This window comes from Prochlorococcus sp. MIT 1307, assembly GCF_034092395.1.
In the GTDB taxonomy this organism is placed as follows: domain Bacteria; phylum Cyanobacteriota; class Cyanobacteriia; order PCC-6307; family Cyanobiaceae; genus AG-363-K07.
In genome coordinates this window covers 1,832,722-1,948,064 of the sequence record NZ_CP139301.1, presented here as the reverse complement: position 1 = coordinate 1,948,064, position 115,343 = coordinate 1,832,722, and the positions used below count along the sequence as shown (strand labels likewise).

115 protein-coding genes and 5 tRNA genes (1 of these 120 running past the window's edge) are annotated in these 115,343 nt (G+C 38.8%); 71 read left to right on the top strand and 49 right to left on the bottom strand.

What is annotated here, in order from left to right:
* Nucleotides 1-4 precede the first annotated feature (4 nt).
* Nucleotides 5-1,120, bottom strand: a complete 1,116-nt coding sequence (locus SOI82_RS10070; protein ID WP_320667272.1) for a phosphotransacetylase family protein — start codon at nucleotides 1,118-1,120, stop codon at nucleotides 5-7.
* A gap of 160 nt (nucleotides 1,121-1,280) precedes the next feature.
* Here SOI82_RS10070 and SOI82_RS10065 point away from each other — a divergent pair, with 160 nt between their 5' ends.
* Nucleotides 1,281-2,096 (top strand): SDR family oxidoreductase, encoded by an 816-nt coding sequence (locus SOI82_RS10065; RefSeq protein WP_320667271.1) that lies wholly within the window; start codon nucleotides 1,281-1,283, stop codon nucleotides 2,094-2,096.
* Here SOI82_RS10065 and map read toward each other — a convergent pair.
* Complete coding sequence (gene map / locus SOI82_RS10060; RefSeq protein ID WP_320667270.1) at nucleotides 2,093-2,929, bottom strand: type I methionyl aminopeptidase; 837 nt, start codon at nucleotides 2,927-2,929, stop codon at nucleotides 2,093-2,095. The two genes, SOI82_RS10065 and map, sit on opposite strands and share 4 nt — an antisense overlap.
* A 452-nt stretch (nucleotides 2,930-3,381) precedes the next feature.
* On the opposite strand from map, the gene rplS reads away from it, so the two are divergent.
* The 5 genes from rplS (at nucleotide 3,382) to gltX (ending at nucleotide 6,106) form a co-directional block, all read left to right on the top strand.
* Nucleotides 3,382-3,861 carry a 50S ribosomal protein L19 gene (rplS, locus tag SOI82_RS10055; protein ID WP_320668421.1) on the top strand — a complete coding sequence of 160 codons (480 nt, stop codon included), beginning with the start codon at nucleotides 3,382-3,384 and terminating at the stop codon, nucleotides 3,859-3,861.
* A gap of 65 nt (nucleotides 3,862-3,926) precedes the next feature.
* A tRNA-Trp gene (locus tag SOI82_RS10050) sits at nucleotides 3,927-3,999 on the top strand.
* 37 nt (nucleotides 4,000-4,036) lie between these two features.
* A complete protein-coding gene (locus tag SOI82_RS10045) occupies nucleotides 4,037-4,225 on the top strand; it encodes a hyperconserved protein Hcp (RefSeq protein ID WP_006043540.1) in 189 nt (62 codons plus the stop codon).
* Nucleotides 4,226-4,584: 359 nt separating this feature from the next.
* Nucleotides 4,585-4,658 (top strand) — tRNA-Asp (locus SOI82_RS10040).
* A gap of 23 nt (nucleotides 4,659-4,681) precedes the next feature.
* Nucleotides 4,682-6,106 (top strand): glutamate--tRNA ligase, encoded by a 1,425-nt coding sequence (gene gltX / locus SOI82_RS10035; RefSeq protein WP_320667269.1) that lies wholly within the window; start codon nucleotides 4,682-4,684, stop codon nucleotides 6,104-6,106.
* Here the strand turns inward: gltX and SOI82_RS10030 are convergent.
* The 4 genes from SOI82_RS10030 to tsaD form a co-directional block, all read right to left on the bottom strand.
* Nucleotides 6,080-7,327, bottom strand: coding sequence for a cation:proton antiporter (locus tag SOI82_RS10030; RefSeq protein WP_320667268.1), 1,248 nt, complete (start codon nucleotides 7,325-7,327; stop codon nucleotides 6,080-6,082). The two genes, gltX and SOI82_RS10030, sit on opposite strands and share 27 nt — an antisense overlap.
* Nucleotides 7,328-7,611: 284 nt before the next feature.
* A complete protein-coding gene (locus SOI82_RS10025; RefSeq protein ID WP_320667267.1) occupies nucleotides 7,612-8,157 on the bottom strand; it encodes a DUF1643 domain-containing protein in 546 nt (181 codons plus the stop codon).
* Between the two features lie 164 nt (nucleotides 8,158-8,321).
* Nucleotides 8,322-8,501: a high light inducible protein gene (locus SOI82_RS10020; protein WP_320667266.1), complete on the bottom strand. Its 180-nt coding sequence runs from the start codon at nucleotides 8,499-8,501 to the stop codon at nucleotides 8,322-8,324.
* Nucleotides 8,502-8,545: 44 nt separating this feature from the next.
* Nucleotides 8,546-9,634: a tRNA (adenosine(37)-N6)-threonylcarbamoyltransferase complex transferase subunit TsaD gene (tsaD, locus tag SOI82_RS10015; protein WP_320667265.1), complete on the bottom strand. Its 1,089-nt coding sequence runs from the start codon at nucleotides 9,632-9,634 to the stop codon at nucleotides 8,546-8,548.
* Between the two features lie 61 nt (nucleotides 9,635-9,695).
* Between tsaD and SOI82_RS10010 the strand changes: the two genes are divergently transcribed.
* Together SOI82_RS10010 and psaJ are read left to right on the top strand one after the other, a co-directional pair.
* Nucleotides 9,696-10,271, top strand: coding sequence for a Photosystem I reaction center subunit III (locus SOI82_RS10010; protein ID WP_320667264.1), 576 nt, complete (start codon nucleotides 9,696-9,698; stop codon nucleotides 10,269-10,271).
* Nucleotides 10,272-10,317: 46 nt separating this feature from the next.
* The gene (gene psaJ, locus SOI82_RS10005) at nucleotides 10,318-10,455 is read left to right on the top strand and encodes a photosystem I reaction center subunit IX (RefSeq protein ID WP_320667263.1); all 138 of its coding nucleotides are present in this window, start codon (nucleotides 10,318-10,320) and stop codon (nucleotides 10,453-10,455) included.
* A gap of 182 nt (nucleotides 10,456-10,637) precedes the next feature.
* Here psaJ and gmk read toward each other — a convergent pair whose 3' ends face one another.
* Complete coding sequence (gene gmk / locus SOI82_RS10000; RefSeq protein ID WP_320667262.1) at nucleotides 10,638-11,207, bottom strand: guanylate kinase; 570 nt, start codon at nucleotides 11,205-11,207, stop codon at nucleotides 10,638-10,640.
* 70 nt (nucleotides 11,208-11,277) lie between these two features.
* Here gmk and SOI82_RS09995 point away from each other — a divergent pair, with 70 nt between their 5' ends.
* The 7 genes from SOI82_RS09995 (at nucleotide 11,278) to SOI82_RS09965 (ending at nucleotide 18,323) form a co-directional block, all read left to right on the top strand.
* A complete protein-coding gene (locus SOI82_RS09995; RefSeq protein ID WP_320667261.1) occupies nucleotides 11,278-12,987 on the top strand; it encodes an NFACT family protein in 1,710 nt (569 codons plus the stop codon).
* Between the two features lie 140 nt (nucleotides 12,988-13,127).
* Nucleotides 13,128-13,820, top strand: a complete 693-nt coding sequence (tatC, locus tag SOI82_RS09990) for a twin-arginine translocase subunit TatC (RefSeq protein ID WP_320668420.1) — start codon at nucleotides 13,128-13,130, stop codon at nucleotides 13,818-13,820.
* 425 nt (nucleotides 13,821-14,245) lie between these two features.
* On the top strand, nucleotides 14,246-14,782 hold the full coding sequence (petC, locus tag SOI82_RS09985) for a cytochrome b6-f complex iron-sulfur subunit (protein WP_320667260.1): 537 nt from the start codon (nucleotides 14,246-14,248) through the stop codon (nucleotides 14,780-14,782).
* A 53-nt stretch (nucleotides 14,783-14,835) separates the two neighbouring features.
* Nucleotides 14,836-15,768, top strand: coding sequence for a cytochrome f (gene petA, locus SOI82_RS09980; protein WP_320667259.1), 933 nt, complete (start codon nucleotides 14,836-14,838; stop codon nucleotides 15,766-15,768).
* A 38-nt stretch (nucleotides 15,769-15,806) separates the two neighbouring features.
* Entirely contained in the window at nucleotides 15,807-16,721 is a 915-nt protein-coding gene (lgt, locus tag SOI82_RS09975) for a prolipoprotein diacylglyceryl transferase (protein WP_320667258.1), read from the top strand.
* Nucleotides 16,718-17,476: a precorrin-4 C(11)-methyltransferase gene (cobM, locus tag SOI82_RS09970; RefSeq protein WP_320667257.1), complete on the top strand. Its 759-nt coding sequence runs from the start codon at nucleotides 16,718-16,720 to the stop codon at nucleotides 17,474-17,476. The genes lgt and cobM overlap by 4 nt, the downstream gene beginning before the upstream one ends.
* Nucleotides 17,477-17,660: 184 nt before the next feature.
* Complete coding sequence (locus SOI82_RS09965) at nucleotides 17,661-18,323, top strand: helix-turn-helix domain-containing protein (RefSeq protein ID WP_320667256.1); 663 nt, start codon at nucleotides 17,661-17,663, stop codon at nucleotides 18,321-18,323.
* Between the two features lie 52 nt (nucleotides 18,324-18,375).
* On the opposite strand, the gene SOI82_RS09960 is transcribed toward SOI82_RS09965, so the two are convergent.
* A complete protein-coding gene (locus tag SOI82_RS09960; RefSeq protein WP_320667255.1) occupies nucleotides 18,376-20,013 on the bottom strand; it encodes a Ppx/GppA phosphatase family protein in 1,638 nt (545 codons plus the stop codon).
* Nucleotides 20,014-20,102: 89 nt separating this feature from the next.
* Here SOI82_RS09960 and SOI82_RS09955 point away from each other — a divergent pair, with 89 nt between their 5' ends.
* Both SOI82_RS09955 and SOI82_RS09950 read left to right on the top strand, forming a co-directional pair.
* Nucleotides 20,103-20,996: a 4-hydroxybenzoate polyprenyltransferase gene (locus tag SOI82_RS09955; protein ID WP_320667254.1), complete on the top strand. Its 894-nt coding sequence runs from the start codon at nucleotides 20,103-20,105 to the stop codon at nucleotides 20,994-20,996.
* Between the two features lie 2 nt (nucleotides 20,997-20,998).
* Nucleotides 20,999-21,901, top strand: coding sequence for an LD-carboxypeptidase (locus SOI82_RS09950; protein ID WP_320667253.1), 903 nt, complete (start codon nucleotides 20,999-21,001; stop codon nucleotides 21,899-21,901).
* On the opposite strand, the gene ispD is transcribed toward SOI82_RS09950, so the two are convergent.
* Nucleotides 21,882-22,562 carry a 2-C-methyl-D-erythritol 4-phosphate cytidylyltransferase gene (gene ispD / locus SOI82_RS09945; RefSeq protein ID WP_320667252.1) on the bottom strand — a complete coding sequence of 227 codons (681 nt, stop codon included), beginning with the start codon at nucleotides 22,560-22,562 and terminating at the stop codon, nucleotides 21,882-21,884. The two genes, SOI82_RS09950 and ispD, sit on opposite strands and share 20 nt — an antisense overlap.
* 468 nt (nucleotides 22,563-23,030) lie before the next feature.
* Here ispD and fabG point away from each other — a divergent pair, with 468 nt between their 5' ends.
* The gene (gene fabG, locus SOI82_RS09940; protein ID WP_320667251.1) at nucleotides 23,031-23,783 is read left to right on the top strand and encodes a 3-oxoacyl-[acyl-carrier-protein] reductase; all 753 of its coding nucleotides are present in this window, start codon (nucleotides 23,031-23,033) and stop codon (nucleotides 23,781-23,783) included.
* 22 nt (nucleotides 23,784-23,805) lie between these two features.
* On the opposite strand, the gene SOI82_RS09935 is transcribed toward fabG, so the two are convergent.
* Entirely contained in the window at nucleotides 23,806-23,982 is a 177-nt protein-coding gene (locus SOI82_RS09935; protein ID WP_320667250.1) for a hypothetical protein, read from the bottom strand.
* Between the two features lie 132 nt (nucleotides 23,983-24,114).
* Between SOI82_RS09935 and groL the strand changes: the two genes are divergently transcribed.
* Complete coding sequence (gene groL, locus SOI82_RS09930) at nucleotides 24,115-25,815, top strand: chaperonin GroEL (protein WP_320667249.1); 1,701 nt, start codon at nucleotides 24,115-24,117, stop codon at nucleotides 25,813-25,815.
* A 101-nt stretch (nucleotides 25,816-25,916) separates the two neighbouring features.
* Here the strand turns inward: groL and SOI82_RS09925 are convergent, their stop codons facing one another.
* From SOI82_RS09925 to SOI82_RS09905, 5 genes are all read right to left on the bottom strand, one after another.
* Nucleotides 25,917-26,444, bottom strand: a complete 528-nt coding sequence (locus SOI82_RS09925) for a hypothetical protein (RefSeq protein ID WP_320667248.1) — start codon at nucleotides 26,442-26,444, stop codon at nucleotides 25,917-25,919.
* Nucleotides 26,445-26,448: 4 nt separating this feature from the next.
* The gene (locus SOI82_RS09920) at nucleotides 26,449-27,303 is read right to left on the bottom strand and encodes an ABC transporter permease (protein WP_320667247.1); all 855 of its coding nucleotides are present in this window, start codon (nucleotides 27,301-27,303) and stop codon (nucleotides 26,449-26,451) included.
* 65 nt (nucleotides 27,304-27,368) lie between these two features.
* Nucleotides 27,369-28,382 carry an ATP-binding cassette domain-containing protein gene (locus tag SOI82_RS09915; RefSeq protein WP_320667246.1) on the bottom strand — a complete coding sequence of 338 codons (1,014 nt, stop codon included), beginning with the start codon at nucleotides 28,380-28,382 and terminating at the stop codon, nucleotides 27,369-27,371.
* 91 nt (nucleotides 28,383-28,473) lie between these two features.
* Nucleotides 28,474-29,475, bottom strand: coding sequence for a heme o synthase (locus SOI82_RS09910; RefSeq protein WP_320667245.1), 1,002 nt, complete (start codon nucleotides 29,473-29,475; stop codon nucleotides 28,474-28,476).
* Nucleotides 29,468-30,394 (bottom strand): COX15/CtaA family protein, encoded by a 927-nt coding sequence (locus tag SOI82_RS09905; protein ID WP_320667244.1) that lies wholly within the window; start codon nucleotides 30,392-30,394, stop codon nucleotides 29,468-29,470. Before SOI82_RS09905 ends, SOI82_RS09910 begins: the two co-directional genes overlap by 8 nt.
* Before the next feature lie 251 nt (nucleotides 30,395-30,645).
* Here SOI82_RS09905 and SOI82_RS09900 point away from each other — a divergent pair, with 251 nt between their 5' ends.
* The 4 genes from SOI82_RS09900 (at nucleotide 30,646) to SOI82_RS09885 (ending at nucleotide 34,199) form a co-directional block, all read left to right on the top strand.
* Nucleotides 30,646-31,482, top strand: coding sequence for a cytochrome c oxidase subunit II (locus SOI82_RS09900; protein WP_414153534.1), 837 nt, complete (start codon nucleotides 30,646-30,648; stop codon nucleotides 31,480-31,482).
* Nucleotides 31,479-33,146 (top strand): cytochrome c oxidase subunit I, encoded by a 1,668-nt coding sequence (gene ctaD / locus SOI82_RS09895; RefSeq protein ID WP_320667242.1) that lies wholly within the window; start codon nucleotides 31,479-31,481, stop codon nucleotides 33,144-33,146. Before SOI82_RS09900 ends, ctaD begins: the two co-directional genes overlap by 4 nt.
* On the top strand, nucleotides 33,146-33,748 hold the full coding sequence (locus SOI82_RS09890; RefSeq protein WP_320667241.1) for a cytochrome c oxidase subunit 3: 603 nt from the start codon (nucleotides 33,146-33,148) through the stop codon (nucleotides 33,746-33,748). Before ctaD ends, SOI82_RS09890 begins: the two co-directional genes overlap by 1 nt.
* A gap of 94 nt (nucleotides 33,749-33,842) precedes the next feature.
* Nucleotides 33,843-34,199 carry an AbrB family transcriptional regulator gene (locus tag SOI82_RS09885; RefSeq protein WP_320667240.1) on the top strand — a complete coding sequence of 119 codons (357 nt, stop codon included), beginning with the start codon at nucleotides 33,843-33,845 and terminating at the stop codon, nucleotides 34,197-34,199.
* Between the two features lie 158 nt (nucleotides 34,200-34,357).
* On the opposite strand, the gene SOI82_RS09880 is transcribed toward SOI82_RS09885, so the two are convergent.
* Nucleotides 34,358-35,023: a riboflavin synthase gene (locus SOI82_RS09880; protein ID WP_320667239.1), complete on the bottom strand. Its 666-nt coding sequence runs from the start codon at nucleotides 35,021-35,023 to the stop codon at nucleotides 34,358-34,360.
* A 60-nt stretch (nucleotides 35,024-35,083) separates the two neighbouring features.
* Here SOI82_RS09880 and SOI82_RS09875 point away from each other — a divergent pair, with 60 nt between their 5' ends.
* Nucleotides 35,084-35,668, top strand: coding sequence for a bifunctional nuclease family protein (locus SOI82_RS09875; protein WP_320667238.1), 585 nt, complete (start codon nucleotides 35,084-35,086; stop codon nucleotides 35,666-35,668).
* Nucleotides 35,634-36,797, top strand: coding sequence for an aldo/keto reductase (locus SOI82_RS09870; RefSeq protein ID WP_320667237.1), 1,164 nt, complete (start codon nucleotides 35,634-35,636; stop codon nucleotides 36,795-36,797). The genes SOI82_RS09875 and SOI82_RS09870 overlap by 35 nt, the downstream gene beginning before the upstream one ends.
* Here the strand turns inward: SOI82_RS09870 and SOI82_RS09865 are convergent.
* The 5 genes from SOI82_RS09865 to topA all read right to left on the bottom strand — a co-directional run bounded on the left by SOI82_RS09865 (nucleotide 36,786) and on the right by topA (nucleotide 42,996).
* Complete coding sequence (locus SOI82_RS09865; RefSeq protein WP_320667236.1) at nucleotides 36,786-37,784, bottom strand: ABC transporter substrate-binding protein; 999 nt, start codon at nucleotides 37,782-37,784, stop codon at nucleotides 36,786-36,788. The two genes, SOI82_RS09870 and SOI82_RS09865, sit on opposite strands and share 12 nt — an antisense overlap.
* Before the next feature lie 41 nt (nucleotides 37,785-37,825).
* Nucleotides 37,826-39,022, bottom strand: a complete 1,197-nt coding sequence (locus SOI82_RS09860) for a nicotinate-nucleotide--dimethylbenzimidazole phosphoribosyltransferase (RefSeq protein WP_320667235.1) — start codon at nucleotides 39,020-39,022, stop codon at nucleotides 37,826-37,828.
* On the bottom strand, nucleotides 39,009-39,614 hold the full coding sequence (locus SOI82_RS09855) for a DUF2232 domain-containing protein (RefSeq protein WP_320668419.1): 606 nt from the start codon (nucleotides 39,612-39,614) through the stop codon (nucleotides 39,009-39,011). The genes SOI82_RS09860 and SOI82_RS09855 overlap by 14 nt, the downstream gene beginning before the upstream one ends.
* 77 nt (nucleotides 39,615-39,691) lie before the next feature.
* Complete coding sequence (locus SOI82_RS09850) at nucleotides 39,692-40,126, bottom strand: hypothetical protein (protein ID WP_320667234.1); 435 nt, start codon at nucleotides 40,124-40,126, stop codon at nucleotides 39,692-39,694.
* Between the two features lie 68 nt (nucleotides 40,127-40,194).
* Nucleotides 40,195-42,996 carry a type I DNA topoisomerase gene (gene topA, locus SOI82_RS09845; protein ID WP_320667233.1) on the bottom strand — a complete coding sequence of 934 codons (2,802 nt, stop codon included), beginning with the start codon at nucleotides 42,994-42,996 and terminating at the stop codon, nucleotides 40,195-40,197.
* 136 nt (nucleotides 42,997-43,132) lie between these two features.
* Between topA and SOI82_RS09840 the strand changes: the two genes are divergently transcribed.
* Nucleotides 43,133-44,704, top strand: coding sequence for an NAD(P)H-quinone oxidoreductase subunit N (locus SOI82_RS09840; protein ID WP_320667232.1), 1,572 nt, complete (start codon nucleotides 43,133-43,135; stop codon nucleotides 44,702-44,704).
* 31 nt (nucleotides 44,705-44,735) lie between these two features.
* Complete coding sequence (locus tag SOI82_RS09835; protein WP_320668418.1) at nucleotides 44,736-45,407, top strand: ABC transporter ATP-binding protein; 672 nt, start codon at nucleotides 44,736-44,738, stop codon at nucleotides 45,405-45,407.
* Nucleotides 45,408-45,417: 10 nt separating this feature from the next.
* Here SOI82_RS09835 and SOI82_RS09830 read toward each other — a convergent pair whose 3' ends face one another.
* The 3 genes from SOI82_RS09830 to SOI82_RS09820 form a co-directional block, all read right to left on the bottom strand.
* Nucleotides 45,418-46,179 (bottom strand): biotin--[acetyl-CoA-carboxylase] ligase, encoded by a 762-nt coding sequence (locus SOI82_RS09830; protein WP_320667231.1) that lies wholly within the window; start codon nucleotides 46,177-46,179, stop codon nucleotides 45,418-45,420.
* Entirely contained in the window at nucleotides 46,166-47,362 is a 1,197-nt protein-coding gene (locus SOI82_RS09825) for an aminotransferase class I/II-fold pyridoxal phosphate-dependent enzyme (protein WP_320667230.1), read from the bottom strand. Before SOI82_RS09825 ends, SOI82_RS09830 begins: the two co-directional genes overlap by 14 nt.
* 146 nt (nucleotides 47,363-47,508) lie before the next feature.
* Complete coding sequence (locus SOI82_RS09820; protein ID WP_320667229.1) at nucleotides 47,509-48,306, bottom strand: PspA/IM30 family protein; 798 nt, start codon at nucleotides 48,304-48,306, stop codon at nucleotides 47,509-47,511.
* A 67-nt stretch (nucleotides 48,307-48,373) separates the two neighbouring features.
* Here SOI82_RS09820 and SOI82_RS09815 point away from each other — a divergent pair, with 67 nt between their 5' ends.
* Nucleotides 48,374-48,904 carry a DUF721 domain-containing protein gene (locus SOI82_RS09815; protein WP_320667228.1) on the top strand — a complete coding sequence of 177 codons (531 nt, stop codon included), beginning with the start codon at nucleotides 48,374-48,376 and terminating at the stop codon, nucleotides 48,902-48,904.
* A gap of 143 nt (nucleotides 48,905-49,047) precedes the next feature.
* On the opposite strand, the gene SOI82_RS09810 is transcribed toward SOI82_RS09815, so the two are convergent.
* The 3 genes from SOI82_RS09810 to SOI82_RS09800 are packed head-to-tail and all read right to left on the bottom strand — an operon-like array spanning nucleotide 49,048 to nucleotide 52,975.
* Nucleotides 49,048-50,907 carry a glycosyltransferase family 39 protein gene (locus SOI82_RS09810; RefSeq protein ID WP_320667227.1) on the bottom strand — a complete coding sequence of 620 codons (1,860 nt, stop codon included), beginning with the start codon at nucleotides 50,905-50,907 and terminating at the stop codon, nucleotides 49,048-49,050.
* 5 nt (nucleotides 50,908-50,912) lie between these two features.
* Nucleotides 50,913-52,016: a glycosyltransferase family 4 protein gene (locus SOI82_RS09805; protein WP_320667226.1), complete on the bottom strand. Its 1,104-nt coding sequence runs from the start codon at nucleotides 52,014-52,016 to the stop codon at nucleotides 50,913-50,915.
* The gene (locus SOI82_RS09800; protein ID WP_320667225.1) at nucleotides 52,013-52,975 is read right to left on the bottom strand and encodes a DMT family transporter; all 963 of its coding nucleotides are present in this window, start codon (nucleotides 52,973-52,975) and stop codon (nucleotides 52,013-52,015) included. Before SOI82_RS09800 ends, SOI82_RS09805 begins: the two co-directional genes overlap by 4 nt.
* A 53-nt stretch (nucleotides 52,976-53,028) precedes the next feature.
* On the opposite strand from SOI82_RS09800, the gene sppA reads away from it, so the two are divergent.
* From sppA to SOI82_RS09735, 13 genes are all read left to right on the top strand, one after another.
* The gene (gene sppA / locus SOI82_RS09795; RefSeq protein WP_320667224.1) at nucleotides 53,029-53,841 is read left to right on the top strand and encodes a signal peptide peptidase SppA; all 813 of its coding nucleotides are present in this window, start codon (nucleotides 53,029-53,031) and stop codon (nucleotides 53,839-53,841) included.
* A 3-nt stretch (nucleotides 53,842-53,844) separates the two neighbouring features.
* A complete protein-coding gene (aroH, locus tag SOI82_RS09790) occupies nucleotides 53,845-54,231 on the top strand; it encodes a chorismate mutase (RefSeq protein WP_320667223.1) in 387 nt (128 codons plus the stop codon).
* Nucleotides 54,232-54,343: 112 nt separating this feature from the next.
* Entirely contained in the window at nucleotides 54,344-54,931 is a 588-nt protein-coding gene (locus tag SOI82_RS09785) for a DUF2808 domain-containing protein (protein ID WP_320667222.1), read from the top strand.
* A 48-nt stretch (nucleotides 54,932-54,979) separates the two neighbouring features.
* Entirely contained in the window at nucleotides 54,980-55,117 is a 138-nt protein-coding gene (rpmH, locus tag SOI82_RS09780) for a 50S ribosomal protein L34 (RefSeq protein ID WP_320667221.1), read from the top strand.
* A 56-nt stretch (nucleotides 55,118-55,173) separates the two neighbouring features.
* On the top strand, nucleotides 55,174-55,560 hold the full coding sequence (gene rnpA / locus SOI82_RS09775; protein ID WP_320667220.1) for a ribonuclease P protein component: 387 nt from the start codon (nucleotides 55,174-55,176) through the stop codon (nucleotides 55,558-55,560).
* Nucleotides 55,557-55,964, top strand: coding sequence for a PH domain-containing protein (locus SOI82_RS09770; protein ID WP_320667219.1), 408 nt, complete (start codon nucleotides 55,557-55,559; stop codon nucleotides 55,962-55,964). The genes rnpA and SOI82_RS09770 overlap by 4 nt, the downstream gene beginning before the upstream one ends.
* 83 nt (nucleotides 55,965-56,047) lie before the next feature.
* A complete protein-coding gene (gene yidC, locus SOI82_RS09765) occupies nucleotides 56,048-57,190 on the top strand; it encodes a membrane protein insertase YidC (RefSeq protein ID WP_320667218.1) in 1,143 nt (380 codons plus the stop codon).
* Complete coding sequence (locus tag SOI82_RS09760; RefSeq protein WP_320667217.1) at nucleotides 57,187-57,705, top strand: DUF177 domain-containing protein; 519 nt, start codon at nucleotides 57,187-57,189, stop codon at nucleotides 57,703-57,705. The genes yidC and SOI82_RS09760 overlap by 4 nt, the downstream gene beginning before the upstream one ends.
* Nucleotides 57,702-59,183 (top strand): AAA family ATPase, encoded by a 1,482-nt coding sequence (locus SOI82_RS09755; protein ID WP_320667216.1) that lies wholly within the window; start codon nucleotides 57,702-57,704, stop codon nucleotides 59,181-59,183. The genes SOI82_RS09760 and SOI82_RS09755 overlap by 4 nt, the downstream gene beginning before the upstream one ends.
* A gap of 166 nt (nucleotides 59,184-59,349) precedes the next feature.
* Nucleotides 59,350-60,636 carry a serine--tRNA ligase gene (gene serS / locus SOI82_RS09750; protein ID WP_320667215.1) on the top strand — a complete coding sequence of 429 codons (1,287 nt, stop codon included), beginning with the start codon at nucleotides 59,350-59,352 and terminating at the stop codon, nucleotides 60,634-60,636.
* Between the two features lie 10 nt (nucleotides 60,637-60,646).
* Entirely contained in the window at nucleotides 60,647-61,729 is a 1,083-nt protein-coding gene (rseP, locus tag SOI82_RS09745; RefSeq protein ID WP_320667214.1) for an RIP metalloprotease RseP, read from the top strand.
* A gap of 175 nt (nucleotides 61,730-61,904) precedes the next feature.
* Entirely contained in the window at nucleotides 61,905-62,207 is a 303-nt protein-coding gene (gene rpsN, locus SOI82_RS09740; protein WP_320667213.1) for a 30S ribosomal protein S14, read from the top strand.
* 180 nt (nucleotides 62,208-62,387) lie between these two features.
* Nucleotides 62,388-64,553, top strand: a complete 2,166-nt coding sequence (locus tag SOI82_RS09735) for a polyribonucleotide nucleotidyltransferase (protein WP_320667212.1) — start codon at nucleotides 62,388-62,390, stop codon at nucleotides 64,551-64,553.
* Nucleotides 64,554-64,570: 17 nt separating this feature from the next.
* Here SOI82_RS09735 and SOI82_RS09730 read toward each other — a convergent pair whose 3' ends face one another.
* Entirely contained in the window at nucleotides 64,571-65,488 is a 918-nt protein-coding gene (locus SOI82_RS09730) for a 3'(2'),5'-bisphosphate nucleotidase CysQ (RefSeq protein ID WP_320667211.1), read from the bottom strand.
* On the opposite strand from SOI82_RS09730, the gene rsmI reads away from it, so the two are divergent.
* The gene (gene rsmI, locus SOI82_RS09725) at nucleotides 65,487-66,380 is read left to right on the top strand and encodes a 16S rRNA (cytidine(1402)-2'-O)-methyltransferase (RefSeq protein WP_320667210.1); all 894 of its coding nucleotides are present in this window, start codon (nucleotides 65,487-65,489) and stop codon (nucleotides 66,378-66,380) included. The genes SOI82_RS09730 and rsmI overlap by 2 nt on opposite strands.
* Before the next feature lie 46 nt (nucleotides 66,381-66,426).
* A complete protein-coding gene (locus SOI82_RS09720; RefSeq protein ID WP_320667209.1) occupies nucleotides 66,427-66,651 on the top strand; it encodes a hypothetical protein in 225 nt (74 codons plus the stop codon).
* A gap of 12 nt (nucleotides 66,652-66,663) precedes the next feature.
* Here SOI82_RS09720 and SOI82_RS09715 read toward each other — a convergent pair whose 3' ends face one another.
* Nucleotides 66,664-67,524: a helix-turn-helix domain-containing protein gene (locus SOI82_RS09715; RefSeq protein ID WP_320667208.1), complete on the bottom strand. Its 861-nt coding sequence runs from the start codon at nucleotides 67,522-67,524 to the stop codon at nucleotides 66,664-66,666.
* Nucleotides 67,525-67,592: 68 nt separating this feature from the next.
* Here SOI82_RS09715 and SOI82_RS09710 point away from each other — a divergent pair.
* From SOI82_RS09710 to SOI82_RS09685, 6 genes are all read left to right on the top strand, one after another.
* Nucleotides 67,593-67,666 (top strand) — tRNA-Arg (locus SOI82_RS09710).
* Nucleotides 67,667-68,341: 675 nt separating this feature from the next.
* Nucleotides 68,342-68,464: a hypothetical protein gene (locus tag SOI82_RS09705; protein WP_320667207.1), complete on the top strand. Its 123-nt coding sequence runs from the start codon at nucleotides 68,342-68,344 to the stop codon at nucleotides 68,462-68,464.
* A 38-nt stretch (nucleotides 68,465-68,502) separates the two neighbouring features.
* Nucleotides 68,503-68,745: a hypothetical protein gene (locus SOI82_RS09700; protein ID WP_320667206.1), complete on the top strand. Its 243-nt coding sequence runs from the start codon at nucleotides 68,503-68,505 to the stop codon at nucleotides 68,743-68,745.
* Nucleotides 68,746-68,786: 41 nt separating this feature from the next.
* Nucleotides 68,787-68,933: a hypothetical protein gene (locus tag SOI82_RS09695; RefSeq protein WP_320667205.1), complete on the top strand. Its 147-nt coding sequence runs from the start codon at nucleotides 68,787-68,789 to the stop codon at nucleotides 68,931-68,933.
* Between the two features lie 136 nt (nucleotides 68,934-69,069).
* A complete protein-coding gene (locus SOI82_RS09690; protein ID WP_320667204.1) occupies nucleotides 69,070-69,798 on the top strand; it encodes a hypothetical protein in 729 nt (242 codons plus the stop codon).
* A 111-nt stretch (nucleotides 69,799-69,909) separates the two neighbouring features.
* Nucleotides 69,910-69,983: transfer RNA gene (locus SOI82_RS09685), tRNA-Arg, on the top strand.
* Between the two features lie 449 nt (nucleotides 69,984-70,432).
* Here SOI82_RS09685 and SOI82_RS09680 read toward each other — a convergent pair.
* The 3 genes from SOI82_RS09680 to SOI82_RS09670 form a co-directional block, all read right to left on the bottom strand.
* Nucleotides 70,433-70,819 (bottom strand): DUF2862 domain-containing protein, encoded by a 387-nt coding sequence (locus SOI82_RS09680; protein WP_320667203.1) that lies wholly within the window; start codon nucleotides 70,817-70,819, stop codon nucleotides 70,433-70,435.
* Nucleotides 70,820-71,349: 530 nt separating this feature from the next.
* Nucleotides 71,350-72,387 carry an NAD-dependent epimerase gene (locus tag SOI82_RS09675; RefSeq protein ID WP_320667202.1) on the bottom strand — a complete coding sequence of 346 codons (1,038 nt, stop codon included), beginning with the start codon at nucleotides 72,385-72,387 and terminating at the stop codon, nucleotides 71,350-71,352.
* An 82-nt stretch (nucleotides 72,388-72,469) separates the two neighbouring features.
* Complete coding sequence (locus SOI82_RS09670; RefSeq protein WP_320667201.1) at nucleotides 72,470-73,411, bottom strand: UDP-glucuronic acid decarboxylase family protein; 942 nt, start codon at nucleotides 73,409-73,411, stop codon at nucleotides 72,470-72,472.
* A gap of 530 nt (nucleotides 73,412-73,941) precedes the next feature.
* On the opposite strand from SOI82_RS09670, the gene gmd reads away from it, so the two are divergent.
* From gmd to SOI82_RS09655, 3 genes are read left to right on the top strand one after another with little or no spacing between them, the layout of a single operon-like run.
* Nucleotides 73,942-75,075: a GDP-mannose 4,6-dehydratase gene (gmd, locus tag SOI82_RS09665; protein ID WP_320667200.1), complete on the top strand. Its 1,134-nt coding sequence runs from the start codon at nucleotides 73,942-73,944 to the stop codon at nucleotides 75,073-75,075.
* A gap of 54 nt (nucleotides 75,076-75,129) precedes the next feature.
* Nucleotides 75,130-76,152 (top strand): GDP-L-fucose synthase, encoded by a 1,023-nt coding sequence (locus SOI82_RS09660; protein WP_320667199.1) that lies wholly within the window; start codon nucleotides 75,130-75,132, stop codon nucleotides 76,150-76,152.
* Nucleotides 76,153-76,170: 18 nt separating this feature from the next.
* Nucleotides 76,171-76,947, top strand: coding sequence for a glycosyltransferase (locus SOI82_RS09655; RefSeq protein ID WP_320667198.1), 777 nt, complete (start codon nucleotides 76,171-76,173; stop codon nucleotides 76,945-76,947).
* Between the two features lie 35 nt (nucleotides 76,948-76,982).
* Here SOI82_RS09655 and SOI82_RS09650 read toward each other — a convergent pair whose 3' ends face one another.
* Nucleotides 76,983-77,477, bottom strand: coding sequence for a GNAT family protein (locus SOI82_RS09650; protein ID WP_320667197.1), 495 nt, complete (start codon nucleotides 77,475-77,477; stop codon nucleotides 76,983-76,985).
* 362 nt (nucleotides 77,478-77,839) lie between these two features.
* On the opposite strand from SOI82_RS09650, the gene SOI82_RS09645 reads away from it, so the two are divergent.
* Entirely contained in the window at nucleotides 77,840-79,600 is a 1,761-nt protein-coding gene (locus SOI82_RS09645; protein ID WP_320667196.1) for an ABC transporter ATP-binding protein, read from the top strand.
* Between the two features lie 280 nt (nucleotides 79,601-79,880).
* Here the strand turns inward: SOI82_RS09645 and SOI82_RS09640 are convergent, their stop codons facing one another.
* Entirely contained in the window at nucleotides 79,881-81,335 is a 1,455-nt protein-coding gene (locus SOI82_RS09640; RefSeq protein WP_320667195.1) for a hypothetical protein, read from the bottom strand.
* Nucleotides 81,336-81,995: 660 nt separating this feature from the next.
* On the opposite strand from SOI82_RS09640, the gene pseB reads away from it, so the two are divergent.
* From pseB to SOI82_RS09550, 18 genes are all read left to right on the top strand, one after another.
* Complete coding sequence (gene pseB, locus SOI82_RS09635; RefSeq protein WP_320667194.1) at nucleotides 81,996-83,006, top strand: UDP-N-acetylglucosamine 4,6-dehydratase (inverting); 1,011 nt, start codon at nucleotides 81,996-81,998, stop codon at nucleotides 83,004-83,006.
* A 42-nt stretch (nucleotides 83,007-83,048) separates the two neighbouring features.
* Nucleotides 83,049-83,915 (top strand): SDR family oxidoreductase, encoded by an 867-nt coding sequence (locus SOI82_RS09630; protein WP_320667193.1) that lies wholly within the window; start codon nucleotides 83,049-83,051, stop codon nucleotides 83,913-83,915.
* 27 nt (nucleotides 83,916-83,942) lie between these two features.
* Complete coding sequence (locus SOI82_RS09625) at nucleotides 83,943-85,001, top strand: N-acetylneuraminate synthase family protein (RefSeq protein ID WP_320667192.1); 1,059 nt, start codon at nucleotides 83,943-83,945, stop codon at nucleotides 84,999-85,001.
* On the top strand, nucleotides 84,998-85,723 hold the full coding sequence (locus SOI82_RS09620) for a glycosyltransferase family 2 protein (protein ID WP_320667191.1): 726 nt from the start codon (nucleotides 84,998-85,000) through the stop codon (nucleotides 85,721-85,723). The genes SOI82_RS09625 and SOI82_RS09620 overlap by 4 nt, the downstream gene beginning before the upstream one ends.
* Nucleotides 85,724-85,733: 10 nt before the next feature.
* Nucleotides 85,734-86,417: a PIG-L family deacetylase gene (locus SOI82_RS09615; protein WP_320667190.1), complete on the top strand. Its 684-nt coding sequence runs from the start codon at nucleotides 85,734-85,736 to the stop codon at nucleotides 86,415-86,417.
* The gene (locus SOI82_RS09610; RefSeq protein WP_320667189.1) at nucleotides 86,414-87,085 is read left to right on the top strand and encodes a formyltransferase family protein; all 672 of its coding nucleotides are present in this window, start codon (nucleotides 86,414-86,416) and stop codon (nucleotides 87,083-87,085) included. The genes SOI82_RS09615 and SOI82_RS09610 overlap by 4 nt, the downstream gene beginning before the upstream one ends.
* A 2-nt stretch (nucleotides 87,086-87,087) precedes the next feature.
* On the top strand, nucleotides 87,088-88,008 hold the full coding sequence (locus tag SOI82_RS09605; protein ID WP_320667188.1) for an aldo/keto reductase: 921 nt from the start codon (nucleotides 87,088-87,090) through the stop codon (nucleotides 88,006-88,008).
* A gap of 18 nt (nucleotides 88,009-88,026) precedes the next feature.
* On the top strand, nucleotides 88,027-90,075 hold the full coding sequence (locus tag SOI82_RS09600; protein WP_320667187.1) for an aminotransferase class III-fold pyridoxal phosphate-dependent enzyme: 2,049 nt from the start codon (nucleotides 88,027-88,029) through the stop codon (nucleotides 90,073-90,075).
* A gap of 2 nt (nucleotides 90,076-90,077) precedes the next feature.
* On the top strand, nucleotides 90,078-90,812 hold the full coding sequence (locus SOI82_RS09595) for a glycosyltransferase family protein (RefSeq protein ID WP_320667186.1): 735 nt from the start codon (nucleotides 90,078-90,080) through the stop codon (nucleotides 90,810-90,812).
* A complete protein-coding gene (locus SOI82_RS09590) occupies nucleotides 90,812-91,705 on the top strand; it encodes a hypothetical protein (protein WP_320667185.1) in 894 nt (297 codons plus the stop codon). Before SOI82_RS09595 ends, SOI82_RS09590 begins: the two co-directional genes overlap by 1 nt.
* Nucleotides 91,702-92,685, top strand: coding sequence for a Gfo/Idh/MocA family oxidoreductase (locus tag SOI82_RS09585; protein ID WP_320667184.1), 984 nt, complete (start codon nucleotides 91,702-91,704; stop codon nucleotides 92,683-92,685). Before SOI82_RS09590 ends, SOI82_RS09585 begins: the two co-directional genes overlap by 4 nt.
* Nucleotides 92,678-93,973: a DegT/DnrJ/EryC1/StrS family aminotransferase gene (locus SOI82_RS09580; RefSeq protein WP_320667183.1), complete on the top strand. Its 1,296-nt coding sequence runs from the start codon at nucleotides 92,678-92,680 to the stop codon at nucleotides 93,971-93,973. The genes SOI82_RS09585 and SOI82_RS09580 overlap by 8 nt, the downstream gene beginning before the upstream one ends.
* 361 nt (nucleotides 93,974-94,334) lie before the next feature.
* Nucleotides 94,335-94,976, top strand: coding sequence for a hypothetical protein (locus SOI82_RS09575; RefSeq protein ID WP_320667182.1), 642 nt, complete (start codon nucleotides 94,335-94,337; stop codon nucleotides 94,974-94,976).
* 10 nt (nucleotides 94,977-94,986) lie between these two features.
* Nucleotides 94,987-96,021 (top strand): hypothetical protein, encoded by a 1,035-nt coding sequence (locus SOI82_RS09570; protein ID WP_320667181.1) that lies wholly within the window; start codon nucleotides 94,987-94,989, stop codon nucleotides 96,019-96,021.
* A 108-nt stretch (nucleotides 96,022-96,129) separates the two neighbouring features.
* Nucleotides 96,130-97,134, top strand: a complete 1,005-nt coding sequence (locus SOI82_RS09565) for an EpsG family protein (protein ID WP_320667180.1) — start codon at nucleotides 96,130-96,132, stop codon at nucleotides 97,132-97,134.
* A 23-nt stretch (nucleotides 97,135-97,157) separates the two neighbouring features.
* Nucleotides 97,158-98,003, top strand: coding sequence for a glycosyltransferase (locus tag SOI82_RS09560; RefSeq protein ID WP_320667179.1), 846 nt, complete (start codon nucleotides 97,158-97,160; stop codon nucleotides 98,001-98,003).
* Nucleotides 98,004-98,077: 74 nt separating this feature from the next.
* Nucleotides 98,078-98,902 (top strand): hypothetical protein, encoded by an 825-nt coding sequence (locus SOI82_RS09555; protein ID WP_320667178.1) that lies wholly within the window; start codon nucleotides 98,078-98,080, stop codon nucleotides 98,900-98,902.
* Between the two features lie 165 nt (nucleotides 98,903-99,067).
* Entirely contained in the window at nucleotides 99,068-100,057 is a 990-nt protein-coding gene (locus SOI82_RS09550) for an MraY family glycosyltransferase (protein ID WP_320667177.1), read from the top strand.
* Nucleotides 100,058-100,090: 33 nt separating this feature from the next.
* On the opposite strand, the gene SOI82_RS09545 is transcribed toward SOI82_RS09550, so the two are convergent.
* The 15 genes from SOI82_RS09545 to lexA all read right to left on the bottom strand — a co-directional run.
* On the bottom strand, nucleotides 100,091-100,744 hold the full coding sequence (locus SOI82_RS09545; protein WP_320667176.1) for an acetyltransferase: 654 nt from the start codon (nucleotides 100,742-100,744) through the stop codon (nucleotides 100,091-100,093).
* Nucleotides 100,745-100,770: 26 nt separating this feature from the next.
* Complete coding sequence (gene neuB / locus SOI82_RS09540) at nucleotides 100,771-101,778, bottom strand: N-acetylneuraminate synthase (protein WP_320667175.1); 1,008 nt, start codon at nucleotides 101,776-101,778, stop codon at nucleotides 100,771-100,773.
* 101 nt (nucleotides 101,779-101,879) lie between these two features.
* Nucleotides 101,880-102,542 carry a PIG-L deacetylase family protein gene (locus tag SOI82_RS09535; RefSeq protein ID WP_320667174.1) on the bottom strand — a complete coding sequence of 221 codons (663 nt, stop codon included), beginning with the start codon at nucleotides 102,540-102,542 and terminating at the stop codon, nucleotides 101,880-101,882.
* A complete protein-coding gene (locus SOI82_RS09530) occupies nucleotides 102,539-103,423 on the bottom strand; it encodes a formyltransferase family protein (protein ID WP_320667173.1) in 885 nt (294 codons plus the stop codon). Before SOI82_RS09530 ends, SOI82_RS09535 begins: the two co-directional genes overlap by 4 nt.
* A gap of 4 nt (nucleotides 103,424-103,427) precedes the next feature.
* Nucleotides 103,428-104,615, bottom strand: coding sequence for a UDP-N-acetylglucosamine 2-epimerase (gene neuC, locus SOI82_RS09525; RefSeq protein WP_320667172.1), 1,188 nt, complete (start codon nucleotides 104,613-104,615; stop codon nucleotides 103,428-103,430).
* The gene (locus SOI82_RS09520; protein WP_320667171.1) at nucleotides 104,612-105,817 is read right to left on the bottom strand and encodes a LegC family aminotransferase; all 1,206 of its coding nucleotides are present in this window, start codon (nucleotides 105,815-105,817) and stop codon (nucleotides 104,612-104,614) included. Before SOI82_RS09520 ends, neuC begins: the two co-directional genes overlap by 4 nt.
* Complete coding sequence (locus tag SOI82_RS09515; RefSeq protein WP_320667170.1) at nucleotides 105,814-106,821, bottom strand: NAD-dependent 4,6-dehydratase LegB; 1,008 nt, start codon at nucleotides 106,819-106,821, stop codon at nucleotides 105,814-105,816. Before SOI82_RS09515 ends, SOI82_RS09520 begins: the two co-directional genes overlap by 4 nt.
* 44 nt (nucleotides 106,822-106,865) lie before the next feature.
* On the bottom strand, nucleotides 106,866-107,606 hold the full coding sequence (locus SOI82_RS09510) for an acylneuraminate cytidylyltransferase family protein (protein ID WP_320667169.1): 741 nt from the start codon (nucleotides 107,604-107,606) through the stop codon (nucleotides 106,866-106,868).
* 42 nt (nucleotides 107,607-107,648) lie between these two features.
* The gene (locus tag SOI82_RS09505; RefSeq protein WP_320667168.1) at nucleotides 107,649-108,782 is read right to left on the bottom strand and encodes a DegT/DnrJ/EryC1/StrS family aminotransferase; all 1,134 of its coding nucleotides are present in this window, start codon (nucleotides 108,780-108,782) and stop codon (nucleotides 107,649-107,651) included.
* A gap of 8 nt (nucleotides 108,783-108,790) precedes the next feature.
* On the bottom strand, nucleotides 108,791-109,564 hold the full coding sequence (locus SOI82_RS09500) for a phytanoyl-CoA dioxygenase family protein (RefSeq protein ID WP_320667167.1): 774 nt from the start codon (nucleotides 109,562-109,564) through the stop codon (nucleotides 108,791-108,793).
* 82 nt (nucleotides 109,565-109,646) lie between these two features.
* Entirely contained in the window at nucleotides 109,647-110,702 is a 1,056-nt protein-coding gene (locus SOI82_RS09495; RefSeq protein WP_320667166.1) for a nucleotidyltransferase family protein, read from the bottom strand.
* Nucleotides 110,703-110,788: 86 nt separating this feature from the next.
* Nucleotides 110,789-110,861: transfer RNA gene (locus SOI82_RS09490), tRNA-Ala, on the bottom strand.
* 944 nt (nucleotides 110,862-111,805) lie between these two features.
* The gene (locus tag SOI82_RS09485; RefSeq protein ID WP_320667165.1) at nucleotides 111,806-112,993 is read right to left on the bottom strand and encodes a polysaccharide biosynthesis/export family protein; all 1,188 of its coding nucleotides are present in this window, start codon (nucleotides 112,991-112,993) and stop codon (nucleotides 111,806-111,808) included.
* Between the two features lie 68 nt (nucleotides 112,994-113,061).
* Entirely contained in the window at nucleotides 113,062-114,762 is a 1,701-nt protein-coding gene (locus SOI82_RS09480; RefSeq protein ID WP_320667164.1) for a GumC family protein, read from the bottom strand.
* A 105-nt stretch (nucleotides 114,763-114,867) separates the two neighbouring features.
* Nucleotides 114,868-115,343, bottom strand: partial view of a transcriptional repressor LexA gene (lexA, locus tag SOI82_RS09475; RefSeq protein ID WP_320668417.1) — the 3' portion only. 142 nt of this gene lie beyond the right edge of the window; the window shows 476 of its 618 coding nt (coding positions 143-618); its start codon lies off the right edge, out of view — the gene reads right to left on this strand; it ends in the stop codon at nucleotides 114,868-114,870.

The following is a 115,343-nucleotide window of genomic DNA, read 5'->3' as shown; positions in this document are numbered from 1 at the left end:
GAAACTAGCAGTGCTTAGGACTTTTTGAGAGTATTCCAAGGGTTGAAAACAGTCGATTCAAATCACAGTGTTCTTCAACCAATCGAAAAGCGTAGCTTGCTTTGACTGCTTCATGTAAACGAACATGACCAAATGCCTGCTCAATCACTTCAACAGTAGAAAGAGTGTCATGGTCGACCTTTAGCAATGGGACCTCGAGCTCTTCCGCCCTATGAATCAGCTGCAGTAATGGTTCACCAGCTCCAGTGAGAATTAAGCACTGCGTAGAAGCTTCTAAAGCTGCAAGTTGAATATCTGTCCGGTCAGCCCCTGTTACAACAGCCATATTTCTTCTCTTACGAAAAAACTCCATAGCAGAATTCACACTCATTGCTCCGATACTTAATGTCTCCACCATTAATTCAACTCTTTCAGAGCAACATAAAATTCGTGCTTCCAGTCGCCTAACTAACTCGCCGACAGTGACACTTCTAAGCAAAGGAGAACGTGGCATTACACCAAGTACTCGAAAACCAAGAGCCTCCAATGAAGGGACAAGAGAACTTTGCAGAGCTTGAACATCATCAGGGTTAACAGCATTCAAAACAATGCCAACCAAATTGTCGCCAAGCTGTTCCTTCGCCGCCAATAAGGCATCAACGCTACAACTGTCCTGCCATAAATGCACAAGTATTACTTGTGCATTTAAACCTCGCGCTAATTGCCCAAGGCTTAGACCATAAACCAATCCCTCATGAAGGCTTCCAGCCGCCTCAAGAATATTTATGCCATCAAAGGGTATATCCAATCTTTCCCGTAAAAGATCCAAGCTTGACCCTGCATTCACATCAGAATTGGCAAGACGTTGGTCAGCTGAAGCGGGAGCCAGATGGGCGAGAGAAGGAATTAGCTGTTGTTCTGATAAGCCAAGAGTTTCCCCAATAAAGCGAACATCATCATCAATGAGTGGTTTCTCACTAGAGAAGTCCTCATAATCAACTTCGAATTCAAGGCTTGTCGCCAATGGCTTCCCAAGACGAATCTCTTGATTAGCCGCCAAAAGCTGCCTTGCAATTCCCAAAACGAATGCCGATTTGCCGCTAAAAGGCTCACAAGATCCGATCATTAAGGTCCTACCCATGATCGAACTCCCAAGCATTCAAAGTAATTAATTTTAGGCTTTCCAGCAAACTTCTCAATAGCAAATGGAATTCTCTTTTAAGTGGCTATAACAACTGGCATTGAATGTTTAAGCTAAAACAAACCAGCGCTTTCTAATTTAAGAAGTCTCTTGGAAGATTATGAATCAAAAGCCTCAAAAGAATCTTGAAAGCTTCACAAATTCCACAGAGGCACCCATCAACAATCGCTGGCACCAATGCCGTGTAGGAATTACAGGAGCAAGTGGGAGCCTAGGGCAAGCTCTATCTAAAAGATTAAAAGAAAAAGGCGCTTTCGTTGTTGGACTAACTCACGGCACTATTCCTGACCCACAGGCCTCAATAACAAAACCTAATCAATGGGTAAACTGGAAATGTGGAGAAGAGAAGTCCCTTCAGCCAACACTAGCGAAACTAAATATTCTTATTTTGAATCACGGAATCAATCCAAAAGGCCTTCAAAGCACAAAAGCACTAAATGAAGCTCTTGAAGTCAATGCATTAAGTACTTGGCGCTTAATTGAACAATTTGAGAACTCCGTTGAAAATGATGAGAATGATTTAAATCCCAGAGAAATATGGATAAACACTTCAGAGGCTGAGATACAGCCGGCTCTTAGCCCTGCATACGAAGTAAGTAAAAGACTAATTGGACAACTAGTAAGTATTAAGTGGAACAATTTAAATAACAGCCAGCGTAAAGGACTAAAGATTCGCAAACTGATACTTGGTCCATTTCTATCAGAACTAAATCCAATAGGAATTATGAGTGCAAATTTTGTAGCAAATCAAGTTATTAGGCAGGTTGAACTCGGCTTATCTTTGATAATAGTCACACCAAATCCCATTACTTATATCTTCGTACCTTTAACGGAAATGATAAGGGCAATTTATTCTTTTCTTATTAGAAAAATTTACCCAAGCAAAGAAAATAATTCGATCAATATAAAAAGTTAGCCTCGATCTGTAAGTATTTCGCAACCGTCAGAGGTTACAACAATCGTATGTTCCCATTGTGCTGATAAATCTCCATCTTGAGTTACAACCGTCCAACCATCACGAAGTGTTCGACAAAACTTACTCCCATTATTGATAATCGGCTCAACAGCCAATGTCATTCCAGGTCGCAAAGTGACATTAGGCAATTCATTTGTTCTGAAATTAAAGACTGAAGGCTCTTCATGTAAATTTCTTCCTACACCATGACCTGTGTAATCTTCAACGACACTGAAGCCATTTTCTTTAACTAAATCTTCAATCGCACCTGCAATATCCAAAAGAGTGTTATTTGGCTTGATTTGACCAAGTCCAGTCATCAATGCATCTTGTGCAACTCGACTTAACTCCCTGGCAGCCTCTGAAACCTCTCCTACACAAATAGTGATGCAACTATCGCCATGATATCCATCATAAAAAGCACCTGTATCCACCTTTAGGAGATCACCAGAGTTTATTAACCGCTTAGAGCTAGGGATACCATGTACGACCTCTTCATTAATACTTGCACAAATACTTGCAGGAAAACCTTGATATCCCTTAAAGCTTGGGGTGGCTCCCATTTCTCTTATACGGCTTTCAGCATACTTATCAAGATCTCCAGTAGTCATACCTGGCTCGACCATCAAATCAATCTCTCGCAAGACAGTCGCAACAATTTTGCTCGCCTTACGCATTATTTTGACTTCTCTAGCTGATTTGATCTCTACTCCTCGTCTTTTTTGAATTCGAGGACCCTCCCCTTTTTTTGGAGAAGATGAACTAGAAGCAATTAAATCGGCAAAGAGGTTCATAAAGCCGAAATGACAAATAAAGTTTAGCTCCTGAAAATGGGCTCCTTAGAAGAAGCTTATTTTCAGAAACACTATGCTCACGCTATCAATTGTTAGATAAATCACCACAAGATTGATCTTGTTGAATCAATCCAGACATAGGCACCGTTAGCTGATGCCCTAGGTGATTTGTTCAACCTTAATTAAAGTGGTATCAACTTCAGCAATAGGTTCTGAGGTCAATTGGACAGATTGATCATGACCAAGTTCACTTGATAAAAGCCATTGATGAAGGTAGAAGATTGGCAAAAGGGAACTCTAGAAGCTCTGGACCTCTTTTGATTCCAAGGATGTTTCTCACTGGATCTAGGCTGCAGATTCAGCATTTTGCCTTCAAGAAAAAAACAAAAACTCTCCTATACAGATTAACGAGCAGTTACACTAGTTATTTGCCGATTTCACCCGGAGTTGGGATGGCAGCTGATTCGAAAGACACCTCAATTATTGAGGAACCAAATCAAGAGCCCTCTAAAGAAGAAGAAAGCACAACCTCACAAAAAAATGCTCCATCTCAAATAGGAGCAAAAAGTGAGAAATTGAGTGGTGCTGATCTAATTCGTGAGTTCGAAGCCGCACAACAAAAAAGTAAACTTCCTGAAATTTACGTAGGGGATACTGTTCGCGTAGGTGTTCGAATAAGCGAAGGGAACAAAGAACGCGTCCAGCCCTATGAGGGTGTAGTGATTGCAAAAAGACATGGTGGTCTAAATGAAACCATTACCGTGCGGAGGATTTTTCAAGGAATTGGCGTTGAAAGAGTCTTCATGCTTCATAGCCCTCAGGTCGCATCCTTAAAGGTTGAACGTCGCGGTAAAGTAAGGAGGGCGAAGCTTTTCTATCTGCGGGAACGGGTGGGCAAGGCCACTCGCGTGAAGCAGCGCTTCGACCGTTGAGGTTTTTCGACCTCGTTCAATTCAAATACCATCGTCTCTGGCGAATATCAAAGGGTATTTCTCATGCGCCGTTAGTTCAGTTGGTAGAACGCAGGTCTCCAAAACCTGATGTCGGGGGTTCGAGTCCTCCACGGCGCGTCCGATGCCCCCTTCCTGCACTTTCCTAGTTTTGAGAATGGAGTTAGATCTTCAACCTGGTGATGTCGTGAAGGTACTCGAGTCTGCCGCTCTTGGCTGGGTTCGAGCACGAGTAATCAGAGTTAAATCTGGTGGTCGAGTGGTCGTGCAAAGCGATCAAGGCCGTGAGTTCACAGCTCGAGGCAATCAGGTTCGCCTGATAGAACCTGCTGGATTTCGTCCATGAGGAACTCTTCTCTCTTCTAGCTGGACTTTGTCCTCTTCCTATATCACTCGGGGAACCCAACTCCGAGGGATATAGGAAACATGCTCTGATTACAGCTTTAACAACTTCTTAAACTTCACCATATGAACAAAATGTCTTTGAGCTTAAATGATCAAATCACAATGAAATCAAACCTTTTCGATCTAACCAAAACAAATAAGAGTCTTTTCAACCATTAATGGTTAACTGAAAATCCCAAAAAGATTACTCACTATGTTGACGAGTGGTATCGAATAGGTTGATACTTCATTCGTCGCAATAGTGTCATGGTAAACCTATTTCGGTTTAGCTCCCTATAGGGCTCAACGAAACACAGACCTGGGACCGTAGTTCAACTGGTTAGAGCACCGCCCTGTCACGGCGGAAGTTGCGGGTTCGAATCCCGTCGGTCCCGTTTCCAAGATTAAAATCATGACTGTGAGAGTAAGGCTGGCTCCTAGTCCCACAGGAACACTACATATAGGGACAGCCAGAACAGCTCTATATAACTGGCTCTTTGCTTCGCGCAAAAAAGGACAATTTCTTCTGCGAATAGAGGATACAGATAAGGAAAGGTCTAAAACTGAATATACAACCAACATCCTCGAAGGACTCGAGTGGCTTGGTATTGAATGGGAAGGTTCGCCAATTATTCAAAGTGAGCGCATACAAGAACATCGAGATGCAATTCAATCATTGCTAGATACTGGGGCGGCATATCGCTGTTATGCCACTGACGCCGAGATTGAAGCCATGCGAGAAGATCAAAGAAATCAAGGGAAAGCACCTCGTTATGACAATCGGCATCGAAACCTAAGTCCCGATCAGGAGTCAAAATTTATTTCAGAAGGTAGGGAGGCTGTTATACGTTTCAAAATCGAGGATGAAACATTTATCACATGGGATGACCTTGTACGCGGTCAAATGCGTTGGAATGCTTCAGATCTCGGTGGTGACATGGTAATTGCCCGTCGCGCCTCTGCGATGGAAATTGGAGCACCTCTTTATAACCTTGTTGTAGTGGTAGATGATGCTGCCATGGAAATTACTCATGTAATACGCGGAGAAGACCACCTAGCAAATACAGCTAAACAACTTCTTCTCTATAAAGCTCTCGGTTTAAATACCCCACAATTTGCACACACCCCATTAATCCTTAACCAAGAGGGACGAAAACTTTCCAAGCGAGATGGAGTTACTTCAATAAGCCAATTCAAAGAAATGGGTTATACAGCCGAAGCAATGGCTAACTACATGACTTTGCTGGGTTGGTCGGCACCTGAAGGTATGACTGAAAGATTCACAATCCAAGAAGCCTCAAGTGTCTTTAACTTTGATCGAGTCAATAAAGCCGGCGCCAAATTCGACTGGGATAAACTGAACTGGCTAAATTCGCAAGTCATTCATAGTTGGTCTCCTGACGTCCTCCTAGATGCATTAAAACCGCTATTAACTCAAGAAGGCTGGTTATTGCCTGAACATGAATGGTGCATTTCCCTGATGGAACTTATTGGTCCATCCCTGACTTTATTAACAGATGGTGTCAAGCAAAGTCGGCCCTTCTTTGAGAAACCAGTTCTAGAAAAAGATGCAATCAATCAGCTTGAAAAAGAAGGTGCCAAGCAAGCTCTCAAATGCCTACTAGACCATCTCAACCAAGATCCATGGGATGGAATCCAGCTTGATCAAGCTAAGGAGCTTCTTGCTAAATCAGCCAAATCCGCAAATGTAAAAAAAGGTCTAATCATGAAAAGCCTTAGGGCAGGATTACTTGGCTGCATGCAAGGTCCTGACCTAATGAGCAGTTGGAGCTTGTTAGCCCGCATCGGCAAAGACTCAGAGCGACTTACTAGCTGTATCTAGTTTATCTAGAACTTCATTTTTGGGTTCATCCGTAGCAAGTAATCCTAAAAATTTAGCTATAGGCTGTGCCGTTAGACCTTGAAGACCAACAGTCATAAGAATTGTCAGGAATACCAACCCTTGCAAGCGACCTGCTCCTAATACACCTGCTTGCTCTAATCGAATAGAGAACAGTGAGGCAACTGCAGCTGTAACTATTCCTCTTGGTGCTAGCCAGGCTAAAAATAATTTCTGCCGAAGATCTAGAGGCAACCCAATAGTCGCCAAACTTACGGCCACAGGACGTACTACCAGCATTAATACAAGTACACAGGTAACCCCCCCCCAGCCAAGCGGACTCAACTCACCCCAAGAGACGTCAGCAGCCAAAAGAGGAAACAACATAGTTATTGCTAATTGAGCAAGTTCTCTGATTAGTTGATCTAGCTCATTGGCCTGTGTTGTAGGCCTACGACCAACTACAACCCCAGCAGCCACAGATGCAGGTAAACCAGACTCTGGCAATAACCATTCACAAGTGCCATAAAGGAGGAATAAAAAGCCAAGAGTTAGCTGCAGTCTTATTCCAATAGAAGGATTGGGCTTAAGTCGCCTCAAGCATTCTGAGAGCAACCAACCAACCAACAAACCAATTCCAATGCCTCCTCCAAGGCGTGCTAACAAACCAATAGCTAATTCCCTCAAGCCATGTAAATCTCCAAGCAACAATTCCAATAGCAACAAAGCCAAAACCGCTCCAACAGGCTCGAGAACCAGACCTTCCGCCTCAAGAACATCGCCTAAAGGTGCCGCCAACCTGATCTGCTGTACAAGTGGTGTTACTACAGTTGGTCCTGTAGCCAAGACAATTGCGCTATATACAGCAGCTACAGACCAACCCAAACCAGCAAGCCAGTGAGCTGCAAGCAATCCTGCAGCAAGGGAAAAGACAAGTCTTATTAGCGATATCCTCAGAACCGTGGTTTTAAGAGTGTCACCTGGAAGTCGCAATTTGAGTCCCCCATCAAAAAGCACAAGGCTCACTAAAAGACCAACTATTGTTTCCAGACCTTGCCCTAAGTCGAGAGGCTCAACCAAACCCAATCCAGAACGACCTATAAGGAGTCCTGAAAGCAAAAGGAGTACAACACCAGGAAAACCAGTAAGAACAGCTAACAACCTTGCTCCCGCGCCTGCGAAAACGGTGAGACCCCAAAGCAGCCCTAACCGCTCAGGTGTCATAAAAAATTGGGAATTGGAATTGAACCATCACTGTAGAAAAATTTTTAGGCATAGGGACAGAAGTTTGCCCCCAATCTCATTAACGACACATTGAAAATTACCCCCATTAAAGCGTTTCTGATCCTCTTATATAACTTCAAAAAACTCCAACAGGTAGTCAACTCAAACATCTTCAACCAGTAAAACGCACAAAGAATTGCAAATTGAATAGAACCTTTATTTTCTTTAAGGTTAAAAGGCTTTTGTTCTATACCTAAACCACGAAACATTACCCAGTGGAATCTCTAGCTCAAATCAAAAGGCTTTAAGACCTCTTTCTGAGAGATATAGAGAGGGTGCCGAGGGTGTCCTTTTTTTGTAAGTCCAATTGCTAGTGGTCCTAGGGCGCAAGGGAATTGAAATAAACGATTGTTTGAATGTCTTTGAACCAAGCGCAATACATCAATTTCACGCTTTTGCAAAGTGCCCTGATTTCCCCATCCTAACCAAAGATCAAAACTAGAATCTTGAGACCATTGATAAAGAAAGCCTTCTATCTCCTGATCATTTCTTTCTCCAATTGGATCAGAACATAGTTTAAGAATCCTAGGTGAACAACTAACCCTTGCAAACAAATTAATGACTATTAATGACCCATAACCCCAAGAAAAACTGAAATTAATAAGCCGTTTGATAGTGGGGTCATCAAAATTCGAATTAGCCTTTGAAGGGTTTAAACCTATAAAAATAATCTTACTTCGCCTTTTGCTCAAAAGACGTTTTAAATGCCATCGATATAACCCACATTTACTAAAAGATGCTTCTGACTTAGAATCTAAAAATACTTTCATCAAGAAGGGCTTCAATAAAGATCTAAATTTAAATAGGTATGTTTAATTACGCATTTACAGAAAAGAATATTACGTCAAAGAATTAGTATTTACTCGAATGCTTAGTCTATCTCATTATTAATATGCAAAAAGTATCCCCTCTAAAATAAATCCAATTAAAGTTTCTAATTAATTAAAAAATTCATCGAAACCAAAAGACTCAAGCCAACCAGTAAACCAAACCATGCCATCCTGCCATTCCAAATCTCTGCTTGAGGAGTAAAGCCTCTTCGCCAAGAGTTAAGCTCTACTCGACTGACTGGGTGATCTACTTCAATGGCCTGATGGTTTTGGTGTGAATCCATAATCAATTTCCAGAATTTAAATAGAAGTGGTGTTTAGCTTCAATTTAAAAAGGAGCGTTAGCTCGATATAAGAGATCTGCTTGCTCTAAGGACCAGCGAGGAGAAACTCCCAACTGTATTGAACTTTGGCTCACCCCTGATTCTAAGCGCTTTAAAGCTGCTACGCCAATCATTGCTGCATTATCCGTGCAAAAAGCTTTTGGGGCCATATGTAACGCAACCCCATAGGAAGAGGTCGCATCAGACATCATTTTCCTTAAACGTTTGTTTGCTGCAACACCCCCAACCATTACTAAAGTTTTCAACTCTTGATTCAAAACACATCGAATACTTCTCTCAACCAATACCTCTGCAACAATATTTTCAAAACTTGCTGCAAGGTTCTCCAATGGCAACTCGCCTTGCTTTGTTTCAAGCAATTGCACTTGACGCAACATTGCTGTTTTTAGCCCACTAAATGAAAAGTCATAAGGATAGAACCCCCCTGCAGGGTTGGAGACCCTCCCTTTAGGCAAAGAATATGCCTTAGGATTTCCATACGTGGCTAATTTCTCAATCGCTGGGCCCCCTGGATAACCAAGTCCCAATAATCGAGCAACTTTGTCAAAAGCTTCCCCAGCGGCATCATCATGGCTTCTTCCTAAACGCTGATATTTACAATCATTATTTACTTTTATTAACTCTGTATGCCCACCACTGACCAATAAAACCAGATAAGGGGGGCGTGGAGGATTCTCATTTAAAAAAACAGATGCGAGATGTCCCTCCAAATGATGAATACCTAAAAAAGGCTTTTGATGAAGAGCCGAAAGGGTTCTTGCTGTTACAGAACCAATCAAAAGAGCCCCATTCAATCCAGGCGTAACAGTTGCGGCAACTGCATCAATCTCTCTCATGGATTGCCCAGAAGTAGACAAAACTTCCTCTACAAGGAAAGGAAGAGCCTCTAAATGCCTTCTAGATGCAATTTCAGGAACAACTCCTCCCCATTTGGCATGTTCCTCAATTTGAGAGGCTACAAGATTAGCAACAGTGCGAAATTGGCCACATTCTGACTTCAGCAATGCAACTGCTGTCTCGTCACAACTTGTTTCGAGGGCCAGGACTGTTTTGGATTTGGGGTTGTATCTCATCTAACTTAAGGTTGTGACATCCTGCACCTAAGTGGGCAGGTCTTAAAAGGAATCGAAACTAATGCGACGTCTCTTCGCCATTCTTATATCGGCTTTCCTTGTTGTTGGCTTTGCTCCGTTAGCAAATGCTGCAGCTGGGCCTGCTTTAAACGCAGATAGAGCTGACACTACATTCACCGAATCTGGTCTTTCTTTATGCTCTGAAAACGCCAGGTTCCAAGAGAGAGCAAGCACTGCCTCTACAGCCCAAGCAGTTGCTCGCTTTGAAAGGTATGGGCATGTCAACTGTGGCGACGATGGATTACCTCATCTAATTATCGCTCCCACAATTGATCCTTTTGGAGCGCTTTACATGAGGGGATTTGAAGGAAATGTCCTAATCCCTGCTCATATTTTCGTAGGTGTTTGCGGAATCATTGGCTGGGCAGGAAGGGAGTACCTCAAGATGGCTCGGGAGTCTGGTGACGCTGTTGACAAGGAAATTTTTATCGACTCTGCCCTACTCCAAAAAGCCCTAATCAAAGGGGCACAATGGCCATTCGCAGCTAATTCTCAGGGCCGTTCCGGAGAATTGCGCGAGAGCAACAAAAACATCACGACTTCACCAGAGTCTGATTACAGCAATGTTCCTTTTTAACTAAGTAATTTATTACCAAACTTTTAAACTCACCTCTTAAATACCTATGTCTTTCAAAGCAAAGCACAAGATCTTCAGATCAGCGCCCGTTATCGGTGCGGGCTGGATAATCGTTACAGCTGGATATCTAATTGAATTCAATCGATTCCATCCCGATTTACTATTTCACCCAATGACCTGGTAAAAAAGAATAGCTGAACGCAATTTTTTTATTACCAAAGACCCTATGAAAAGTCCAGACAAAGGGCTTTCATAGGGTCTTATTTCTTGTAAAAATTACATATTAATAATCAATATGAGAATGCCTTTAGTAACTATATAAATTGAATCTCTGGTTTTCTAACAAAAGGAAGTTAAAGCTCTCGATTAAGAGCTAAGGCCTATTTTCCCCTCTAAATCTTCAAGTGCTTTGTCTAGATCATCATTAATAACTACAGCGTCAAATTCATTTTGTGCTTTCAGTTCCTCTTTTGCTCTTAACAATCTTCGCTGAATAGCCGCTTCAGAATCAGTTGCCCTCCCTCGAATTCTTTTCTCAAGTTCGCTAAAACTTGGAGGGGCAAGAAAAATCTGTAAAGCCTCAGGGAAAGTTTTTCGAACTTGTCTAGCACCTTCCAATTCAATTTCAAGTAAAACAGACCTTCCGCTCAAAAGCTTTTTTTGTACTTCTTTGCTAGGAGTCCCATAACAATTCCCTGCAAACTCTGCCCATTCAAGAAATCCAACCTCATCCACTAGCTCCTTAAATCGATCCCTTCTTATGAAGAAATAATGTTGACCTTCTATCTCTCCTTGTCTTGGCATCCGAGTTGTAGCGGAAACCGAAAGCCAAATTTCTCGATGTCTTGAAAGCAATCGCTTAACTAAAGTCCCTTTACCGACTCCACTCGGTCCAGTGATAACAATAAGCCTGCCGATAAGAGGAGAAGGGTGCATTAGTTTCTTCTAATCAAGTCGCAGAGTAGGAAAGATTCCATCAAGAACTCAATATCCCAAAACTGAGCAAATGAACTCTGCTGCACTTCAAATAATGGATATAACCAGTTTGAAGGCTGTACTTGCAGAACTGCGACAAATAATCTTGCCCAGTCGCTTCGAGAAAGCGCAACAACCTGAACCTGGAACAATTCAGATTGGCCTAAGGACTTTAAAAGGACTTATATGGCTTGAAATAAGTTGGCAAGCAGATGCTCCAAGGCTGGTGCAAATTTCACCTCCTTCCCGAAGCGGAAGTGAAAGCACTCTTGCACAGCAAGTTCAACATGGTCTTAATCAAATTGCATTAGTTGAAATCAAACAAAAAGGCTTCGAAAGAGTAGTGGAATTTAGATTTGCCAAACGTCCTGGGAGTCCTGTTTATAGGAGTCTTATAATTGAGCTAATGGGAAGACATAGTAATCTCTTACTCTTAGATAATGAAGATAAAATAATCACTCTTGGTCGACAAGTTCGTGACCACCAATCACGTGTAAGGCCTCTAGGAACAGGAGACAATTATGTCCCACCTCCTCGTTTACAAGGTATAGAACCTAGCTCAAAAGAAACCTTTCACCGCTGGAAAGCAAGGTTATCCCTTATTCCTATGAGCCTTAAACAGGCCCTACAAGAAACTTATCAAGGAATTAGTCCTTCACTCGCCCTTCAATTGGCTGGCGAAGAGTCAAAAACAGCTCAAAGATTTCTTTCTTTATCTGTACTAAAGCTTTCTGAAGATCAATGGCATTACATTTACAACAGATGGCGCGATTGGTTAACAAAGCTAGAGAATGAAAGCCTATATCTTTATTTTGACGGTCCCACTCCTTTTAGGTTTTGGAGTGTCAAGAGTAATAACTCAAGGACATCAGAAGATATGAGCCTTTCACTAGGCAAATACTATCGAAGACTTATTCATTCAAAGATGCTGAATCAATTAATCAAAGAGTTAGAATATAAACTTAAAAGAATAAAAGCGAACGAAGAAAAACACCTTTCTGAGCAAGAAACCCTACTCTCAAGAACATCTGAAAGTAAATCATTACAAGACAAGGCAAATCTTATACTTTCTCAACCATCACCCAATAGTGAGTTAATTGTTAGAGCTCAAAAGCTATATAATAAGGCTAAGAAGATAAAACGCTCCTCCCCAATTATTAAAGAACGCATTTGTTATCACAAGAACAGATTAAAAAGCATAGAAGAAAGCTATTCATTTCTTGAAGAAATCTCTACGAGCAAATGGGAAAGTGATACAGAAAAATTCGAAAGATTGATCGAGTTAAGTGTGGAATTAGAAGACTATCAGGCATCATCAACTACTAAGAATCAATCTCGCAAGCGTAAACTTCAACGAAAAAAAACACCTCCCAGTCCGCTCTCCTTAAAAGCTCCCAGTGGGCTGGAAGTTCTAATAGGGCGAAATCATCGTCAAAACGAATGGATAAGCCTACAAAAAGCACGCTCTGGAGATATCTGGTTTCATGTACAGGAATGTCCAGGCAGTCATGTAATACTCAAAGCTTCAAATGGACTAGCAGAGGAGGCGGATATACAAATGGCTGCAGATTTAGCAGCTTTCTTTAGTCGCGCCAAGGGTAATCGACGAGTTCCTGTACTTATGGTTGCCACAGATCATTTGCAAAGAGTGCCAGGAGCAACACCAGGAACCGTTCGGCACCGCGATGGCACAGTCTGCTGGGGTGAACCCTTGAGAGGCCTGAAACATATAAATGTCTAAAACTCTCTTAGCCTGAAAGAAGCAAAGTGGCTCCTTTCCTGAACAGTCCTGATAATCATCAAGAGTCGGTCCTACCTTCTCCAAAGCCAAATGAACCTTATGGCAAGTCCTCATCCAATTTGCCATCTAATGATTTGGAAATGCCATTGGTTGATCACCTAGAAGAATTGCGGCAAAGAGTTCTTAAAAGCCTTCTTGCTGTTGTAATTGCAGCAGCAGGTAGTCTTTTATTTGTAAGGCCTATTGTTCGTCTTCTGGAAGCCCCTGCTGGTTCAATCAGGTTTTTGCAGCTATCACCTGGCGAGTTCCTATTTGTATCAATAAAAGTTGCTGGGTATACCGGACTAACAGTTGCTCTTCCATACATTCTTTACCAAGGGCTTGCCTTTGTATTGCCAGGGCTAACCCAACGAGAACGAAGATTAATAGCTCCCGCAGTCGCAGGATCTGCAATCTTATTTCTAACAGGTTTGTTTTTCTCCTTATGGGTATTAGTTCCTGCAGCACTGGGGTTTCTTGTTAGTTATGGCGCTGATGTGGTTGAGCCAATTTGGTCAATAGAACGTTACTTAGATTTTGTGCTGCTTTTAATGATTGCAACAGGCCTAGCTTTTCAGCTCCCTATTTTGCAGCTTCTTTTAGGTGCGTTAGGTCTAGTGAAATGGAAACAAATGCTTTCTGCCTGGCGCTGGGTAGTTTTAACTGCTGCAATTGCAGGGGCAGTTTTAACCCCATCCACTGATCCCATCACAATGTTGTTGTTAGCTACTGCAATAACGGTTCTATTTCTTATAGGCGTTGGGTTAGTTGCACTTATTGATCAGTTTCAATAAAAAACTTGCTTAAAAAAGAATCAGCTAACAACTGATTGATTTTTCCCTTCAAAACAAGTTTCGGAAGCATTTTCAAGAGTCTTCCTATCAACGCTGCACAAAAGGTCGAGTCAAAACAACAACTTTCCATTTTGAGGGTAGACAAAGACCTCATGAGAGCAATGCCGCACTACTTCTCAGATTATTCCTACAACAACTCTCAATAATAGGATTTTTTGCATCAAATCCATTTCTGAAGCGACTGGGGACCAATTCCTCCGACCATTAAACGATTCGTCCCCTTCTTAAGAAGTTTCTGATTCAGCAAAAGTGGCTAAAAACGAAGACTCAAAATGTGCGGGCATATAAAAAGCTCTGTTTTGCAAAGACCAAATGACCTTCACAGTCCATAATGGTTTGCATTGTGACCTCGTTGTGCATCTGTCATGACACAAATGAACGCCCAAGATGTGCCCTCTATGGGTCGAAGGCAGTTCATGAACTTGCTCACATTTGGGACCGTTACAGGAGTAGCACTGGGGGCCCTGTACCCAGTAAGCCAATATTTCACTCCTATTAGAGCTGGGGGTAGTGGTGGTGGAACTACTGCAAAGGATGAGCTTGGGAATCCAGTCACTTCTTCTGGCTGGCTTGCAAAGCACCCAGTCGGGGATCGGAGCCTTGTTCAAGGACTAAAAGGTGACCCTACCTATCTAGTAGTCGAGAAGGCTGATGCAATTAGCAACTTTGGAATCAATGCCATTTGCACTCACCTAGGTTGCGTAGTTCCATGGAACTCTGGGGCAAATAAATTCATTTGCCCTTGTCATGGAAGTCAATATGACACAAATGGGAAAGTTGTAAGAGGTCCGGCGCCACTATCTCTTGCAATCGCTCATGTTTCTGTCGAAGATGACAACGTATTGATCAGCCAATGGACCGAAACAGACTTTCGAACAGGTGATAAACCATGGTGGGGTTAATTGGCTCTATCCAATCTTCATCTAACCAAGCTTCTTAACTGATTTTTCCCCTCATGCGCCGCCTAATAACCTTTCTTCTCAGTTCATTACTTATAGGCATATCGATGCTTATAACTCCTCAAGCCAGTTGGGCTTATCCTTTCTGGGCCCAACAAAACTATGAAAACCCTCGAGAAGCAACTGGAAAGATTGTTTGTGCTAACTGCCACCTTGCAAATATGACCACGCAAGCCGAAGTCCCTCAATCGGTAAGAGCTGACAGTGTATTTACGGCAGCAGTAAAAGTGCCCTACAAAACTGGAACGCAAGAAATAGGAGCGGATGGCAGCGAAGTACCCTTACAAGTTGGAGCTGTCGTAATGCTTCCTGATGGTTTCAAGCTTGCACCACAAGATCGCTGGACTGAAAAAATCAAAGAAGAAACCAAAGGCGTTTACTTCACTCAATACAGTGAGGAAAAAGAAAATATTATTCTTGTAGGTCCTCTACCAGGGGATCAAAACAAAGAAATAATCTTTCCAATACTTTCTCCTGACCCTTCTTCAAATAGCAATATTCACTTTGGAAAATATTCCATTCATGTTGGTGGAAATAGAGGGCGAGGCCAAGTTTACCCAACTGGAGAAAAAAGTAACAACTCTGTTTTTACAGCTACTAAATCAGGAACAATAACTTCAATTGATCCTGGTGAAAATAATTCTAGAGTGATTAATATCCAAACAGATGATGGTGAGTTAGTTAGAGAAGAGATTCCTGTCGGACCAAGCTTAATAGTAGAAGTTGAAGACAAGGTTGAGTCAGGTCAATATCTAACTAATGACCCAAATGTTGGAGGTTTTGGTCAAGTTGACACCGAAGTAGTGCTACAAAGTCCTGCAAGAGTAATTGGCCTACTTGTATTCTTCATGGGAGTGACTCTGTCACAAATCATGCTAGTTTTAAAGAAAAAGCAAGTAGAGAAAGTTCAAGCTGCAGAGGGTATCTAAATAGAGAAGGGAGTTTGTTATTGCCAATTCCAAAATGAATGGGAGAGTTAATTGCTACTTTTAGATCTCCAGGGCCTGAATTCATTCAACTTGGTCCTTTTGTTGTTCGTTGGTATGGATTACTAATTGCAATAGCAGTATTAATAGGCCTAAACCTATCGTCTAAGCTTGCAAATCAACGGGGCATAAAAAAAGGTCTCATAAATGACCTAATGCCTCTACTTGTCTTGTCTTCTGTGATTGGGGCAAGAATCTATTATGTAGGGTTTGAATGGAGAAACTATAGCGGAATAAATTTTTGGGGTTCAGTAAAACTTTTAGGGATTTATGTTCCAATACCAAGTGCATTAGAGATATGGGGAGGAGGAATTGCTATTCATGGTGCATTAATTGCTGGAACTCTTTCAGTAATATTTTTTTGTCGCTTTACAGATCAACATTTTTGGAATGTACTTGATGTTCTACTACCCTCAGTAGCCCTAGGGCAAGCAATAGGGCGCTGGGGTAACTTCTTCAATAATGAAGCTTTTGGAGTCCCAACTGATCTACCATGGAAATTATTTATTCCTTACAATTTCAGACCCGAAATCTTTGCAGATCAAAAATTCTTTCATCCAACGTTTCTTTATGAATCAATTTGGAATCTTCTAGTTTGCGCTCTTTTAATAGTTTTGTTCCAACTAGACCTCAAAGGAATCACTAAACTACCATCAGGTGCATTGAGCTGTATTTATTTAATTTGCTATAGCATTGGTAGACTTTGGATAGAAGGCTTACGCACAGATCCACTTTGCTTAGGAGCTTTGCCACCTTCATGTGAAGGTGGATTACGAATAGCTCAAGTAATAAGTGTTCTTCTAATCGGGATAGGAGCAATGGGCCTTGGGTGGATTTATTACCTTAAAAAAGAAATGCCTTGGACTTCCAAATTTCAAAAGAAGAGGGCTAGATGAATCCAATCTCCATTGTGGGAGCTGGCCCAGGGGCCATCGATTTAATGACCATCAGGGCCTCAGAACGTTTAAAACAAGCCGAGGTATTGATTTGGGCAGACTCATTAATTCCACCACAGATTGCTGCTCTAGCACCTGAAAACTGCGAGCGTATAAGTACTAGCTCTTTAACTCTAGAAGAAATTCTTGCACTGCTTATCAAAAAGCACCAACAAGGGAAAAAGATTGTTCGCCTTCACGATGGAGACCCCTGTCTTTATGGAGCCCTATCAGAACAAATCTGTGGGCTGGAAGAAGCAGGCATCGATGTAGAAGTAGTCCCTGGGCTTAGTGCATATCAAGCAACAGCAGCGACTTTGAAGGCTGAACTCACCATCCCAGGTCAAATCCAAACAATAGTTCTTACCAGAGCAGGAGGTCGTACAGGTATGCCCATACGTGAACGTCTAGAGCATCTTGCATCAATAAGAGCTTCTCTTTGCCTATACCTAAGTGCAAGACATGTCAAAGAAGCTCAAAAAACACTTCTAAACTATTACCCAGCAAATACTCCCGTCGCTATTGGATATCGGGTTAGCTGGGAAGATGAGTGGCTAAAAGTGGTACCACTTAGTCAAATGGCTGCCACATCTATCAAACAGGGACTTATTAGAACCACTCTTTATGTCATAAGCCCTGCTTTAGAACAAAGCAACAACCGATCTAAACTTTATGAGCCAACACATAGTCACCTTTTTCGCTCATCTAAAAAATAAACTACTCATACGCAGACAACATTGATTGAAAAGCAAAATCTATATTTACTTCACTCAAGTCAAAGAGAGTTGAAATGGCAACAGGAAAGAGCCAAAGCATATAGACATCCATATACAAGAGAGACCCTTTACAAGGCACTTAAAATAAATATGGAGCCATTTGATTCATCTTGACGTGGAAAACATGCAAGATCCACCCAGCATTCCAAATGAACCCTTTCCAAAGTTGAATCCATTACAAAAGATCGGTGGATTGATAAAAAAAGCCAGAGAAGAAAGAAATATGTCAATTGAAGATCTTTCTGGAAGCCTTCGAATTGGGCAAGAGCAACTCATTGCATTAGAGAATGGAGAAGAAGAGCTATTACCAGAGAAAGTTTTCATAAAAGCCATGGTTAGACGAGTAGCTGAGCGCCTTCATCTAGAGCTAGGCGCACTGCTTAATGAGTTCCAGATAGACAACCTTTCTACCCCTATCACTCCTGAGATACAACAAAAAAGCTTCTTAGACTTGCAAGGCTTAAAAAACATACCAAGGTGGGCATTAATTACTGGATTAATTGGAATTACAACGTCTAGCCTTGCAATTAATTTCTTAAACAACGAAAATTCAAGTCATTCAATCAAAAAGGCGCCCAAACCCGCAAAAATATTGGCGCCAAAAACTAAGGCAATTGATTCGAGTTACCATATAGTTGAACCAGGTCAAACTCTATCCAAGATTTCTAAGTTCCATGCAATCCCCCTGAAAACTTTAATTCAAATTAATGAGCTTAATAATCCAGACAAATTAAAAGTGGGAGCAAAACTTTCATTACAAGTCAAAAAAAGAAGCGATAGTGATTAGAGGTAAAAATAGTTAGTTGGTATAAAAATATATATACTTTCAAATAAAGCAGCTAATTTATAACAACTTTCATATCTAAGCCCAAGATATCTTCAACAATGTTTGAACAATTCATAAGACTCCATTTCTCAAGACTAAGATTTTGTCCCTTCTCGGGCTGAAGTTCGAAAATAAGTTCCTTGCGATTTAATTTCACTGATATTGAATCAACTACGGGTTCAGGTCTGCGATCAATAGAGGTTGCCAATCGCAAAAGCATGGCCATTTCAGAAACGATGCGGCGATGTTCTCTTTTTGGCAATAATTGCCAAGCTTCATGGCGCTTCTTTGGAAGACTTCGACGATGGTAACGGGCAATTGCTGCCACCATCAAATGTTCAAAATGTGAATAGCCAAGTAATTCTCCATGGCGAATTAAGTACCAAGAATGTTTGTGATAGGAACTTCGATTTATGTGCTGACCGCAGGCATGCAACATTGCTGCAGCCCAAAGCAACTCGCGACCACTTCCTTTGTCATTGTGCAAAAAACCTAATCCCCCCTCATATAGGGATAGAGAATGCTTTGCCACACGCTCAGCTCGCGTGAGGTCAACCGCAAACCTGTGAGATTGGTGGAGGACTGTGCGCTCTCTAATACTGCTTTGAAATCTAAAGCGATCTTTCAAAAAGCCTTTGCGCATCATCCAATCAAAAATCAATCCTTCACGGAGGGCTCTTTCACTAAGGACCAATTCATCCATCTCCAACATGTGCATAGTTGCTTGAAGAATTAATGCTCCTGGAACAATGATCTCGGCACGTCTATCACTTAATGAAGTTAATTTGCATCTCTGCTCAGGCGTTAACTTCACAAGTCTTTCAACTAAATGATCAAGACTCTCTTGCGAAACCTTATATCCGTGTAATTTCAATGGCGGGTTATCTGCTTCGCTAGCAATTAGTGCTCCCAATGCCAATGCAGTTCCACTTGTAGCAACCATTATTGGGGTTTCTTCTGGTTGTAAGCGACGGCGAATCTTTTCTACAGCAGGCTCCAAAGAGCCTCTAATAAAAGTTTTGAGAAAGTCAAGCCTGGATGATGGAAGTGGGTCTTGCCTAACGAAATCCCTCTGCAAACGAACAGCTCCAATTCGAGTACTTGTTAAAGCTCTTGCATCACGTCCATCAGCAAGTATTAGTTCTGTCGAACCTCCGCCAATGTCAAGAAGTACATGAGGATTCTCTCCAAATGACATCCCTGACAAAACACCTAAATAAATCAACCGTGCTTCTTCGGATCCACTTATCAGATCAACCTCTAACCCAAGCTGAGCTTTAATTTGATCTAAAAAAACACGGCCATTCGGCGCCTCCCTGACCGCACTAGTTGCAGTTATCACTAATTGTTCAACCTTATAACTTTCTGCTAGGTCCTTAAAACGTTGAAGGGTTTCACTAACTCTCGCCATTGCAAGCTCAGTAAGTGAGCCTGAATCAGGGTCTCTTTCTCCAAGCCGTGTAGTTGACTTTTCCGCAAGCTCAATACTAAAAGTATGCAAAAGAGGGTCTACTGCAGCCACCAGAAGGTGAGTTGAGTTTGTACCTATATCAATCGCTCCAATATGGCAAAGCTCGGCCCCCCCAGAAGGAGATAAAGTTTCCCTTTCTTTCCCAGAAAAGAAATCAGTAGATGGCTCGAGACTTGACATGTCTTGAAAGAGCCTTAAGAGTCAATACTCTGCCATCATTTGCTACAACCTGAAAAGTACCTTCTAGGGTTTTTGCAATAGAGACATTCGTGAAAAAAAGATCATTTTCAAAACGACTAGGGCAATGGGCCCTATTACTTCGCTGGAACAAACCAAGCGGAAGACTGATTTTATTGATCCCTGCTGGCTGGTCACTATGGATGACACCTAGTGCACCCCCTCCATTAAGCCTCGTGTTATTGATAATCGCAGGTGGCTTGTGTGTAAGTGGAGCTGGTTGTATTGCTAATGATCTATGGGACAGAAAAATTGATAGGCAAGTCACTCGAACGAACAAACGTCCCTTAGCTCTTAGGACTGTTCGGATTTCAACTGCCTTAGGCCTACTTTTTGTGATGCTACTTTTTAGTTTTCTAATAGTAGTCTCCCTTCCTGCTGCCAGCTCTGCTCTCTGCTTAGGCATAGCATTAATAGCGTTACCAATAATTCTGATATATCCCTCTGCGAAAAGATGGTTGGCATTGCCTCAAGCCTTGCTGGCAATTTGCTGGGGATTTGCAGTACTAATTCCATGGGCAGCTAGCGAGTCTTCTTTATTAGGGGGGGTACCACTTCTCTCATGCTGGGGTGCCACATTGATGTGGACATTTGGCTTTGACACTGTTTATGCCATGGCTGATCGGAATGACGATAAAAATTTAGGCTTAAAAAGTAGTGTGCTAACGCTTGGGAAGAAAGCAAAAAAAATAGTTGCCATCAGTTATGCATTGACAAGTATCTTTCTCGCAATAGGGGCTCACTGGGCAGGAGTGGGGTGGAGTTTTTGGCCTTTTTGGCTAATTGCTAGCTTGGGGATGCAGCGTGAAATTCTTATTTTAAATGATTCAGTTTTATCAATATCAAAGTTTGGTAGACATTTTAAGAATCAAGTTTGGATAGGAGGGTTAATACTGTTGGCATTAATTCTTGGCCGAATTAGCTAAGAATGCTGCATCTTCATCCTGATACTTTTGTAAAGCCTCTTCAATCTGGCGATGAGGTGATCACTGTCGCAGTAAGTTCAGCATTAAATAATGATCTTGCACTATTAGATGGACTGAAAGTTCTCGAAAGCTGGGGATTAGTTTGTCGTCCCCAAGCTGTAAGCAAGCGCTACTGGGGTTACCTTGCTGGGATTGATTCTGTTCGATACCACGAACTCCATCCGAAGGAACCTGCTCCATTGTTAGCATTTGCAAGGGGAGGCTGGGGTGCCGCTCGACTACTGGAGCGACCTCAACCATGGCAACCAGGGTGGCTACTTGGGTTCTCAGATGTAACATCCCTTCTCTTATCAAGACTTTCGGCGGGCTTCGATGGAGGTATACATGGCCCATTACTTACATCACTTGCTAGCGAACCATTATGGAGCAAAGAAAGGTTGCGATCTCTACTGTTTGAGAACACAGTCCCAGACCTTTATGGAGAGTCATGGAACAAGGGGATAGCGACAGGTCCATTAGTAGTAGCCAACCTCACAGTTGCATCTCATCTACTTGGTAGTAGACATATGCCAGATCTAAAAGGATCAATTTTAGTATTAGAAGATGTTGGTGAACTGCCTTATCGTATAGATCGAATGCTTACACAATGGAGACTTACAGGCCAACTTCAAGGTCTAGCAGGACTTGCATTTGGTAACTTTTCTGAATGTGAAGCACCTGAGGGTGAGCCTTTCAATGAAACCTTCCAACTTCAAGAAGTGTTGAAGGAGCGTAGTCAAGATCTTGAAATTCCAATAATAAATAATCTGCCTGTGGGACATTGTTGTGGTAATGCAGCATTGCCACAAGGACGACTAGCAACAATTGATGGAGGGAAAGGACTACTTAAAATCTTGCCCTCCTAGAAAGAACGGCTTCAGCAATAACCAAGTCAAATGGAGTTGTAACCTTAATGTTAGAAGGCAAGGATTTCATTATTTGCACAGGCCAACCAAGGCGTTCAAAAAGGGAGGCATCATCAGTCACATTCCACCCCTTTTTCAAAGCCTCAGAATGTCCTTTAGATAAATCAAACACAGGAAACCCCTGAGGTGTCTGGGCAGCCCAAAGGCCAGAGCGTTCTGGGGTATGAGTAATAAAGCCTTCACCGTCAACACATTTAATCGTGTCTGTAAGAGGAGTTGCAGCAATCACCGCATTACCTTTCAAGACAGCTTCTGCGCAACGGTTGAAGAGTGAGGGTTCTATTAAACAGCGAGCTCCATCATGAATAAGAACATGCTTCGCTTCAGGGGGTAAAGCTGACAAGCCCAACTGCACAGATTCTTGACGAGTTTTACCACCATTAATCCACTTAATAGGCTTAGAGGAATCTTGGATCAAATTCAGGATTGCAGTCTTATCTATGGGTTGTCCAACAATCCCAATCCATTTGATTGCCTCTGCAGCAAACACTGCATCTAAGGTCCAAGCTAAAACAGGGCGGCCTGACACTGGTAATAAAAGCTTGTTGCCACTCGCGCCCATACGAGTTCCGCTTCCTGCTGCTGCAATCAAGAGATGCACAAAACACTCCTCGCCTTTAAAGAATTAAACATCCTCCTCTTAACCATCACAATGTGCAGATTATTAAGAGTTCAATGGGAGAACTCGCCAAAGTCAAAGACCTGCAAAAAGTCACTTCAAAGCATGCAAATAAAAGGGCCCATAATCAATGGACTAGATAGGTAGAAAGAAAGTTACTATTTCACCTATTCCAAAAGAGAAGGTATCTTTTAGACAAATATAAAAAGTTATACCTTTTAAAGTTTTCTAAATCCCATCAGATAGCAACCCTGTCAATTTTTGTTCAAAGCATATAAATAAGATATATCAGATATTCCTAAGCCATGGCACAGGGCTGATTCACTCAAAGTGCGGCTTCCAAATAAAAGTTAGGGGACCTTTTTAAGCCTGGGCAACCAGCAACCAGTAATCGAACTATTGAGTTCAGTCGCCTCCAGTCCTTACGATCTTGTAAAACCGCTTAAAAAAATGTTTTCTAATGATCTCCTATCCGGCCAAACAGCAATAGTGACTGGTGCAAGTCGAGGCATAGGAAGAGCTATAGCCATCCAGCTTGGGGAATCAGGAGCTGAAGTAGTGGTGAACTACTCAAATTCACCGCAAAAAGCAGAAGAGGTAGTGCAAGCTATCCGTGAAAAAGGTGGCAAAGCTTATGCAATTCAAGCCAATGTTGCAGAAGAGTCAGATGTAGAGAAGCTAACAAAAACAGTATTGGAGCAAAGTGGTCAAATTGATGTATTAGTCAACAATGCAGGTATAACTCGTGATGGACTTTTAATGAGAATGAAAACAGAAGACTGGCAAGCCGTAATTAATTTGAATTTAAATGGAGTTTTCCTTTGTACAAGAGCGGTTTCAAGGTCAATGCTTAAGCAAAAAAAAGGAAGGATTATTAACATCACCTCTGTTGTCGGTCTTATGGGAAATGCTGGACAGACTAATTACGCCTCAGCAAAAGCTGGCGTAATCGGTTTAACTCGAAGTACTGCTAGAGAGTTTGCTAGTAGAGGAATCACAGTTAATGCAGTAGCCCCAGGATTCATAGCTACTGACATGACAAAAGAACTAGAAGCAGAGCGTATTCTTAATGCCATTCCCTTAGGCACTTTTGGTACCCCTGACCAAGTAGCAGGTGCCGTTAGATTCTTAGCTTCAGATCCAGCTGCTGCTTATATAACAGGCCAGGTATTACAAGTAGATGGTGGAATGGTAATGGGGTGAAATTCTATTTATTAATTGATAGTTAAGAGTCCAGAGGTTGCCCTAATTCGTCTCTCAGACGACGAATTCGCTGCAGTAGTTTTAGGCGTCTACTCCTTGCCGTAATTGTAAGGAAGAGACGTAGAGGGAAATATACCAAAGTCATCGTTCCGGCTAATCCAGCCATCAAAACAAAAAATAATGTGGCGGAGTCATTCATATTTGGACCATAAACTAACTTCGTCTAAACGGGGGATTAAAAAATACATGAAGCATTCGGCTTTCCCCACTCCCCCCCCCCTCCCAAGGAGTGAGCTTCCTATGGGAAATTAAACCTAAGGTATTAGAAAACATGGCCAAACTTCTTAGCTTTTCAGATGAATCACGTGGGGCACTTGAAAATGGTGTCAATGCCCTAGCAGATGCTGTAAAAGTCACTATTGGTCCAAAAGGCCGTAATGTCGTTCTTGAGAAGAAATTTGGTTCTCCGGACATCGTCAATGACGGAGTCACAATTGCCAGAGAAGTTGAACTTGAAGACCCTTTCGAAAACCTTGGGGCAAAGCTTATAGAACAGGTTGCATCCAAAACAAAGGATAAAGCTGGGGATGGAACAACTACCGCAACTGTCTTAGCACAAGTGATGGTGCATGAAGGCCTTAAGAATGCGGCCGCTGGGGCAAGCCCAATAGAACTAAGGCGTGGAATGGAAAAAGCAGTAACTCAGATAGTTGAAGGCTTACAGCAACGCAGCCAATCAGTCCAGGGTAATGCCATTCTTCAAGTTGCCACTGTCAGTGCAGGAGGAGATGACGAAATAGGCCAAATGGTTGCAGAAGCAATGGAAAAAGTCAGCACTGATGGAGTTATTACTGTTGAAGAATCCAAATCTCTTGCGACCGAATTAGAAGTTACAGAAGGAATGGCTTTTGATAGGGGATACAGCTCTCCGTATTTCGTCACAGATGGAGATCGTCAAATTTGTGAATTTGAGAATGCTCTCCTCTTAATAACCGACAGAAAAATAAGTGCAATATCTGACCTCGTTCCAGTCTTGGAAAGTGTCCAAAAGAGTGGTTCACCTCTAGTCATCCTTGCTGAGGAAGTCGAAGGAGAAGCACTAGCCACTTTAGTTGTCAACAAAAATCGTGGTGTTCTTCAAGTTGCTGCAGTAAGAGCACCATCTTTTGGAGAAAGACGTAAAGCGGCACTTGCTGATATCGCTGTGCTTACAGGAGGAACATTAATTAGCGAAGACAAAGCGATGACGCTAGATAAGGTTGAATTATCAGACTTAGGAAAAGTACGAAAGATCACTATCAGCAAAGAGAACACCACAATAGTTGCAAATGAAGATACAAAAGACGCTGTTGCGGCAAGAGTAGCGTCTATAAAACGAGAACTAGAAGAAACAGAATCAGAATATGATAGAGAGAAGCTAAATGAAAGAATTGCAAAACTTGCAGGAGGAGTAGCAGTTATCAAAGTAGGTGCGCCTACTGAAACCGAGCTCAAAAACCGGAAATTGCGCATAGAAGATGCTTTAAACGCCACCCGTGCTGCAGTAGAAGAAGGTATTGTTGCTGGTGGAGGTACAACACTATTAGAACTAAGCAAGGACTTAAACAAACTTGCTGATAATCAAAGTGGTGACAAAAAGACAGGTATAAAAATAGTGCAAAAAGCCCTTTCTGCTCCAGCCAAACAAATTGCAATTAATGCTGGACAAAATGGTGATGTAGTCATCTCTGAAATTGAACGTATTGGCAAAGGATTTAATGCACTTACAGGTCAATATGAAGATATGCTTTCAGCTGGCATTATTGATGCGTCAAAGGTAGTAAGGCTTGCACTTCAAGATGCAGTCTCAATTGCTTCTCTCCTTATCACAACAGAAGTTGTTATAGCCGACAAGCCTGAGCCCCCATCCAATCCAGGAGGAGAAGGGGGAGATCCAATGGGTGGAATGGGTGGAATGGGTGGAATGGGTGGAATGGGTGGAATGGGTGGAATGGGTGGAATGGGTGGAATGGGTATGCCTGGAATGATGTAATTACACATCATTAATACTGCCTATCAAACTCAAACTGCTAAGTAGCTTTCTCTCCGCTGAGAAAGCTCTAAATTTATTTATAAATGAGATAAAGCTCTACTCTAAGAAGCTTTTGGTAATTCCTCTTTAATATCTGGCAACCATCGTCTTAGATGATTTAAAGATGGTCTAGGAGGCGGTGAAATAAATCTTGAATCATTAGAGCGAAAGTCAACTTCAGCATTAAAGATTTTTTTCTTTTCATCATCTTCAACCTTATTCAAGGCAGCCAAGCCATCACAAGGAAGCCTCTCAGTTTGTTCAGCAATATCTAATTGCGAAGGGTTCTTGGAAATTCCAGAAGAAGGCTCCGCATTTAAATTGAAACCCAAAGATTCAGAATCTGCAGGGCCTAGATCTTCAAACACTTGCTGGTCATCTAGAGATTCTTTTAAAGAGTCAACCTCCACATATGAATATTTTTCACTCTGCAAAATCTTAGGCATCGTTTGAAGTCCATAACGATGCGCCCATTGAAACTTTAAAAGAGAAAGCTTGTCCCCATCTTCTAATTGAGATGCTCTGAAGATTTGCCGCAAAAGCTCATCCTTTCTAAAGGTAAGCAATTGAGAGGGAAGGGCTTCTGTCACGGGATTAAACAAGTTTACGATTTAACAATGGACGAACCAATAGGAACAAGCCGATAGTGAGCGCCAACAAAATGCCAAGGCATCCATAACCCGTCACGTCACCATAAGGAGCTTGAAGGATTACCACATCAAGATTGAGTGGGCCTTGATATGCCGCACGAATAGGTTCTATTGCAAAGGTAAGGGGATTTATCGCAGCAAGCCAGCCCAACCAAGCAGGCATGAAAGAAATTGGAGCCAAAGCAGTACTTGCAAACAAAAGTGGAAGATTGGCCACAAATATCACTGCAATAAGTTCAATATGACCTGGCAAAGCAAAAGCCAATCCAAGGCTTAATGCGGTTACAGCAAAAACCAACAATAAAAGAGTCAATAAAACAAGAAGTAGTCCTGAAATACCTGGCCAACCATAACCAAGAAGAAAAGCAGTCCCCATTATTGCAATACTCTGAAAAAGACTTATAGAAGTTATATAAATCACCGAAGCAAAAACAATTGAACTCCGAGTAGTTAAAGGTGCAACTAAAAGGCGGTTAAGAAATCCAAATTCACGATCAAACATAACTGGCAAGCCTGCATTAAGCGCTCCACTAAAAGCTGTAAAAACAATTAGTCCAGCCCCAAGAAATCGTCCATAACTCATACCCCCAGGGAGAAGACCATCAGGTGCATTAGAGAACAAGGCCCCAAACAAAATAAGCCAAATCAATGGCTGTAGGATCCCAGCTATCAAGGTAGAAGGACGTCTGACTAATTGAATAAAAAGTCGCCTTGTTAAAGCAATTGTTTCTTGAAGTAAATAAGAAACATTAATCCCTCTCTTGAAACTTTTTTGGATAGAACTAGTGTCACTTGTCATGAGTTCTTAGAAGCAAAAAAAAATCAAAAGAGCAGAGGATATTTCTTAGACCAGACCCTAAGTAATCATCTCATAGCCTTTTTGCTTTCAAGTTTAATGTCTCTTTGACCAGCAATAGCAAGCTCTGCATCCATAAGTGTTCTCCCAGTGGCTTGCAAATAAACATCGTCCAAGCTTGGGCGACTATGCGAAAGAGCAAACACCGGAAGATCAGATTTATCTAGTTTTTCTCTCAAACGAGGAAGAACATTTTCGTCATCCACAACAAGGTTCAAAGAAAATCCTTGAGCCCGATTAACAACTACTTGACGCACCCCCTCAAGATCTACAAGTAATTTCCTGACTTTTTCAGATTCATTGTCATCACTAAATTCACGCACTCTGAGAGTTACGCGATCACCTCCGAGTTGCTTCTTAAGGCTCTCAGGCGTACCTTGAGCAATCACACGCCCTTCATCAACAATCGCCATCTGGTCAGCTAGAGCCTCAACTTCTTCAAGGTAATGACTACTTAGCAAAACTGTTGTGCCTTGTTCTTTTAGCTCTCGCAATAACTGCCAGATTGCAAAGCGGCTTTCAATATCCAGTCCGACAGTAGGCTCATCTAATACAAGTAATTGAGGTTGATGTAATAAACCTGCTGCAAGGTCAAGCCTTCTCTTCATCCCACCTGAATAACTTCCACAGCGGCGACTAAGCCAACTCTTCATATCAAGCTTTTCAACCAATAATGCAATTCGAGCGTCCCTTTCAGTGGGCTGCAGGTGATACAAGTCACCCTGTAACTGAAGCAACTCAAGGCCTGTAAGAATCTTGTCAATGGCAACCTCCTGAGCAACATATCCAATTTCACACCTGACTGACTGAGGCTCCTTCAAAGCATCAAATCCAGCCACTTTGACTTCTCCTGAGTCAGGAGCCAAAAGCGTACAAAGAATCCTTAAAGTCGTACTCTTACCAGAGCCATTCGGTCCAAGAAGGCCATAAAGAGAGCCTTTAGGAACGCAAAGGCTTAGTCCCTTAAGGGCTTGAATGTCCCCATAGAACTTAATTAAATTCTGAATTTCAATCAGATTCATCAATAGAACGGTTTAACTCCGCAAATAATTTGAAATCTAGTAAGCAAAGCTATCTTGCAGGAACAAGCTAATTTGCTTAAGTTCTTTTTTCTCATAGGACAGGCAAAGCATTTGTTACTTGACTAAGCAAAGCCATACCTTGTACATCCAGCTGTACTGCCATTGGTTGTCGGCTAATTACAAGTAAGAGACAAATACCGAACATGTAAAGAATTGACCAACGAAATAGTCCCTTTGCACTATCCAAGTCCTCTGGCGAATCCCCTAATCTGTTTATCATTTGCAAAAGTCGCCCATTAAATGGAAGCAAAAGAATGCCATATAACAAGCCTCCCTCCGGTAATGCCCAAAAACCAAAGACACTAATCAGAACAGTTGCCCATCCATACTTAGCTATAGCTTGGGCCGTGAAAGCAGGTCCCTTTACAACAGGAAGCATCGGAATACCTACAGATTTGTAGTCATCCTTCAATAAAAGTGCCAAGGCCCAAAAATGAGCTGGAGTCCAAACCATCACAAGCACAAACAACCACCAACCACTAAGGCCAACATGACCTGTTGCAGCGGCAGCACCAACCAAAGGAGGGATAGCTCCAGCGACTCCTCCAAACACAATGTTTTGCGGAGTTCGAGGTTTTAAGAAGGCGGTATAAAGAAGTACATAACTACATAGACCAAGCAGAGAAAGTCCTGCCGCCAGGCAGTTAACACCACTAACTAATAAAGCCGCAGCAGCCAAAGTACAAGAAATAGCACCAGTAAAAACAGCTATTGGCGATAACCGTCCAGAAGGCAAAGCTCTGCCACTGGTACGTTGCATTCGTCCATCAAGATCCTGCTCCCAAAGACAATTCAAAGCGCCTGCTGCTGCAGCGGCAAGAGCCCCACCACCAAGAGTGCAAGCCAACCTGGGTGAGGGGACAGGCCAACCTTCGCTTAAAGCCATTCCTCCAAGAGTTGTAGCTAAGAGCAATGGAATTAATCGTGGTTTCGCAACTTCCAGCCAAGGAGGAAGCTTTACACGTTTACGGGAGGGAACTAAATGCTCACGTCGAAGCTCAGTCTTAATAGCCTCAGGTGTTGAACTAACCATGACAGGGTTCTAAAAAAGTTTCTTTAGTCATTGCAGGCAAAATTACTTCTTTCTCTTGTGGCCTTCGAAAACTTAGGGCAGACAACAAAGCAACAAGTAAAGCGGCCAGAAGTTGATGACTCACAGTCAAAGCAGGTTGTTTAAGACCAAACTCCAGGGTAAGAAGCCCAAGGCTTACCTGCGTAATAACCAATACAAAAACTGCCAACAGGGAGGGCCACTGACTACGAGTCCACCCACCCGCCAACAATGAAATAATCACAAAAAACAGTAACCAAGCAGCAACAGTGATTGCAAAAAACCGATGTAATTCCAGCCAAAGACAGCCTTGAGCTTGAGCCAAGCATCTTTGTGCAGCCCAAGTTGTTGCCATGCGGGCACCAAGAAGAGACTGACTAATAAGAGCAATCAAGCCACCACCAGCCATAAGGCGCCACCACAATGGAGATTGCAAGCTACTAGGGAAAAGCAAGCTCTGTGTGACCCCGCTCATGGCTGCAATAAGGATTAGAGCTAAAACCAAATGGGCAGTAACCACTCCCGATGGCAATAGATTCAGAACTGTTAAAGCACCAAGACCTGCCTGCAATACAACTAAAAACAACAAGAGAGAAGATGCCCATGGAAGCCATCGGGGTAAGTGAGCTCGCCATATAAAAGTCAAAACAAGTTGAACAACTAACGCTATCCCAACCAAAAAAGCATCTAACCGGTGACACCATTCAAGAAACACCTGGATATTCATTTGACGTCCAGGAAGAAAAGTTCCAAAACAAAGAGGCCAGTCAGGACAAGCCAAGCCAGCTTCCATCACTCGAGTCGCACCGCCAAGAACGATCAGAGAAACAAGGGCAACAACAATATGAGCTGCCAGCTGACCCATACGCCACTGAATCAGATTTGAAGACGAAGAGTTCAAATAATTAGCTAACTCTCAAGCAGAAAATAGTTGTTAGTGCAAGGTAGCGATGAAATCAATCACGTCACCTTCTATGGACGACTGCAACATCAAAAGAAGCTCCTAGATCTCTCATCCCTGACAAAAGTCCAAACAAAAAGCCATTAATCCAACCAGAAGCCTTGCAATGAGAGGCCCACAATTTAACTTCACTTCTACTTAATAATTTTCAGATGCAGAAAAAGGTTGTTCTCAATAGCCTAAAAAAACAAATGGAGAGTCTTGTGCCGAAAAAATCGGCCATTTTGATAATTGTATTAGTCATCGCCCTATTACTTGGTGGCATATGGGTTGGCCAGAATGTAAATCTTCTCCCTGTAGATGCAAGCACTAATGCAAGCGTCTATGACGAGCTATTCAAAGTTCTATTCAGTATTGGAACAATACTTTTTGTCGGGATGGTTGGACTTGTCATTTACAGCCTAATTCGCTTTCGGCGAAAGCCTGGTGAACTAGGAGATGGCATTCCAATAGAAGAAAATTTACCTCTAGAAATTTTCTGGACAGCCATTCCAACCATAATCATTTTATTTGTGGGTCTATATAGCTATGACATTTACGACCGCATGGGGGGGATGCAAACAATGCAGCATGGTGTTAATGAAGAACAAAGCATGATCAAAGATGAAAGGATATGGGGAGGAATTGGAGCTGGATCAATTGAAACATCATTAAAAAGTTCAAATGGCGTTTTACCAGTCGAAGTAACTGCACTTCAGTTTGCTTTTCTATTTCATTACCCTAAAGGAGATATCATTTCAGGTGAACTTCATGTGCCTGTGGGTAAGCAAGTAAGCATGCGGTTGGAATCAAAAGATGTAATTCATGCTTTCTGGGTCCCTGAATTCCGGATTAAACAAGATGTGATACCAGGCCAACCAACAATATTAAACTTCACCCCTACTAAACCTGGAAGATATCCAATTATCTGTGCTGAACTTTGTGGGCCATACCATGGGGGTATGCGCTCAACAGTAGTAGTGGAAGAGCCAAGCACTTATCAAGAATGGTTTAACAATAACTCAAAAGAATCTATTTCAAACTTATGACACTTTCAATTCCACCTCAGGATAATAACTCCATAGAGAGTCTTCAACCAAAAGGTTGGTTGCGCTATATAAGTTTCAGTTTGGATCACAAAGTCATTGGACTTCAATATTTAGTATGTGGATTTATTTTCTATCTGATAGGTGGTGCATTAGCTAGTGCGATAAGAATTGAATTATTAAGTCCTTTGTCTGATTTTATGCCGCGTGATATCTACAACCAAGTTTTAACTCTTCATGGAACAATAATGATCTTTTTATGGATTGTGCCTGTTGTAAATGGCGCATTTGGGAATTACCTAATACCTTTCTATGTTGGAGCCCGGGACATGGCATTTCCACGGCTGAATGCTGTGGCATTTTGGCTAATCCCCCCAGCAGGACTCCTATTAATAAGTAGTTATTTCATAAATGGTGCGGCTCAATCTGGGTGGACAGCATATCCACCTCTCAGCATTACAACTCCTGCCGCAGGGCAACTCATTTGGATTCTCAGTGTCCTTCTTTTGGGAGGTAGTTCGATCTTTGGAGGGATCAATTTCATCGCAACGATCCTGAAACTAAGAAGACCTGGATTAAAGCTCATGCAACTACCAATGTACTGTTGGGCAATGCTGGGCACTAGCATCCTCGTAGTTTTATCTACTCCTGTACTTGCTGGAACACTTGTTCTTTTGAGTTTCGACATCGTCGCCCATACCGGATTTTTCAATCCAACACTTGGTGGAAATGTAGTCGTATATCAACATCTATTTTGGTTCTATTCCCACCCTGCTGTTTACATCATGGTCTTACCAGCTTTTGGCTTGGTAAGTGAAATTCTGCCAGTTCATAGCCGGAAGCCACTCTTTGGCTATACAACGATGGTTTATTCAATAATGGCAATTGTGGTTCTTGGTTTTGTGGTCTGGGCACATCACATGTTTACTAGTGGCACACCCCCTTGGATGAGACTCTTTTTTACAATCGCTACATCATTTATTGCAGTCCCAACAGGAATAAAGTTCTTTAATTGGGTGGCAACACTGTGGGGAGGGAAACTATCTATTAATTCTGCATTGCTTTTTTCTTGTGGCTTCATTATAAATTTTGTGCTTGGGGGAATCACAGGAGTAGCCCTGGCCCAAGTCCCATTCGACATTCATGTACATGACACCTACTTTGTAGTTGCCCATTTTCATTATATCGTCTATGGAGGCTCGGTTTTTGTTATATTTTCCTCTATTTATCATTGGTATCCAAAATTTACAGGAAAAATGCTCAATGAAAAGCTAGGAATACTTCACTTTATTCTTACCTTCATAGGATTCAACCTTTGTTTTGCGCCTCAACATTGGCTAGGGCTTAATGGGATGCCTCGTCGAGTTGCAGAATACGACTCACAATTCGAATTAGTAAATCAAATCAGCAGTGCTGGTGCTTTGATAATGGCTCTAAGTACATTGCCATTCCTATGGAATATTTTCCATAGTGCATTCAAAGGAGCTATAGCTGGGGACAACCCTTGGCAAGCACTAACCCCCGAATGGCTTACTAGCTCACCTCCTCCAGTAGAGAACTGGGATGGTGCTGCTCCGCTAGTCAAAAAGCCTTACGGCTATGGAATGGACAAAGAAAAGGCAACTAATGATTCCACCAGCATCACCGAACCAAAGGAGAGCCTCTAATGGAAACACTAATACAACCTGACCAAACGCCCACAATTAATGAGGAGCAAGAAGAAACACATGCAGACCATCGAATGTTTGGTCTTGCAACTTTTCTTGTAGCAGATGGAATGACATTCGCCGGTTTTTTTGCCGCTTATCTCACCTACAAAGCAGTTAATCCTCTATTACCTGATGCGATTTATGAACTTGAGCTTCCCCTTCCTACACTTAATACATTTTTACTTCTAGCTAGTAGTGCAACTTTTCATCAAGCAGGAACAGCCCTACGAAAGGAAGATGCAAAGCGATGCCAAAGATGGCTTCTTATAACAGCAAGCCTAGGGCTGGCATTTCTGGCCAGCCAAATGGTCGAATACTTCACTCTGCCCTTTGGGCTTACGGATAATGTATATGCAAGTACTTTCTATGCCCTGACAGGGTTCCATGGGCTCCATGTAACCCTTGGAGCAATAATGATTTTAATTGTCTGGTGGCAAGCCAGATCACCGAATGGACGTATAACCAGTAAAAACAGCTTCCCCTTAGAGGCAGCAGAGCTCTATTGGCACTTCGTTGACGGTATTTGGGTGATTCTATTTATCATCCTCTACCTCCTTTGATCTGGTAAATCTTGATACCTGCAAGAAAAGTTTCGAACAACTCCTTGCCACAATTGAACTTCCTCGTCAGAATTAATGTAATTAATTCTGGCAAATGCTGGTCGGAAAAGAACTACTTGACAAAGCCAGATCCCTAAGCAACCGTCCTGAGGATGAGATTGCTAGAGGATGCGGGTATGTAGGCCCAAGTGGACGGGTTCTACGAAAAAGCTTCTACAAAGCTTTAGTAGAAGCAAAGGGCTACAAGCTTCGCTCAACCAATCGTCCTGGAAGCAGATCTTCTCGTGGACGCCAAGCAGAATTCAGAACACGTGTCCATGGAAATGGAAACCTTCTAATTGGACATGCCTACACCAAGAAGCTTGGTCTTGAACCTGGACAAGAGTTCCGAATAGAAATTCGACGAGACAGTGGAGCTATCTGGCTAGTGCCGCTGGCAGAGAAGACTTAAACACTAAGTCCTCCGGGTAAAATTTTTACAATTGAATATCAATTGCCCCAAAGCGGAGGAACAGTTAACTTGTTTTTTCATATTCAAAAAGAATTTTAAAAGTTTTCATTTGAATCAAAGCTAAATACCCTCAGTAAAAAGAAACAATTACCTCCAATTCAATTCCAACCATTTCTGATTAGCCAATCTTCAGAGATTTCATCAGATGAATTTAGTTGAGAGGGACAAGACAAACCATCCCTATGATCCAACAAAGATTCAGCATATTTTGCCATTAAATCAGCTTCCAGGTTTACTAAAGAACCAATAGTTAAGTATTTAAGAGAGGTCATCTCCCACGTATGAGGGATGACAGCTATCCAAAAAACACTTCCATTTTCACTACATCCTCCCACTGTCAAACTTATTCCATCTATAGAAATACTTCCTTTCTCACATATATATTTCCCAAATTTTGGGTTTTGCCATCTCACCTCCAAGCGCCAGGACTTCCTTAGATCCTCTAAAGAAAGGACTTCACCTAAGCCATCCACATGACCACTTACCAAGTGTCCTCCTAAGCGATCACTTAACCGAAGTGCAGGCTCAAGATTCACGAATTTTCCTCGTTTCGCTTTAAACCCAAGAGTTGTACGACTTAGTGTTTCCTCGCTCACATCAGCAAAAAAACCATCCATACAAATATCAGCAACAGTTAAACAAACTCCATCTACGGCAACACTTGCACCAAGTATTAAGGGAGAAAAAGGCTTACACCCTTTAACAACTAAGCCCCCTCCTCGTTTTTCAACTTGACCGACAGACTGAATCAAACCTGTAAACATGACATTTAGGCTGCCTCTAATTTATTAAGCCATAATCGGACAAAGGGTGTTGGAGGAAAAGTGGTCGAAATGACCGTAGCGGGTCTAGCCCTCGACGCATCCAATCGCTCCCCGATAGTTTTGCTTCGAGATCCTTCTGGGCACCGTCAAGTCCCAATATGGATTGATCATGCGCAAGCGCACAATATTATGGCTGGTTTCAAACAGCCACATCCAAGCAAACCCCTCACACATGATTTGATTATCTCACTATTAAATGCAGGAAACCTTCTCTTAGAACGAATAATTATTCATGGAATACAAGACAATAGCTTCCAAGCAGTTCTCAAATTACGTTTTAACCACTCTGATGAAGGGACAAAAGAAAAGTCCAGTGACCTAATTGAAATCGAAGCTCGTTCCAGTGATGCGCTTGCTCTAGCAGTCCGCACAAAATGCAGCATCTGGATGATGGAGAAAGTTGTTGCAGAAGCATCCATACCAGTTGATGAAGAAGCCGATGAAGAAGATCAAGATGAGTTCAGACGCTTCTTGGACGATGTCAGCCCTGCAGATCTCATTAGACATCTAAAAAAAAGCGACCAAATCAATGAGCAGCCCTTCGACAAAAATGACTCCGACTCTGAGTCCCCAAAACAAAATTAAAGGAAAGCTTCGCCAATTTGGCCGTGGACCAGCTGTAAGTATTTTCACGCTTGGGACAATGCGAGCGATTGGCTCGGTTGATCAAATGTATTCAGTACTAAAGGCAGCCTCCATTGCTGGAATAAATCACATCGAAACAGCACCAGCCTATGGACCTGCTGAAAGCTTTCTTGGGAAAGCCATCAATAAGCTCAAACAAGAAAAAATTGAGCCAAAACATGGCTGGGTCATCACAAGCAAAATCTTCCCAGGACTTTCACTAGAAGAAGGTAAGAAAGAACTCAAAAGAATTTTGAAGCGACTAGACCTAAAAAGGCTTGACAATCTTGCCATTCATGGCCTGAATTTGAATAATCACCTCGAGTGGGTTTTAGAAGGAGAAGGATCAAAACTTCTTCAATGGGCAAAAGAAGAAAATCTTGTTGGGCAGGTTGGTTTTAGTTCGCATGGTTCTTTTTCTCTTATTCAAAAAGCTATCGAAAGCAACCGATTTCAATTTTGCAGCCTCCATCTCCACCTCCTTGATCCAAGAAAAATTCCTCTTGCAAAGATTGCCTTAAGAAAAGGTATGGGAGTCATGGCAATCTCACCAGCTGATAAAGGTGGAAGGTTGCAAAGTCCTAGTTCAACTCTCGTAAGGGATTGCTACCCATTTGCCCCTCTTGAATTGGCTTATAAATTTCTCTTAGAGAAGGGAATTAGCACATTAACGCTTGGAGCTTATGAGCCCAAAGACATAAACCTTGCAAGAAAAATTATCACCTCTGGGCCGTTAACTATGCTCGAAAAAAATACAATAAAAAATCTCAGGGATGAGGGAAATCGGAGACTAGGGAAAGATTTATGTGGTCAATGCGAAAAATGCCTACCGTGCCCAAATTCAGTTCCAATTCCTGAAATTCTTCGTCTTCGTAATTTGCTAATCGGACATGACTTAACAGCTTTTACAGAGGAGAGATATAACCTCATTGGTAAAGCTGGTCATTGGTGGGAAGAGCTTGACGCGAGTGCTTGCAAAAGCTGTGGGGAGTGTGTCCCCCGTTGTCCAAACAACTTAAATATTCCAAAACTTCTAGAGGAAACACATGAACGATTAGCGGCTAAACCTAGAAAAAGATTATGGGGTTGATTGAGCCCAAAGACTTTCAAGACGATTCCTCTCTGGAATTGACAAAAGAGGGAGCGACCAACATTTTTCCCAAAAAGATTCGGCTGGGAAAAGAATTTGTTGATAGTTAATTGGTATACGGTTAGTTGCCTTAAGACGTTCAGAATGAGTAATAGGAGGGATCCATCCCCTTGCAAAAAGTTTGCCAAGTAAAGGCATTTCCCAAGCAGCCTCTAACCAATCTTCAGGAAAAGGCTCTGTTGTTTGTGCAGGGCGCATTAAAACAGTCCAATTTAAAGGAGCTCCACTTTGAGGCAATGCAATATTCAATCGAGGATCTCTAGTTAAACTTCGAAAACATCTATTAAGAGGCAAAACAGCAACACGTGCTCTACCAGAAAGAACCCAATTCAAACTGTTTCTATCATCAAAGGTTAATGCCTGAGTTCTCAATTTCCTCAATGAATCAGCTTGATTAATCCTTTCAGCGAGCGAGATAACAAGGCGAGGACTGCTAGGGAGAACAACACTCCCAGCAAGTTCGGGTTCTAACAAAACACTCCAACCATCTTTACCTGAAGCCCTGGATATCCAATTCTTCCCATTTCTGAAAAGCATTACCCAAGGACTAAAGGCTACTGGCAGTATTTTTGACAAAAAGTCCTGCCCAAATCCCTGTAAAAAGAATTGGGAATGCTTATCAAGGCGAGAAAAGATTTGTTCTGAGCCAATTGCTGTAAACGCATTGTCGGACAATTCAGAAATCCAACCATCACCAATAGCCACTAAATCAGTAGTTGAATCGATTACCAACTTGGAAGGGCCTAACTCTTTCTTAGCCGTCAATTTTTTAAAGATCCAGGGTTTAGGCAACGTCTCCAACAACTCTTTCGGCAACGTCTCTGCAGCAGCTCTAAGAGTTGGCTGTGAAAATGTTCTCCCACAACCGGCTAAGCCAGTAATGCCAGCCAAAACACCTAATTGCAAAAACTCTCTCCTTCCGAGCATTTGCATCCTCATCCTTTAAATCCAAAAAAAGAAAAATTGCATTAGCTAGACCTCCTATTCAACTCCTCTAGAGATGCCTCGCAACTATCAAGAAGGTCTTTACGGCTCACACCCTGAAGTTGAGCGAGCAAGGCAAAAGCACCAGCACCAACCCCTTCTTTTACAAAGCCTCTTTCATAATCTCTAAGAGCTTGATATCGACTTCGATCAAAATGCAAACCTGCGGACACGCCCATAAGCCCTACACCATAATGATGGCCAACAATATCTAACAATCGAACAAAAGAACTCACTCTCTGATCTTCAAAAGACACTTCCTCAGTCAGCCAAGCAGTTGTCCCCAAGACAACACCTTTAACAAAATGTGACCGCAAAGATTCATTGAGTTCTGCAAGAGCTAAAGCCAATACGGCAAGCATTTGAGAACCTCCCCCTAATAAAACTGGTTGACCAGCTTGTCTAGCCCCTAACAACAGACCAACAGCAACACATTGAAAAGGATCTCCCACCGCCGCAAGCAATCTTTTAGGGGGTGGAGATGTCCCCAATTGCGCAGCTTGCAAGCCACGCTCAACAAGTTGCGTTTTTATTTTGAGAGGAGGATTGCGAACACTTCCACTAACCAAGTCTGATATTGATAGTCCCAATCCCGTAAGGACTGCCTGCGCCGTAGAGGTCCCACCAGGGACACATTCAGCAATTAGCAATGGCTTGCGCAACTTCACACCCATCGCAAAGCCTTTATCACAAAGAGATTGCACTCTTTTGAATGGCATTGCACTGCCTGTGCTCAAACAAGCAGCAGGTCCAAAGGAAGGCCTTTCAAGGCGCAGGTGCGGAAAAGGAGGCATCTGTTGCAATCCAGCTACCAATACCAACGGCTTTACATCAATAAATCTTGAAGCAACGTAACTAATCAGTGCTGGCGAAACCCCAGCAGGTAGTGGAGGTAAAGGCCAGCGGTTAGATCTCACCGGTCCATTCAATAAAAGTTCAGCATCTGCTACAGCTGTATATCGTCGAGCCGCTGAAGTAGAACCAGCAGCTGAAATACCCTCAACTTCAGCGGTATTAGTCCCAGCCAAAATCAATAATGCAGAAAAATTATTCAGGTTTTTTAACCAACTCTCAATCCAGCTATGCCTATTAATTGAGGAAGCTCCAGCTCCAAATGCCCTACACCCTGGAGGCAACCCTAAGAAGGGATCACTAATTGTATTTATCTCAAAGGGGGTCAAGGGCTACAAGGCCATTCAACAAATTTGGCGGTTCTGGTATGGGTGCTTTTAATCGAGGAAAAATCCAGAAAGCCAATGCATGCAGGGTCAATACATAGACCATCTCCTGGACAACAACCAGAGAGAAAGCAACCAAGTGAACCTGATTAAGTTCAGGAACGAATTGAAGATTAAGTAATTCCACAAAACGTTCTAGCAAAGCAGCACCAGCACGGGTAATAACTACCCAAAGGTTTTCGCCTACCAAAAGAGATAGCACGAAAACCCTCACAAAAAAGCCAATTGTCCCTATACAAACCCCACAACCCCAACTAAACCACCAACTCAAGCCATACGCCCAACTCCAACCAAGCCACAAAGCAAGCAAGCCATATGGGAAGAGAAACAAAGGTCCTCGTACTGGGCCCATAAGAACCACTAAAAGTAAGACTGAAAGGCATACACCCTCAAGACCAGAAAAAGAACCTCTTCGGACTTGAAGTAGAGCTAAAGGCAATGGCAATGCAAGCCTAAATAAAGCGCCTCCTATTGGGAGGTAATACAAAGCCACCCATATCAAAGCTGAAGTTGCTGCCAAATATGAGCCTTCCATTATCCGCAGTGCTTGAGGACGACTAATTGGCCTTAAAGGTCTAGATATCCTCTCTTTTCTAAACCTCCAAAATTTAATCAACGCTTAGACCTCCCAGGTCGCGACTGTCGAATCAAAGATTGCTGATCAATGCGTTCAATCATCTCCACTTCAAAACTCACTCCTGCTTTTCTAAGAGCCTTAGTAACTGTTTCTGCTGGTGCAGAAGGGTTGGCAGCAGAAAGCTTAATAGTTATGCGATAAGGCTGAGGGTTAAAAACTGCAGGTTTATCTTCATTCCGAAGTTGCTTTTTAATCTGAATATTTAAAGCTCCAGTATTCCTAGCTTCTTGAGCAAGACTGTTTGCAGGACGATTAGAACTTTTTTTGATTGTATTTGAAGCAGCCAATGGAGAAAAGGAATTCTGATTATTGGAGTTTAAATTTTCAACGGATTTTTTCTCTAATGGAGAATCAAAACTATTAGAAAGCTCTTCTCCTATTGGACTAGTTGAACAAGACTGAATTATCACCAAAAGGATCGGCGTAAAGAATAATCTCGAGGCTCTTAGAAATGAAGGTGTGAATTTCAAAATCGACCTCAAAATTTCCCTGGTTTGATTACCTTTACTGCACTAGCACGTAACCTACCTGATTTGGTTGTTGCGCGAGTTTGAGTAGGTTTTGATTTAGTAGAAGTCTTTGCCACTGAGTTTGATTTAGTAGAAGTTTTTGCAACTGATTTTGATTTAGTAGAAGTTTTTGCAACTGATTTTGATTTAGTAGAAGTTTTTGCAACTGATTTTGATTTAGTAGAAGTTTTTGCCTTAGTAGATCTTTTGCCAGATTTCTTACTAGCTTTCTTAGCAATTAACAACTCAACCGCTTCCTCAAGAGTTATCTCATCTGCAGCTTTACCTTCTGGAAGTGAAGCATTTACTTTGCCTTGTTTTACATAAAGACCATAAGGGCCGTCAAAAACTTGAATTTTTTCATCACTTCCTTTTGGACTCCCAAGATCCTTCAATGCAGTTCTCCCTCCTCTACCTCGTTTCGGCATTGCCAACAACTCAAGTGCTCTACTCAAATCAACAAGAAGAACATCATCTTCTCCCTTTAAAGAGCGATAGTCCTTCTCTCCCTTCCCCTTATCCCAAACAACATATGGCCCAAAACGACCTAATCCTGCTTGAACCCTTCCACCCTCTGCATGCTCACCTAATAAACGAGGTAGTTTTAGAAGACCAAGTGCATCTTCAAGCTTAAGGTCCTCAGGTTTTAACCCCTTAGGCAAAGAAGCGCGTTTTGGCTTGGGTTTCTCCTCACTAACTTGGCCCCTTTGAACATAAGGGCCGTACTGTCCAAAAAGCAGATATATTTCTTCTTCTGTTTCTGGATCCAAGCCAAGAGCTTCAGGTCCTTCAGTTTTTTGCTTGAGAATAAGCTCTACTTTCTCTTCATCTAGCTCTCCAGGGGTTAAATCCTGAGGGAGTGTTGCCTTAATCAATTCTTCTTCACCATCTTCACCTACTCGCTTTGATTCGAGATAAGCCCCAAAACGACCAATACGAACAACACAAGGAAGTCCTTCTAAGTCAATAGTTCTTGATGACCCTGGGTCAATATCACCCTCTCGCTGATGCACCTGTGTTTCTAGCCCCTCATTGCCCTTATAGAAACTCTCCAAATAAGGAACCCATTTAACCTTTCCAGTAGAGATCTCATCTAAAGTCGTCTCCATCCTGGCTGTAAAACTTGTATCTACTAAATCTGGAAAATGTTCCTCCAAAAGAGCTGTCACTGCAAATGCTGTAAAGCTTGGAATTAATGCATTTCCCTGAAGAGTGGAATATCCACGGTCAACAATCGTTCCAATAATGCTGGCGTATGTAGAGGGTCTACCAATCCCTTCTTTCTCAAGCATTTTGACCAAAGAAGCTTCACTAAAACGTGCTGGAGGCTGAGTCTGATGCCCAAGAGCTTCTACTGCCTTTGGGTTAGGAGAATCACCAACCACCAAGTTAGGAAGCAAAACCTCTTGGCCTTCTAATGCTGCTTCGGGGTCATCACTACCTTCTACATAAGCGCGAAAAAATCCTGGAAAGTCAATGCGCTTTCCAGTAGCACGAAAAGAAGCTTCCTGAACAGCAAGGTCAATTGAAAGCATTGTCAAGCGAGCCTCTGCCATCTGACTTGCCACTGTGCGTTTCCATATCAGCTCATACAAAGCAAGATCCCTACCCTCAAGACCTGCTTCATTAGGGGCCCTAAAATGCTCTCCAGCAGGTCTAATAGCTTCATGGGCTTCCTGGGCATTCCTAGACTTGGTGTTGAACTGTCTAGGGGTTTTACTTAAGTAATCCTTTCCATATCGAGAAAGAACACATTTACGAGAGGCCTCAATCGCTTGGGCAGATAAATGAACTGAATCAGTTCGCATATAAGTTATAAAACCCCGCTCGTATAAACCTTGTGCGCATCTCATCGTCTCCCTAGCTGAAAGCCTTAGCTTGCGATTTGCTTCTTGCTGAAGAGTACTTGTCGTAAAAGGAGGAACAGGTTTCCTAACAGTGGGTTTTTCTTCAACAGCCTTTACATTCCATTGCCCCATTCGAAACCTTTCGGCCAGGCTCAAAGCCTCAACTTCATTTACTAGGCGAACACTTGTTTTCGCTTTTAATTTGCCTGTCGCCTCATCAAAATCATTCCCATTAGCAATCTTTTCTCCTGCGATCTTTATAAGCCTTGCTTCAAATCTACTGCCATTTTGTTCAAGGCTAGCCTTTAGATCCCAGTAACTCCCGCTTCTAAAAGCTCTCCTCGCACGCTCGCGTTGGACCAAAAGTCTTACTGCTACGGACTGAACGCGCCCAGCTGACAAGCCCCAAGCCACCTTCTTCCAAAGGAGAGGGGAAAGTGTATAACCCACAAGGCGGTCAAGAATTCTTCTTGTCTCTTGAGCATGAACCAACTCAAGATCAAGATCTCGAGTTTCAACTAACGCCTTAGCAATCGCCTCCTTAGTGATTTCGTGAAAAACCATCCTTTTAACAGGCACTTTTGGAGCTAGCAACTGCAACAAATGCCAACTTATGCTTTCACCCTCACGATCTTCATCAGTCGCCAAAAGTAACTGAGTAGCTCCCTTTAAAGCAGACTTCAACTCTTTCACAACCTTCTTTTTATCTTTTGGAACTACATATAAAGGCTCGAAATCAGCGGTTGTATTAACACCAAGATTTGCCCATTTCTGCCCCTTCTGGGCAGCTGGAATCTCACTTGCATTGTTAGGGAGATCCCTGACATGCCCCATAGAGGCTTGTACTTGGAAGTCCTTTGGCAAGAAACTTCTAATAGTTCTTGCCTTTGTTGGACTCTCAACGATTACTAGTGTGTGCGCCATAGGCGACGAGCTTATCTGTATATCCGTTATTACTATCTATCGCACCAGCTAGCGAGCTGCATAGGGTTCCCTAACATCTAGTTCCAAATTAGTAACGCAGCTAGAGTCTTAATCAACTGGTTGAAACTGGATAAATATGCACGAAATAGGTGCACTGCTTTTGTCGATTCAGACTGTGGCCCCACCAGAAGAGCTTCTGAACCTTGCATTAAATGCAGGTGCTGTAGCACCTGAAGGAGTTGTACTTCTAACAATGTTGGGCACTTTGGTCGTTGACCTAGCAGGAGAACAAAGTGCGGCTAAATGGTCACCACCAATTTGTTATGCAGGGTTAAGTACAGCACTAGTGCTACTTGCATTGCAATGGAATGGCCCACTTGAGCCATCTTTTCTAGGTGCTTTTCTACCCGACAACCTTGCAATTGCTTTTAGAGCAGTTGTAGCTCTTTCGACGCTGATTTCTCTTCTGATTAGCTGGCGTTATGCGGAACAAAGTGGAAGTCCTGTTGGGGAATATGCAGCCATCCTTCTAGCAGCGACTCTAGGAGCAATGCTTCTATGCGGATCTACTGATCTAGTAAGTGTTTTTGTCTCACTAGAAACCCTTTCTGTAGCAAGTTATCTTCTTGCGGGTTATATGAAGCGAGATGCTCGGAGTTCAGAGGCTGCTCTTAAGTACTTGCTAGTTGGTTCTGCTGCTGCTGCTGTATTTCTCTATGGATCTTCGCTTCTTTATGGAATTAGTGGCAGTACAAGTCTTCAAACAATTGGAATTGCACTTCTAGAAAGTCCAACCCCCTTGGCTGCATTAGCTCTGGTTTTTGTTCTTGCAACGGTTGCTTTCAAAATCGCAGCAGTGCCTTTTCATCAATGGACTCCAGATGTCTATGAAGGCTCACCAACTCCTGTGGTTGCTTTCCTCTCTGTTGGGTCAAAAGCAGCAGGGTTTTGTCTCGCCGTAAGACTTCTAGTTGGTTGCTTTAGTGCTTTTGATAACCAGTGGAAATTACTTTTCACTGTTCTGGCAATTCTCAGCATGACACTAGGCAATGTTGTTGCATTAGCACAAACTTCAATGAAGAGAATGCTTGCTTATAGCTCCATTGGGCAGGCAGGTTTTGTAATGATTGGTCTTGTTTGTGGCACAGAAGATGGTTTCGCTTCAATGGTTCTTTATATGGCGGCATATCTATTTATGAATCTTGGTGCATTCGCATGCATCATCCTTTTCTCCATCAGAACTGGGAGTGATCGAATAGAAGACTATGCCGGTCTTTATCAAAAAGATCCATTAATAACTCTTGGTTTAAGTCTTTGCCTTCTTTCGCTAGGCGGGATACCGCCCATGCTTGGATTTTTTGGCAAGATTTATCTCTTTTTTGCTGGTTGGGCCGACGAGCAATATTTGCTTGTAGTTGTAGGTTTAGTCACATCAGTAATCTCAATTTATTACTACATTTCTGTCATTAAGATGATGGTAGTCAAAGAACCTCAAGAAGCCTCAGAAGTAGTTAAATCTTATCCGAGAATACAATGGGAGGTAATAGGATTACCTCCTTTAAGGGTGGCTTTAATTGCATGCATTTTTGTGACTGCTATAGGTGGTATCTTCTCAAACCCTCTATTCCAATGGGCAAATAGCACCGTTGCTGGAACCCCTCTTCTTCAAGATGCAATTGCACTAGGAGGTCAAAGAGCACTTGGATAAAGAGGCGCAATCTTATACAAAAAATGTTGCAATGCTCTCAAATGTAAGCAAGCATTATGGGAGTGGCTCACTAATAGTCAAAGCATTAGATAAACTGAATTTAGAAGTAATTAAAGGAGACTATCTTGCAGTCATGGGTGCAAGTGGTTCAGGGAAAAGTACTGCTATGAATATTTTAGGTTGCTTAGATCGTCCAACCAGCGGAAGTTATAAGCTAAATGGAACAGCAGTTGAAGAACTAGATGACGATTCCCTTGCAAATCTACGGAATCAGGAGCTTGGCTTTGTTTTTCAACAATTTCATTTATTGCCTGAAGCAACTGCTTTGGAAAATGTAATGCTTCCAATGATTTATGCAGGAATTCCTATATCAATGCGAATTCAAAGAGCGGAAGAAGCACTAATCAAAGTAGGCCTTAAAGAAAGAATGCGAAATCGTCCCAATCAACTGTCCGGTGGTCAACAACAACGAGTCGCAATTGCAAGAGCAATTATTAATCAGCCTGCATTATTATTAGCAGATGAACCAACTGGAGCACTCGATTCCAAAACCACTGAAGATGTTCTTAACCTCTTTGATGAGCTACATAAGCAAGGCATCACCCTTGTTTTAGTAACACACGAAGATAACGTTGCCGCCAGGGCTAAAAAAGTAGCTTATTTCAACGATGGAAAAGTGATTGAAATTCAAAAAAGAAATTAAATGATCAAATTCATGCCCAACGATTCCAAACTGTTTTATAAGAGCCTTTCCTGAGCCTCAAAGCCCCATTAATATCTAATCCATCAATTTCCCAAACCATTTCTGTTTCTGGGTCTTTAACCTCCTGAGCCCAAAGCAGGTTTTCAGCTTCATAACGAACAGCCTCTGCATCTTCAATCATCTCCATAGCACAATCCAAAGCAAAAAGGACTTCTGCAGCCCATAGAAATGGTTGACAATTAATTGGTCGCAGAAGCTCGACAAGCGAAATGCCACCATCTGGAACATGATTACAAACATTCAAACCTAGACCAATTCGTCCTAATCGCAATCTGTCTCCTCGATAAACAAGTCTGGGCAACAAACCAGCCAACTTTCTATCACCGACAAGTAAGTCATTAGGCCACTTGATTTGAGCAGATACACAGTATTTCTCCAATCTATGAACCATTGCAACTGCTACCGCCAATCCAAGCAATCCAGCTGATTTTTGATCTCCAATTAGAGGAAAAGCTGCACTTATCCAAACCCCGCCAGCCGGAGCTTTCCATATACGACCTCGCTGACCCATGCCATGAGTCTGTCGTGCAGCAATCAATGCGCGAGGAATTTGCCCTTTAAAAGGTTTTTCTTTAAGCCAATCCGAAAGGTCAAACTCAGTACTCGCGCATACTGGCTTCCAACGCAATTGCCAAACCTTTTTCCCTAAATACTGAGAACGCAAAAATTGCGCCACAGCCGCTCCTCCTGTAAAGGAATTAGCTGTTCGCATTCCACCATGGTCCAATTCGTGAAATAGCTTTTTCCACTTCATCCGCAGGACGAACCAATGCCAATCTCAACCAATTGGCTCCCCCAGCACCAAAGCCTGAGCCGGGTGTTATAGCGATCCCTGTCTTTTCCAAAAGGTCTGCTGCTAAATGCTCATCGTCCCAACCCTTGTCAACGGCCCAAGTAGGTAATGGCAGCCAAAGGTACATTGCCATGGATGGGGACGGAACATGCCATCCCAAATGGCTAAGTGCCCTAAGAGTTCTATCTCGACGTTCCCTATAAATTTCAACTACCTTGCCAGGACAGTCTAAACAAGAAGTAAGTGCCACTATTGCACCCTTCTGCAATGCCAAAGACTGATTAAAGTCCACAACACTTTTTAATCGCACTAAACCTGAAATAAGTTTTTTTGCCCCTATCGCAAAGGCAATTCTGAATCCTCCCAGGCACCAAGCTTTTGATAAAGAATAAAACTCAATTCCCCATTCCTTCCACCCTTCACACCTCAATAAAGAAGGTGAATCACCTTCAAGAGAAAGGTCCAAATAAGGATTGTCATGAGCAATAACGATATGATGGTTCACTCCACAGGCCATGGCATCATCTAACCAACTCTGCTCACCAACCTGAGCGGTTGGGTTATGAGGGAAACCAAAAACAATGATTTTCAATTGATCCAATTGACTATTTGAAAGCGAACCAAAATCAGGTTTCCATCCCTCATTAGCCGTTAACAACAAACGTTCTATCTGTGCATCAGCCAGAACTAAACCTCCCCGATGAGAAGGGTAAGAAGGGTCCAAAATTAAACCAGCCTCACCAGGGTTCATGACAGCAAGTGGAAGATGAGCAGTCCCTTCTTGAGAGCCCACTAACAACAAAACCTCGCTATTTGGATCAACATCAACCCCAAAACGTTTTTCAGCCCAATCTGCTACAACCTCTCTGAAAGGTTTTGTCGCGGCATGCAGGCAGTATGAAGAGCTCTCTGGCTCATATATACTTTTTTTGATAGCTTCTAAGACAATTGCCGGGGGCAAAAGGTCAGTAGACCCTAATGACAAGTCCAGTAAAGGAGAAAGGCTATTAGTAATACTCTTATTCCTATAGGATTCTTTTCTCACATCATTTCGATGAAAAATACCTGAACCCAATCTTTCCACTCGCCTGGATATTGTCATTTATAATGGCCTATTTAATGCATTATTCTAGTTAAGAACTTACTAGTTCAAAATATCTTTTTTTTACGTTCTCATGGCAAAGGGGAGACCTTAAAGCAAACAAGAAATACTTAAAAACGCAATTACTTTTTTTCATAAATATAACATCAAGTCTTGTCAATAGATCGCTTAAGCGCCTCAAGATCTGCATCTACCTCTCTAACTTTTACTACTTCAATTTCATCATTAGGTTTCTGTCTCTCTAAATCATCAACATCACCCTCAGGAAGTGCTACCGCCTCCGCACCATCTTGAAGTTTTTGCCGAAGGGCATTCAATTCATCATCTAAATCATCACTGCCTTCAAGGGCTGCAAACTTACTCTCCAAATCTGCTCCCGCCAACTCTGCAGCTGCCTGCCCCGAAGCCTCAAGAGCTTCGACCTTATCTTCCATACGCTCAAAGGCCGCCATTGCTGAATTTGTACCCATACCCCCAACGGCACTCTGCAATTGTTGCTGTGCTTCAGCAGCCTGAGCCCTGGCTTTAAGCATGTCCTTCTTGGTCTTAGCCTCTGCAATCTTCCCTTCAAGTTTTACAAGACTGCGCGTCAACATCTCGACCTGTCCTTCCTGTGCCTGGAGTTGACTAGTTAGACCATCAAATGATTCCTGGAAAGTTTTACGTCTTGTAAGTGCTTCCCTTGCCAAATCTTCCTGACCCTTTTTAAGCGCTAGCTCGGCCCGCTCATACCATGTTGATGATTGCACTTTTGCTTGATTTGCCTGACTTTTAAGCCTCTTTTGACTAGCAATTGCCATTGCAACTGCCTGGCGCAACTTAACCAAGTCCGCCTGCATATCAGCTACAGATTGATCCAGGATCTTGACAGGATCCTCTGCCTTGCTCACAAGATCATTGAGATTGGCGCGCAGCAATCGGCTCAACCTGTCAAAGAATCCCATAAAGACTTTGAATAAGACCTATAGGAGGCTAGCGAGGCCAGGAAAATACTCCACCTAGAGTGATGGGATGGCATTACCTAGCAATCAAAAGCGTAAAAAATTTGGCAAAGGAGAAATTCTCCAAGAAGCTCCTCCTGCAATGGCTTCAAGACTTTCCAGTTGCTTAGATGATATAAAAATTTCTTGGCAAAAAAAAAGAAATAATATTGCAGGACTATGGCAAGACTGGTCAAAAATTGCAGGAGAGCCTCTTGCATCCAATTGCAAGCCTCTAAGCCTCCGAAGGGGAATGTTGGTAATTGGGGCAAAACACCCCCAATGGCTGCAGGCTTTGCAATATAACCGCACACAACTTTTAGCGAGAATTCGAACTCAAGGCTATGAAGTGCGCGACTTACGTATTCAGCAATACCATCCCCGAGCAAAAAAAAACCAACTAGAAAGCGAAGACAGTATCTGGGGAAGACACCCAAGCAGAATTGATGTTCATGGCATCGCAAAATGCAGCCAATGCAGTAGCCCAGCTCCTGCTGGAGAAATGGCCCTCTGGGGCATGTGCGGCTTCTGCAGAAGAGCAATAATTTTGTCTAATGAATAATGAAAGATCTACACAAATAAATCAAACAGGAAGAAAACCCTCAGAACCAATTACTCAAGAGATAATAACATAATAAGCCGTATTAATATCCAATTTAATAAATCCAATAATTGTCAATAGAGATCTATTTTTAACCTTGAGAATTAAAACCACTCTGGCTTAGGTAATCGCCAGTTTGGTTTAACTCCACCAACAATTAATTCAATAGCCCTCCTTTCAAGAATTCGCCTATTTAATCTCCATACTTTATATATACCAAACTGGCCAAGTAAAACTGGATCCAATCCTCTCCAATGAGGTAGTTGGCTAGTTTTATTATCAATAACAACTAAGGCAGTATTGTTTCTTTTGGTTCTATCTATTAATTTACCAGACCACCCTAATCGTTTCTCGATACCTAATCTATCGGTAAGATTAACTAAGTTACGGGCAGTATTTCCTTCATATAAAATCACTTGCTTAGTATAGAAATGAATAGATGGTTTAGAAACTCCGACCATTAAAATTGATTCATCTGGCTTCTGAGATGCCAGCAATAAATTAGAAACTTGACGCAAAGGCAATTGCCTTAGTTCATCTACTAATCCAAATAATGGCAAAAGCACAACTAAATGAAACACGGCCAATGGAGCCTGCAAGGCAAGCAATCCTCCAGGCCTTGGCCTGAAAATCAAAACAATTCCAAGGCAAGCACTAAGGCTAAAACAAGTTGCAGCTCTAATAAGAATCCCACTGGAAATTAGACTTTCTGCGAAGCCAGGAATCTCAGGGTCATTTATATATTGAGTAAGTCCAAATTGATCCCAAAAAATTGAAGACCACATAAAAAATGCAATCAACAAAACCAAAATTATAGAAACCCACCAAGCAAATAAAAATACTTGTCTTCTTTTATGCTTCCTAGTGTAACTTTCGGAGAAAGCAATTAAGATTGCTGCTGCGGGTGTTGCCGGAAGCCAATAACTAGGGAGCTTTGTTCCTGCACATGTGAAAAATACCAAAATACAAAGTAACCAACAAGCCGCAAAAACCAAAAGAGAGTTCTCAGGTTGTTTTTCGGCACTTTTAACTTTCTGGCCAATTATTTTAAATGCTTTCCCCATCCCAAGGATTAGCAAAGGTGTAAAAGGAAGAGAAGCAATAATAAAAATCAACCCAAAAAACCACCATGGTTGCTGATGTGAATTAACGACTGAAGTAAACCGCTGGAAATTGTGATAACCGAAGAAACTATCCCAAAAAGGTTGCCCTTCTTTCAATAATTCCATCAAATACCAAGGCAAACTTATGCAAGCAGTAATTAATAATCCAGGTATAGGTCGTAATCGATTCCATAGCAGTGCAAAGTCCTCTTGAGTCCAAGCAAACAAAACAAGAGTCATCCCCATTAACACAATTGCTACTGGCCCCTTTGTAAGTACCGCCAATGCCAAAGCAATCCATGCATAAACCCAAGAAAACCTTGTTGGATTTACATAACGTCTCCATTGAAGAAGCATGCTCACCCCAAATGTGCAACAAAGCAATGCATCACTAACAGCAATACGGCTCCAAATCAGAACTAATGGAGAAAGAGAGAAAGCTAGTGCAGCTATTACTCCTGTTCGGCGTGGAAAAGTCTCAGCTTTCTGGGGCCACCGCATTACTGTGTCCCCTAAAAACAGCATGACCAAAACAGATGAAAGTGCTGAAGGGAATCGCGCTGCCCAAGATCCAAGAGGGTCCCAAAGCTCCTGACCTGGACTGGAATAAACCATACCCATTAGCCAATAAAGCAAAGGAGGTTTATCAAATCGAGGAATCCCATTTGCTCTAGGGGTAAGCCAATCTCCAGTTATGCTCATTGCACGGCCAGCCGCTGCAAATTTCGGAGGCGTCTCGTCAACTAATCCTGTCGAGCCAAGTTGCCAAAAACAAAGCACCAATCCCAAAAAAAGAATCAGGCAAAGTCCCCTTTGACGTTGACGGCGCAGCAAAATCACTTTCTCGTCAGAGGAGTCCAAATCAATTAGCCCTTGGGAAACTTTGTTGTAGAAATACCTTTCTTTATCCAAGACTCAACTCGTCGCGCAAATCCATCATGAGATGCTGAATTCTCGACCCAGTTCCGACATTCTTTTCGGTCAATCATTCCTACCTGTGATGCAGCTTCAGTCATAGCAACAACATCGTCAGGAGGAACTAACCAGCCAGTAAAACCAGAATTAATAAGTTCACCAGGACCACCACGGTCATAAGCAACTACAGGGACTCCGCAAGCCATTGCTTCTACAACAACATTTCCATAGGCTTCATTCCATTTTGGTGTATTCAATAAAGCTCTACAGGTGCGAAGTTGACTCTGTAATTCAGCTGTCGAAAGAAAGCCTCTCCAATCAATTGTTCCAGGGGGGAAATTTGATTCGATTTTTTTTGCATACTCCGGGTCTTCCATTACACCCCAAACCAATAATCGATCTCCCAATGCGGCTGCAACAGCAACTGCATCTTCTAAGCCTTTCTCAGGAGCAACCCTTCCTGCCCAGCCAAGTGGCCCCCCACCTAGAGGCTGAAAATCATAATGATTCAGATCAAAACCATTACCTAAAACGACAGGCTCTCCAAAAAGTTCATAGTCAGAAGCTTGGCGGTATGTATGAAAAGCAAGTCGAGAAGGATCAGATTTAGACAATTCACTAATAAGCGTTTTCATAACTTGAGAGACGGCTCCCATGCTGATCAGATGAAACAAATCTGGCTCCACTCGAGGGGTCAGCCAAATAGGCAGCCAGTCGTAACTGAAATTAAGCACTGCATCAGATTCTTTCCCAAGTTCCAGTGCTTGTTCCCACAGGCCAAGCAAAACCCCATCAGGAGGAATAACTACTGGAGCACTAACTTCCTGATGCTGCCAACTTGGTTGATCTATGCCAGGAACGTGTCTTATCTCCGCGGCAGAGCAATCAGAAGGGAGAACCGATCCCTGTGGTGCTAGCAAAGTAATCTTGTGTCCTAAAGACAAAAGTCCCTTTATCAATGAGCGCATAGTTAGCTCAACTCCACCTCCTTTCCCACTCCCTAAATAACCAATAGGAGTGCTAACTAAAACGAGCTTCAGAGATGTAGTTTTCAACCCCGCGCTCCTCCTTGCAAAACATTTGCGTCAGATGTACTTGGATGCCAAAACCGACGACGTTGACTTACCAAAACCACTGATAGCAGTACTAAAGAGACTCCAACCCATTGCAAGAGTTGAAGCCTCTCGCCCAGCCAGATCCCTCCGCTGGCGAGGGCAAAAACAGGAGTCAAAAATGCAAGCGTACTAAAAGTTGTTAGTTCTTCTTTATTGGCGAACCAAAAAAACAACCCATAAGCCAAGGCACTTCCAAACAAACTTGCATATGCCATTAACCCCCATTCAAAAATTGACCAGTCAGGTAAAAATGACCATTTACTATCAAAAAAATGGCAAGCAATCAGAGGAGCACTACCAATAATCATGTGCCAGCCAGTAACGGCTACAGGGTCACTATTCCGACAGGTGAAGCGTATTAATACTGTGCCCAAAGCCATGGCAATTGCAGCTGAAAACATCCAACCTTCTCCATGACTCCAAAGACTTGATATGGATGCAGCCTGGCCCATTAAGAACCACTGACTAAGAAGCTCAGGTGGAGCCCCAAGGCAAAGTATGCCCAGTAATCCGACCATCAACCCAACCCAGCCAATTGGATTTATTGCATCGCCAAAAAGACTGCGTGCAAGAAGAGCGACCATCAATGGTTGCGAATCAATTATTACCGAACCCAAGCCAGCACCTGTTTCCGAAAGACCTTTTGCTAGAAACAGCTGAAAAAGACTCGCATCAATAAAAGTAAACATCAAAAACCACAACAAATCTTTCGGAGCGATAACCCAACTACGCCCCAAAAAAGGAACGGCAATAAGAAGTACTAACCCAGCAGGCAAAAGCCGCAAAGAAGCAACTACCAATGGACCAGCAGAGTCAACTAATGGAGCCATCGCTGCCATTGCAGTGCCCCATAAAGCAAATGGCAAAACCATCAGCAACCAGTGCCGAATTAAAGACATAAGGTCAGCAAGCAATCTCCTTTTTAAGATCTAAGGAACAACGCAAAACTAAAATGATCTGGCCCTTGCGTCGCAAATCCAGAAAGAGAATTGCACGCATCCTTATTGAAGGACCAATTAATGGTTCTACTCGCAAACTCGTCCTCAAAGCTCTAAAGCAAATTGAGGAAAGGGAATATCCCGCCCTATTACTTCGCATAGACACCCCAGGCGGCACTGTTGGGGATAGTCAGGAAATACATGGAGCCCTTCTCAGACTCAGAGCAAAGGGTTGTCATGTTGTTGCCAGCTTTGGGAACATCTCAGCCTCTGGAGGAGTGTATGTGGGAGTCGCTGCGGAAAAAATTGTTGCTAATTCAGGGACAATCACTGGTTCAATTGGTGTGATCCTGCGAGGAAACAATCTCTCCAAGTTGTTAGAACGAATAGGTATACGTTTTGAGACAGTGAAAAGTGGAGTTTTTAAAGATATTCTCTCACCAGATCGTGCCCTTTCAAATGAGGAGCGGGATCTTCTTCAATCACTCATTGATAGTAGTTATGACCAATTTGTTGAGGCTGTTGCAAATGGTCGACAACTAACCAATAAAGAGGTCCGCGAGTTTGCTGATGGAAGGGTATTCACAGGCTCACAAGCACTGGAGCTTGGATTAATCGATGAGTTGGGTGATGAAGATCATGCTCGACGGCTAGCAGCAAAACTTGCGGGTCTAGATGAGGAAAAAACCCGCACAATTACTCTTGGCAGTCCCAAAAAACGATTAATGGGCTTACTTCCTGGGAGCTCTTTCTTTTCCAACATGATTACCTTAATTAATTTTGAGCTATCCAATAGTGGCCAAATCTTGTGGCTTTTTAAGCCCTGACCTATGGCCTTACAAAAAGAAAGCCTTCAATTAAAAGGAATAAGAGGCGCAACTACTAGTCAAAGCAATGAAGTCGAAGCAATCGACTCATCGGTGACTGAACTGGTCGAGGCACTAGTCGAGCGGAACAAACTCAAACCTGAGCAGATTGTATCCATCACATTTTCTGTAACAACTGATTTAAATGCTTGTTTCCCAGCTGCCATAGCCAGGCGACAGCCAGGTTGGGACAACGTGGCGTTACTAGATTGCCAGCAAATGTCAGTACCGGGAGATTTAAAGAATTGCATTCGAATACTTGCACACGTATTTCTGCCAATCAATCAAAAACCTCAGCACCCCTATCTAGGAGAGGCGATTTCATTGCGGCCAGATAGATCAAAACCATAACTGCCAGATATTTGGCCGGCCCAATCTTTGTCTATGGATCAAGAGAGCAAAGGAGAATATCAACATCCTCCTAAAAATTTCAAGTTTCCATCCAAACGCTGAACTTCAACAGATGGCCCTAATTCAATCAAGTGTTCGCCTACAAATGATTGTGGCAACTGGCATAAAGATAGGGATTGTTGGTGCATGTCTAGCTTTAGAAGGAATCAATCCTCCTAAAGGTTTAAGCACACCAGCAATGCTTGAATTTCGTTGGGAGCAGGATGCAAACTATAAAAAGCTTTATTACTATCAAAGTTCAGACCAAAAAAGAGCTAGGTCGACTTATTACCTAGTAATGAAACCAAAGACTAGGAAGACAGCAATACTCAAACTAACCATAAATTTCCCTGAGCATTTTGATTCAAATATCAAGCCGAAAAAATTAAGTTTATGTCGCATTAGTGTTGGTGGAATGCTTGAAAAAACAAGATGTGAGGAAAAAATACCTGCTGTCTTTGAAGTAACCAAAGGTGAGAAAACCTCTATCGATGTTTTCCCAAATCAACCCATTCCTGTTAGTAAGGAAGGGTATGCGGTTGTGATGAAAATCTTCAACCCAAGCAAAGTTGGAATGTTTCAAGTGAATGCTTTGACACAATCCCCTGGAGACATGCCTATTTCCCGTTACATAGGTAGTTGGAATCTAGATATTCGTTGAACTGATAAATTACTTACTAGGACAAAGCACTTACCGCGAAAAAGATCAATGACTAAAAGAACCCTTGGAGGCACAAGCCGAAAAAGGAAGCGGGTATCAGGATTTCGCGTTCGTATGAGAACTCATACTGGCCGCAGAGTCATTCGAAGTCGTCGCAAAAGAGGCAGAGTGCGAATCGCAGTTTAATTTGAAGCCATTCCAATATTCATTGCCCCTTCCAATCAAGGATAAGGAAATAGCAAATGGTTTTGCCTAAATCAATGCGATTACAAGGGCACAGATGTTTTGATCATCTATATAAAGAAGGCCTTCGGTATCACGAGCCCTCAATCTTGCTAAGAGTTGTCAAGGCAGAAAGTAAATTTTATAAACGCAAAGATCTAAAATTTGAATCAAAAACTTGCAGGTGCGCAATTGCTATTAGCAGCAAAGTGAGCAAAAAGGCAGTGATCAGAAACCGCCTAAGGCGCCTTATTCATCAACATCTAAGAGAAAAATTATATGGTGTAAGTGGACTTTCTAATAAATGGGCACTTTTCAGTCTCAAACCTCAATCTTCTTCCAAAGAGCCTAAGCAATTGCTTAAAGAATGCGACAGATTGCTTCTGAAAGCAGGTTTCCTTCCATGAAAAACATTCAAGAAGAAATTTATTATGAGGGCGGCCCTGCAAAAGTCGACCTAATTATCAACCTAATAGCAGGACTAACACTTGTGGGGCTTCCCTTCGCCTTTGGTGCGGTAGTTCGTGCATTATGGCTTCGTTACAAAATCACCCAGAAAAGGGTTTCAATTACAGGGGGGTGGTTCGGAAGAGATCAAAGTCAAGTTGTTTATAACCAGATCAAGGAAATTCGTTCTATTCCAAGGGGTTTTGGTTTTTATGGAGACATGGTTCTTTTTTTAAAAGATGGAGCCAAACTAGAAATGCGTTCAGTTCCTAGCTTTCGAGAGACAGAAAATTTCATCCTGAAGCAAATGAATAGTAATGTTTCCAGTACTTCTGCTAAGGATGTGCAAGGTTTCGCTGCCTAAGGGAAGCGTCCAACGAATAAGACAACTGGACATCTGATATTGCAAACTGGCATGACATTTCCCTCCACCCTGATAAAACAATCGTGATCGGGTACCTCTCTGACAATCTCCTGATACCGATCCTGGATTTCTTCTATGGATTAGTACCCAGCTACGGGCTAGCGATTGTTGCACTAACAATTGTCATAAGACTTGCACTATTCCCTTTAAGCGCTGGATCAATTCGAAGTGCTAGACGCATGCGTATTGCCCAGCCAGTAATGCAGAAACGACAAGCAGAAATCAAAAGTCGTTATGCAAACAACCCTCAAAAGCAACAAGAGGAGCTAGGGAAACTTATGGGTGAGTTCGGCAGCCCTCTTGCGGGTTGTTTACCCCTTTTAGTGCAGATGCCAATACTCTTTGCTCTATTTGCGACCTTAAGAGGATCACCCTTCGCTGATGTTCCATATTTGGTCAATATGAAAGTCCTGCCTTCAGAGCAAATTGCCACAGTTGAACCAAAGCCCTTTACGAGTGGAAGACATTCGATATTTGTAACAGAAAAAGACCATTTCCCGATTGTTGCCTCTCTACCAGGAGGAACAAAAATTGGAACAGGTGAAAAAGTACAGATCAACCTCCAAACACTTAGAGGAGAACCATATAGCAAAGTCCTATCTCGATTTGACAATGGCTCACAATTCACTCCGAATTGGAAGGTCACAAAAGGTGAGGAATTTGTAGAAGTTTCCTCTGATGGGAGCGTCAAAGGTATTTCTCCAGGAGATGCAACTGTTGAAGGGAAAATCCCAGGATTAGCAGCCAAAAGTGGCTTTCTTTTCATAAAAGCTCTAGGTCAAGTTGGTTTCTATGTTGATGGAGCAATTAATTGGGACATCGCGATTCTTGTCGGGGGCTTTGGCCTAACACTTGTTATTTCTCAGGCACTTTCAGGAAGGGGAATGCCTGTAAACCCACAACAATCAACAGCCAACAAGATCACTCCAATAATGATCACTGGCATGTTTCTCTTCTTCCCGCTGCCAGCTGGTGTATTGCTTTACATGGTGATTGCAAACATCTTCCAAGCAGTACAAACTTTCCTGCTAAGTCGTGAAGCGCTACCAGATAACCTTCAAAAGATACTTGATGATCAACTTTCAAAACCTACAACCACTGCAGTTGCTGGATCAGCGCAAGCTTTAGGAGAGCGTTTACCCTTCGAGCCCAAAAGTGGCAAATGAGTCTTGGGCTCCAACCGATTCCACTAAAGGAATTAAAAGTCCTATCAGCTCCAAAGGTTTTTAGATTCGAAGGATATCTAGATGAGCTGCCTTCTTTAACTCCTATTCGTGGAGTAATAACTGCTGAGATTCAAGGACAAATCCTGAAAATCAAAGGCGATATAAATACAATCATTAACCTTAAATGTGATAGATGTCTATTAGATTTCAATCAAATACTTAAATATGACTCATATGAAATGCTTTTAATTGAGCAAATGGACCAATTAAAAGAAGATTTCTACCAAGATGAAATTGTAGATCATATCGATCCTTATAGTGAATTTGATCTTGAAAGGTGGGTTTATGAGCAATTGAGCCTGCAAATGCCCTTATTAAAAATTTGTAGCCTCGATTGCAAAGGAGCAATAAATCTGAAAAAGGAAGATAAATTATTGTCTACTGACTTTCAATACAATGATCCAAAATCAATTGATCCTCGATGGTCTGAGCTTAAAAAGTTACTAAAGCCATGAAAAGTTGGGATGCCCATTTAGATCTTTTAATTAGAGCCAGAACACCTCTTATTTGGATACGTAGCAATGAAGAAGAACGGCTCGAGGAACTATTAACTCAAGCAGCGGCAAGGTTGAAGCCCAGGCGTCTCGCCTGCTGGGACTTCATAGAAGGTCTCCAAGGTGTAGTTAATGAAAAAGGACTTGGTGCTAGGCAACCAATGGCTGTTCTTCAATGGCTTCAAAAGATCGACACAAACAACCCAACAATTCTTCTTTTAAAAGATTTCCATCGTTTTTGTGAAGACGCAGGCATAGCACGCATGCTTAGAAACCTTAGTTGCGTACTCAGAAAAAAGCCTCACACAATTGTTCTTTGCTCAGGTTCGTGGGACCCTCCTAAAGATCTTGATGAAGCTTTAACTATTTTAGATCTACCCCTACCAGAAGAGCTGGAGCTTAGAAATCTAATTACTAATATTGCTAAAGCAACTGGTCAATCACTTAAAAATGACGTTCTAGAAGAATTAACTCATGCATGCAGTGGACTTAGTGAAATAAGAGTCCGTCAAGTAGCAGCAAGGGCTCTTGCACAAAGAGGCCAAATAGGTCGTGAAGACTTGACCGAAATCCTTGAAGAAAAGCGCCAAAACATCGCAAGAAGTGAGGTTCTCGAATATTGCGAAACAAAAGCCACTACAGCAGATATCGGAGGTCTAGATGCACTCAAAGGATGGTTGGGCCAACGCCACCAAGCATTTTCAGATGAAGCACGCAACTTTGGATTACCACTCCCAAGAGGAGTTTTACTAGTTGGCCCGCAAGGTACAGGTAAATCCTTAACAGCTAAAGCTATTGCGCATAGTTGGTCGATGCCATTGTTAAGGCTGGATGTAGGACGTCTTTTTGCAGGATTGGTTGGTGCAAGTGAAGCACGCACTAGAGAGACTATTCAACGAGCAGAAGCTATGGCTCCTTGTGTTCTATGGATAGATGAAATCGACAAAGGATTTGGTGGCGATGCCAGAAGTGATGGCGGAACAAGTCAACGGGTCCTAGCAAACGTCCTAACTTGGATGGCAGAGAAAACCTCAGCAGTTTTTGTAGTTGCGACAGCGAATGGTGTTGAAAGATTACCTAGCGAACTTCTACGCAAAGGCCGCTTCGATGAGATTTTTATGCTTGACCTACCTAGCATCCAAGAAAGATTAAGGATACTGGAATTACATATCCAACAAAGGAGGCCAAACTTAAACCTCTCTTTAAACACTGTCCTTGGACGTACGAGTGAGTTCTCTGGTGCAGAACTAGAACAGACTGTGATAGAGGCTATGCATCTTGCATTTGCAGAAAGGCGAGAACTAGAAGAAACAGATCTAATTCTTGCTGCAAGTCAATTAATCCCACTATCAAGAACAGCAAAGGAGCAACTCACCTCCTTAAAAGAATGGGCTTCCACTGGAAGAGCAAGGCCAGCATCTGTAATACTTAACACCTAATTAAATGATGATTAATACTTTAAACCCTTTATTGAATAACCCATAGAGAAAGTGTTTCAACTGCTGCTCATAGGGACTTCCAAAACAATCAAAACTTACTTGATCACAAAATCTCAAGGATATGGAGCAGCAAGTCTTAGGCTAATCAAACAACTTAAAAATTCTCGTGCTTGATCAGCGCCTGGTGCGTGACAATCCCAATCTAATAGCTCGGGAACTAGCTCGAAGAGGAATCAAAGTAGACCTAATTAACTTGCAGCAAATTGCCCAACAGCAAAGAGATATTGAAGAAGAACGTAGCAACCTTCAAGCAGAAGGAAATCTAATAGGGAAAGAAGTTGGTCAGAAAATCAAAAGCGGAATCACACCACAATCAACGGAAATTTCAGAACTTCGATTGAAAGGAAACCAGATCAAAAAAAAAGTAGCACTTTTAGAGGAGAGAGAGAAAACAATCTCATTAGCTTTAAAAGAAAAGCTACTTAGTTTTCCAAACCTTCCAGCCAAAGAATGTCCAAACGGAAGAAACGAAAAAGACAATCAAGAAAAGCGATACTGGGGTGAACCGCGAAAGGGGGGTAATCTTCAGAAGCATTGGGAGATTGCGGAGCGTCTAAATCTTTTCGACACTGAGCGGTCGGCAAAAGTCTCCCAAAGTCGCTTTGTGACGCTGCTTAATCAAGGTGCTCGCCTGGAAAGAGCTTTAATCAACTTCATGCTGGATATACATACTGCAAAAGGTTATCAAGAAGTTTTGCCTCCAGTTCTTGTTAATACCGCAAGCCTTACTGGCTCCGGTCAACTTCCAAAATTTGCCGAAGAAAGCTTTCGTTGCTCTGAGGACGATTTATGGCTAACCCCCACTGCAGAGGTTCCAGTTACATCATTACATCGAGAAGAAATCATTCCTAGTGATCAATTACCTCTTCGATATGTCGCCTATAGCCCTTGCTTTCGACGAGAAGCAGGAAGCTATGGCAGAGACACTAGAGGTCTTATTAGACTTCATCAATTCAACAAAGTCGAGCTTTACTGGTTTGTTCATCCCGAAGAATCAAAAGATGCTCATATACAAATAACTAAAGATGCAGAAGCTGTCCTACAAAAACTTGAACTGCCTTATCGCGTTATAGAACTTTGTACAGGCGATCTTGGCTTCTCTGCCGCTCGTACTTTTGATCTTGAAGTCTGGCTGCCAGGAGCAGAAACATACAGAGAAATCTCTAGCTGCAGTACCTGTAATGATTTTCAAGCAAGACGTTCTTCTATACGAACAAAAGAAGGGAAAACAACCCGCCTAGTGCATACCCTTAATGGAAGTGGTTTAGCAGTAGGGCGAACAATGGCTGCTTTATTAGAAAATGGCCAAGAATCAGATGGGAGTGTAACTATTCCCAAAGCACTAGTGCCATATTTCGGAGGAACTCAATTACAACCTGACCGCAACAACTGATTATTAATTAATGAACGTTCTTGCATCCTTATTAGTTCTAGGTCTACTGATCTTCTTTCACGAATTAGGACATTTTCTTGCTGCAAGGTTGCAAGGAATACATGTTAATGGCTTCTCAATTGGTTTTGGTCCTGCAATTTTCAAGAAGGAATTCGCAGGAATCACCTACTCAATTAGAGCACTTCCACTTGGAGGATTTGTTTCATTCCCAGACGATGATATTGATAGCAAAATCCCTAAGGATGATCCAAACCTACTGCGCAACCGCCCCTTAATTCAAAGAGCCTTCGTAATCTCTGCAGGTGTTCTAGCGAACCTTTTACTTGCCTGGTTAGTACTTATTGGCCAAGCGGCATTAGTTGGAATACCAAGCGCGCCTGAGCCTGGAGTTCTAATTATGTCTGTTCAGCCAGGGCAACCTGCCGAAAGCTCCGACCTTGTCTCAGGAGATCAAATTCTCAGTATTGATGGTTTGAAATTGGGCAAAGGTCAAGAAGCAGTTCAACTATTTGTAGAACAAATCCAAAATGCGCCAGGGAGAACTATCAAACTCGAACGCTTACGAGGAACTGACAGCAAAATCGTAAGCATTAAGCCTAGGGATCAATTAGGAAGTGGGAAAATTGGCGCTCAATTGCAACCAAACATTAGTGAAAGAATCCAACCTGCCAAGGGGCCAAATGAAATTCTAAAGAATGCTGATGGTCAATTCAGCGATCTACTAACTAGAACAATAACTGGATATCAAGGGCTAATAACAGACTTCGGATCTACTTCAAAACAATTAAGCGGCCCAGTAAAAATTGTAGAAATAGGAGCACAACTTTCTGAAAAAGGTTCTTCTGGTCTAGTCCTTTTCGCCGCATTGGTCTCAATAAATTTAGCTGTACTCAATTCGTTACCCCTGCCACTTCTTGATGGAGGACAAATGGCACTTCTTTTAATCGAAGGGGTCCGTGGTAAACCAGTTCCTCAAAAGATACAAATGGCCTTCATCCAATCAGGTTTTCTTCTTCTGGTTGGACTGAGTGTTGTACTTATAATCCGAGATACCGCTCAACTTTCAATTGTTCAAGCATTGATCAACCGTTAAGGCAATCACAAAACAAGGCCAATGTCCTTCTCCCTATTGGAACAACCACCCCTTGAACAAATTAAATAAACATTCCAATCAAAGGCTTTGAGAGACGGTCCCATTGCCCGAGAAACTTTTCAAGTCATGTGAACAGTTAATATCCTTCTGGGTTTTATCTATTGCAATCCGCTGCATGGCCAAAAAGTCAATGATTGCGCGCGATGTTAAGCGCAAGAAGCTTGTAGAAAGATATGCGGACAAGCGCATGGCCTTGTTGAAAGCTTTCCATTCAGCCAAAAGCCCTATGGAGCGCCTAGAAATACATCGCAAAATTCAGGCTCTACCAAGAAACAGTGCGCCAAGTCGAATGAGAAACCGTTGTTGGGCCACTGGTAAACCACGCGGTGTTTATAGAGATTTTGGCCTTTGTCGCAACCAACTTCGTCAACGTGCACACAAGGGGGAGCTACCAGGTGTAGTTAAGTCCAGCTGGTAATTTGAAAGCCTTAGAAGCAAAGCCAAACTAAACACATCTAGAGATATTCAAGAAATTAAAGTGGTAAATCAAATCTAAGTTTTTGTATTTGAACGAATTAATCATTGCTAAAACATATTTTCTCCTGAAGGGTCCCTATCAGATGCAAGAATAACGAAAGACAAAAAGACATAAGCAAAAGTGCAAGGTCAGACTAAGTCGATCTCCTTTGATGGTCGGGAGATACGACTGACTACAGGGCGATATGCGCCCCAGGCCGGTGGATCAGTGATGGTGGAATGCGGAGACACCGCAGTCCTAGTTACCGCTACCAGGTCTTCGGGTCGTGAAGGCATCGACTTCCTTCCATTGATATGTGACTACGAAGAACGTCTGTATGCAGCAGGGCGAATACCAGGCAGCTTTATGCGACGAGAAGGTCGTCCTCCAGAACGCGCAACTCTTATTTGCCGTCTTATTGACCGCCCTATGAGGCCGTTGTTTCCATCATGGATGAGAGACGACATTCAGATAGTTGCTAGTTGCCTATCTTTAGACGAAAGAGTTCCTGCAGATGTTCTGGCGGTTACAGGGGCTTCAATGGCGACTTTAATTGCCGGAATCCCTTTCAATGGCCCTATGGCTGCAGTGAGAGTAGGTCTGCTAGGGGATGACTTTGTTTTAAACCCAAGCTTTAGAGAAATGGAGCGAGGCGATCTTGATCTGGTCGTAGCTGGGACCCCTGATGGAGTTGTAATGGTCGAAGCGGGAGCAAACCAACTCACCGAACAAGATGTAATCGAAGCAATTGATTTTGGATACGAAGCAGTCTGTGAATTGATCAAAGCTCAAGAAGGAGTTCTTAAAGAGGCCGGTATAGAGCAAGTGAAACCTGAACAGCCTGCAATTGATAGCACAATTCCTAACTACTTAGAAAAAAATTACACCAAATCAATTGGTGAGGTTCTTAAACAATTTGACCAAACAAAAGATGAGAGAGACAAAAAGCTTGACGAGATCAAAACAGGAGCGGCCGAAACAATTGACGGATTAAAAGAAGATAATTCTGTGCGAAAAGCAATGTCTTCAAATAACAAATTACTAGGAGCAAGTTTCAAAGCATTAACCAAAAAGTTAATGCGGGAGCAAATAATTAAGCAAGGAAAACGAGTTGATGGGAGAGCTCTTGATGAGGTAAGAAAGATTGAATCTGCCGCAGGAGTACTACCAAAACGTGTTCATGGCTCAGGGCTTTTCCAAAGAGGTCTCACTCAAGTTCTTTCTACTGCAACTCTAGGAACTCCAAGTGATGCTCAAGAAATGGATGATCTGAACCCAAATACAGAAAAAACATATATTCATCATTACAATTTCCCCCCATATTCAGTAGGGGAAACTCGACCAATGCGTACACCAGGACGACGAGAAGTGGGGCATGGCGCTCTAGCCGAACGTGCCATTATTCCTGTTTTGCCAGCTAAAGACACCTTCCCATATGTGCTGCGAGTAGTCAGCGAAGTTTTAAGCTCTAATGGCTCAACATCTATGGGTTCTGTTTGTGGAAGCACACTTGCTCTTATGGATGCAGGTGTTCCTCTAAAGGCACCGGTTAGCGGAGCAGCTATGGGGCTGATCAAAGAAGGTAAAGAAGTCAGAATTCTTACCGATATTCAAGGTATTGAAGACTTTCTTGGAGACATGGACTTCAAAGTCGCTGGCACTGAGAAGGGTATAACAGCACTTCAAATGGACATGAAGATAACTGGTTTAGCCGTCTCCACTATTGCTGAAGCGATTAATCAAGCAAGACCGGCACGATTGCACATTCTTGAAAAAATGTTGGAAGCGATTTCTCAACCTAGAGAAAATCTGTCTCCCCATGCACCAAGGCTACTTAGCTTCCGAATAGACCCAGAACTAATAGGTACAGTAATTGGTCCTGGAGGCAGAACTATCAAAGGAATTACAGAGAGGACCAATACTAAAATCGATATTGAAGATGGAGGTATTGTTACGATTGCTTCTCATGACGGAACCGCAGCGGAAGAAGCCCAACGAATAATCGAAGGTCTAACCAGAAAAGTTCATGAGGGTGAAATCTTCACTGGACCCATAACAAGAATCATCCCAATTGGTGCTTTCGTCGAGATACTTCCAGGCAAGGAAGGCATGATTCACATCTCCCAACTTTCAGACGCAAGAGTTGAGAAAGTTGATGATGTAGTCAAAGTGGGCGATGTCGTAACAGTACGAGTAAGAGAAATCGACAACCGTGGTCGAATCAATCTCACTCTTAGAGGCGTTCCCCAAAATGGGGAACAAGCTCATGTTGAGCCAACACCAACACCAGTAGCCCCATTAACCTGAAGTCAAAGTCAAGTAAATTAAACAATAAAGCTAGGATCAATTAACCCAATTTCTTTCAATGTCATTTGACATATCAAAGAATGGTTTAATCCATGGCTTGCAATTAAACATCCTTTTTGAAGGAGGTCTCCAGTGTTGTAGGTAAGTTCTCTACCATCAGCATGTGTAAATGCCCCTCCTGCCGAACATAGAAGTATCTCTGGCGCAGCCAAATCCCAATCTTTAGGAGCCGTTTTCCCAGATAGAGAAATGTATAAGTCTGTTTCACCACGCAAAATCGTTGCAACCTTGCATCCAACACTTCCAACTGCCTTTGCCTCACAAATTGAAAGTTGACTTATCAAATGCTCTAGCCTTTCATCACGATGATTCCTGCTAGCAACAAGAATTAAATCATTTAAATAACTACGTTTACTAAAACAAAAAGTTTTTCTGTTACCAAGCCTGTCCTCGCACCAAGCGTCTAAACCCAAAACTCCTAACCAAAGCTCTTCAAGTTCAGGAATTAATACCACCCCTAAAACTGGCCTATGACCACGAACCAACGCCAAATGAACAGCATATTCACCATTGCCTGCCAGGAAATCCTTAGTTCCGTCAAGAGGGTCAAGAATCCACAACCATTCCGAATCACAAGTTTCCCGTTCAATTAATTGCCCCTTTGCAGTTTCTTCACTTAACAATTTCCAAGGTGCCGAAGGGAAGTGAGCTTCTAAGCCATCAAGCAACCAAGCGTTCACAGCAAGATCTGCCGCCGAAACAGGACCATCTATAGATTCTTGTACCTTTAATTCCCTTGAGAATCCATAAGGGGGGGTCTCATCTCTGGCATAGGCCATCAATATATCTGCAGCTCCCCAGCTAAGTTTCCTTAGATTCGCCAACAGTTCTTCCAAATTCACACCTTCAGGAAGTATTGGTGCAATTGGAGTCATGGGTTTCATAGAGAAGGACATTTTGAGACAGCGTCAAGAACCAGCGCCTGGAGTGCTCTATGTAGTTGGAACACCAATCGGTAATCTTGGAGACCTCTCTCCACGCGCAAAATCCCTACTCAAAAAAGTATCTGCTATTGCATGTGAGGATACCCGCCACAGCGGACAGATGCTTAAACAAATTGGAGCCCAAGCAACTCTCTTTAGCTTTCACGAACACAACACAGCCAGTCGTCTGCCTCAACTACTTGAGATTTTAAAAGCAGGCCAAAGCCTTGCCTTAATAAGTGATGCAGGCCTTCCTGGGATCAGCGATCCAGGAGAAAAACTTGTTTCAGCAGTCAGGGATAACGGACATGATGTGATCTGCATACCAGGGCCATGTGCTGCCACAACAGCACTAGTTAGCAGCGGCTTACCTTGCGACAGGTTTTGCTTTGAAGGTTTTCTTCCTTCAAAAGGGAAAACAAGAAAAAAACTCCTCGAGATAATCGCGAACGAACCTCGAACCACAGTTATATATGAAGCCCCGCATAGATTATTAAAACTACTTCAGGAGCTAAATGAATTATGTGGAAAAAACCGCCCACTTAAAGTGGCCAGAGAACTAACAAAGATTCATGAACAACAAATAGGGCCCACCGTTGGAGAAGCTCTTAAATATTTCTCAGAAAAAAAACCAATTGGTGAATGCACAATTGTATTAGGTGGGGCACCAGCTGAATTAAATATTCAATTAAGCTCCTCTAAATTGCTAGCAGAAATGAAAGAGTTAATAAAGGCTGGAGCCAGCGCCAATGAAGCAGCAAGAACACTAGCCCGTAAAACTGGGGAGAGAAAAAGAGCTCTTTATGCTCTTCTACATGCAATAGATCTTAAGGATGTGAATTGACACTTAGAGGAAAGGACAATAATAAATGAAGTATTAGTTGCTAAAAATGCTTTTAAAAGTCCGTATTCTAACGATCAGTTTTACGAGTGCACTTGTATTACTTCTAATGCTTTGTCTTGGAGCTCAAAACCTAAATAGTCGACATACTGTAAAACTTGGAAAGGCCACAACAGCCCCTCTTCCTTCTGGTTTCATAGTCGGAGTATCAATAATTGCGGGTGTGATAAGTGGTGGAAGTGCAGCGGCTGTATTAATTCCCACTCGTCGCTAATTAAGACAAAATTCAAAGCCTGCTAATCGAAGGCTCCTCATCTAAAGCTATTAATGCTCCTTCTAAAACCAACCTTGTAATACCACGTGCCAACAAAAAAGGCTTAGAGACTCCAAATACATCAGTATCAGGAACTTTAATCACTCTTTGACTACGGCCACAATTGCGTTTTGCAGCTCTTTGATTAGAAAACAAGCAAATTGCATGCCTATCTTGATCAACCTTGGGGAGCAAGCCAAGTTCAGGAAATTCCTTAAGCGGTCGAGCATCCAATTCAACTGACCTATCTACCAACATATACACAACACTAGGAAGAACCCCAGGTCCAAAACTTCTACAAGCAACTTGTTTAGGTTCAGTCACTTCAAAATTAGAAACAAGCGGAACAACTTCTTGAAACACATCTAAAGGCAAGTACTCTTCTTTATTGGATTCAGCGACTTGTCCATCAAAAGAATTTCCATATGAATTATCTATACACTCATCAGTATCATCCAACCCTAAAGTGCCAGGAAGATTGACTTCCTTATCAACTTCCTTTTCTTTAGTATGTGAACTAACTTCCTCTTCATTACTGCTAATTTCTAACTCCTTCGCTTGATTCTTACGTACTGTTTCCTGAACTGAAAGTGAGTTTTTATTATCAAACAAACTTTCTACTTCTTCTACATCCCCAGCTTTAAGTAATACTTCACCCTTAAAACGGGCAGCTTTTAACGCGTTATATTCCGCCAAGGTCAAAAAGGCCTTTACAGTCCTTATTACTGTATTTTGACTACAGCCATATTCCTTTGCAAGGGATGTGGTCGACGCCCCTGAGCGGTAACCTTCCACAAGACTCTTCTTCTCGCTGTCTTTAAGCCGTCTTGCCACAATAGGTGCATTTCATACACCTAACCATAGTCGTTGAGGTTACACTTTGACTGACACAATATCAATGTGCTCCCTTAGCTCAGCTGGATAGAGCAGCTGCCTTCTAAGCAGCTTGTCGCAAGTTCGAATCTTGCAGGGAGCGTTGCCAAAACACCTGTTTCTGCAAGTGGTCCCAAGGAAAAACTTACCAAAGCAACTATGACTGTTTAGATCCTTTGGAATCTCACCTTGATCAAAAAGATGTTTGCGGGGCACTATAAATACAAGTTAGTTTCTTCACAACTTCTTGAGCAACATTTAGTTTTGTGCATTATTTTGTGCATTAGTTAAATAGGGAGAAGACTGGAAGAACTTCTTATTGTTGCCTGCCCCCTAGGTGATCCCTATTGAATTATACTTCTTTGGCTCATATCATTCCTAATCTCTTAACTATAGCTCTCAAAATTGAAATCTGTCATTAGAAAGTTGTTGAAATAAGGTCAAAAGGATGTCATTAATAAAGGCAAGGCTAAACATTAACGTGAAATTAGAGAAGTACTACATATAGCTGAGGTTTACATGTTATTAGCTATCAGCTAATAACTGGATTATGTAATGCTTAGGTATTAGAGGGCCTAGGGAAAAAAGAAAAAATACTTCCTGTTCAATACCTAACCAGACTTAGAAGACATTGGGTACAGATCTGCTTATAGCTGGCATACAAAACAGAAGAAGTATTCAGCAGAAGCAGTCTCTAAGATCCATTAAGACTAACAATTAAAACTACCTATACCTGCAAACTAGTCTTAAGGTCGTTTTTATCTAAGTAGACTGCAGTATGGAGACCCTAAAAGGTGTTGTGCTTCCAGTTGTAATTTGTCTTTCGATTGGCTGGGCATTGAGCAAAGTGATCGTTTTCTTCGTTGGGTATCCAGCGATGACCCAATGGTCAGGTGGTTAGATAGGTTGTACCAAAATGGGACAACTTAGGTTTTAACAATGGCTGACACTCCAGAGAGCAACAATTTTGATGTTTTCAAAATCCTCAATGGAGTTGCTTTACTGTTGTGCGCTTTTTGTCTTGCATTTATTGCTGTGAGTTTGCGTCCAGTTGCTCAGTGGGCGAATAATCAAAATATCTGTGTTGAGCAAGAGCAAGCAAAATCTGGTGCTCCTATCTCATGGGGGGTCAGGAAGTGCAATGGCAGATCAAAGGTATATGAGGTTAAAAGCTCCTCCTAATTGAGCCTTAAAGTTGTTCTTAATTTGGACAACTTCTCAAGATGGATGCAGTAGCCAGTCCTTTTTCAACAGTACTGAGTCTTGCTATGGCAGCAGGCGCAGTAGCTTTTGGATTCTTGATTTTAAAAATACTGTGGGGTGGCGTAAAAGCGGTTGTGGCCAAGTTCCAAGAGGGTAAAGATAGCTAAATAGAGCTTTAGGCGTTATCCGAGAAAAGTGCCTTTAGTTTCGAGGTTGGTCGCCTCGTCCAAAACTTGGAGCCTAAGCTCAAGCAACTAGGCAACCTAGATACCCTAGAGTCGTGTTATTATTTTTGGTTGCTCAATGAGTCATTCTGCTGCCATTACTGATGAATTAGCTAGAAGCGACAACTCTTATGAATCATTACAGCTAGCTGAACTTTCACCTGAAATCACGAAAAAGCTTTCAGCTGACGAAACAAATACTCTTCAAGCCAAAATAATAGTTAGCAATAATGCCCTCTCTGCTGCTGGTCAATCTGTTTACAAAGCAGCTAAATCTTTATCTGAGATAAAAAAGTTGGTAAAAAATAAACAATGGGTTCAGCTAACTAACTCAAATATTTTGAGGATCAATGGAAGAGTTGCAAGAGATTTAGCCTCGGCCTTCGATAGTTGGTTATGCAAAGCTGAGATTCCAGAGAGCGCTTTAATCCATGTCTCCGCTAGAACTTTGGCAAAAATTGGCAAGGTTGAGAAATTAAAACAAGATCTTGCTATAAGCATTATCAAGCAAGGCAATGGCTTTAAGGAAAGTGATCTATCAATGATCATTAAACAGTCTTCAGTGCAGAAAAGGCTTCCAGAATTAATTCAACAAGCTATATCGACTTCAAACCAGATGAAGGACAGTGAAAAGATTGAGAGGTTCGAAACCATTTTAATTGAAAACATCAAACTCAAGCATAAAATCAAAGTCTTAGAGGCAGAGATCATTGAACTTAAATTGAATAGAGCTACTCAAAGCACTACAAAATCAATAGCAAAGAAATATACTGGTAAAAAAAGCTCGTTAAAAGTAACTAATACCTAAAACCCACTTCTTCTTGAATGCAGGCAGGGCTAACTAGTAATTTGAGAAACGGTTCGTTACTGTTTTCTCTCAGTGACCAGCCCAGTGACCAAATGGTTACAAAAACCGCCAGCTCCCTTAGCTCAGCTGGATAGAGCAGCTGCCTTCTAAGCAGCTTGTCGCAAGTTCGAATCTTGCAGGGAGCGTTGCTAAAGTCCAATCACTAGCGGAATAGCATTTAGTTCATTTTGTCTCATATGTGAATGCTGCTATATATTTATATAGGCCATGGTGGCATGAAATACAAAATTTACTTTTGAAGGAAGGATGGAGTCAAGCCTCTGCGCGGCAAGAGATAAGAAGCTTGGCTGATTAAGAACTAAAATTAAATCCGGAGCCAATTACAACTTAACTACAGGCGCTAATTATGATTAGCTATCACTTGGATAGCTTAGGTATGATATTTTTAACTATAAATATATAAAGCTAATCAGAGCATCAAGATTAACATCAGGGACTAATCTTAAAAAATTTAAGCCTTAAAGGGAGGCATGAAATAAAGCATTTAGCTAATTAATATCAATAAGTTTTATTCTTTAGCAATCCAATTAAAAAGCAATCAGAAGACTTGAAATTAACAACTGGAACAAAGCCGTCAGTAGATATCTTTTAGAGAATACAAAAGCCATCTCAAGAAATTAAATGGATTCAAAATATCTATAATATTATTCGTATTTATAATTGGGTATTCTATTATCTTGCCCTTAGCAACTTCTCTAGCTTTTTCATTGATAAGTGCTAAGGATGCCCCCCCCTCCTCTAAAATCTTCAATTCCTCTTGAAAGAACCAACTAATTGAGCCGTCACTTAACTCTAAGATAAATCCAATGCTTGTACCATCAGTCATTTTGTAGTCAACAACTGTTCCAAACGGTTGCTCAGACAGCAATTCGCTCAATCTGCGCGGAACTCGGTCTCGAACTTTTTCAGGGGCAATTTTTACCTGAGAGCCTATTGAAATAAGAGGAATAACCTTAGACATAGCCTTTAGAGCCTATTAATAGAGCCCAACAGGAAAAATAGGAGCCAACTCTATACCTTTTAGACTGAGAACAAATACCTAACTTGCAGGTTCTCTTACTGTCATCATTGAATCTGCTGAAACGCAAGCGGCGCATGTCAAGCTTCAAAAACTTATTCTTGCATCCATATAGATCAAGAAAACAATAGATGAAAGCTTTCTCTTTGGCTGATTAAACTAAAAAATTTGCAAGGCCTCATCCAGACAAAAAAAATACATCTTCCACTTCATTCTTAAAACTGAAGGAGAAGATGTTTGCTCTACTTTTAAGTAAGAAGTAAGCTGAGCCTATTTCTTAATAGTATTAAATTAAAATACTATGGAATAATTTATGACTAGAGCATTTTTACCAGTAGAAGAAATCATCTAGTCATAATTCATTCCTCAAGTTTATACTTAAGCAAACGGATGAATAGCGATTAAAGTACTTCTAATTAATCGAGAGTCTTTCAATAAATCTATTGGTATATCCTAAAGCCTATATTCAAATATCAAGCCTGATAATAATCTAGATACCAATCTAAAAATCTTTTAACTCCTTCTTCAATTGTAGTCATAGGCCTAAAGCCAATCCAGGATTCCAACGCCTTCGTATCAGCTGCTGTGGCTATGACATCACCTGGTGGTAGTGGCTGGAAATCCTTTTTTGCCTTAATCCCTAATGTTTTTTCGATTAATTCTATAAAGCTCAAAAGATCAATTGGCTGACTATTACCAATATTAAAAATGCGATGTGGGGCAGAAGAAGTTGCTGGGTCAGGGTGTAAAGAGTCGAAGCTAGGGTTGGGAGTAGCTGGCTTATAACAACAACGAGATAAGCCTTCTACAATGTCATCTATATAGGTAAAGTCTCTTTGCATGCGCCCGTAATTATTAACTCGAATTGGTACACCAGAAAGAATTGACTTCGTAAAAAGCATCGGCGCCATATCAGGCCTCCCCCAAGGACCATATACAGTAAAAAAGCGCAAAGCAGTCGCAGGCAGTTGATAAAGATGGCTATAAGTATGAGCCATTAATTCATTGGCTTTTTTTGTCGCGGCATAAAGACTTACTGGATGGTTCACACCTTGGCTCTCTTGAAAAGGCAAATTATGATTACCTCCATAAACAGAGCTACTAGATGCGTATACAAGGTGATCTATATCATTATTACGGCATGCTTCAAGGACATTACCAAAGCCTAATAAGTTACTTTTCAAATAAGCGGAAGGATTCTCTAATGAGTACCTAACACCTGCCTGGGCAGCAAGATTAACAACTATGTTAGGAGTTTCAATCTTGAAAACCTTACTCAGGGAAATATCATCTTCTATTGAGAGCTCATAGAAATTCCATGCCCCCGAACAACCAACAACTTCCTTCTCTATCTCTATAAGGCGATCTTTTTTTAGATTTGGGTCGTAATAAGAATTAAGATTATCAATACCTATTATTTTCTCTCCTTTTTTCAATAACTTACGAACTAATGCTGACCCTATAAAGCCTGCAGCACCTGTAATAAGAATAGTGGACCTGTCGGAAAACATTATGACAAATTTTCTAAAGGTGGTTCATCTCAAAGATAATATAATCTATCAATCAAGGAATGCGCGCTAAAACGAATTTATATTATAGTTTTATTGTTTCTTGGAAATACTTGATTGTCTTAGTAAGACCATTTTCAAGAGAGATCTTCGGCTCCCAGTTTAATTCCTTTTTAGCTAAATCTATTACTGGCTGACGTTGGACAGGGTCATCTTGTGGTAATTGATGAGTAGTTATATCTAGATTTGGATTAATCTTTTTTCGCACTAACTCAGCTAACTCTCTAATAGTAAACTCCATAGGATTTCCAAGATTAATTGGTCCTAAGCAATTAGAATTCATCAACCTGATTAAACCTTCTACCAAGTCATCTACATAACAAAATGATCTGGTTTGATTTCCATTACCATATAATGTTAATGGTTTATTCTTCAAAGCCTGAACAACAAAGTTGCTTACAACTCTTCCATCATTCTCAACCATTCGAGGTCCATAAGTATTAAAGATACGAGCTACTCTTATATCCAATTCATGCATACGATAGTAGTCAAAACATAACGTCTCTGCAATTCGTTTCCCTTCGTCATAGCAACTTCTAACTCCAATTGTGTTAACACAGCCTTTATATGATTCAGGTTGAGGGTGAACTTCTGGATTGCCATATATTTCACTTGTTGAAGCCATTAGGAATCGAGCTTTCACTCTCCTTGCTAACCCCAGCATATTGTAAGTACCTAAAAAACTTGTCTTGGACGTCTTGATAGGGTTGTACTGATAACTCAAAGGCGAGGCTGGGCAAGCCAAATGCCAAATTCTATCAACCTCAAGCTGTATTGGTTCAGTGACGTCATGACGAATTAACTCAAAACGCGGGTTTGAAATCCAGTTCATAACATTGCTTTTTCTACCTGTGAAATAATTATCGAGGCAAATAACTTCTTCTCCGCCTTGCATTAAACGATCAACAAGGTGAGAGCCTAAAAAGCCTGCGCCTCCAGTGACCAGATTGCGAACCAAAGCTGACATGAATTAGAACTAAAATAGAAGAAGAAGATTCTATATTCTAATCCAAATCATATATTGCTTTAATGGTTTTAGTCATTACAATTTCAAGGAAAACAATTAGTAGTATAGTAAGTAGAAATAAATGACTAAAAATTCATTAGGCTAAGTTAATAGAAAGGTCCATTTCATGGTCTATTGCGAAACAGGCTCAAATATTTCAAAAAGCCAGCCATTCATTGCAACATTTCATATGACATGAAAAGTGATAATAGTATAAAGAATATAAATCCACTTTATTCTTAGACATAATCCTAGAATTTAAGTATGCTTAAAATTTTGAATTACTACATATAGATTCACTAGTGAATCCTTACTAAGATTTGCAATGATGTAGATAAAGGCTTACAGCTTCAATGAAAATTAACTAAAAACCTAGAAGCCTCATCTCTTATAGACGCAATAGGTAGTATAAGCTTGAATACAAATAAAAATTGATCATAATGATTAGTATGTAGCATACCTACTGTCATCCTTAGAAGATATGAGCTTCCATGAATAAAAATAAACCAGAGAGCATTAACCCCAAAAGTCAAAAAGAGAAAAAACAAAAGAAGGCAATTATCACAGGTGTAACTGGCCAAGATGGAAGCTATCTTGCCGAATTACTTTTGGAAAAAGGCTATGAAGTTCATGGTATAAAAAGACGAGCAAGCAGCTTAAATACACAACGAATTGACCATCTATATCAAGATCCACACGAGAAGAATCAACGTATGTTTCTTCATTATGGAGACCTAACAGATAGTACAAATTTAATAAGAATTATTCAACAAGTACAACCTGATGAAATTTACAATTTAGGTGCTCAAAGTCATGTGGCAGTGAGTTTTGAATCGCCTGAATATACTGCAAACTCAGATGCAATTGGAACCCTCAGGATTTTAGAAGCTGTAAGAATTCTTGGCTTATCCAGTCACACAAGAATATACCAAGCAAGCACAAGTGAACTATATGGAATGGTTCAAGATATTCCTCAAAGTGAGAAAACTCCTTTTTACCCTAGAAGTCCTTACGCAGTAGCAAAGTTATATGGATTCTGGATAACAGTTAACTACAGAGAAGCATACGGAATGTACGCTTGCAATGGAATTCTGTTTAATCATGAGTCTCCAAGAAGAGGAGAAACATTTGTGACCCGAAAAATAACTCGCGCTCTTTCTCGTATTGACGCTGGATTGGAGAAATGTCTATACATAGGGAACCTAGAATCACTTCGCGACTGGGGGCATGCACGAGATTATGTTGAAATGCAATGGCGCATGCTTCAACAAGAGAAACCAGAAGATTTTGTAATTGCGACAGGACGGCAAGCAAGTGTTCGTCAATTCATAGAGCTTGCTGCTATTCAATTGGGCTGGGGTGGAATTAATTGGAAAGGGAAAGGGTTGAATGAGTGTGGATTTCGTGCAGACAATCAAAAAGCTGTTGTACGTATTGATTCTGCGTACTTTCGCCCGACCGAAGTTGATACACTTCTTGGAGATGCTAGTAAAGCCAGAGAGAAATTAGGTTGGACGGCTACTACAACGCTAGAAGAATTAGTAGCAGAAATGGTTCTTAACGATAGAAAAGAGGCTGGCGAAATCGCTCTATTGCAGCATAAAGGTTTTGAGAGTCAGTCCTAAAACGAAAAGATATTGTATAAATAGTGTTAAATTACAGCAAGAGAGGTTGAATTATTGACTTCCCCTAAATTAATAACCTCATCTGACAAGATCTTTGTAGCCGGTCATAACGGCATGGTTGGGGCTGCAATATGTCGAGCTTTAAGTAAGTATAACTATAATCATCAATTGAAAGTTAATAGGAAAGATCTTGATTTATCTGACCAAAATGCTGTTGAGTTGTTTTTTTTAAAAGAGAAGCCTTCAGTAGTAATACTTGCAGCTGCAAAGGTTGGTGGAATTGAAGCAAATAGAACATATCCCACTGAGTACCTTTTGGAGAATCTTAAAATTCAAACAAGTGTTATAGAAAGCGCCTGGAAATTTGGTGTAAGAAGATTATTGTTTTTAGGCAGTAGTTGCATCTATCCAAGAGAAGCTAATCAACCAATCACAGAAGAGGAACTGCTAAAAGGTGAACTGGAAAAAACCAATGAAAGTTATGCCATTGCAAAAATTGCTGGCTTAAGGTTATGCTCTGCTCTTAGAAAACAATATAAATTCGATGCAATAAGTCTCATGCCAACAAATTTATATGGACCTGGAGATAATTATCATCCAAAAAATAGCCACGTCCTTCCTTCACTAATTAGAAAATTCTATATGGGAGCTAAGGGAAATCAAAAGAGTGTGGTTTGCTGGGGGACAGGAAGCCCACTAAGAGAATTTCTACATGTGGAAGATCTAGGAGAGGCATGTGTTTTTGCTTTAGAGCAATGGAATCCAGATGCAATAAATGCCCCTCTAGATAAGGATGGCAAGCCTCTAAATCATCTCAACGTTGGAACTGGCATAGATATTAGTATAAAAGATCTAACAGTTTTGCTAGCTAATATTACAGGTTTTAATGGAAATATTGAATGGGATACAACCAAACCTGACGGTACTTTTAGAAAATTACTTGATGTAAGCAGATTGAGAAATTTAGGATGGAATGCTTCAATAAATCTAGAAGAGGGACTCAAGAAGAGTCTGGTAGATTTTGAAGAAAACTATTCAATCGACAATCTTAGAAATATAAGTAGTAAAATATTATAGATTATGATATCTATAATAATGCCTATTAAATACGATAACCCATACATATCTAAAAGCATAGCTTCTGTTATTAGTCAATTAGGATTTTTCGAAGAGTTCTTAATAGTAAGTGATGGAGCTTCATTGGAATTAAAAATAAAAATAAGAAATTTACTAGACAAGGTGCCCGTCAATAAAAAATATAAGATCATCGAAAACGAGTCTAAAAATATTGGAGCAGGCTCTTCCCGAGACTACGGGATAAGGATTGCAAAAGCAGCATATATAGCATTTATCGATAGTGATGATATATGGCCAAATAACTATTTAAAGGATAGGACAAGACATATAAAAGAGACAAATGCCTTATTTAGTGCATCACCTTATATATATGTAAATCAGGGGTTAGAAGTCATAAATAAAAGGATGCTTAAGGTTAACAGCATAAAAAAAAGGGATTTATTATTTGAAAATCCTATATCAAACTCGACTGTTATTATCTCACGTAAACTAATAATTAATTCAGGCGGATATTCTAAATTAAAAAAAAGAAATGATTATGCGACTTGGATGAAGATTCTTCAAACAACAGAATGTTTATATTGCAACTCAACTCATCCTGTCTTAATATTAAGGAGAAAGGATTCTCTTACCTCAAATAAATTGATATTAATTGGCTATCAGTTCAAGGCATTTAAAGAGGGAGGCTACACATTTTCACAAAGTCTAATACTTGCAATAGTTTCTTCTGTTAAGACATTAATGTTCCATACATATGGCATTTTAAAAAGACTGTTAGTACGCTATAAGAATTAAACCTTTAAACAACTATATTAGTGATTTAGTCAAGCTCAGAGAATCAATCCATAATCTAATTGATCGGACCAAGTGCTATTATAGAATAGATGATCCTTCCTAACACCTTCTAATAAAAAATTATTATGCTCTAACGCAATCTTACTACCATAATTAAGACTGGAAACACCAGCATATAGCTTTTTCAATTGATATTTGTTTCTTGCAACAGTAATCATTTCTGATATAGCCTTTCGACCAATTCCTTTTCCCCAATAGCTTGTAATACCTATGCAATAGGTGAGTTCTGCGCGTTTGTGGTGCGATGTCAAGTTACTAAGAGAGATATTCCCTATGTGAATATCATCATAAAATATTCCGTACAAGTCAATATCTTTGTCCTTAATACATTGCTCGACATATAGCTTCTGACCCTCTAAAGTAAAAATACGATATTGATTATCAGAATATTTAACAACATCTTTGTTGGAAAACCATAGAACATATGACTGTGAAACATCCTTAACTTGAAGGGGTCTAAATTTAATCATTAAAAAGAGCAGGTATTGGAACGACAATTAAAAATAAGGCATTCACTTCTCAAAGACAAGTTATAATCTTAAAAATATATATACAATTCAAGTCTTATGTCCCTAAAACAATTCCCATTCGCCAATAATTTAATTACATAATGGATTAAGATGACTGTATAAAAATAATTGTCAATTCTCTCTCATTGGACTAAATGATAAGAGATAATTCACCATAAAGCGCAAATAAGTCTTGATATTATGTAATCAGCGCAGTTAGGGTGGAAATAAATCATCTGAAGACATTTTTAGATAAAGTTAAAAATTTAACTATAAAGCATTCTTAATACTGTATTATAATAAATAGACATGAAGTATTAGATTTGAAAAGCTTCAAATTAATCGTAGAGGTTATACGAGCCCTTAAAAGAAAAAGAAAGTATCAATTAGCTGGGATTCTCGTTTTGATGATCTCAACTTCCTTTACAGAATTTTTCACTTTGGCATTAGTCATGCCATTTTTATTAGTGATATCAAGCCCTGAGCTTACAAGTCAAAATGAAATTATTATTCAGCTTGTCAAGCAGCTAGGGATAGAAGAAATAAAAGATCTACAGCTAATTTTATCAATTGCATTCATGATATGTGCAATAGTTGCATGTTGTATGAAAACTATAAATTTGAGATCTTATATATACTTAGCAGAATCTATTGGCAGTGATTTAAGTTCCAAAGCATATACAAGCATAATATCCCAGACCTATACATATCATGTCAATACGAATAGTAGTAACTTAATTGCTGTAATTGCAAATTATACCAGTATATCCGTAAATTTTATTATCAATGCTCTTCGTATAATCTCATCATTCTTTACATCTCTAGGGCTGATAACAGGCCTACTTTATGTAGATACTAAATTCACTATATACGCTATGTTCTTTCTTGGCATCTCATATTTAACTTTAATTTATTCAAGTAAGCAAAGACTCCTTTCAAATAGTAAGCAAGCTGTCTTGCTTATAGAAAGGCAACTTAAGATCTTACAAGAAAGTATTGGCTCTATTAGAGATATCATAATAGGGAATAACCAAAATTACTTTATAAGTTTATTTAAAACTACAGACAGGAAAAGAAGGTATATAGATGGTGAAAGTCAATTTCTGGCAAGTTCACCTAGATTTTTAATTGAAGCTATGGGAATAATACTTTTAATTAGTATTTCTCTTTTCTCTGTAATAATAGATTCTGAAGTCAACAGTGAAACAACATCCATCTTTCCACTATTGGGTGCAATGGCGCTTGGCTGCCAAAGATTATTACCCTCTCTTCAACAAAGCTATGCTGCTCTAACTGCTTTAAGGCATGACAGGAATTCGGTGGAAAGCCTAATGAGGATAGTCAATTTGCCAATAAAACAAAGATATTTGGCTTATTCTCATACCAAGAAAATAAATTTCACTCAAAACATAGAGTTTAGAAATGTTTCCTTTAGATATAAAAACTCTAATGAGGATTTATTCAATTCTATTAATTTAATTGTCAAAAAGGGTGAGAGAATAGGAATTGTTGGAGAAAGTGGCTGTGGTAAAAGTACTTTTATAGATCTGTTACTTGGGTTAGTTGATCCTTCAAGAGGAGAGATATTAGTTGATGGGATCAAGTTAAATGATAATTCCAATGGTTTAGATGAACAGACCTTACTACCTTCAGTTGCACATGTACCTCAAATGATCTATTTGTCTGACTCTACATTTGCACAAAACATTGCCTTTGGTATCCCTGAGGAGAAAATGGATTTAAAATTAATAAAAAGATGTGCGAAAAATGCCTGTATTGATAAATTTATTGAATCACTTCCCTCTTCATACCAAAGTAAAGTTGGAGAACAAGGCATAAAGATAAGTGGAGGTCAAAGGCAAAGAATTGGAATAGCGCGTGCACTTTATACCAAAGCAAAATTACTTATCCTGGACGAAGCAACTAGTGCTCTGGACAACAAGACAGAATCATTGGTTATGGAATCAATCAGGAAGCTTAATAGCAATATGACTATTGTAATGGTTGCGCACAGACTATCCACACTTGATTTTTGCGATAAAGTATACAGAGTACGTAATGGTTTGATAAGTCTGGAACCATAGATTATTTTGAGAAATTAGCACATCAAACCCTCTATCTAATAAGGATAGTTATTGATTATCATTATCACAATCAAGAATTTAATTTCAAATATTATTACTAGAAATTAGCAACATTGGAAAAGCTTGTATCAAAATAGAATAACAAAATCCTAATATTATAAAGATTTCATTTAAGAGATGGATCGATTAGGTCGAACATTAGTAGAGCTATACTTCAAAATTGAGGGAATATTATCGACATAAGAATTTATAGCATAAGAAGCTAAAATGATACAGAAAACTAATCTGATTCTTCAAGTGATTTGAGTAAATTAACTAACTCTGTTCTAAATTGTATAGATGTATTTAGTTTCATCTGAATGCCTACTCCAAGTCCATTTTCTATTGTCTTATTATTTAGAGTTTTAAGGAGGAAGGATCTAGCTTCACTGGCTAGCTTTTGACTAGGTGTTATCCAATCATCTGAAATAGAAACAAAAGGATGCGCTAAGTCAAATAAATTTATTGTGCCAGGTAATCCATGCCACCAGGGATATCCAGTATATAGAGTATGCAATCCTCTTAAAGCTCTCTCTAAAGCAATTGAACCAGTCAAAGTTAGGGGAAGGAAATTATGATAATCTTTCAAGTTTGAATTAATTGGTAGAATTTTACAATTAAGATTAATTAACTGTTCATTGTATTCCAAAGATCTATTCATCCCTACTCTTGTAGGTGCTGTCACAAATCTGTCAGCAGGTCCTCCTTCGATAAAATACTTAGATCCTGGATGCTCTTTGTAGTAAATTACATCCTGAAATCCTATACTTCTTAGATGGGATATAATATGTAAATGACTATAAATCCGGCCACTCTCAGGGAAAGAAGTTGCTTCAGGTTGGTAATGTGAGTAAACAATTAAAGATTTTTTGGATGCGTCTAATTCATTAAGATTAATAGACCTATGATTATAATTATCTAGAAATTTTTTTTGGTTTAAAACGAGTTGAAGGTCTGAAAGTGAACTTTCTGAAAAGTAGTCAGATTGCCTCGAATGGTGTTTATTTAAAAAAAACTTCGAATAATACCTTGCTAAAATTCTTTTAATTTTCCTAAATGTTAAATAGAATATGGAAAATAAGAGATTTGTTTTGAAGTAGTTGTAAATATACTGTGAGATTGTTCTTCGGGGTTGAATCATATTTCTAGCAGTTAGATTATCAATTAATCTGTCAAAAGAGAAGTTTGAAACACAAATATTCAAACGTTTTTTAGTAGATATATCACCATTTTGAACGCAGGGTAGCAATCTGCCGCCAATGGCTTCTGCGTATAAAAATATCATTTTTTTATTTGTAAGAGACAAGGCCAATTCAAATGTATAAGTATCTAAATGATGACTCACTCCAGTAGGGAAGAAACCTTTGTGAATATTGAAATCTTCTATCAGCTTTATCAATCTTATGACCTTGAATGAATATAACTCCTTATTATTTTCGTGAAAATGCCCATTATGCAACCATCTTGAAAAGATTGGAGAATAAGAGTCAAGTCCATTCATTACTTGTCTTGTGAGCTCTATATTTGATTTTGGCATTGAGTACTGATTAAGTTTAAATTGCTTTATCAAGTCGCCTTGCTTATATTGTTGGATATTATCATCATGATCAATACTAATAAAGTCACTATTCATATCAATAAGTGTCTCAAGAAGATAAGGCCAGGGGTATATATATAGGAGAAGAGGTGATGTCATTGAGTAATTTTAGTTATCAGCCTAGCTTAAAATTGATTGTTTTTTTCATTTTATTCTTACAAGGTTCAAGATAAAAGTATTTTTTTGTAAGACTTAATGGTATTAAAAAAATTCATTACTATTCTGCACTGATAAGTGCTGCTTGCAATAGAATCGTCAGCAACTACATATACACTTTACGTGATTTAAGCAAAAAGCAATCCTCCTAGTTCAGAATTAGGTTGAATTAGCTGACTTTAATTTTTCAATACTCAATTAAAAATCATCTCTGAATCGAATGAAAAGTTAAGTTCTTTTATTGCTGGTTCTAACTTGTTTAGCTAGAGAAAGGCTTGCGTAACTATGATGGTGAAACTGATTCAGAGATTATAAGCTTGATGAGGCAACTATATATAGGAGAGTAAAAGAAATTTGAAGTATAATGCAGAACAAGCCTATATATAATCTCCTCAAGGAAGATTTTATGTTTTCTATGTGGTGGAGGGGAAACTAGAACCTGAGTATGGTTTTTAATGCCTTAGAGATTACTGAGATAAAAGCTACGTCAATCTCACAATTTATTTTATAGTCAATTGGTCTAGTTTTGGTGCTAATGAGCAAGGAGATACAAAATAAATAAGAGACGTGCTAAATTTTATGGGAAACCGTTCAAAATAGCGTATGGATATCGAATCAATTCTAATCACAGGTGGAACAGGTAGTTTTGGTAAGGCATTCATAAAAAGAATCCTAACCATATATCCAAAAATTAAAAGAGTTGTTGTCTTTAGCCGCGACGAGTTAAAGCAATGGGAAATGCAGAATAATTTTCCAGAAAATAAATTTCCACAAATGCGATTTTTTCTTGGAGATGTTAGAGACATCGATAGGCTGAAATGTGCGTTCCTAGATATCAATGTTGTTGTTCATGCTGCTGCTCTAAAACAGGTTCCAGCTGCTGAATATAACCCTATGGAATTTATAAAAACTAATATTATTGGTGCGGAAAATATTATTAGAGCAGCACTGGAGACTAATGTTAAAAGAGTTGTAGCTTTAAGTACTGACAAAGCGGCTGCTCCATCTACCCTATATGGGGCAACAAAGCTTTGTTCAGATAAATTATTTGTTGCTGCAAACAACATAAAAGGTAAACAAGATATTAGATTTTCTGTCGTACGATATGGAAATGTATTGGGTTCAAGGGGCTCAGTGATCCCTCACTTTCTCAAGCAAAGGCATTCAGGAGTATTAGAAATAACTCATAAAGAAATGACGAGATTTAATATTACCCTTGATGATGGAGTTGATTTGGTTTTACAAGGTATTAAAAATAATATAGGTGGAGAAATTCTCATTCCTAAGCTAAGTACTTACAAGATAACAGATGTTGCTAATGCTGTTGGGCCAAATTGTCTACAAAAGGAAATTGGTATTAGACCTGGTGAAAAAATAAATGAAGAAATGATTACTGAGGCAGATAGCTATTCTTGTATTGATTTAGGAAGAAACTTCTGCATACTGCCATCTGGAAGTAAAGTCATCAATAAATATAAAGAGAATGGAATAAAATTTTCCAATGTTCCAATAGGTTTTAGCTATAACTCAGGCACAAATAAGGATATATTAAGCGTAGAACAAATACGACAGTTAATAAAACAAAATCTAGATCCAAGTTTTACACCAATATAACTAGATCTAAGATTAGAATTAAAAAAAGAAATTCTTATCTCCATGAAAAAGGTATTAATACTTGGAGCCTATGGTCTTTTAGGTCATAATTTAAGTTTTTATTTAGACAGAAATTGTTTTAATGTACATAGACAAGGCAGGAAAAGAACTTCAGATTATTGTTGCGACCCTAACATTAAAAATCAATTAAAAGAGCTTATAGGCCAAATCAATCCTGATTGTATTGTAAATCTAATTGCAAATACAAATGTTGATAATTGTGAGAGAGATTATAGAGAAGCTTTTAAAACGAATTATAAAATTGTTGAAAATATTAATGCTTGCATAATTAATAGAGAGACGAGATTAATTCATATGTCAACAGATCAAGTTTATTGTGGTAATGGTCCACACCAAGAAGAAGATGCAAACCCTATCAATATATATGGTATATCAAAATACATGTCTGAAATAATTGCAGATAAATCTAGATCAATAATAATACGAACAAATTTTGTAGGTAAAAGTGATTCACCTCAAAGACAGTCCTTTAGTGATTGGGCAATAAGTTCTTATATTCAACAGAAATCAATGTTGCTTTTTAATGATGTATTATTTAACCCAATCCACATTTCATTTTTATCTAAAGTAATAAGTGAATTAATAAATAGCAAATATTGTGGACTGTACAATTTAAGTAGTAACGGTGGCATTAGTAAAGCAGATTTCATAAAGAGTTTAACAAATCGATTGGGGATAAGAAACCCTAATGCAACCTATGCCTCAATTGATAATTTAAAGCTACCAGCAAAAAGACCTAAGGATATGAGATTAAATCCAAAAAAAATAGAGCAAAGGTTAAATTTTATAGCACCTACAATTGAAGAAACGATTGACTCTGTTGCTAAAGATTATGAAAACAGATTATAATAAGTAAAATAATCGATTCTGTAGAAAATGAACATTAACGGCATAGAAATAAATAGTAATTCACAAACATACTTTATTGCTGATGTAGCAGCTAATCATGATGGAGATATCGAGAGAGCTAAGGATTTAATTTATTTAGCAGCTGAAGCAGGTGCTAATGCTGCTAAATTCCAACATTTTCAGGCAAGCACAATTGTCAGCAAACAAGGTTTTGAGTCAATGTCAAACAAACTATCGCATCAAGCGAGCTGGAAGAAATCTGTATTTGAAGTTTATCAAGAAGCAAGTGTTAATCTTGACTGGACAGAGACCCTCGTAGAAACATGCCAAAAAGCAGGTATTGCATTCTTTACAACACCTTATTCATTAGAAGTTGTTGACTACATAGATAAGTTTGTTCCAGCGTTTAAAATAGGGTCTGGTGACATAACATGGATAGAAATAATAAAGAAAGTAGCTAGCAAAGGTAAGCCATACATACTTGCAACTGGCGCCTCAAACATAGAGGAGGTAGAAATAGCTGTAGAGAATGCTCTTAAAATAAATAAGGACTTTTGTCTGATGCAATGTAATACAAATTACACTGCATCACTTGAAAACTTCAAATATATAAATCTCAATGTACTTAATTTATATAAAGATAAGTTCCCAGGTGTACTTCTGGGATTAAGCGATCATACGCCAGGACATTCTACTGTTCTTGGCGCCATTACACTAGGAGCGAAATTAATAGAAAAGCATTTTACCGATGATAATCATAGAGAAGGGCCTGATCATCTATTCTCTATGAATCCAAAGTCATGGTATGAAATGGTAAGAAGAAGTAGAGAGTTAGAGTTGTCATTAGGTTCTGAAGCGAAGAGAATAGAAGATAATGAAAAAGAATCTGTAATAGTTCAAAGAAGATCAATTCGTCTCAAAAATGACATAGCCAAAGGAGATCTTCTTACTTCAAAAAATGTTGAGGTACTTAGACCATGTCCAAGCGATGCTTTATCTCCTATAAATATAGAAAAAATTTATAATAGGCCTGTAAAAAGAAATATACTTAAAGGTGATTATATAAAGAAAGAAGATATTTTATGAACATAGATATATCAATTATTATAGTTACTTATAACTATGAAAAATACATTCTTGAATGTATTGAGTCTTGTCTATGTCAAGAATTTTCAGGTTTGGAATCAGAAATAATAGTCATTAATGATGGCAGCACTGACAGAACTCGTGAGATTCTAAGAAGTGAATATTGCAAAGGTGTTACTGTACATAATATTGAGAATTCAGGTATTGAGAAAGCCTCTAATTATGGCTTTAATGAGGCTAATGGCACATACCTCGTAAGAGTCGATGCTGACGATCTTCTGGACAAGAATTATCTTAAAGTCATCAAAGATAATATTAATGTTGATGCTGATTTTATATACTCTAACTACAAAGTCATTGATAGCAAGTCTAATATAACTGGATCCATGAGATTACCCGAATATTGTCCTGAAGAAATCAAAAAAAGAGGAGACTTCTTAGCTACAGGTACATTATTTAAATCTAAAATAATTCAAGAGATGATTGGTTATAATACAAAAGTAAAGAATTGTGGCCTAGAGAACTATGAATTAATCATACGCCTAATAAACTCAGGATATAAAGGTTTTCTCATTCCAAAAGACCTTTTTTATTATAGGAAGCATAAGAAAAATCTATCGCATTTAGAAAAAGTCCGAATAAAGTCTTATGGACAAGAGTTATTCAATAGATACAATTTGGGAGAGTACAACATGAATAAATACCACCCCTATGCTAAATAAAGAGAAATCTATGAAAAGGATACTAATAATTGCAGCTCATCCAGATGACGAAGTTTTAGGTTGTGGAGGATTGATTTCTAAACTCAAAAATAGTGATTGCGAGTTCATGGTAATTTTCATGGCAGAAGGGTCATCATGTAGATATGAGAACTATCAAAGTAAAGACGCAAATGAAGCAATAATTAAAAGGAATAATGCTGCTAAGTCTGCAATGAAGTATATGGGTATTATGAAGTACGAATTTATAAATTTTCCTTGTGGAAGGTTAGATACTGTTCCAATAATAGAGATTAATAAAAGAATTGAACATTGGATAAAGATCTTTCAACCAGATACCATCTTTACTCACTCATCAACTGACTCTAATAATGATCATAAGATCATTTATTCATCAGTGATAATGGCAACAAGGCCAACTCCAAGCTGTAAAGTATTACGTTTATATACCTTTGAAGTCCTATCATCTAGTGAATGGGGGTTCGAAAAGTGCTTCAAGCCAAATTATTTTATCCAATTAAATGAAACAGATGTTGAAAATAAATTCAACAGCCTAAATATATATAATACTGAAGTAAAGGATTATCCATTCCCAAGGTCAAGAGAAGGTATTAAAGCTAATGCCATGATCAGAGGCATGCAAGTAGGTGTAGAGTATGCAGAGGCTTTTAGACTTATCAGGGAGATCTCATTTTGAGAATTGCATGCATAGGTTATCGTAAATGGTCTTTAAATATTTATGACGCGTTAGCAGGTAGTTTAGATCATACTTTTTTAATTATACGTTCTAAATCACAATATTCAGAAGAAGCAATTCTCAATTTTGACCCTGACATAATTCTATTCTATGGATGGAGTTGGATAGTTTCAGAAAAAATAATCGAGAAGTATAAGTGCTTAATGCTTCATCCATCTCCACTGCCAAAGTACCGTGGAGGAACTCCAATACAAAACCAAATCATAAATGGTGAGCAACATAGCATGGTTACAATATTTTTAATGAATAAAAAATTAGATTCAGGTGATATTGTTGATCAGAAATATCTTTCTCTTGAAGGTAATATCCAAGATATATTTTTAAGGATGGAAAAGATAGGACTATTAATGACATTAAATATTCTAAAAAGCTTTCCAGAGCCAAGAAAGCAAAGAGATAGTGATGCGACTCACTATACAAGAAGAACCATAGAACAAGGTGAGCTAACTATTGAAGAATTAGAGAAAAAAGACTCTAAATACTTATATAATAAAATAAGGATGTTAACCTATCCATATCCAAATGCTTACATAAGAACTATTGATAATAAGTTCCTCCTTATTAAGGATGTTGAGTTAGTTAATGACTTGCAAAAGAATAACTCATAAACATGATAAAAGAAAAAGAACCTTCTACGAATTTATGTTTAGGAACAGCTCAGTTTGGCATGAATTATGGGATTTCAAATAAAAAAGGAATTATCAGAAGAAAGGAAATAATTGAGATAGTTCAATTAATTATTAAAAACGATATAAAGTACATAGATACTGCTCAATCATATGGATCAGCTGAGGGAATCATAGGAGAGCTAGTACCTAAATGCAGTCCAATAAAGATCATTACAAAAATAAATACTGATGGGTTTAACATTAAAAATAATAATTTCACTCTAGAGTTGGACAGTAGCTTAAAAAAAAGTTTGTTAGATTTAAAAAGAGATAATATAGAAGGATTATTAATACATGATTGTTCAATTTTTAAAAAATCAGGTTGTAAAGATTTAATTAATTGGCTATTGAGTATTAAAAGAAAAGGTTTAGTGAAAAAAATAGGGGTTTCAATTTATAGTGAAAAAGATTTAGAATCTGTACCTCTTAGTCATATCGACATAGTTCAATTACCGATTTCAATATATGATCAAAGATTGTTGAAGAATGGAACTATCTCAAAAATGAAGAAAAAAGGTATTGAAATTCAAGCAAGAAGTATTTTTCTTCAAGGTTTATTATTACAAGCAATGAGTGATTGGCCTTCATTTATCTCTAATGATTTTAGAGATCATCACGGAAGATTTGCTAATTATCTAAAAGGAAAGAATATTTCATTACTAGAGGCTTCACTAGATTTTGTGAAATCAATAAAGCATATTAAGACAATTCTTGTGGGGATCTCAAGTAAAGAAGATTTTGAAAATATTTTATTAATATGGAAAAAAGTTCAAAGCAAACTGGATAATACTATGAGTTACTCTCAATGGTCATGGGAGGATTCGACATTTTTAGATCCCAGAGCATGGCCGAAGAGAAGTTAATCATAGTAAACTAAACTAATGAACAAAATGAAGAAACAACAATTTACTGCGATAATACAAGCAAGAATGGGCTCAACTAGGCTTCCAGGGAAAGTTCTCGCTGATATATCTGGTAGGCCTATGCTCGAATTTATGATTGAAAGGGTAAAAAGATGCGAATTGCTTGATCACATAATTATTGCCACTACAGAACTAGATGAGGATAATGCAATTGAATTGTTGGGGCAAAAATTAAATATAACAATAGTGAGAGGAAGTACAAAGGATGTTTTATCACGTTATCATAAAGCAGCATTAACTACACATTCAGAGAACCTAGTTAGGCTAACAGCTGATTGTCCTCTATTAGACCCTAACTTAATTGATAGGACAATAGTCGAATATATTAATAGCGGAGTTGACTATTTAAGTAATTCTTATCCACCAACATTTCCTGACGGCCTAGATGTAGAAGTCTTTAGGAAAAAATGTTTACTAGCTTCTTATTTGAAATGTAATGAGCCTTTGAATAGAGAGCATGTAACTGTATGGATAAGAGAAAGTAATAATTATATGGTTAATACTTATAAATCGAGAAAAAATTACTCGAATATGAGATGGACCGTTGATGAGGCAGAAGATCTAGAAGTTGTAAGAATGATTGTAGAACACTTTGAAGGAAGATCTGATTTTTCATGGGAGGATGTAATTGAATTGGAAAAATTAAAGCCCTCTATTTTTGAAATAAATAGCAAAATCAAAAGAAATGAAGGCTTCAATATAGGGACAGGTCAAAAGCTATATAAACGTGCAAAGAAATTGATCCCAGGAGGAAATATGCTGTTATCAAAAAGGCCAGAAATGTTTCTTCCTGAAGGTTGGCCCTCATATTTCTCAAAAGCTAGGGGTTGCAAAGTGTGGGATTTAGATGGGAGTGAATATACAGATATGAGTATTATGGGTATTGGCACAAATATTTTAGGATATGGCTGCTTGGAAGTTGATGAGGCGGTTAAGTTAACAATCGAAAGAGGAAATATGAGCACATTTAATTGTCCAGAGGAAGTAGAACTCGCTGAAAAGTTAGTCAGCATGCATCCATGGTCAGATATGGTTCGTTTTGCAAGGACAGGAGGGGAGGCTAATGCAATTGCTGTAAGAATAGCCAGAGCAAGTAAAGGCAAAGATAAAATAGCTATATGTGGATATCATGGATGGCATGATTGGTATTTAGCTACTAATCTAAAAGGAAATTTAGAGTTAAAGGATCATTTACTTCCAGGACTAGAAGCAAATGGTGTTCCAAAATCATTGGAAGATACTGTGATACCATTTACCTACAATGATCTGGAGGAAATCGAAAAGATTGCTAATAAATATAATCTAGCAGCAATAAAAATGGAAGTAGAAAGATCATCAATACCAAAAAAGGGTTATTTAGAAGGTATAAGGAAATTATGTGATTCAAAAGGGATAATTCTTATATTTGATGAATGTACATCTGGTTTCCGAGAAACATTTGGAGGTCTACATTTAAAGTATGGTGTAGATCCAGATATAGCAATATTCGGCAAAGCACTTGGCAATGGATATTCAATAACTTGCGTTTTAGGTAGAAAAGAAATAATGCAGTCAGCTCAAAGTACATTTATGAGCAGTACATTTTGGACAGAGCGCATAGGACCAACAGCAGCATTAAAGACTTTGGAAGTCATGGAAAGAAATAAAAGCTGGGAAGAGATCACAAGCAAAGGAAATTATTTTAGGAATAAAATAAATAAAATGGCCAACAAATATGAGTTAGAAATTTCACTAAAAGGCCTAGCCTCTCTTAGTACATTTACATTTTCAGGTACTGACTCACTTAAGTATAAAACATTAATCACACAACAAATGCTGAGGAAAGGCTACCTTGCTTCAAATACATGCTACATGAGCACTGCACATAGCATAGAGATTATTAATGATTATATGGTACATCTGGAGAAGATTTTCAAGTTGATAAAAGAATGTGAAACTGGTAGAGAAGATATTGATGAATTATTAACATATGAATGTTGTCATTCTAGCTTTAAAAGGTTGAATTAACTATGAAAATCGTTTCTACAATAGAAGCTAGAATGACATCTTCTAGATTGCCTGGAAAAGTATTATTGAGATCAAAAGGAATTCCACTTCTGGGTCACCTAGTAAATAGATTAAAGAAAGTCGAATCAATAGATGAGATAGTTTTAGCAACTACAACAAAAAAGACTGATAATGTATTAGAGTCTTTCGCTAATGAATATGAAATCGGATGTTTTAGAGGCGAAGAAGATGATGTAATGAAAAGGGTTATAAATGCTGGAGAAGAATATAAAGCAGATGTGATAGTTGAGATAACGGGAGACTGCCCTTTGATTGACCCTGGCATTATTGAACAAGTAATAAGAACATTTAAAGCAAATAAATGTGATTTCGTAAATAATAATACTCTACAAAGTTATCCAGATGGGATGGATACCAGAGTCATTACGCTAGCTGCTTTAAAAAAATCATATCTACTTACAGACAACGTTCTGGACAAGGAGCATGTCACTTTACACATCAAAAATAATCCTGACCTATTTAAAATTATTAATCTTGTGGCTCCGCCAGATTTGCATTGGCCAGAGTTAGGGTTGACCTTGGATGAGTATGATGACTACAAATTGATTAATAAAGTTATAGAGTCTTTATATGATAAAGACCCTTTCTTTAAATGTATAGACATACTAAATTATTTAAGAAAGAATTTAGGGCTAGTATTAATCAATAAAGATGTATTGAGGAAAGGAGATACTTAATGATAAATGATATTGGTGTTGTATGCCATGATGCTGGAGGTTCGGAATTATTAAGCCACTGGATAAAACACGAGGAGCTAAAAGTTTCTTGTTTTTTGAAAGGACCTGCAATAGAAATCTTCAAAAGAGTTCTGGGTCAAAAAAGTGAGGCTAGTTTGAATGATTTATTCAAAAAATGTAAAACATTAATTGTCGGAACCAGTTGGCAAAGTTCTTTAGAGAAAGAAGCTATCGTGCAAGCTAAAGTACAGAATATCAAGACAATTGTAATGTTAGATCATTGGATAGATTACAAATCAAGGCTAATTTATAAAGGCTCTCTACTAAAGCCAGATGAGATTTGGGTAACTGATAATCATGCCAAAGAACTAGCCAGTTTAGTTTTTAATTTTAAAACAATAAAATTGAAACAAAATTACTATATTCAATCTATGGTTGACAAGGTAAGTGCAATTGACTATGAATCAGATGTTAAGAATACGATATTATTTATTGGTGAAAATACAAGTGAGTTTCTAAAGGAGACATATAGTGATGAAAGCCTTTGGAGATATAATGAGCTGACAAGTCTTGAATTACTATTGGAAAATATTGATAGTTTATGTTTAACTTCTCCTAATATAATAATTCGACCACATCCATCAGAAAAACATTATAAATATCTACCTACTATCGATAAATTTAATGATTTAAATATTAAAATATCCATCGAAAAGAATCTTTATAATGATATCAGTAAATCCAGCATTGTCGTTGGGGCTGAATCTATGGCATTAGTCGTCGCATTGCATGCTGGCAGAAGAGTTATATCTTCAATTCCCGAGAATTGCAAAGAAATATCATTACCATATAAGCAGATAGAGAATATATTAGATATTATTCAAAGATCATGAAAAAGCAATATAATGTGCTCATAATTGGGCTAGGAAAAATAGGCTGTCTATATGATATCAATAGTTCAGATGATAATTTTATAGTCACACACGCAAAGGCCTTTGATCTTCATAGTAACTTTAAATTAATAGGAGGAGTCGATTTGAGTCATGAAAATTGCTTACTATTTAAAAATAAATACAAGGTAAAAACATTTAACAAAATTGAAGATGCTATACAAGTTAGTGACCCAGATGTACTTGTAATTTCAACAAATACAGATAGTCATAATTCTATTTTGCGAAAAATAATAGAGCTAAGTCTAAATAATAAGACCATCTTATGTGAAAAACCTATTTCAAATAATGCTTATGAAACTTTACATATATTAAAGGATTTAGCGTCTTTAAATAATAGACTTTATGTAAATTATATGAGAAGAGCTGATCCTGGAGTTTTAGAAATCAAAGAAAGGCTTGAAACAGGGAAAATAAAGACTCCTATAAAAGGAGTTTGTTATTACACAAACGGTATATATAACAATGCTTCCCACTTCATTGATATGCTTACTTACTGGCTAGGAGAGGAGAAAAAGGCATTTATTATAAATCAGAATTTTAATCATAGAGCAACTGATCCAGAGCCTGATTTTCATATAGAGTTTAAAAAAGGGTCGTTAATATTTTTAAGTTTAAAATCTTTAAAATATTCAGTTCTAACAGCCGAAATTTATAGTCCGTCTGGAAGGATATTTTATCAAAATGAAGGCCGACAGATAACCTTTCAGGGTAAGATCCCTTGTCCTAACTTTAATGGCTATAGCATAATTGAACCTGACGGGGAAACTATTGATAATAAAATGAATATATCACAACTTAATGTGGTCAATCAACTATTTAGAGCATTACAATTTAAAGAGAACCATCTTTGTACAGGGATTGAAGCTATTCATACACTAGAATTAATTAATAAGCTTTTAAAAGTGTCAAAAGATGAATAAAAATAGATTAGCCTTATTAGGAGGAAGCAAACTTATTGATTATACTTTTGCTAAGTATAATTCTATAGGCAAGGAAGAAAAAGTTGCAGTTTCAAATGTAATGGATTCTGGCTGCTTGTCTAAGTTTTTAGGTTGCTGGGACGAAGACTTTTATGGAGGTCCAGAGGTTAAAAGATTTGAGAGGGCATGTAAAAGTTATTTCAAAGTCCAATACGCAGTAACCGTCAATTCGTGGACTTCTGGACTAATATGCGCTTTAGGTGCTATTGGCGTAGAGCCTGGTGATGAAGTAATAGTAACTCCATGGACTATGTGTGCTACAGCAACATCTATTCTTCATTGGAATGCAATTCCTGTTTTTGCAGATATAGATAAAAGAACGTTCAATCTTGATATCCAATCAGTCAAGAATAATATCACTGAAAACACAAAAGTTATAATGGCTGCTGATATATTTGGACAATCATGTGATGTAGTAGGCTTGAATGAGATCGCCTTGGAGAATAATATTAAATTAATTACTGATAGTGCGCAATCACCAGGAAGTATTACATCTAGCGGTTTAACAGGTACACTGGCAGATATTGGAGGTTTTAGTCTTAATTATCACAAACACATTCATACCGGTGAAGGCGGGATTATAGTTACAAATTCTGAAAACTACTATCAAAGATTAGCTCTGATCCGCAATCATGCCGAAGCTGCAGTTCAAGGAATGAAAGTGCAGGATCTATCTAATATGATTGGCCATAATTTTAGACTAGGTGAAATAGAGTCAGCAATTGGGTGTGAGCAACTAAAAAAACTTGATGGAATTCTTGAACGAAGAAGACAAATAGGTTTTCGCTTGACAGAGGGATTGAAGGGACTGAAAGGCCTTATAACTCCTTATATTGAAAAAGGTAATACACATTCATTTTATATATACCCTATGATATTGGATGTTGATCTACTTGGGTTGCCAAGAAAAACAATCAAAGCAGCCTTAGAAGCTGAAGGTCTAAAGGGGCTGATAGAAGGCTACGCCAATATACACATGCTGCCAATATTCCAAGAAAAGACTGCCTATGGAAAGAAGGGTTTTCCATGGAGTTCAGACATTTGTAAACGGGAAGTTAATTATCAGAAGGGTATTTGCCCGAATGCAGAGGAGTTGCACGATAAAACCTTCTTAGGTTATGAAATGTGTCTTCATCAGTTGGATGATAAAGATGTTGAAATGATAATTAGTGTCTTCCATAAAGTATGGGATTCAATTGGAGAATTAATCTCAAGGGAAAATTTATAATAAAGCAGAATTAATTACTAAAACATTCGATAAAGTTAATTTAGACCATTTCAAATAAAAGACATAATAAGCAAGTCTATTCTTTTAACTAATAACGAGGATATCATTAAATATACGAAGCGAAGGAAGAATATTCGTACTATTTAAAGTTTTGGAGATTGTGACTGAAGCAAGAAAATAATGTAGATATTTCTATATAATAATTAAAGATAAGAGGAATAGTTTTTATCTGCTTTGTCATTCAGGATGTTCAAATAAAAAGCCATAATATCAAATATGATTGCTTCTGTTGAAGAAATAAAAAAGGGTGCTAGTATAAAATTAAATCTAGGATTTGAAGTGCTAATCGATGGATGTGTTATTGACTAAGAAAAAAATCAAAAGGGCAATAAAGAATATAATAAATTTTCCAAATATAATTAATAATCCTGTACCTATTTATTCTTCTTACAATTCTGAGCTTGATGGGATAAAATTACACCTTGGTCCCGGAGAAGTAAATCTTCAAGGGTGGGTTAATATCGATGCAAGGAAAGAGAGTCATATCCATTTAAAAAAAGAGGGATTTTTATTAGAAAGTTTTTCAGATGGTTCAATAGCTGAGATATACCTATGCCATGTTCTAGAGCACTTTTCATTCCTAGAAGTGGAATCTATGCTACAAGTCTTTCATTCAAAGCTTATACCCACTGGATTAGTAAGAGTTTCAGTCCCTGATTTTGATAAAATCATTGAAGTTTATAATAAATCAAAATGTGATATTAACTCAATCATCAAAATACTAATGGGAGGCCAAACATATGAGTATAATTTCCACAAATCAATGTATAATAAAAAATCATTAATTAATGTTTTAACGAATAATGGCTTCGAATTAATTGAAGAATGGAGCCCTAAGGAGGTTTTTGGTAGTAGTTTAGGAGACTTCTCAGATCTAAGTATAAAGACAAAGAAAGGCAAAGTAGCAATAAGCCTTAACCTGATAGCACGTAAGATCAAATAGTGCATTAATCATGAATGGTAATTTTGGATTTGTTGCATCGTGCTTACCATGGGTATTCCTAAAAGAAAATTTAAATAGGCTAGGTATTACGAAGCTATATGTATCAACCTCGGAATTGGCTAAGGCTTATGAGATGCTAAGAATTTCATCAAATAAAATAGAACTAGAAGTTCTGCCTTCTAATAAGATTGAACAATTTATTACATTGATAAATTTATTTAAGATTGCAAAGCAAAAATCAAATAAAGTTATATTTTTTCATGAGGCATGTTGGCTTATATTTGATATTGGATTTTATATTATTAAACCTAATGGAGAATTCTACCCCCAAGTATATAAAACATGTTTTTATCGACGCAAGGATATAGATGATCCCAAAAGAATAGATACATATCTCTTAAAGTTAATAATATATAAATCTTGCTCTGCTCTTTCAAAGATTAATATTAGTCCTAGTTTTGATATATTTTTTCTCCCAAAGGATAATAACAAGAACTCCAACGTGCGTTTTACAGCAACCTTGGCTTGTAAGCATTATCCTAGAACCAAGGTTTGTTACCCAAAAGATTTCTATTCAAAAATAGAAATCAACAAGTCTAAAGTGAAGAAGGACAGAGTACTAGTTTTAACAGGAACAGATATATGTACTAATAAAGAGCTAAAATATTTAATGGAATATGTTGTTGATTATCTTCTCAAGACTTCTATAAAGGTAAGCCTCAAAGGCCACCCTTCATCAGAGAACATTAATATCTACAATTCTGAGAAATGCGAACTACTAGATAAATCAATTGCCATGGAAACTCTAAATACTGAAAGTTACAGTCTTGTTATTGGAATGGGGAGTACCTTATTAAGTAGGTTCCCAAAAAGGGCAATATGCTTATTAAAGCTGTGTAAGAGTGTCTCTACTATAGATATAAACAAGAAGATTCAGCATATTACATCACTTTCAGATGAAGGTGATTGCCTTTATCCTACGTCTAAAGAGCAGTTAATTAATATGATTGACAATCGTGTATCCTGGATCGACGAAAGCAATTGAAAAATTAAAGGGAATTAAGTACGTATGAAATATCTACCACTAGCAATATATATATGTAGTATTTTACCTGTTTTTTACTATAAGTTCAATAAAAGTTATATCTACATTGTGTCTTTAGTTTTCATTGGAATAATATATATAACTAGAGATCCACTTGCTCCAACTGATGCGCACAATTATATAGCGGCTATAGAAGGTTCATATGCTTATGATAAATCAGCATCTATAGTTTTTGCTAGCATTGGCGAGTTTTTAAGGAATCTAGGTCTAGATACTTTTTTAGTCTTAAATTTACAGGCGCTCATATTAATGCTTAGCTGCTTATTTATCTCATATATCAACGCTAGCCCCTATCCCTTGTTGTTTTTAATTAGTTCTGAAAGTTTTGTCTTGATGAGCTTTAATGCAATGAGGCAAGGCATGGCCCTAGGCTTTATGATCATGGCACTAGGTGTGATCATAAAGTTCATCATCAAATCAAAAAACCGAAAGTTAACTGAAGGAATGATGTTTATATTATCATTCTTTTTATTGATATTATCATTTTCATGTCACGGCACAACACTAATCTACTCATTAATAATTGCTGGTATATATGTAATTAAACTTATCTTTAGGGTGTTTGATAAGTTAAGAATAGGCCGGATAAATTTAACTATTTTAATAATAGCAGTGATAGCTACATTAAGCGCAAGTGCAAATATAATATCGATGGGATTAGCCTACATTAATAGATTGGGCTCATTATTAAGTACAGTTTATGAGGTTAACAGTTATGAAAGCTCTTTTTATAGAATAGGAATAATGATTCTATTATCATATTTAAGTTTGACTAGGTACGAAGTGAGAACTGAAAATACTGGTTATATTGCTAGGTTGAAGGAATTATTAATCATATTAAATATAAGCTTTATTCCAATAATAGCAATAGGATTTTTAACTAATGCACTCTTCCTATCACGATTTACTCATTTAACTATATTACCTATATTAGTATCCATTTTATTGGCTTGCGAAACAAATAAGAGGCCATATAAATTGCAATTAATACTATTTAGCATTATAGGAATAATAACCTACACCTCTGCTTCAATATATAATAATATATATTGAAAAGGTAAAGGTTCAAAATGGGGTTGGCAAAGCCTGTTTTAACAATTGCTGTGTTATCAAAGAATAACGAGAAGGAAGTGGTTTTTACGCTGCAATCAATAAATAAAGCAATTACGGAATCTAAACGAAAAGAAGATGTGGAAATATTAATATTAGACAAAAGTGACTCTGAAGATAAGTTAAGAAGTAGTCTGTTCAAAGCAGATTTTGATTTTGAGTATTATGTCAGATCTCAATTGTCATCTGGAATATTCCTAGCTTTCAACGAATGTGTTTTGAACGCTAAAACTCCATGGATTATATTTATCAATTCTGGGGATGAATTGTTAAATCTAAATAGCATTCTGTATGCCTGCAAAAATAATGATGACCATTCAATTAAATGTTTAATATTTAAAGTCGAAATATATAGCAATTCAAAGAAGTTTATAGCAACAGAGCCTTTATTTTTCCCAAGAAGTATTTCAACTCTTTTGAGGTACCAGTTTCTATTTCCTGGTGTTTTTTCAATTTGTCACCAAGCAGTTGTTTTTTCCGTAGAAAATCATAAGAATAATCTCTTTAAAAATAATGAACTAGGTCTAGATAGTTATTTAGTTAAAAAGTCCTTAAAGAAATCTATATGCTTTAATCAAATTGTGTCAAGGTTTTACACAGGAGGTGTCTCTTCTCGTGCACCTAAAGATATAAAAGAACTTATTAACGCTATCATCTCGAGATATAAAAGCAATCAACTCTATTCTGCTTTTACGGCGATTATAAAATACATACTCTATGTACTTACAGAAGAGGAGGACTTTGATCAAATTAGAGAAGTAAGATATAAATTAGCCAAACTATTATTTCGAGGAAAATATCAAACTAAATAACCTTAGAAATATTATTTAGTTATGCTATACACAGTAGTAATTGTGCTATATTTAGCAGGTATGAATATGCGGCCATGCAAATAAAATCAAAAGATGTTCGAATTCAAATAATTAAATTAGCTTACAAATATTTTTGTCATCTATATAGAATTTCAACATCTCTCCTAGAAGATAGATTATACAGAAAAACGAAAGGAAGCGCAGTATTTAATGATATAGGTTGCATTAAATACTCAATTAGAGACTTAAACTTAGACTTAGACTACATATCTATAACAAGAAGCTCTAGAGTTAATAAATATTTATCAGTAAATAATCTAGATGAGTTTGAAATAAATAAGTTAATAAAGTCAGTGTTTAATAATAAATTTAGAGATAAGATATCTGCTACAACAGGGTTTGAATTCTCTATTGATTTTTTTATAATATATCATAGGGAGTATATTGAAGAGGAAGATAGATATGTTGGTACATTAGATCAATGGTATTCATATGTAGGTCATTACGATAAGCCTAATAGCGATTACATGTTAAAAGTTGTAATTCCTGTTAATATTACTGAGTCTCATGGACCTTTAACAGTCTTAGATAAAAGATCGAGCAAAGGTATAACGGGCTCAAACTCAGACATAAAGCTTAAGCAGAAGATTCAATTTACTGGTCTTGGGGATAGCGTTTATGCGTTCAACCCTACTGTTTGTTTCCATAGTGATGGAATACCAGAAGAAAATAAAGTTGCAACGCAAATAATGTTTCAACTTAACCCCTTCAAAGAATGGGCAATAAATGAGAGTATATATAAAAGAAATCCTAATATTAATAAGGCTTTGAGAATATGGACTAAAGAACCAAAATTCCCTTGGCTTGCGTATAGGAATAGCAAAAGAATTCCTTTATAACTCAGTCGGAGCAAGTCAAATTAAATTCTTATTGGTGACAGCTCCCTAAGTAGAAATTAGTTATTTTAATAAAAAACATTATTGTTGCTGTTAAGCTATAATTTGCTAATATATCTAGTCGATCTAGTCGATTTTTTCTTAAGGAGGGGTGTAATTTAAAAAAAAATGATTAATCAATACGCCATTACTATATTTTTTGGATTTATTACTTGTTCTATTTTATCTTATTCTTTCGTTTTTTTAGCGCAAGCAATTGGAATAAAGTTCAATTTACTTGATCAGCCGAAAATGAGGAAGGCACATAATACTCCTTTAGTTCGTATTGGTGGCATTGCAATTACAATTAACCTACTTATTACATATCCATTAATCCTATGGATTAATGGATATGTTCAAACTAAAGACTATCGAGTTGATACTCTAATCATAATTATTTCATGTATATTTCTCTCATATTTAATAGGTCTTATAGATGACCTGTGCGATGGAATATCTCCATGGCCAAGACTGGGAGGGCAAATAATCCTAGCAATTATCAATTGGCTTAATGGCATCCGCTTAGATAATATTGACCTTTCATTTGTCAACGCTAATATCGACACAATAATATTACCAGACTATCTAAGTTTTTTTGCAACAGTTATTTGGATAGTAGGGGTAATTAATGCATTCAATTGGATTGATGGATTAGATGGATTGGCGGCAGGGATTTCTTTTATAGCAACTTTAGGTCTTACATTAATTAATCTAAGCATTGGAAATATTGAAATTGCTTTTTTAGCATCTGTGTTAGCAGGAAGTTGCTTAGGATTTCTATGGCATAACTTCTTTCCTGCGAAGATATTTATGGGGGATGGAGGTGCTTATGTAATTGGATATACAATTTCTATTTTAGCAATTATATCTTTATCAGTAGATGAATCTAATGTATTATTTATACCATCACTTATGATTATCTTACTACCCCTATTGGATATGACCACTGTAATATTTAGGAGGATATTACAAGGAAATTCGCCATTTCATCCAGATAAAAGTCATTTTCATCATTTTCTACTCAATAGAGATTTCTCGCATAGAAATACAGTACTAATTTTGTATGGTATATCAATTATATTCCTTGTTCTAGGTATCAAATTAAGTAATTATGTTTAGTTGATGTTTGAATTTTATAATTGATTTTTAATATCAATTAAAATATTTTTCACCTGAAAATCTAGTTTTAATTATTTTTGCTGGTATACCATATGCCAAGGTATTATCTCTAATATCATTTAAAACTAAAGACGATGCACCAATCACAACATCATTGCCTATACTAATTCCATGAGAAACTGTACATCCAATACATAATGCTGTTCTTGAGCCAATAGATACATTGCCTCCCATATTTACACCAGGAGCCAAAGACGAAAAGTTCATGATGGTTGATTCATGATCGATACTGCTAGAAGTATTAACAATCACACCATTTCCTATAACGGATTGACTATTAACAACACACAAAGGCATTATAAGACTACCTTTCCCTACGCTAACTGTTTCTGAAATAACAGCACTTGGATGCAATAGCGATATTGGAGTGGCATTTGGGTTATCGCTCAAAAATTCATTAAATACTTTTTCTCTAATATAATTGTCTCCAATGGCAACGAAAAAATATTGACTAAAATTTTCTTTTAAATGGCTATAGACATTTTTATCTAAGGCAGTATTAATAGATTTATTGTCTAGATAAGCTATATCTTCAAAACCAATAAGCGCCGCAATATCATTAACTACTTTACTATGCCCCCCTGCACCAATAATAATCAGTCGTTCTGAAAATATATATTTATCCATCTAGTTAAAGCTTTCTAGTAAAATTATCATTGATCTATTAATTCATCTACATCATATTCTCTCAAGGACTTACGGCCTAGGTAATCTTCATAATTAATAGGGCTAATTCCAGTCCCTGGTCTTTTACAGCCTATATTTTCCGTTGTAAATAGCGTACCTTGAGGAATAGGTGCGATAGCAACAATTGATTTCCTAACAACCTTAATGTTTTCTTTTTCTACCTTAGACGGAGACTTCACTCCTGAGCCTAGAGCTTGTTCGACATTTCTTATTGCAGATATCATTGAACTAAGCTCACTAGGTTCCAAGCTTGCAATATGATCGGGTCCTTCCATATTTTTATCCAAAGTTATATGTTTTTCTAGCATTTGGCAGCCAAGACTAACTGCAGCAATAGCCACCTCAATACCCAAAGTATGGTCTGAATAGCCAACATTTACATTGAATTTATTTTTATATGTATTCATAACATTTAAGTTTACTGAGTCATAAGGGGCTGGATATTCAGTGGTACATTGAAGCAACCAAATATTGCTTCGATAAATCCCCTCTCCGATTAAAAGGTTAAGAGCTGATTCAACTTCCGAAAGATAAGACATCCCAGTTGACAATATGATCTTTTTATTGCAAGCACATGCGAATTTCAAGTATCTATGATTAGTAATTTCTCCTGATGGTATCTTAATGTAATCCATATTAAACTTCCGAAGAAAATCTAAATCATTTTGATGGAAAGCACTTGATAAGAAGCCAATATCAATTCGCTTGCAAAATTCATAAATTTGATTATGAAATTGATTATTCATTTCTAATCTCTTCAACATTTTAACTTGACTTTCCTTAGAGTTAGTATTCTTCATTTGATACTCAGCCTGAGGTGCTTTTATTGAAGAAAGCATCTCAGCTTTAAAAGTTTGAAACTTTATATAATCTGCACCAGATTCTTTAGCTACTTCTGCAAGCTTCTTTGCAAGGTCTAAACTTCCATTATGATTAACACCAGCCTCTGCAATTATGATGGTCCTTGGTACCATAACTTCTATCTTCCTTCGGTTTATCTTGATATTTTCATTATCCTATAAAGATCTTAATGTGTCAATTTAATTTCTTTTTTTTGGTTACTGACTATCTTTTACTATTCCCTAAATCTTAATATCTCAAATGCTTCGGCAGCCTTAAACCCTGAACTTGCTCCTCTATAAGAAGCCAGGGCATAAATAGCTTGACTACTTCTTGGAAAAGGAAATTCTCCTAACTCAGATTGATAAATCTGCATTGCTTCTACTTTTTGATCTATGAAATTGCTTATATCAATGTACAAGTTTGGAGAAAAGGTTCTTGATCTATCTAATCCGTACTCAGTTTCAGAGAGAGTTTCATAAGCAATTATTCTCTTAATATTGGGCTGCCTAAAAGATTTTGTAGCACTTACTAAGCATCTATGAACAATATCATGATCAGAATGTACATCTCCTAAGTGTGGAATAAATACCTCATCAGGTTTAAATGTGGAAAGAACTTCTGAAGCTGACTTAACCAATTTCCCGAAAGTTACTTCTTCTAACAAGCCTGCTAAATAGTTCAACTTAAATGTTTGATCAAACCCTATAAATTCTTCTAGCAAGAGTAATTCTTCTTCTCGTTTCTTTACTTGAGATTCAGACCACTGAACAACTGGACTTGGCTTAGTAAATATTAACCAGGCTAAAGTTTGATCTTGAGACTTTCGTTTTAATAATGTTCCACCTACTCCTAAGACCTCATCATCTGGATGTGGAGAAACAACTAAAGTCCTCATAAGTATTCTCCTATTTCTAAGCGGTTGAATGCATCCATTTTTGTAAGTTTGATTGCCCCCTCCCCACACTTAACAATTAAGGTATTATTTTCATAGATTCTTAAAATTTTCCCAGGCTCGATATTATCTTGGTCACAGCTAGTTAATTCTGACTCCCACACCTTGTATTCCTTACACTTGTAAATAAATGAAGCTCCACAATAGGGTTTAGTCAATGCTCTGATTAAATTACGAATATTTTTAGAGCTCATTCTCCAATCAATTATTCCATCCTTAGGCGTCCTTTTTCTCCATATATTTGCAAGTTTGTGATTTTGTTTCTTAGCAAAAATCTTATTAGATGCTAGGAGTGGAGTGAAAGATCTTATTTGATCTAAAGCAATCACAATCAATTTATTATATAGTGAATTAGCGTCATCTTCATGAGTTATTGGAACCTCAACTTGAGAAATGATATCGCCACTATCAGCCTTACTTTCCATAATGAAAAATGTTGATGCGGTTATCTCTAAACCTAAAGATAATGCCCAAATTATAGGGTGCCTTCCTCTATTTTTAGGTAGATAAGCAGGGTGATAGCCAACTACACCTAATGGAGCAATTTTAAGGATCTTATCAGACAAAAGTCTAGACCAACCAAAACAATATATAACATCTGGTTTCAAAGAATGTATCCATAAAATTGTTTTCTGTTCATTATTATGGTTAACATATAAAAATGGAATATTATTCTTCTTTGAGATTATACTCAAGTCATAAAAATCAGAATTAAATTCTGAACTTTCTAATGTACAAACACCAATAATTTCATGCCCTTCAGAAATCAATAGCGATAGCGCATGTTTAGAGAATTCAACTGAACCAAAAAATAATATTCTCATCAATCTACATGTCAAAAAAGGATTTCTTAATAAGGCTCCTAAAATTTATACTTTTTAAGATCCTTATTATTTTTGAAGATGCTCCTTGATCGCCATAAGGGCTCTCGACTTCTGATAGTCTCATACAGAAAGTGGGAGAGTAAATTTTATTTAAGGCTTGTGCGATTGAATCAAAGTCAGGCTTGCAATTAATTACGCTATGGGCCTGCAACCTTCCTTTTTGTCTGTCTCCTATATTTATAGTAGCTTTCTTAAAAAAAGGCACTTCCAAAAGACCACTTGATGAGTTGCCAACAACGCCATCAATATATTGCAAAAGACTCAGGTATCTTTTCTGTCCAAGAGATGTAAAGGCATAGGAATTTGGTTTCTCACGAACAAAGTTAGTAATTAATTTAAAAATCACATTATTGCCTGGGTCTGCATTAGGCATTGTAAATATCAAAGTTGTATCTTGAACTCTTTTCAGTGCTTCGAGCATCTCATTCATCGGGCGAAGCGAATCTTCATCATCAAGAGTAACAGGGTGATAAGTAATTAATAAAGATTTACTAAGCAGTTTTAAACCTAAAGACATCTCAACTTCTGATTTTGAAAGTAGATCAATTGAATTTATTGAATCTATGCCCATTCCACCAACATTGAAAACTCTTGAAGGGTCCTCACCTAATTGTATAACTCTTCTACGATACTCCTCAGCTGCTACAAAGTGCAGGTGAGAGAATTTTGTGATTGAGTGTCTTATCGCCTCATCGATTAATCCTTCGGTCAATTCACCGCCATGTATATGGGCAATCGGAATTCTTGCGAAACAAGCAGGTAGAACTGATGACATGAGTTCATACCTATCTCCTAATAACAGAATCAAATCTGGATGGATTTCATCGTATGCCTTAGCAAACTCTTGAAGCCCCTTAGCAGTTGAGTTAGAGATGTCAGTGGGTCTATCAGAGTTCAAGTCAATATCAATTTGCTTTGCAATTGGAATACCATCTGAAATTATTTCGTTGATCGTATAACCAAATCTTTTTACTAAGTGTGTACCAGTCACCAGTAAATAGAGCTCAAAGAATGAATCTTCATTAAGTTTATGGATGAGATTCCTTAATAAGCTATATTCCGCCCGTGTTCCAGTAACGACGCAAACAGAAAGTCTTGATGCATTTTTCTTTACTATTGAATCATCGCTCATTTGCATATTTGCGGACTGCTTGGTAAATTCACAAGACGAGAAAACTCTGACTCTGCATTTGGCAATGGTCCTTTAGGGTTATCTAAGAACATAGGAAGTTTAGTTAAAAGTTTCCATGCAGGCCTTAATCTTATGCCTATTGCATTTGATTCTTGAACAAGGTCTAAACATTGAGATTTTGCATGATCCTGATTATTAGCAGTAAAACGAGCAGTCATTAACCATTTGTTTGAAATGCAATCATCTCTAGCTCGCAATAGTTCGATTCCTTTTAAAATACTAAATTGATTGTAATAAGAATCCGCTAAATGGTTCTTACGTTCTAAACGTCTAGCAAAGTCTTGCATTTGTGATACACCTAAAGCAGCATTTATATTTGGCATTCTGTCATTCCAACCAATCTGATCATGTTGATACATCCAGGGGTGAGGTATCTTTGCAGTAGTAGAAATATGTCGTGCTTTTAAAGCAAGGTTTTTGTCATTAGTTATTAAAGCTCCTCCACCTCCAGTCGTGATAATTTTATTACCATTGAAACTCAGAATTCCAACTGCACCAAATAGGCCACAATGTATATATTTATTTGATTCTTTGCTCCAACTTCCAAGAGCCTCAGCGGCATCTTCGACAAGAGGCAGCTCCCATTCAAATGCAATTCTTTTTAGTTCAATAATCTTTGATGGATTACCAAACAGATGCACTGGGAGAATTGCAGCAATTCTTCTGCCCGTATCCCTATTAAAAACCTGTCCATTTTCTTTATATGCTAATTTTTCTAGTCTGCCCTGAAGTGCTTCCGGACAAAGACCAAATGTGTTACTTTCAATATCTACAAAGTGAGGAATTGCATTAAGGTGACAAACAGCATTTGCTGTGGCTACAAATGTTAAAGGTGGGATAATAACTTCTTCATCTGGTTTAACATTAATTATGCTAAGTGCTAATCTTAAAGCAACAGTTCCATTTGTAACCGCTATTGCATAATCTGCTCCTGTATATTTACAAAGTTCCTCCTCAAATTGATTTACATATTTTCCCGCTGTACTGACCCAACCAGAGTCAATGCATTCTTTTACATATTCCCAAGCAGCTGTATCTTTAAATTCAGGTTCGTGTAAAAAAATTGGGTTATCTACCTTTGCAGGTCCAACTACTTTCTGGATAGCATCTAGAATCTCTTTAGTAGAAGATGATCTACTCATATCATATAACTGCCAACACGATATTTACTGAGATTAGAAGGTTTTGAGAACCATTCAATTGTGGAATTAATACCTCTTGTAAAACCTTCTATTCCTCCATATTCAGGCTCCCAGCTTGTCAATCTCTTAAGAAGGCTATTGTCTCCATAAAGTCTATTAACTTCTGAATCTATAGGCCGCATCCTTTCCTCGTCTGAGATTATTTCTATATCTTTATCCATACATTTAGAAATTAATGAAGCAGTCTCGCCTATAGATATTTCAAAGCTACTAGCTGAATTGATAACTTGTCCAAGTGTATTCTCACTATTAGCGACTGCCATAAATGCTGCACAAGTATCTGTCACATAGTTAAAGTCTCTTGTAGGGGAAAGAGCACCTAGCTTGACCTTATTTTGCCCAGAAGCTATTTGAGTAATAATGGTCGGAATGACAGCCCTGGAACTTTGCCTAGGGCCATAAGTATTAAAAGGCCTTAAAATTGATACAGGAGTTTCAAAGCTTTTCCAATAGCTAATTGCTAATTGATCAGCACCTATCTTACTCGCAGCATAAGGTGATTGTGCAGAAAGCGGATGATCTTCTGTTATGGGAACAAATTTAGCCGTACCATAAGTCTCAGAAGTTGAGGTATGTATAACTCGAGCTGTAGAAAGTTCCCTTGCAGCCTGAAGAACATTCAAGGTTCCAGTTATATTAGTATCAATATAACTGGATGGGGCAATATAGCTATATGGGATAGCTATTAGAGATGCAAGATGGTATACGTGTTCACAATTAATCATGGCATTTTTTATAGATGCATAGTCTCTAATATCTCCAAGTATGATTTCAATGCTATCTGTAATAGAAGATGGTATTGTATCTAGCCATCCCCAACTACCATTCGAATTATAAAGACAGAAAGCACGTACATCATAGCCATGAGATAGAAGTTTCTCTACTAAATGAGAGCCGATAAATCCATCAGCACCAGTAACAAGAACTTTCTTATTGGTGAGCATAATCGACAGCTAAAGAGTTAAGCCAATAGAATGGTAGATATATTTCATAGAGAAGGTTCTCCTAACGATGAGGTTAATGAGAAAATATTTTCAGCAAGAATAAAGTCTTCAGGCAAATCTATATCAATAGCAATGCGTTCTTTAGTTCTGAAAAACGATGAATTTGGCGTCATGAATGAATTATATGAGTTCAAACTTTGCATTGATGAAATATAAAAGTTACCTGTTATAAAATAATAACATGATGGATAATTCTGTCTATTTGCATTTTGGGGTGGGCTGACGAGGTAAGACCAATTATCTTTTGTGTCAAGTACAATGCATTCACATGGATTCTCTTTCATGGGCTTAATTGAAATTACTGGAATAGAATCACCTTCTACATGTTTACTAATAGCCTTTTCAACATCATCTCTTAACCTAAAGGGATAAGTAGGTTGCAAGAGAATTACAGAATCGGTTGTTACTTGATTTCTTTGATCATAAATTGCAACAGCATGCTTTATTGATTCTATCACTAAAGATTCATCTGAAGCTAACTCTTTAGGCCTATTAACAGTAAAAATATTATATTTCTCTCCTCTTTGCAATATAGAGCTGGAGTCACTAGTTAAAATCACTCCATCTACATTAGACAATTGTTTCGCAAATTTAATCGTATGGTCAACTAGCGGAAGGCCACCTATTTTTCTTAAGTTTTTACCAGGAATACCCTTTGACCCGCCTCGTGCTGGAACAACGGCTAATATATTTAACTTATCAGATTTTCTATCAGTTAGTAACATCAGCAATTAAAAATACAATGATACATAGTCAAGATGATCAATCTAATTAAAGAGGCTCTTGATAGTATGCCCTAGCTTAGTATATTCATCAATGGATCTAGAAAGCCATATTGGAATTGCAACAGAATTATTTAACAGCTCGTAAGTTAGCTTGGAGTGATTCACTTCATGATCAGATAAAGCATGTTTCCAGTAATAGCTACAATGCCAATTCATTGCATCAGGAATATTCTTAGTCCCGATTTCCTGAGATTTAAGAATTGAGATAATTTTACTCTTAGTTGCTTCATCTAAAGAGCGAATGATCAAAGCATCATAAGATCCTTTGCTGTCTTGGAGGCTTTCTCTAACTTTGCAGCAAGAAGATATTTGTTCATACAATGCACTATATCTTTCTATGTTTTTTTCTAAAATATGGTCTAACTTCTTCAATTGTGCCTTTCCAATTGCTCCTTGTAACTCAGTCATTCGATAATTAAAACCAGGCATTAAGGCATTATCTTCTCCTCGAGACTTGTTCGGCTCAAAAGCGTGCCCATGGTCAGTGTATGACTTTACATAGCGACTAATATCCTTTTGATTAGTTAAAATCATGCCTCCCTCTCCGCAAGTTATATTTTTTCCATGGTCAAAGCTGAAGACTCCTACATCTGCAATTGTTCCAAGGAATGATGATCCTTGCCTTGCTCCAATAGCTTCACAGGTATCTTCTATAATTGGGATAGATAGTTTCTTCGCTAATTGTTTAAGCTCTCCTATAGGGCCAGCCATACCTAACATATGAACTATTAATATTGCTTTGGTTTTAGGTGTTACTCTAGATAGGCAATCTTCAATATCAAGATGTAAGTTTTCATCTACATTACATATTATAGGAGTGGCACCACAGTCAATAATTGACTCTACTGTTGCTATAAAATTGAAAGCCTGTGTAATCACCTCATCTTTATATCCAACACCAAGAGCCTTTAGTGCACATTTAATTCCGGAGGTGCCTGAAGACACTGCTTGACAGTATTCAGAGGAAAAATATTCGGAAACATCATTTTCAAATTCCCGCACATGAAATCTTTTACGCAACTTATCAAATCCATGCGCAAACAAGACACCACCCTCTTCAAACACCGCAGAAGCGGCCTGAGCCTCTGCATTATCAATAACCTCAAAGCCAGGCATAGGAAAAATTACAAACTTGAAAAAACATGATTATTTCGATCTCTATTCCTTCTGATCATAGATTGATACCATTCACTATGGCCAGATTTTTTCTGATCATCAATAGAAAATAAAGAAAGTCGTACAACCAATCCGCGCTGGGTATTATCTGGAACCATTTCAGCAAAATGCACACTATTTGAGTGATGAATTGTGCAATCACCAGGCTGGTAATTATATGCCAGTATCTCTGTATTCTCTAAAGCAGAAGTATCTTGGATTGTCAAAGAGAATCCACTCTCATCTGAAGGTATATGTGATAGCGAAATGTCATTTCTAACTTTATAGTATTGCAAACCGCCTGAAGTTGGTTTCTGGTTATTAATTGGAATATAAAATGTGATTCCTTTTGCTCTTTCTAATCCATAGTAAGCATTATCCTGATGTGGTGGAATCGGAGTTCCTTTTGCACATCTTGAATGAATCTCTAGACTCTTTATGTAGACCTTTTCAGAAAGCAACTGCTCAGACAATTCAAAAACATCTGAATTGACATACCTACCAAACAGCTCTGCATTTAGAGCAATTGGATATTCAAAATATTTAATGTATTCTTCACTATTTAAGGCATCAAGAGTTAGCCCCTTTTTATCCTCTCTAAATCTATCGATAATGCTTCTCTCATTTTTCAAGAAAAACGCACAAGTCTCGTTACAAAGATCTTTAGGGAACAAAGAGGGGATGTAAAGAACAGAAGACTGGGAAAATCTATCAAGCTTCGCTTTGTCTATTTTACCTTTCATTATAGGGGCTATTAACATGCTATTCTTTATATTTTAACACTAAAGTGAGCTCTTAAGTTTAAAGAGAACCCAAAATTAATATTCATTTAATTAAAGGCACATTATTCCATTCCAAATAAGCTTTCTCTAATGATTCTGGCTTCCCTATATCTAGCCAATATTCATGAATGGGGTAAACAATCACCTTCTCTCCAGATTTCTTTGCCAAGAGAAGTAAATCAGGCATATCAAAAAATCGATTGCTTGGTATCAACTTTAAGATTGAAGCTTCAATTACGTAAACACCTGCACTTACCAAATTATATATAGTGGGTTTCTCAACAATATTCAAAATTTCTATTCCATCAGTCTCAACGACTCCAAAAGGTATTTCTACCTGGTATTGCCTTGCGCACAATGTGATTTTAGAATGATTCTTCTTATGGTATTTAACCAATTTAGACAAGTCAAAGTTAGTTAATATATCACCATTTATTATTAATAATGATTCTTTAATACTTTGCTGAATTAAATACAATGAGCCAGCAGTACCGAGAGGGCTCTCTTCAACAAGATATTTAATACTTACATTCCACTTAGATCCATCTCCAAAATAATCAATAATTTGCTCCTTGAGATAATTTACTGAAAGATAAAACTCACGAAAACCTTGATCAATACATTGACTCATTATTATTTCTAAAATAGGTTTTTCTCCTATCTTTAGCATAGGCTTTGGGCAATCATTTGTATAAGGTATTAGTCTTTTTCCCTTCCCACCAGCCATTATTACGACAGGTGTATCTGATTTTCTAGAGCCAAGTTCTTCACTTAAAAGTCTTATTTCTATTACCTTGTTATCCTTGTCTAAAACAGGTATCTGCATCAATGAATAATTGCGCATTATTTCCAATGCCTCGCCGATACTTGAATCTTCCCTGACAAACTTATATTCTTTAGTCATATATTCTTCAACTGGTTCAGTTAAAGGTCTGTTATCTAACAATGCCTTTCGGATATCACCATCAGTAAGTACTCCTAGAAGCACATTTGACTTATCTACAATCAATGCCACTTGCAAAGCACCTTTATCTATTACTGATATTGCTTCTATTAGAGAAGCAGAGGGGGGAATAAATACTTGCTCAAATTGCTTCATATTTTATTTTATAATAAATAATTTAATTAATAAGTATTTATATTATAAGCACGCATTATTAATTTAAAAGATTTTTATAAGTAATATGGAGCCAAGCGGACTCGAACCGCTGACCCCCTGCATGCCATGCAGGTGCTCTACCAGCTGAGCTATGGCCCCATTTGGGTTTTTGACAGTTGTTATCAAGAAATTTGGAAGGTCTGGTAATCCTCCATAATCCCTTTAAATAGCCTATAAAACCTAATTTACCTAGACCCCCCCCAAGGGTCTTGCTAAATTAAATCATCTAGGCATGGCTTCTCGGCAAAGCTGAGGCAATTAAATGCGTATCCATCCAACTCAAAAATAATGTTGGGTGGCAGCTAAGAAGCCATGAAGCAGGAAACACCGAATAACTGATGTGACTTAACAAAACCTAGTGGGCCTAGGAAAGAAAAATCCTCAAAGTTCAGTATCTCACGTTACGACTGGTCAGGTCGTAACCAAAGAAAGATTATCACTGCGGTAGCCAAACCCAGAGAGAATGCAGTACGGAAGCATTCCAAAGTTCATGACAATTCAAATCTGAAGCAATTAGCTGGGGAAAGGAGAGGTCAAGAAAAACTCCTCTGGTCCCCAACGGGGCAAACTTTCCTTTCTCGAGCTTATAAGTCAGCACTGTTTTTAGCATCTTGATAAGCAAAGGAAGGGGTAATAGAGACAAAATGAGTTTCTTTACATCCTCCTACTAAATAAGAAGTCAATTTGTTCTTAACTGATACCCCCCCTTTTTTTTTGAGTATAGGTGAGCTTTTGGAATTGATTTCTGAGATAAATGTATCTTTATTGTTCTACCTCTTTTGTTTTTTAGAATAGCTTGATAGGGGTTCCATCCCGTTGCTATAAATATGATCAAGAGTACATCTTATTAATAATAAAAGTCATTGGTTCAAAATCTGTTCAAGGGGTTAGGCCCAGAAGATAGCTATAGAAATTTTTACCTTCTTTTACAATTAATAAGATCAAGGCATTATGGTATCAAGGTCTTTCAAAGATCTCAATATCATTAATCAATGAAATCAAAGCTTTAAAATTACTTATATCTTTTGAGCCCAAAGTGTACACTATTCATCTGTTAGAATTTTATAGAAGCCATATGCACTAACTAAACCTTGCAAAGGAGCAGTTATCTCTGTAACCACCTCGGTGGTTACATTAAGTAGACTCTTACCTATATAAATCACATCACCGTCTCTTAGGAAAGGATTCTTATATGAGCCTCGCGGAGCTGAAGCTCTTAATCCAAATTTCCTGCGATCAATTTTTCCATCACTGTTATATCTCAGAAAAGTCACTGGTCCTTTCAACACCTTTGCTCCTCCACCTATTTCTATAGCTTCTGTTAAAGAAGCGACTTTACTAACAGTTACAACTCCTGGTTTTTCAACTCTTCCACCTAAATATACATCAATAAACTTTGGATTTAGATTAGATTTAATGGCTTTAGAAATCTGCGATAGTATTGGTTTATTGCTCTTAGAAACAAAAATTGTATCGCCATCCAAAAGGCGTAAGTTTTGTGAATTATCTTTTAAATCAAGAGTCTCTATAAGATTAACCTTGGTTCCTATTCTTCCACTGCCCTCTGAAATACTGTTAATCCTAGTTACTTTTATATTTGTCAAGTCTGAATACATTGTAATTCCACCACTTTTTCTAATTGCATCAATAAGGGTAGGGAAAAATACACTTCTATCTAAAGTGGATAGTCCCTTTGTTTTTACACTAATAATGTCTGAAAATTGCCTCCATTTATCATCATCAGCATCTTCTTCTTCTTCTTCTTCTAGAAGTTCGAATGGACTAGATTCTCCTTTTAATACATACAAGCCAGGTTCTTCAACTTCACCATCAATATAAACTTTGACTGGTCTATATCGAACCATTAATAGCTGCACATCAGGTTCATTGACATAGGCTGAATATTCCTTATTTAAGATCTCAGTTAATTCACCTATCGTCAAACCAGAAGCATAAATCCTGTTCAATCGTTGAAGATTAGCAATCCCTTCACCGTTGATATTGAATATTTTATTTAGATTAGTTGCCTCTTCGGCCACCTTTAAACTGAGAACATCTCCTGGCCCTAAGATATAATAACTGCTATCAGGTATCTGTTTTATGTAGTCTGATGATGGCTGATTAGTGTTCTCAGCTGCCGAAATTTGCTTGGGTTTATATAAATCAACCAAAAGCATTTGATTAAGCAATAAGAACTGAAGTCCTAAGATTTTGATTTTTTGGATGTTCATGTGAGTCTGAATAATTAAAAATAGATGTTTCTGTAGTAGTTGGAATTAATTTATGTTTATTTATCGTTTTATGTATTCAAAATAATATCACTTAGAACTAGCAGTCCTAAAACTGGCGTTTTTTGCAATAAAAGCTTTTTTCTAGTCTCAATAAGTTCTTGATTCCTGGTAATTCCCAATGCAGTAACGACAACCAAATTGGAACACTTCGTCGCTTCTCTCAAGTCCTTAGTAATTTTATATTGACGAACCAGTGAAGATTGCCTTAAGGATTCATCAAGTTGTGTAAGTACTGAATCAGCAATCTCCCCAACTGAAATCAAAGCAATGCTTCCCTCAGCATTTGAGAATGGACAAGAGGCCACTACTAATTCCAAGGACTCTACCCAAAATTGCTTTTTACCAACCGGCAGCACAGAAAGCAAAGGCCATCTGACTAATGACTCCATTTGAGTCATTGAATAAATAATATCTTTTCTTCTGTCATTGATCAGTGCCACACCACTCCCTGCAAAAATCCCACCTAAGAAACCAAACGCTAATATTCTTTTATTACTTGGCGCGACTGGATTAGGAAGCAATGTTGGTTTTGTTATTAGTTCCCAAGGATCTTCACTGCGAGCCTTCTCAAGCAAAAGAGCCCTATATTGATTCTCTAGGGTATTAAGAGTCGATTTATCTTTAGCCTCAACACTTATAAGCTGCCTATATTTAATCAATACTCCTTCTGGTCGTTCTGCGGCCTTCAAGCGTGCTTGGGCATCTGCCTTTTTCGCAAGCAGGAACCCTTTAACTTGTCTCTTGAGCAAGTCAATAAGAAAGATTCTTTCTTTCAGTAAGTTTTGAATACTTGTATCCTTTTCTTTATAAATTACTCGTAACTTTGCCAAACGAGAATCAATTGCCTTTAACCGATCTGAAAGTTCTGTAATGGCAGGTATTGTTGAAGCTGCATACATTATTTGATCAGATGGGCCTTTCAAGTCCTGAATCTGTTCAAGCTGTTGATCGATAAATCTAATTTGATTTGCTGCTTTTACTCTAATACCTTCGATATTTATAAAGTTTGATATTTCTTTATCAATTTCTGCTTCACCTTGGAGGACAGTTAAATCTTGATCGATTGCAAATTGTTGTGCTACTTTTGCTGATTCAATGCTCCTACTCTTAAATATTGCAATTTGCTCTTTGAAATATTCTTCACCCAACTCAATGCTTCTCATCCTCTTCCTGCCTGAATAATCTTGATAAGTAGTAGAGATTCTATTTAAAACTGGCAGGACAAGGTCCTTATCAGTATCTCTATAAGCAAGGTTCAATATTGAAGTTCCTTGTTCAAGTTGAATATCTAAATTTTTATTTTCCCATTCCCTAAACCTTAATTCTTCAATTGGTTCATTTTTCAACGATTTTTGAGCTTTTACAAATTGAAAGATATTCATTAATACCGAAGGGCTTTTGAGGATTCCAACTTCAGTTTCCAATGCATCATTATTAGGGCTTAAGCCTGCCCAATTTGCAATCTTTGGATTAATTGATAGGGCTGCTTTTCCTTTTCCACTTTCAAGTACAATTTGAAATTCTCCCTGCCAAACTTTTTTTGTTCTAAATGCAATTAGACCACTAAGCAAAACACCAAATAAACTAAATATTGCTATTAATCTTTTATTTCTATATAAAGAATCAAAGAGTTTTTTAAGGTCAATTTCATCTTCTAAGATTGGATCAACTACTCCATCATTTAAAGAAAACTTTTGATTAGAATTCATCCCCCGAAAAAGTTCTCTTCATAATTTGGTAAATATTACTATATAGAAAGAACTAATCAAGAAAAATTGATCTTTTGAGTTAATTCTTTTTCCGGCCAAACAAGCTTAAGCTTGGCGCCAAACAGCTAAAAGTTTTCCTTGAATTTGAACTTGCTCTGCCTCAAGTTCAATGGGTTCATACAAAGCATTAGCAGCCTCGAGCCTTATCAAGGCTCCATTTCGATGAAAATATTTTAGAGTTGTTCCACTGCCTGGAACCATTGCACTAACTACAGTTCCATTCTTCAGCCTCAATGGCTCTAGAACTGGCTCCATTAGAACTACATCTCCATCTGCAATATGAGCATCAACCATAGAATCCCCATTCACCGTTAAAGCAAATAAATCTCTCCTTTCAAAAAAGGAATTGAAGTCCAGCCTTTCCTGAACATCATCAAAAGTCTCGATCAATCCACCTGCTGCAACTGCTCCAAGTACAGGTATGCCTGAGACCAAACCGCCTAAAAGTTGCAACGTCCTAGCTTGACCTTCTTGCCAAGTAATCCAACCTTTTTCTTGCAAGTGCCTAAGCCTGCTTTGAA

Excerpts from the sequence above, each read along its gene's own strand:
- SOI82_RS10070 (WP_320667272.1), bottom strand. The coding sequence starts at position 1,120 with ATGGGTAGGACCTTAATGATCGGATCTTGTGAGCCTTTTAGCGGCAAA.
- SOI82_RS10065 (WP_320667271.1), top strand. The coding sequence starts at position 1,281 with ATGAATCAAAAGCCTCAAAAGAATCTTGAAAGCTTCACAAATTCCACA.
- map (WP_320667270.1), bottom strand. The coding sequence starts at position 2,929 with ATGAACCTCTTTGCCGATTTAATTGCTTCTAGTTCATCTTCTCCAAAA.
- rplS (WP_320668421.1), top strand. The coding sequence starts at position 3,382 with ATGGCAGCTGATTCGAAAGACACCTCAATTATTGAGGAACCAAATCAA.
- SOI82_RS10045 (WP_006043540.1), top strand. The coding sequence starts at position 4,037 with ATGGAGTTAGATCTTCAACCTGGTGATGTCGTGAAGGTACTCGAGTCT.
- SOI82_RS10030 (WP_320667268.1), bottom strand. The coding sequence starts at position 7,327 with ATGACACCTGAGCGGTTAGGGCTGCTTTGGGGTCTCACCGTTTTCGCA.
- SOI82_RS10025 (WP_320667267.1), bottom strand. The coding sequence starts at position 8,157 with ATGAAAGTATTTTTAGATTCTAAGTCAGAAGCATCTTTTAGTAAATGT.
- SOI82_RS10020 (WP_320667266.1), bottom strand. The coding sequence starts at position 8,501 with ATGGATTCACACCAAAACCATCAGGCCATTGAAGTAGATCACCCAGTC.
- tsaD (WP_320667265.1), bottom strand. The coding sequence starts at position 9,634 with ATGAGATACAACCCCAAATCCAAAACAGTCCTGGCCCTCGAAACAAGT.
- SOI82_RS10010 (WP_320667264.1), top strand. The coding sequence starts at position 9,696 with ATGCGACGTCTCTTCGCCATTCTTATATCGGCTTTCCTTGTTGTTGGC.
- psaJ (WP_320667263.1), top strand. The coding sequence starts at position 10,318 with ATGTCTTTCAAAGCAAAGCACAAGATCTTCAGATCAGCGCCCGTTATC.
- gmk (WP_320667262.1), bottom strand. The coding sequence starts at position 11,207 with ATGCACCCTTCTCCTCTTATCGGCAGGCTTATTGTTATCACTGGACCG.
- SOI82_RS09995 (WP_320667261.1), top strand. The coding sequence starts at position 11,278 with ATGAACTCTGCTGCACTTCAAATAATGGATATAACCAGTTTGAAGGCT.
- tatC (WP_320668420.1), top strand. The coding sequence starts at position 13,128 with ATGCCATTGGTTGATCACCTAGAAGAATTGCGGCAAAGAGTTCTTAAA.
- petC (WP_320667260.1), top strand. The coding sequence starts at position 14,246 with ATGACACAAATGAACGCCCAAGATGTGCCCTCTATGGGTCGAAGGCAG.
- petA (WP_320667259.1), top strand. The coding sequence starts at position 14,836 with ATGCGCCGCCTAATAACCTTTCTTCTCAGTTCATTACTTATAGGCATA.
- lgt (WP_320667258.1), top strand. The coding sequence starts at position 15,807 with ATGGGAGAGTTAATTGCTACTTTTAGATCTCCAGGGCCTGAATTCATT.
- cobM (WP_320667257.1), top strand. The coding sequence starts at position 16,718 with ATGAATCCAATCTCCATTGTGGGAGCTGGCCCAGGGGCCATCGATTTA.
- SOI82_RS09965 (WP_320667256.1), top strand. The coding sequence starts at position 17,661 with ATGCAAGATCCACCCAGCATTCCAAATGAACCCTTTCCAAAGTTGAAT.
- SOI82_RS09960 (WP_320667255.1), bottom strand. The coding sequence starts at position 20,013 with ATGTCAAGTCTCGAGCCATCTACTGATTTCTTTTCTGGGAAAGAAAGG.
- SOI82_RS09950 (WP_320667253.1), top strand. The coding sequence starts at position 20,999 with ATGCTGCATCTTCATCCTGATACTTTTGTAAAGCCTCTTCAATCTGGC.
- fabG (WP_320667251.1), top strand. The coding sequence starts at position 23,031 with ATGTTTTCTAATGATCTCCTATCCGGCCAAACAGCAATAGTGACTGGT.
- SOI82_RS09935 (WP_320667250.1), bottom strand. The coding sequence starts at position 23,982 with ATGAATGACTCCGCCACATTATTTTTTGTTTTGATGGCTGGATTAGCC.
- groL (WP_320667249.1), top strand. The coding sequence starts at position 24,115 with ATGGCCAAACTTCTTAGCTTTTCAGATGAATCACGTGGGGCACTTGAA.
- SOI82_RS09920 (WP_320667247.1), bottom strand. The coding sequence starts at position 27,303 with ATGACAAGTGACACTAGTTCTATCCAAAAAAGTTTCAAGAGAGGGATT.
- SOI82_RS09915 (WP_320667246.1), bottom strand. The coding sequence starts at position 28,382 with ATGAATCTGATTGAAATTCAGAATTTAATTAAGTTCTATGGGGACATT.
- SOI82_RS09910 (WP_320667245.1), bottom strand. The coding sequence starts at position 29,475 with ATGGTTAGTTCAACACCTGAGGCTATTAAGACTGAGCTTCGACGTGAG.
- SOI82_RS09900 (WP_414153534.1), top strand. The coding sequence starts at position 30,646 with ATGGAGAGTCTTGTGCCGAAAAAATCGGCCATTTTGATAATTGTATTA.
- ctaD (WP_320667242.1), top strand. The coding sequence starts at position 31,479 with ATGACACTTTCAATTCCACCTCAGGATAATAACTCCATAGAGAGTCTT.
- SOI82_RS09890 (WP_320667241.1), top strand. The coding sequence starts at position 33,146 with ATGGAAACACTAATACAACCTGACCAAACGCCCACAATTAATGAGGAG.
- SOI82_RS09885 (WP_320667240.1), top strand. The coding sequence starts at position 33,843 with ATGCTGGTCGGAAAAGAACTACTTGACAAAGCCAGATCCCTAAGCAAC.
- SOI82_RS09880 (WP_320667239.1), bottom strand. The coding sequence starts at position 35,023 with ATGTTTACAGGTTTGATTCAGTCTGTCGGTCAAGTTGAAAAACGAGGA.
- SOI82_RS09870 (WP_320667237.1), top strand. The coding sequence starts at position 35,634 with ATGACTCCGACTCTGAGTCCCCAAAACAAAATTAAAGGAAAGCTTCGC.
- SOI82_RS09865 (WP_320667236.1), bottom strand. The coding sequence starts at position 37,784 with ATGCTCGGAAGGAGAGAGTTTTTGCAATTAGGTGTTTTGGCTGGCATT.
- SOI82_RS09855 (WP_320668419.1), bottom strand. The coding sequence starts at position 39,614 with ATGGAAGGCTCATATTTGGCAGCAACTTCAGCTTTGATATGGGTGGCT.
- topA (WP_320667233.1), bottom strand. The coding sequence starts at position 42,996 with ATGGCGCACACACTAGTAATCGTTGAGAGTCCAACAAAGGCAAGAACT.
- SOI82_RS09840 (WP_320667232.1), top strand. The coding sequence starts at position 43,133 with ATGCACGAAATAGGTGCACTGCTTTTGTCGATTCAGACTGTGGCCCCA.
- SOI82_RS09835 (WP_320668418.1), top strand. The coding sequence starts at position 44,736 with ATGCTCTCAAATGTAAGCAAGCATTATGGGAGTGGCTCACTAATAGTC.
- SOI82_RS09830 (WP_320667231.1), bottom strand. The coding sequence starts at position 46,179 with ATGCGAACAGCTAATTCCTTTACAGGAGGAGCGGCTGTGGCGCAATTT.
- SOI82_RS09825 (WP_320667230.1), bottom strand. The coding sequence starts at position 47,362 with ATGACAATATCCAGGCGAGTGGAAAGATTGGGTTCAGGTATTTTTCAT.
- SOI82_RS09820 (WP_320667229.1), bottom strand. The coding sequence starts at position 48,306 with ATGGGATTCTTTGACAGGTTGAGCCGATTGCTGCGCGCCAATCTCAAT.
- SOI82_RS09815 (WP_320667228.1), top strand. The coding sequence starts at position 48,374 with ATGGCATTACCTAGCAATCAAAAGCGTAAAAAATTTGGCAAAGGAGAA.
- SOI82_RS09800 (WP_320667225.1), bottom strand. The coding sequence starts at position 52,975 with ATGTCTTTAATTCGGCACTGGTTGCTGATGGTTTTGCCATTTGCTTTA.
- sppA (WP_320667224.1), top strand. The coding sequence starts at position 53,029 with ATGATCTGGCCCTTGCGTCGCAAATCCAGAAAGAGAATTGCACGCATC.
- aroH (WP_320667223.1), top strand. The coding sequence starts at position 53,845 with ATGGCCTTACAAAAAGAAAGCCTTCAATTAAAAGGAATAAGAGGCGCA.
- SOI82_RS09785 (WP_320667222.1), top strand. The coding sequence starts at position 54,344 with ATGGCCCTAATTCAATCAAGTGTTCGCCTACAAATGATTGTGGCAACT.
- rpmH (WP_320667221.1), top strand. The coding sequence starts at position 54,980 with ATGACTAAAAGAACCCTTGGAGGCACAAGCCGAAAAAGGAAGCGGGTA.
- rnpA (WP_320667220.1), top strand. The coding sequence starts at position 55,174 with ATGGTTTTGCCTAAATCAATGCGATTACAAGGGCACAGATGTTTTGAT.
- SOI82_RS09770 (WP_320667219.1), top strand. The coding sequence starts at position 55,557 with ATGAAAAACATTCAAGAAGAAATTTATTATGAGGGCGGCCCTGCAAAA.
- SOI82_RS09760 (WP_320667217.1), top strand. The coding sequence starts at position 57,187 with ATGAGTCTTGGGCTCCAACCGATTCCACTAAAGGAATTAAAAGTCCTA.
- SOI82_RS09755 (WP_320667216.1), top strand. The coding sequence starts at position 57,702 with ATGAAAAGTTGGGATGCCCATTTAGATCTTTTAATTAGAGCCAGAACA.
- rseP (WP_320667214.1), top strand. The coding sequence starts at position 60,647 with ATGAACGTTCTTGCATCCTTATTAGTTCTAGGTCTACTGATCTTCTTT.
- rpsN (WP_320667213.1), top strand. The coding sequence starts at position 61,905 with ATGGCCAAAAAGTCAATGATTGCGCGCGATGTTAAGCGCAAGAAGCTT.
- rsmI (WP_320667210.1), top strand. The coding sequence starts at position 65,487 with ATGGGTTTCATAGAGAAGGACATTTTGAGACAGCGTCAAGAACCAGCG.
- SOI82_RS09730 (WP_320667211.1), bottom strand. The coding sequence starts at position 65,488 with ATGACTCCAATTGCACCAATACTTCCTGAAGGTGTGAATTTGGAAGAA.
- SOI82_RS09720 (WP_320667209.1), top strand. The coding sequence starts at position 66,427 with ATGCTTTTAAAAGTCCGTATTCTAACGATCAGTTTTACGAGTGCACTT.
- SOI82_RS09705 (WP_320667207.1), top strand. The coding sequence starts at position 68,342 with ATGGAGACCCTAAAAGGTGTTGTGCTTCCAGTTGTAATTTGTCTTTCG.
- SOI82_RS09700 (WP_320667206.1), top strand. The coding sequence starts at position 68,503 with ATGGCTGACACTCCAGAGAGCAACAATTTTGATGTTTTCAAAATCCTC.
- SOI82_RS09695 (WP_320667205.1), top strand. The coding sequence starts at position 68,787 with ATGGATGCAGTAGCCAGTCCTTTTTCAACAGTACTGAGTCTTGCTATG.
- SOI82_RS09690 (WP_320667204.1), top strand. The coding sequence starts at position 69,070 with ATGAGTCATTCTGCTGCCATTACTGATGAATTAGCTAGAAGCGACAAC.
- SOI82_RS09680 (WP_320667203.1), bottom strand. The coding sequence starts at position 70,819 with ATGTCTAAGGTTATTCCTCTTATTTCAATAGGCTCTCAGGTAAAAATT.
- SOI82_RS09675 (WP_320667202.1), bottom strand. The coding sequence starts at position 72,387 with ATGTTTTCCGACAGGTCCACTATTCTTATTACAGGTGCTGCAGGCTTT.
- SOI82_RS09670 (WP_320667201.1), bottom strand. The coding sequence starts at position 73,411 with ATGTCAGCTTTGGTTCGCAATCTGGTCACTGGAGGCGCAGGCTTTTTA.
- gmd (WP_320667200.1), top strand. The coding sequence starts at position 73,942 with ATGAATAAAAATAAACCAGAGAGCATTAACCCCAAAAGTCAAAAAGAG.
- SOI82_RS09655 (WP_320667198.1), top strand. The coding sequence starts at position 76,171 with ATGCCTATTAAATACGATAACCCATACATATCTAAAAGCATAGCTTCT.
- SOI82_RS09650 (WP_320667197.1), bottom strand. The coding sequence starts at position 77,477 with ATGATTAAATTTAGACCCCTTCAAGTTAAGGATGTTTCACAGTCATAT.
- SOI82_RS09640 (WP_320667195.1), bottom strand. The coding sequence starts at position 81,335 with ATGACATCACCTCTTCTCCTATATATATACCCCTGGCCTTATCTTCTT.
- pseB (WP_320667194.1), top strand. The coding sequence starts at position 81,996 with ATGGATATCGAATCAATTCTAATCACAGGTGGAACAGGTAGTTTTGGT.
- SOI82_RS09630 (WP_320667193.1), top strand. The coding sequence starts at position 83,049 with ATGAAAAAGGTATTAATACTTGGAGCCTATGGTCTTTTAGGTCATAAT.
- SOI82_RS09625 (WP_320667192.1), top strand. The coding sequence starts at position 83,943 with ATGAACATTAACGGCATAGAAATAAATAGTAATTCACAAACATACTTT.
- SOI82_RS09620 (WP_320667191.1), top strand. The coding sequence starts at position 84,998 with ATGAACATAGATATATCAATTATTATAGTTACTTATAACTATGAAAAA.
- SOI82_RS09615 (WP_320667190.1), top strand. The coding sequence starts at position 85,734 with ATGAAAAGGATACTAATAATTGCAGCTCATCCAGATGACGAAGTTTTA.
- SOI82_RS09605 (WP_320667188.1), top strand. The coding sequence starts at position 87,088 with ATGATAAAAGAAAAAGAACCTTCTACGAATTTATGTTTAGGAACAGCT.
- SOI82_RS09600 (WP_320667187.1), top strand. The coding sequence starts at position 88,027 with ATGAACAAAATGAAGAAACAACAATTTACTGCGATAATACAAGCAAGA.
- SOI82_RS09595 (WP_320667186.1), top strand. The coding sequence starts at position 90,078 with ATGAAAATCGTTTCTACAATAGAAGCTAGAATGACATCTTCTAGATTG.
- SOI82_RS09590 (WP_320667185.1), top strand. The coding sequence starts at position 90,812 with ATGATAAATGATATTGGTGTTGTATGCCATGATGCTGGAGGTTCGGAA.
- SOI82_RS09585 (WP_320667184.1), top strand. The coding sequence starts at position 91,702 with ATGAAAAAGCAATATAATGTGCTCATAATTGGGCTAGGAAAAATAGGC.
- SOI82_RS09580 (WP_320667183.1), top strand. The coding sequence starts at position 92,678 with ATGAATAAAAATAGATTAGCCTTATTAGGAGGAAGCAAACTTATTGAT.
- SOI82_RS09570 (WP_320667181.1), top strand. The coding sequence starts at position 94,987 with ATGAATGGTAATTTTGGATTTGTTGCATCGTGCTTACCATGGGTATTC.
- SOI82_RS09555 (WP_320667178.1), top strand. The coding sequence starts at position 98,078 with ATGCAAATAAAATCAAAAGATGTTCGAATTCAAATAATTAAATTAGCT.
- SOI82_RS09550 (WP_320667177.1), top strand. The coding sequence starts at position 99,068 with ATGATTAATCAATACGCCATTACTATATTTTTTGGATTTATTACTTGT.
- SOI82_RS09545 (WP_320667176.1), bottom strand. The coding sequence starts at position 100,744 with ATGGATAAATATATATTTTCAGAACGACTGATTATTATTGGTGCAGGG.
- neuB (WP_320667175.1), bottom strand. The coding sequence starts at position 101,778 with ATGGTACCAAGGACCATCATAATTGCAGAGGCTGGTGTTAATCATAAT.
- SOI82_RS09535 (WP_320667174.1), bottom strand. The coding sequence starts at position 102,542 with ATGAGGACTTTAGTTGTTTCTCCACATCCAGATGATGAGGTCTTAGGA.
- SOI82_RS09530 (WP_320667173.1), bottom strand. The coding sequence starts at position 103,423 with ATGAGAATATTATTTTTTGGTTCAGTTGAATTCTCTAAACATGCGCTA.
- neuC (WP_320667172.1), bottom strand. The coding sequence starts at position 104,615 with ATGAGCGATGATTCAATAGTAAAGAAAAATGCATCAAGACTTTCTGTT.
- SOI82_RS09520 (WP_320667171.1), bottom strand. The coding sequence starts at position 105,817 with ATGAGTAGATCATCTTCTACTAAAGAGATTCTAGATGCTATCCAGAAA.
- SOI82_RS09515 (WP_320667170.1), bottom strand. The coding sequence starts at position 106,821 with ATGCTCACCAATAAGAAAGTTCTTGTTACTGGTGCTGATGGATTTATC.
- SOI82_RS09510 (WP_320667169.1), bottom strand. The coding sequence starts at position 107,606 with ATGTTACTAACTGATAGAAAATCTGATAAGTTAAATATATTAGCCGTT.
- SOI82_RS09505 (WP_320667168.1), bottom strand. The coding sequence starts at position 108,782 with ATGCCTGGCTTTGAGGTTATTGATAATGCAGAGGCTCAGGCCGCTTCT.
- SOI82_RS09500 (WP_320667167.1), bottom strand. The coding sequence starts at position 109,564 with ATGAAAGGTAAAATAGACAAAGCGAAGCTTGATAGATTTTCCCAGTCT.
- SOI82_RS09495 (WP_320667166.1), bottom strand. The coding sequence starts at position 110,702 with ATGAAGCAATTTGAGCAAGTATTTATTCCCCCCTCTGCTTCTCTAATA.
- SOI82_RS09485 (WP_320667165.1), bottom strand. The coding sequence starts at position 112,993 with ATGAACATCCAAAAAATCAAAATCTTAGGACTTCAGTTCTTATTGCTT.
- SOI82_RS09480 (WP_320667164.1), bottom strand. The coding sequence starts at position 114,762 with ATGAATTCTAATCAAAAGTTTTCTTTAAATGATGGAGTAGTTGATCCA.